Annotated in this window: 88 protein-coding genes and 1 tRNA gene; 36 read left to right on the top strand and 53 right to left on the bottom strand. The window is 75.6% G+C overall.

What is annotated here, in order from left to right:
* The first annotated feature begins 161 nt into the window (after positions 1-161).
* From OSB71_RS17410 to OSB71_RS17420, 3 genes are all read left to right on the top strand, one after another.
* On the top strand, positions 162-1,277 hold the full coding sequence (locus OSB71_RS17410) for an aminotransferase class I/II-fold pyridoxal phosphate-dependent enzyme (RefSeq protein ID WP_265949078.1): 1,116 nt from the start codon (positions 162-164) through the stop codon (positions 1,275-1,277).
* Entirely contained in the window at positions 1,274-2,380 is a 1,107-nt protein-coding gene (locus OSB71_RS17415) for an MBL fold metallo-hydrolase (RefSeq protein ID WP_265949080.1), read from the top strand. The genes OSB71_RS17410 and OSB71_RS17415 overlap by 4 nt, the downstream gene beginning before the upstream one ends.
* Before the next feature lie 71 nt (positions 2,381-2,451).
* Positions 2,452-2,769, top strand: a complete 318-nt coding sequence (locus tag OSB71_RS17420; RefSeq protein WP_265949081.1) for a 4a-hydroxytetrahydrobiopterin dehydratase — start codon at positions 2,452-2,454, stop codon at positions 2,767-2,769.
* A 186-nt stretch (positions 2,770-2,955) separates the two neighbouring features.
* On the opposite strand, the gene OSB71_RS17425 is transcribed toward OSB71_RS17420, so the two are convergent.
* The 5 genes from OSB71_RS17425 to OSB71_RS17445 form a co-directional block, all read right to left on the bottom strand.
* Entirely contained in the window at positions 2,956-4,107 is a 1,152-nt protein-coding gene (locus OSB71_RS17425; RefSeq protein WP_265949083.1) for a S1 family peptidase, read from the bottom strand.
* A gap of 194 nt (positions 4,108-4,301) precedes the next feature.
* The gene (locus tag OSB71_RS17430; protein WP_265949085.1) at positions 4,302-5,261 is read right to left on the bottom strand and encodes a LysR family transcriptional regulator; all 960 of its coding nucleotides are present in this window, start codon (positions 5,259-5,261) and stop codon (positions 4,302-4,304) included.
* Between the two features lie 326 nt (positions 5,262-5,587).
* Positions 5,588-6,013 (bottom strand): fasciclin domain-containing protein, encoded by a 426-nt coding sequence (locus OSB71_RS17435; protein ID WP_265949086.1) that lies wholly within the window; start codon positions 6,011-6,013, stop codon positions 5,588-5,590.
* A gap of 91 nt (positions 6,014-6,104) precedes the next feature.
* Positions 6,105-6,941, bottom strand: coding sequence for an aldo/keto reductase (locus OSB71_RS17440; RefSeq protein WP_323055305.1), 837 nt, complete (start codon positions 6,939-6,941; stop codon positions 6,105-6,107).
* A 210-nt stretch (positions 6,942-7,151) separates the two neighbouring features.
* Positions 7,152-8,978 carry an AMP-dependent synthetase/ligase gene (locus OSB71_RS17445; protein WP_265949088.1) on the bottom strand — a complete coding sequence of 609 codons (1,827 nt, stop codon included), beginning with the start codon at positions 8,976-8,978 and terminating at the stop codon, positions 7,152-7,154.
* 310 nt (positions 8,979-9,288) lie between these two features.
* Between OSB71_RS17445 and OSB71_RS17450 the strand changes: the two genes are divergently transcribed.
* Complete coding sequence (locus OSB71_RS17450; RefSeq protein WP_265949090.1) at positions 9,289-10,290, top strand: bile acid:sodium symporter family protein; 1,002 nt, start codon at positions 9,289-9,291, stop codon at positions 10,288-10,290.
* Here OSB71_RS17450 and fdhD read toward each other — a convergent pair.
* Positions 10,236-11,087 carry a formate dehydrogenase accessory sulfurtransferase FdhD gene (gene fdhD / locus OSB71_RS17455; protein ID WP_265949092.1) on the bottom strand — a complete coding sequence of 284 codons (852 nt, stop codon included), beginning with the start codon at positions 11,085-11,087 and terminating at the stop codon, positions 10,236-10,238. The two genes, OSB71_RS17450 and fdhD, sit on opposite strands and share 55 nt — an antisense overlap.
* Positions 11,088-11,157: 70 nt before the next feature.
* On the opposite strand from fdhD, the gene OSB71_RS17460 reads away from it, so the two are divergent.
* Positions 11,158-11,646, top strand: a complete 489-nt coding sequence (locus tag OSB71_RS17460; protein WP_265949093.1) for a phosphatase domain-containing protein — start codon at positions 11,158-11,160, stop codon at positions 11,644-11,646.
* A 125-nt stretch (positions 11,647-11,771) separates the two neighbouring features.
* On the opposite strand, the gene OSB71_RS17465 is transcribed toward OSB71_RS17460, so the two are convergent.
* From OSB71_RS17465 to OSB71_RS17480, 4 genes are all read right to left on the bottom strand, one after another.
* Positions 11,772-12,863: a PRC and DUF2382 domain-containing protein gene (locus OSB71_RS17465; RefSeq protein ID WP_265949095.1), complete on the bottom strand. Its 1,092-nt coding sequence runs from the start codon at positions 12,861-12,863 to the stop codon at positions 11,772-11,774.
* 131 nt (positions 12,864-12,994) lie between these two features.
* Positions 12,995-13,636 (bottom strand): DUF3618 domain-containing protein, encoded by a 642-nt coding sequence (locus OSB71_RS17470; protein ID WP_265949097.1) that lies wholly within the window; start codon positions 13,634-13,636, stop codon positions 12,995-12,997.
* Positions 13,612-14,058, bottom strand: a complete 447-nt coding sequence (locus tag OSB71_RS17475) for a phage holin family protein (protein WP_265949098.1) — start codon at positions 14,056-14,058, stop codon at positions 13,612-13,614. Before OSB71_RS17475 ends, OSB71_RS17470 begins: the two co-directional genes overlap by 25 nt.
* 1 nt (position 14,059) lies before the next feature.
* The gene (locus tag OSB71_RS17480; RefSeq protein WP_265949100.1) at positions 14,060-14,740 is read right to left on the bottom strand and encodes a hypothetical protein; all 681 of its coding nucleotides are present in this window, start codon (positions 14,738-14,740) and stop codon (positions 14,060-14,062) included.
* 262 nt (positions 14,741-15,002) lie between these two features.
* Between OSB71_RS17480 and OSB71_RS17485 the strand changes: the two genes are divergently transcribed.
* Positions 15,003-15,089: transfer RNA gene (locus OSB71_RS17485), tRNA-Leu, on the top strand.
* Positions 15,090-15,814: 725 nt separating this feature from the next.
* On the opposite strand, the gene OSB71_RS17490 is transcribed toward OSB71_RS17485, so the two are convergent.
* The 7 genes from OSB71_RS17490 to OSB71_RS17520 all read right to left on the bottom strand — a co-directional run bounded on the left by OSB71_RS17490 (position 15,815) and on the right by OSB71_RS17520 (position 20,982).
* On the bottom strand, positions 15,815-16,411 hold the full coding sequence (locus OSB71_RS17490) for a hypothetical protein (RefSeq protein WP_265949102.1): 597 nt from the start codon (positions 16,409-16,411) through the stop codon (positions 15,815-15,817).
* A gap of 238 nt (positions 16,412-16,649) precedes the next feature.
* Positions 16,650-17,522, bottom strand: coding sequence for an aldo/keto reductase (locus OSB71_RS17495; protein ID WP_265949104.1), 873 nt, complete (start codon positions 17,520-17,522; stop codon positions 16,650-16,652).
* A gap of 29 nt (positions 17,523-17,551) precedes the next feature.
* Positions 17,552-18,739, bottom strand: a complete 1,188-nt coding sequence (locus tag OSB71_RS17500) for a cupin domain-containing protein (protein ID WP_265949106.1) — start codon at positions 18,737-18,739, stop codon at positions 17,552-17,554.
* A 14-nt stretch (positions 18,740-18,753) separates the two neighbouring features.
* Positions 18,754-18,891 (bottom strand): hypothetical protein, encoded by a 138-nt coding sequence (locus OSB71_RS17505; RefSeq protein ID WP_164543625.1) that lies wholly within the window; start codon positions 18,889-18,891, stop codon positions 18,754-18,756.
* A gap of 552 nt (positions 18,892-19,443) precedes the next feature.
* Positions 19,444-20,277, bottom strand: a complete 834-nt coding sequence (locus tag OSB71_RS17510; protein ID WP_265949109.1) for a helix-turn-helix domain-containing protein — start codon at positions 20,275-20,277, stop codon at positions 19,444-19,446.
* A complete protein-coding gene (locus tag OSB71_RS17515) occupies positions 20,274-20,786 on the bottom strand; it encodes a DUF6879 family protein (RefSeq protein WP_265949111.1) in 513 nt (170 codons plus the stop codon). The genes OSB71_RS17510 and OSB71_RS17515 overlap by 4 nt, the downstream gene beginning before the upstream one ends.
* Complete coding sequence (locus OSB71_RS17520) at positions 20,770-20,982, bottom strand: hypothetical protein (RefSeq protein ID WP_173264862.1); 213 nt, start codon at positions 20,980-20,982, stop codon at positions 20,770-20,772. Before OSB71_RS17520 ends, OSB71_RS17515 begins: the two co-directional genes overlap by 17 nt.
* Before the next feature lie 1,171 nt (positions 20,983-22,153).
* Between OSB71_RS17520 and OSB71_RS17525 the strand changes: the two genes are divergently transcribed.
* A complete protein-coding gene (locus OSB71_RS17525) occupies positions 22,154-23,056 on the top strand; it encodes a universal stress protein (protein WP_265949114.1) in 903 nt (300 codons plus the stop codon).
* Between the two features lie 701 nt (positions 23,057-23,757).
* On the opposite strand, the gene OSB71_RS17530 is transcribed toward OSB71_RS17525, so the two are convergent.
* The 5 genes from OSB71_RS17530 to OSB71_RS17550 form a co-directional block, all read right to left on the bottom strand.
* The gene (locus tag OSB71_RS17530; protein WP_265949116.1) at positions 23,758-24,198 is read right to left on the bottom strand and encodes a (2Fe-2S) ferredoxin domain-containing protein; all 441 of its coding nucleotides are present in this window, start codon (positions 24,196-24,198) and stop codon (positions 23,758-23,760) included.
* Between the two features lie 17 nt (positions 24,199-24,215).
* Complete coding sequence (locus OSB71_RS17535; protein ID WP_265949117.1) at positions 24,216-25,082, bottom strand: Fpg/Nei family DNA glycosylase; 867 nt, start codon at positions 25,080-25,082, stop codon at positions 24,216-24,218.
* A 70-nt stretch (positions 25,083-25,152) separates the two neighbouring features.
* Positions 25,153-26,007, bottom strand: coding sequence for an ABC transporter permease (locus tag OSB71_RS17540; RefSeq protein ID WP_265949119.1), 855 nt, complete (start codon positions 26,005-26,007; stop codon positions 25,153-25,155).
* On the bottom strand, positions 26,004-27,032 hold the full coding sequence (locus tag OSB71_RS17545; protein ID WP_265949120.1) for an ATP-binding cassette domain-containing protein: 1,029 nt from the start codon (positions 27,030-27,032) through the stop codon (positions 26,004-26,006). The genes OSB71_RS17540 and OSB71_RS17545 overlap by 4 nt, the downstream gene beginning before the upstream one ends.
* Before the next feature lie 257 nt (positions 27,033-27,289).
* Positions 27,290-28,042 carry a hypothetical protein gene (locus tag OSB71_RS17550; RefSeq protein ID WP_265949122.1) on the bottom strand — a complete coding sequence of 251 codons (753 nt, stop codon included), beginning with the start codon at positions 28,040-28,042 and terminating at the stop codon, positions 27,290-27,292.
* An 85-nt stretch (positions 28,043-28,127) separates the two neighbouring features.
* On the opposite strand from OSB71_RS17550, the gene OSB71_RS17555 reads away from it, so the two are divergent.
* From OSB71_RS17555 to OSB71_RS17570, 4 genes are all read left to right on the top strand, one after another.
* Positions 28,128-28,436 (top strand): hypothetical protein, encoded by a 309-nt coding sequence (locus tag OSB71_RS17555; RefSeq protein ID WP_265949123.1) that lies wholly within the window; start codon positions 28,128-28,130, stop codon positions 28,434-28,436.
* Between the two features lie 49 nt (positions 28,437-28,485).
* On the top strand, positions 28,486-29,142 hold the full coding sequence (locus OSB71_RS17560; protein ID WP_265949125.1) for a DUF1707 SHOCT-like domain-containing protein: 657 nt from the start codon (positions 28,486-28,488) through the stop codon (positions 29,140-29,142).
* Positions 29,143-29,294: 152 nt separating this feature from the next.
* The gene (locus tag OSB71_RS17565) at positions 29,295-30,368 is read left to right on the top strand and encodes a DUF2332 domain-containing protein (protein ID WP_265949127.1); all 1,074 of its coding nucleotides are present in this window, start codon (positions 29,295-29,297) and stop codon (positions 30,366-30,368) included.
* Entirely contained in the window at positions 30,355-31,089 is a 735-nt protein-coding gene (locus tag OSB71_RS17570) for an endonuclease V (protein ID WP_265949129.1), read from the top strand. The genes OSB71_RS17565 and OSB71_RS17570 overlap by 14 nt, the downstream gene beginning before the upstream one ends.
* 15 nt (positions 31,090-31,104) lie before the next feature.
* Here the strand turns inward: OSB71_RS17570 and OSB71_RS17575 are convergent, their stop codons facing one another.
* Positions 31,105-32,295, bottom strand: a complete 1,191-nt coding sequence (locus OSB71_RS17575; protein WP_265949130.1) for a saccharopine dehydrogenase family protein — start codon at positions 32,293-32,295, stop codon at positions 31,105-31,107.
* 567 nt (positions 32,296-32,862) lie between these two features.
* On the opposite strand from OSB71_RS17575, the gene OSB71_RS17580 reads away from it, so the two are divergent.
* From OSB71_RS17580 to OSB71_RS17595, 4 genes are all read left to right on the top strand, one after another.
* Complete coding sequence (locus OSB71_RS17580; RefSeq protein ID WP_265949213.1) at positions 32,863-34,017, top strand: CaiB/BaiF CoA transferase family protein; 1,155 nt, start codon at positions 32,863-32,865, stop codon at positions 34,015-34,017.
* A 44-nt stretch (positions 34,018-34,061) separates the two neighbouring features.
* Positions 34,062-35,204, top strand: a complete 1,143-nt coding sequence (locus OSB71_RS17585) for an acyl-CoA dehydrogenase family protein (protein ID WP_265949132.1) — start codon at positions 34,062-34,064, stop codon at positions 35,202-35,204.
* A gap of 75 nt (positions 35,205-35,279) precedes the next feature.
* The gene (locus OSB71_RS17590; RefSeq protein WP_265949133.1) at positions 35,280-36,494 is read left to right on the top strand and encodes an acetyl-CoA C-acetyltransferase; all 1,215 of its coding nucleotides are present in this window, start codon (positions 35,280-35,282) and stop codon (positions 36,492-36,494) included.
* Between the two features lie 65 nt (positions 36,495-36,559).
* Complete coding sequence (locus tag OSB71_RS17595) at positions 36,560-38,743, top strand: 3-hydroxyacyl-CoA dehydrogenase NAD-binding domain-containing protein (RefSeq protein WP_265949134.1); 2,184 nt, start codon at positions 36,560-36,562, stop codon at positions 38,741-38,743.
* Between the two features lie 217 nt (positions 38,744-38,960).
* On the opposite strand, the gene OSB71_RS17600 is transcribed toward OSB71_RS17595, so the two are convergent.
* From OSB71_RS17600 to OSB71_RS17610, 3 genes are all read right to left on the bottom strand, one after another.
* A complete protein-coding gene (locus tag OSB71_RS17600; RefSeq protein WP_265949136.1) occupies positions 38,961-39,764 on the bottom strand; it encodes a MerR family transcriptional regulator in 804 nt (267 codons plus the stop codon).
* A 277-nt stretch (positions 39,765-40,041) separates the two neighbouring features.
* A complete protein-coding gene (gene sph / locus OSB71_RS17605; RefSeq protein ID WP_265949138.1) occupies positions 40,042-41,073 on the bottom strand; it encodes a sphingomyelin phosphodiesterase in 1,032 nt (343 codons plus the stop codon).
* A gap of 268 nt (positions 41,074-41,341) precedes the next feature.
* Positions 41,342-42,988 (bottom strand): ABC-F family ATP-binding cassette domain-containing protein, encoded by a 1,647-nt coding sequence (locus tag OSB71_RS17610; RefSeq protein ID WP_265949140.1) that lies wholly within the window; start codon positions 42,986-42,988, stop codon positions 41,342-41,344.
* A gap of 271 nt (positions 42,989-43,259) precedes the next feature.
* Between OSB71_RS17610 and OSB71_RS17615 the strand changes: the two genes are divergently transcribed.
* On the top strand, positions 43,260-43,922 hold the full coding sequence (locus OSB71_RS17615; protein ID WP_265949141.1) for a nitroreductase family protein: 663 nt from the start codon (positions 43,260-43,262) through the stop codon (positions 43,920-43,922).
* A gap of 177 nt (positions 43,923-44,099) precedes the next feature.
* Here OSB71_RS17615 and OSB71_RS17620 read toward each other — a convergent pair whose 3' ends face one another.
* The 4 genes from OSB71_RS17620 to OSB71_RS17635 form a co-directional block, all read right to left on the bottom strand.
* Complete coding sequence (locus OSB71_RS17620; protein WP_265949143.1) at positions 44,100-45,482, bottom strand: hypothetical protein; 1,383 nt, start codon at positions 45,480-45,482, stop codon at positions 44,100-44,102.
* A gap of 235 nt (positions 45,483-45,717) precedes the next feature.
* A complete protein-coding gene (locus tag OSB71_RS17625; protein ID WP_323055307.1) occupies positions 45,718-48,117 on the bottom strand; it encodes a Tex family protein in 2,400 nt (799 codons plus the stop codon).
* A gap of 69 nt (positions 48,118-48,186) precedes the next feature.
* A complete protein-coding gene (locus OSB71_RS17630) occupies positions 48,187-49,050 on the bottom strand; it encodes an SCO6745 family protein (RefSeq protein WP_265949147.1) in 864 nt (287 codons plus the stop codon).
* A 56-nt stretch (positions 49,051-49,106) separates the two neighbouring features.
* A complete protein-coding gene (locus tag OSB71_RS17635; protein WP_265949149.1) occupies positions 49,107-49,904 on the bottom strand; it encodes an enoyl-CoA hydratase/isomerase family protein in 798 nt (265 codons plus the stop codon).
* A 302-nt stretch (positions 49,905-50,206) separates the two neighbouring features.
* On the opposite strand from OSB71_RS17635, the gene OSB71_RS17640 reads away from it, so the two are divergent.
* Complete coding sequence (locus OSB71_RS17640) at positions 50,207-50,683, top strand: ATP-binding protein (protein ID WP_265949150.1); 477 nt, start codon at positions 50,207-50,209, stop codon at positions 50,681-50,683.
* A gap of 118 nt (positions 50,684-50,801) precedes the next feature.
* On the opposite strand, the gene idi is transcribed toward OSB71_RS17640, so the two are convergent.
* Positions 50,802-51,356: an isopentenyl-diphosphate Delta-isomerase gene (idi, locus tag OSB71_RS17645; protein WP_265949152.1), complete on the bottom strand. Its 555-nt coding sequence runs from the start codon at positions 51,354-51,356 to the stop codon at positions 50,802-50,804.
* 73 nt (positions 51,357-51,429) lie between these two features.
* The gene (locus OSB71_RS17650) at positions 51,430-52,365 is read right to left on the bottom strand and encodes a cation diffusion facilitator family transporter (RefSeq protein ID WP_265949153.1); all 936 of its coding nucleotides are present in this window, start codon (positions 52,363-52,365) and stop codon (positions 51,430-51,432) included.
* Positions 52,366-52,837: 472 nt separating this feature from the next.
* Between OSB71_RS17650 and OSB71_RS17655 the strand changes: the two genes are divergently transcribed.
* From OSB71_RS17655 to OSB71_RS17705, 11 genes are all read left to right on the top strand, one after another.
* On the top strand, positions 52,838-54,610 hold the full coding sequence (locus OSB71_RS17655; RefSeq protein WP_265949214.1) for a DUF5941 domain-containing protein: 1,773 nt from the start codon (positions 52,838-52,840) through the stop codon (positions 54,608-54,610).
* The gene (locus tag OSB71_RS17660) at positions 54,607-55,353 is read left to right on the top strand and encodes a phosphocholine cytidylyltransferase family protein (protein ID WP_265949155.1); all 747 of its coding nucleotides are present in this window, start codon (positions 54,607-54,609) and stop codon (positions 55,351-55,353) included. The genes OSB71_RS17655 and OSB71_RS17660 overlap by 4 nt, the downstream gene beginning before the upstream one ends.
* Positions 55,341-56,402 (top strand): iron-containing alcohol dehydrogenase family protein, encoded by a 1,062-nt coding sequence (locus OSB71_RS17665; RefSeq protein ID WP_265949157.1) that lies wholly within the window; start codon positions 55,341-55,343, stop codon positions 56,400-56,402. Before OSB71_RS17660 ends, OSB71_RS17665 begins: the two co-directional genes overlap by 13 nt.
* Positions 56,380-57,162 (top strand): CDP-alcohol phosphatidyltransferase family protein, encoded by a 783-nt coding sequence (locus tag OSB71_RS17670; protein WP_265949159.1) that lies wholly within the window; start codon positions 56,380-56,382, stop codon positions 57,160-57,162. Before OSB71_RS17665 ends, OSB71_RS17670 begins: the two co-directional genes overlap by 23 nt.
* 44 nt (positions 57,163-57,206) lie before the next feature.
* Entirely contained in the window at positions 57,207-58,061 is an 855-nt protein-coding gene (locus OSB71_RS17675) for a glycosyltransferase family 2 protein (RefSeq protein ID WP_265949216.1), read from the top strand.
* Between the two features lie 72 nt (positions 58,062-58,133).
* Complete coding sequence (locus OSB71_RS17680; protein WP_265949161.1) at positions 58,134-59,072, top strand: ABC transporter permease; 939 nt, start codon at positions 58,134-58,136, stop codon at positions 59,070-59,072.
* On the top strand, positions 59,059-59,874 hold the full coding sequence (locus OSB71_RS17685; protein WP_265949162.1) for an ABC transporter ATP-binding protein: 816 nt from the start codon (positions 59,059-59,061) through the stop codon (positions 59,872-59,874). The genes OSB71_RS17680 and OSB71_RS17685 overlap by 14 nt, the downstream gene beginning before the upstream one ends.
* Before the next feature lie 162 nt (positions 59,875-60,036).
* Entirely contained in the window at positions 60,037-60,999 is a 963-nt protein-coding gene (hpnC, locus tag OSB71_RS17690; RefSeq protein WP_416237286.1) for a squalene synthase HpnC, read from the top strand.
* The gene (gene hpnD, locus OSB71_RS17695) at positions 60,996-62,000 is read left to right on the top strand and encodes a presqualene diphosphate synthase HpnD (protein WP_265949164.1); all 1,005 of its coding nucleotides are present in this window, start codon (positions 60,996-60,998) and stop codon (positions 61,998-62,000) included. Before hpnC ends, hpnD begins: the two co-directional genes overlap by 4 nt.
* Positions 61,997-63,475, top strand: coding sequence for a hydroxysqualene dehydroxylase HpnE (gene hpnE / locus OSB71_RS17700; RefSeq protein WP_265949166.1), 1,479 nt, complete (start codon positions 61,997-61,999; stop codon positions 63,473-63,475). Before hpnD ends, hpnE begins: the two co-directional genes overlap by 4 nt.
* A complete protein-coding gene (locus tag OSB71_RS17705; RefSeq protein WP_265949167.1) occupies positions 63,472-64,545 on the top strand; it encodes a polyprenyl synthetase family protein in 1,074 nt (357 codons plus the stop codon). Before hpnE ends, OSB71_RS17705 begins: the two co-directional genes overlap by 4 nt.
* A 59-nt stretch (positions 64,546-64,604) precedes the next feature.
* Here OSB71_RS17705 and OSB71_RS17710 read toward each other — a convergent pair whose 3' ends face one another.
* Entirely contained in the window at positions 64,605-65,411 is an 807-nt protein-coding gene (locus OSB71_RS17710; protein ID WP_265949169.1) for a tyrosine-protein phosphatase, read from the bottom strand.
* A gap of 114 nt (positions 65,412-65,525) precedes the next feature.
* Here OSB71_RS17710 and OSB71_RS17715 point away from each other — a divergent pair, with 114 nt between their 5' ends.
* Positions 65,526-66,254: an alpha-ketoglutarate-dependent dioxygenase AlkB family protein gene (locus tag OSB71_RS17715; protein ID WP_265949170.1), complete on the top strand. Its 729-nt coding sequence runs from the start codon at positions 65,526-65,528 to the stop codon at positions 66,252-66,254.
* A gap of 19 nt (positions 66,255-66,273) precedes the next feature.
* Here the strand turns inward: OSB71_RS17715 and OSB71_RS17720 are convergent, their stop codons facing one another.
* Both OSB71_RS17720 and OSB71_RS17725 read right to left on the bottom strand, forming a co-directional pair.
* Positions 66,274-68,463 (bottom strand): putative bifunctional diguanylate cyclase/phosphodiesterase, encoded by a 2,190-nt coding sequence (locus OSB71_RS17720; protein WP_416237284.1) that lies wholly within the window; start codon positions 68,461-68,463, stop codon positions 66,274-66,276.
* Positions 68,460-69,272 carry an SAM-dependent methyltransferase gene (locus tag OSB71_RS17725; RefSeq protein ID WP_265949172.1) on the bottom strand — a complete coding sequence of 271 codons (813 nt, stop codon included), beginning with the start codon at positions 69,270-69,272 and terminating at the stop codon, positions 68,460-68,462. Before OSB71_RS17725 ends, OSB71_RS17720 begins: the two co-directional genes overlap by 4 nt.
* Before the next feature lie 247 nt (positions 69,273-69,519).
* Between OSB71_RS17725 and OSB71_RS17730 the strand changes: the two genes are divergently transcribed.
* Positions 69,520-69,921, top strand: coding sequence for a ChaB family protein (locus OSB71_RS17730; protein WP_265949173.1), 402 nt, complete (start codon positions 69,520-69,522; stop codon positions 69,919-69,921).
* A 437-nt stretch (positions 69,922-70,358) separates the two neighbouring features.
* On the opposite strand, the gene OSB71_RS17735 is transcribed toward OSB71_RS17730, so the two are convergent.
* The 12 genes from OSB71_RS17735 to OSB71_RS17790 form a co-directional block, all read right to left on the bottom strand.
* Complete coding sequence (locus OSB71_RS17735) at positions 70,359-71,279, bottom strand: glycosyltransferase family 2 protein (protein ID WP_265949175.1); 921 nt, start codon at positions 71,277-71,279, stop codon at positions 70,359-70,361.
* Positions 71,266-72,117 carry a glycosyltransferase family 2 protein gene (locus OSB71_RS17740; protein WP_265949221.1) on the bottom strand — a complete coding sequence of 284 codons (852 nt, stop codon included), beginning with the start codon at positions 72,115-72,117 and terminating at the stop codon, positions 71,266-71,268. The genes OSB71_RS17735 and OSB71_RS17740 overlap by 14 nt, the downstream gene beginning before the upstream one ends.
* Positions 72,075-73,277, bottom strand: coding sequence for a glycosyltransferase family 9 protein (locus OSB71_RS17745; protein ID WP_416237285.1), 1,203 nt, complete (start codon positions 73,275-73,277; stop codon positions 72,075-72,077). Before OSB71_RS17745 ends, OSB71_RS17740 begins: the two co-directional genes overlap by 43 nt.
* Positions 73,274-74,725 carry a D-glycero-beta-D-manno-heptose 1-phosphate adenylyltransferase gene (gene rfaE2 / locus OSB71_RS17750; RefSeq protein ID WP_265949177.1) on the bottom strand — a complete coding sequence of 484 codons (1,452 nt, stop codon included), beginning with the start codon at positions 74,723-74,725 and terminating at the stop codon, positions 73,274-73,276. Before rfaE2 ends, OSB71_RS17745 begins: the two co-directional genes overlap by 4 nt.
* Positions 74,718-75,341 carry a D-sedoheptulose-7-phosphate isomerase gene (locus OSB71_RS17755; protein WP_265949179.1) on the bottom strand — a complete coding sequence of 208 codons (624 nt, stop codon included), beginning with the start codon at positions 75,339-75,341 and terminating at the stop codon, positions 74,718-74,720. The genes rfaE2 and OSB71_RS17755 overlap by 8 nt, the downstream gene beginning before the upstream one ends.
* Complete coding sequence (locus OSB71_RS17760; protein ID WP_265949180.1) at positions 75,338-76,558, bottom strand: glycosyltransferase; 1,221 nt, start codon at positions 76,556-76,558, stop codon at positions 75,338-75,340. The genes OSB71_RS17755 and OSB71_RS17760 overlap by 4 nt, the downstream gene beginning before the upstream one ends.
* Positions 76,555-77,517, bottom strand: coding sequence for a glycosyltransferase (locus OSB71_RS17765; RefSeq protein WP_265949182.1), 963 nt, complete (start codon positions 77,515-77,517; stop codon positions 76,555-76,557). The genes OSB71_RS17760 and OSB71_RS17765 overlap by 4 nt, the downstream gene beginning before the upstream one ends.
* 2 nt (positions 77,518-77,519) lie before the next feature.
* Positions 77,520-78,539: a glycosyltransferase family 9 protein gene (locus OSB71_RS17770; RefSeq protein ID WP_265949183.1), complete on the bottom strand. Its 1,020-nt coding sequence runs from the start codon at positions 78,537-78,539 to the stop codon at positions 77,520-77,522.
* The gene (locus tag OSB71_RS17775; RefSeq protein ID WP_265949185.1) at positions 78,536-79,072 is read right to left on the bottom strand and encodes a D-glycero-alpha-D-manno-heptose-1,7-bisphosphate 7-phosphatase; all 537 of its coding nucleotides are present in this window, start codon (positions 79,070-79,072) and stop codon (positions 78,536-78,538) included. The genes OSB71_RS17770 and OSB71_RS17775 overlap by 4 nt, the downstream gene beginning before the upstream one ends.
* A complete protein-coding gene (locus OSB71_RS17780) occupies positions 79,069-80,106 on the bottom strand; it encodes a glycosyltransferase family 2 protein (RefSeq protein WP_265949187.1) in 1,038 nt (345 codons plus the stop codon). The genes OSB71_RS17775 and OSB71_RS17780 overlap by 4 nt, the downstream gene beginning before the upstream one ends.
* Positions 80,103-81,740, bottom strand: coding sequence for a carbamoyltransferase family protein (locus tag OSB71_RS17785; RefSeq protein WP_265949189.1), 1,638 nt, complete (start codon positions 81,738-81,740; stop codon positions 80,103-80,105). Before OSB71_RS17785 ends, OSB71_RS17780 begins: the two co-directional genes overlap by 4 nt.
* Positions 81,741-81,866: 126 nt before the next feature.
* Positions 81,867-82,853: a UDP-glucuronic acid decarboxylase family protein gene (locus tag OSB71_RS17790; protein WP_265949190.1), complete on the bottom strand. Its 987-nt coding sequence runs from the start codon at positions 82,851-82,853 to the stop codon at positions 81,867-81,869.
* A gap of 82 nt (positions 82,854-82,935) precedes the next feature.
* Between OSB71_RS17790 and OSB71_RS17795 the strand changes: the two genes are divergently transcribed.
* Both OSB71_RS17795 and OSB71_RS17800 read left to right on the top strand, forming a co-directional pair.
* Positions 82,936-83,193 (top strand): DUF6480 family protein, encoded by a 258-nt coding sequence (locus OSB71_RS17795; RefSeq protein WP_265949192.1) that lies wholly within the window; start codon positions 82,936-82,938, stop codon positions 83,191-83,193.
* Positions 83,194-83,207: 14 nt separating this feature from the next.
* Positions 83,208-84,131 carry a polysaccharide pyruvyl transferase family protein gene (locus OSB71_RS17800; RefSeq protein WP_265949193.1) on the top strand — a complete coding sequence of 308 codons (924 nt, stop codon included), beginning with the start codon at positions 83,208-83,210 and terminating at the stop codon, positions 84,129-84,131.
* Positions 84,132-84,193: 62 nt separating this feature from the next.
* Here the strand turns inward: OSB71_RS17800 and OSB71_RS17805 are convergent, their stop codons facing one another.
* On the bottom strand, positions 84,194-85,288 hold the full coding sequence (locus tag OSB71_RS17805; RefSeq protein WP_265949195.1) for an NAD-dependent epimerase/dehydratase family protein: 1,095 nt from the start codon (positions 85,286-85,288) through the stop codon (positions 84,194-84,196).
* A gap of 346 nt (positions 85,289-85,634) precedes the next feature.
* Between OSB71_RS17805 and OSB71_RS17810 the strand changes: the two genes are divergently transcribed.
* The 3 genes from OSB71_RS17810 to OSB71_RS17820 all read left to right on the top strand — a co-directional run bounded on the left by OSB71_RS17810 (position 85,635) and on the right by OSB71_RS17820 (position 87,690).
* Positions 85,635-85,976 carry a hypothetical protein gene (locus tag OSB71_RS17810; RefSeq protein WP_265949197.1) on the top strand — a complete coding sequence of 114 codons (342 nt, stop codon included), beginning with the start codon at positions 85,635-85,637 and terminating at the stop codon, positions 85,974-85,976.
* Positions 85,977-86,008: 32 nt separating this feature from the next.
* On the top strand, positions 86,009-87,175 hold the full coding sequence (locus tag OSB71_RS17815) for an anhydro-N-acetylmuramic acid kinase (RefSeq protein WP_265949199.1): 1,167 nt from the start codon (positions 86,009-86,011) through the stop codon (positions 87,173-87,175).
* 68 nt (positions 87,176-87,243) lie between these two features.
* Positions 87,244-87,690: an SRPBCC family protein gene (locus OSB71_RS17820; protein WP_265949200.1), complete on the top strand. Its 447-nt coding sequence runs from the start codon at positions 87,244-87,246 to the stop codon at positions 87,688-87,690.
* 175 nt (positions 87,691-87,865) lie between these two features.
* Here OSB71_RS17820 and OSB71_RS17825 read toward each other — a convergent pair whose 3' ends face one another.
* Positions 87,866-89,065 (bottom strand): zinc-dependent alcohol dehydrogenase, encoded by a 1,200-nt coding sequence (locus tag OSB71_RS17825; protein ID WP_265949202.1) that lies wholly within the window; start codon positions 89,063-89,065, stop codon positions 87,866-87,868.
* A gap of 197 nt (positions 89,066-89,262) precedes the next feature.
* Between OSB71_RS17825 and OSB71_RS17830 the strand changes: the two genes are divergently transcribed.
* Positions 89,263-89,709, top strand: a complete 447-nt coding sequence (locus OSB71_RS17830; RefSeq protein WP_265949203.1) for a hypothetical protein — start codon at positions 89,263-89,265, stop codon at positions 89,707-89,709.
* A 24-nt stretch (positions 89,710-89,733) separates the two neighbouring features.
* Here OSB71_RS17830 and OSB71_RS17835 read toward each other — a convergent pair whose 3' ends face one another.
* The 4 genes from OSB71_RS17835 to OSB71_RS17850 form a co-directional block, all read right to left on the bottom strand.
* Positions 89,734-91,053 carry a transglycosylase family protein gene (locus OSB71_RS17835; RefSeq protein WP_265949205.1) on the bottom strand — a complete coding sequence of 440 codons (1,320 nt, stop codon included), beginning with the start codon at positions 91,051-91,053 and terminating at the stop codon, positions 89,734-89,736.
* Between the two features lie 117 nt (positions 91,054-91,170).
* A complete protein-coding gene (locus OSB71_RS17840) occupies positions 91,171-91,977 on the bottom strand; it encodes a DUF6227 family protein (RefSeq protein ID WP_265949206.1) in 807 nt (268 codons plus the stop codon).
* Between the two features lie 468 nt (positions 91,978-92,445).
* The gene (locus tag OSB71_RS17845; protein WP_265949208.1) at positions 92,446-93,297 is read right to left on the bottom strand and encodes a hypothetical protein; all 852 of its coding nucleotides are present in this window, start codon (positions 93,295-93,297) and stop codon (positions 92,446-92,448) included.
* Positions 93,298-93,406: 109 nt separating this feature from the next.
* Positions 93,407-94,351 carry a DUF8189 domain-containing protein gene (locus tag OSB71_RS17850; protein ID WP_265949210.1) on the bottom strand — a complete coding sequence of 315 codons (945 nt, stop codon included), beginning with the start codon at positions 94,349-94,351 and terminating at the stop codon, positions 93,407-93,409.
* Positions 94,352-94,398: the final 47 nt, after the last annotated feature.

A 94,398-nucleotide genomic window follows, 5' to 3' on the forward strand; every position in this document is an offset into this window, starting at 1 on the left:
GGCGCCGCGGGGGCCGGCGGGCGGCCGGGACCCCCGGGGGGGGGCCCCGCCGCCCGCCGTAGGCCCGCCGCCGGGCCGCGCCGCGCGCACCGGTCGCCCCCTTCCGCGCGGCGCGGCCCGGCGGGTTCTGCCATCGTTGGACGGGACGAGCGGAGGCGAGGATGCGCGGTCCGGACGACGTGGTGGACGCCGCCCGTGGCTACTGGCAGCGCCGCGGGCTGCCGACCGGAGCGGAGCAGGTGGTGTACGCCCCGGCGGCCGGGGTGCTGCTGCTGGCCGTGCTCGCCGCCACGGGGCCGCGCGGCGTGCTGCTGCCCCGGCCGGGCCCGCCCTGGCACGCGGAGCAGGCCCGGCTGCTCGGCCGCGCCGTCCACCTCCTGCCGACGCCGGCCGAGTGCGGTGGCGTCCCGGACCCGTTCGTGCTGCTGGAGACGGTGCGCCGGGAGCGCGCGGCAGGCGGTGATCCGGGGGTGCTCGTGCTCTCCGTCGCCGACGACCCCACGGGCACCGTGCCGCCGCCGGAGTTGCTGCACGAGGTGTGCGAGGCCGCCGCCGAGGCGGGGCTGCTCGTCGTCAGTGACGAGAGCTGGCGCGACACCGTGCACGACCCGCACGGCACCGTCATCGTCAGCCCCGCCGAGATCCTGCACGCGCCCGGGGCCCCCGACGCCGAGGGCGTCGTGCTCCTGACGGATCTCTCGCCCTGCCTGCCGCCGCCCGACGCCGCGTCGGCCCGCCCCGCCCCGGCGCTCGCCCGGCTGCCGGGGACCGCGCGCGGCCGGGAGCTGGCGGATGCCGTGCGCGGTGTCCTGACCGCCCTGCGGCTGCCGGAACCGGCGGCCGCCACCGCCGCGCGGAGCGCCGCCGCCCTGGCGGAAACGGCCGACCGCGGCGCCGAGCGGGCCTCGGTCGCGCGGGCGCACGGACGGCACGCCGCCGCGCTGTGCCAGGCCGTCACCGCGGCCGGAGGGCTGTGCCGCCCCCCGCAGGCCGGACGCCACCTCTACCCCGACCTGGAACCCCTGCGCGGCCGCCTGGCCGAGCGCGGGGTGCGGGACGCGGCCACGCTGGAGGCGGCGCTCGTGCCCCGGCTGGGCTCGGCCGTACTGGGCGGCCACCGCTTCGGGGACGACCCGCACGCCCTCCGCGTCCGCCTGGCCACCACCGCGCCGCCGCACCGGGCGCCGGGCGGCCCACTGCCGGAACCCCGCGCGGGGGCCGAAGCGTTGGCGCGAGTGGAGGCCGCGCTGGCCGACCTGACGGGAAGCGAAGGATGACCGAACAGGAACAGCGACAGCAACACGTACGACAGCTCCCGGGGGCCGGGCGGGGCGCACGGCCCGCCCGGCGCGGCTCGCCCCCGGTGGACGCGGCGGAACCGGCGGCGGGCGGCACCGGTCCGGTGCGGCCGCTGGGCGCGCGCCGGCGGTGGACCGGCGGCTTCGGCGACCGGCTCGGCGAGCCGCTGCCCGGCCCGCTCGCCATCCTGCGGGCCACCTGGCGCGGCGGCATGCGGCCGGAGCAGGAGGTGCTGCGCGCCCAGCGCCCGCGCCTGCCCGTGGCGCCCGGCCCGCTGCCGTCCGCGGGCCCCGGCACCGTGGCCGTCACGTGGGCCGGCCACGCGAGCTGGGTGATCTCCATCGCCGGTCTGACGGTGCTCGCGGATCCGGTCTGGTCCCGCCGCATCCTCGGCACGCCCGCCCGCATCACCCCGGTCGGCGTGCCGTGGGAGGACCTGCCGCCCATCGACGCCGTCGTCATCTCGCACAACCACTACGACCACCTCGACGCCCCCACCCTGGCCCGGCTGCCCCGGGACACCCCGCTGTTCGTCCCCGCCAACCTGGCCGGCTGGTGCCGGCGGCGCCGCTTCACCACCGTCACCGACCTCGACTGGTGGGAGGCGGCCGAACTCGCGGCGCCCGGCGGTGGCCACGTGCGGTTCGACTTCGTGCCCGCACACCACTGGTCGCGCCGCGGCCTGGCGGACGGCTGCCGCTCGCTGTGGGGCGGGTGGGTCCTCACCGCGCCGGACGGGCGGCGGGTCTACTTCGCCGGGGACACCGGCTACGGTCACTGGTTCGCGGAGATCGGCCGCCGGCTGCCCGGCATCGACCTCGCGCTGCTGCCCATCGGCGCCTACGCGCCGCGGCGGCTGCTGCGCCCCGTGCACACCGACCCGGAGGAGGCCGTCCGCGCCTGCGGGGACGTGGGCGCCGCGCGCATGGCGCCGATGCACTGGGGCACGTTCCTGCTGTCCGGCGAGCCGCCGCTCGAACCGCTGATCCGGGTGCGGAAGGCCTGGGCGGCGCACGGACGTCCCGCCGAGGACCTGTGGGACCTGCCCGTCGGCGGCTCCCGCGCCCTGCCCGCGCGCTGACGCGCCCCCCCCGCACCGCGACGCCCACCGACGACGCGCCCGAGAAGACGCACCCGAGAAGGAGCCCCGCCATGGCCAGGCCGCAACCGCTGACCGACGCCGAACTGTCCACCGCGCTGGCCGAGCTGCCCGGCTGGTCCGCCGACGGGGGCCGGCTGGCGCGCACCTACCGGCTGCCCGGCCACCGGCACGCGGCGGCGTTCGTGGTGCACGTCGCCGCCATCCAGGACGAGTTGGACCACCACGCCGAGCTGACCCTCGGCTACCGGACGCTGGCCGTGTCGGTGGTCACGCACAGCGCGGGCGACCGGATCACGGAGCTGGACGCGCGACTGGCCCGCCGCATCGAGGACGCGGCACCCGCGCACGGCGCGAGCGACGACGCCTGAGCCGCCCCCCGCCCGGCGCGGGCGGGCCGCGTGCCCACGAACGGCGGTGGCCGCACCGGGGGTCCGGTGCGGCCACCGCCGCTGACCACGTCGCCGTCCGTGTGGCACGCCGCCCCGCGGCGGCCGGGGCGGGACGGCCGAGGGCCCCCCGGTCCGGAGACCGGGGGGCCCGTGAGGCGAGGGGCGTCAGCCCGTCACCAGGGTCAGGCCGTAGGAGGAGAGGATGGGGTTGAGCGGCTGGAAGTAGGTCGTCCCGCCGGTGCGGCAGTTGCCCGAGCCGCCGGAGGTGACGCCCTGCGCCTGGCTGCCGGAGATGTACGCACCGCCGGAGTCACCGGGCTCGGCGCACACGCTGGTGCGGGTCACGCCGGAGATGGTGCCCTCGGGGTAGCGCACGGAGGTGTTGTGCTGCTGGACGGTGCCGCAGTGCCAGCCGGTCGTCGAGCCGGAGCGGCAGATGGACGAGCCCACCGGGGCCTGCCGGGAGCCGGCCACGCGGTAGCTGCTGCCGCGCACGTAGGGGGTCGGGTTCCAGGAGCTGTTGACCGCCACCCAGGCCATGTCGCGGCCGGGGAAGTAGGAGGCCTGGAAGGTGCCCTGGGAGGCCCGGTTGTACCCGTAGGTCGAGGTGCCGACGCGCCCGCAGTGGCCCGCGGTCGCGAAGCCCGGCGTCGAGCCGCGGCGCACCGCGAAGCCGACGGAGCAGCGGCCGCCGCTGCCCATGTAGTAGGCGTCGCCGCCCACCACGTCGTACAGCGGCCGGGGGGCCTCTTCGGACTTCTCGACGCGCACGGCGCCGGCGTCCACACCGCTGTCGGCGACGAGCTGACGGGCCTCGGCCGGGTCGGCCGACCGCACGACGATGCTGTTGGACTCGGCGTCGACGTACCAGACCGACGCGGCGTCCTTCGCGGCGCCCTGGGCGGCCTTGTCGAGCTTCTTCATGCCCGCGTTGAGCTCGCCGAGGCTGTGCTCGACGACCTTGGCGGTGGCGCCGGCCTTCTCGATGGCGGCTGCCTGGTCGCGGTCGCTGGTGGCCACGACGAGTTCGGCGGTGGCGCCGGAGACCCAGGCGCCGCTGAAGTCGCTGCCCAGCGCCTTCTCCAGCTTGGGCGCGAGCTTGCTGGCCTCGGCCTCGTTGACGACCCGGGCCTTCGCCTCGGCCGGGGTCAGGCCGAGGTCGCGTTCCATCGCCTTGAGCATGCCCGCGGGCATCTCGACCGACGGCTTGGCCTGGGGCAGCTCCTGGGCGCCCGCGGTGACGGGGAGGGTGCTGATGAGGCCCAGGGCGGCGATTGCGGCGGCGGCGCCGGTGAGCGCACGTCGTCTGTGGAGCATGGGGGTTCTCCTCGGTGTTGGGGGGTGCGCTGATCAAGTTAGCCATCACTCGATCGGGCGTGTACCTGCCAACCAATCCCTCTTACGGTGTGATGGAAGACACGTCCGGTCGGCCTCCGCGCCGGAGGCCGACCGGACTCCGGCGGCCGGGTGGGCGCCGACCGGGGTCAGCGCGGGTGCCGGCGCCGCCCGGGTCAGCGGCCGCGCCGGTGCGGGGCGTCGGAGGCGAGCCAGCGCGCGTAGCGGGGGTTGCGGGCCGCCGCCTCCCGGTGCGCCTGCCGGGCGGAGGCGAGCACCGCGGGCGCGGCGCCGGCCGCCGGCCCGGCCGGGTCGTGGCCCAGGACGTGCCGCCAGCTCAGCGGCGTCCCGGCCAGCGGGACGGTCACCACGCCGGGCGTGGGCGGGAACGTGGCCCGGCACAGCCCCACCGCCCGGCCCACTTGCACCAGGTGGACGCACGAGGAGGTGTCCGTCTCGAACAGGGGCCCCGGGGTGAAGCCCGACTGGGCGCAGGCGGCGGCGAAGCAGTCCCCGAAGCAGCCGTCGCCGGGTGTGCTCGTCCAGCGCTCCTCGGCCAGCTTGCCCAGTTCGAGCTCGGCTTCACCGGCGTGCGGGTGGTCGGCCGGCAGCAGGACGAACACCGGGTCGCAGGCCACCGTGCGCCACTCCAGCCGGTCCGACTCCGGTGGCAGGGCGTCGCTGCACACCCCGGTGAGGGCGAAGTCCAGCCGCCCGTCGACCACCTGCGCGGCGACGTCCTCCTGCGACCAGGAGGTGTAGGTGCTCACCGGTGCGGTCGGATGCGCGGCCGACAGGTGGTCCACCAGCGCGCCCAGCAGCATCCCGTGGGTGCCGCCGAGCCGGAAGCGGGGCGCGGCCTGCCACGCCCCGGCCAGCCGCTTGGCGTCCTCCTCCAACTGCCGCATCGCGGGCAGCACCACCCGGGCCCGGTCGAGCACCAGCTCGCCCAGGGGCGTGGGCCGCGCGCCGCCCCGGTCCCGGACGAACAACGGCCCGCCCAGGGCCCGTTCGATGCGTTTGAGCTGCGCGCTGAGCGCGGACTGGGCGAGTCCGAGTGCGGTGGCGGCGCGGGTGAGGCTGCCCGCGTCCGCTATCGCCCGGACGACCTTGAGGTGCCGTAGCTCCAGGTCCATGCGTCCTCTTCTCCGTGGCCCGAGCCCGCCCGGGGTCGCCGGGTGGGCCGATGGCGGCCTGCGCCCGCGTGGGGGAGCGGGGTGGGCCCTGACGACGCAGGTCGCACCGAGAAATTAGGCCCCGGGGAGGCGCGGGGCAATACGCTTCCGCGCACCGGGCGCACGCCGGACGGGTCGGGAGAGCGGCATGAGGACCGAGCCGACGAGGTACGCGGTCGCGTTGGCGGCGGGGACGGGGCCGCAGACGACGGCGGCCTCGTCGTCCACGGTGTACTCCTGGGTACTTCTGGGTAGTCCTCGGTACTCCTCGCCCGAGCCGGAGGTCTTCAGCTCCTGCTCCGCGAGGGCCTTGGCGGCGCGGCCCCGCGGGCCGGCCGGGCCCAGGCGCTCGCCCCCACGTGGTGGGTCAGCACCTGGGTGAGCTTCCTCCGGTCCTCCGGCAGCGCGTTCGGGTCCTCCTCCGGGAGCTGGGCGAAGGCGTCGTCGGCGGGCGCGCAGACGGTGAAGTCCTCGGCGCTGGTGAGGGTGTCCACCAACCCGGCCGCCTGGACGGCCTGGACCAGCGGGGACGGCTCCGGGTGGCCGGACGCCGCGGTGGCCACCGGGTCGTCGGCCATGCCGTCGACGCCTCCCTCGCCCTCGGCCGGGGCGGCCGAGCACGCCCCGCCGAACGGCCGGGTGCCGCCGCCCCGGCCGGCGGTGGCGTCCCCGGTGGCCTCCGTGGTCGCCTCCCGGGCGTTCCGGTCCCCCACCGCTCGCACACGCCACACGCCGCGACCCGGGGCTGCGGGGCGCGGCGTGCGGGGCAGCCCGGCGCACGGGCGCGGCGCGGGGCGGGCCGGTTCAGCCCATGAAGTCCATCGTGGACGGGTCCGGGCCGAGCCGGGAGCCCGTCTCCAGGGCCGCGATCGCGGACATGTCCTCCGCGTCCAGCTCGAAGTCGAGGACCTCGAAGTTCTCGGTGATGCGCGACGGGGTGACGGACTTGGGGATCACCACGTTGCCGAGCTGGAGGTGCCAGCGCAGCACGACCTGCGCGGGGGTGCGCCCGTGCTTGCGCCCGATCGCCCCGACCGACGGCTCGGTCAGCACGTCCTTGCCCTGACCCAGCGGCGACCAGGCCTCGGTGGCGATGTGGTGCGCGGTGTTGAAGGTGCGGAGCTGCTCCTGCTGGAAGTGCGGGTGCAGCTCGACCTGGTTGACCGCCGGCACGGTGGACGTCTCGGCCAGCAGCCGCTCCAGGTGCGGGGGCTGGAAGTTGGAGACGCCGATGGCCCGCGCCCGGCCGTCGGTGGCGAGCTTCTCGAACGCGCGCCAGGTGTCGACGTAGCGGTCGAACATGGGGACCGGCCAGTGGATCAGGTACAGGTCCACGTAGTCGGTGCCCAGGCGCTCCAGGGAGGCGTCGAAGGCGCGCAGCGTCGCGTCGTACCCCTGCTCGGTGTTCCACAGCTTCGTGGTGAGGAAGACGTCCTCGCGCGGCACCCCGGACTCGGCGATCGCCCGGCCGGTGCCCACCTCGTTCTCGTAGGCGGCGGCGGTGTCGATGCTGCGGTAGCCGGCCTCCAGGGCCCGTGCGACGGCGGTGGCCGCCTCGTCGTCGGGCACCTGCCAGACGCCGAAGCCGAGCTGCGGCATGGTGACGCCGTTGTTCAGGGTGATGCGGGGAACGCTGCTCACGTGTGCGGGGTCCTCACGTCGGTCGGTGGTGCGCGTACTCCCAGGGTGAACGTACGACGGCGCCCGCGCATTCCCGGACGCCCGCGGCCGGAGCGCGCCGACCGCATCCGCCGGCCGCGTCCGGTGCTCGGATCCGCGTCCGGGTCCGACGTCCCGCTCCGACGTCCGGCTCGGGCGCCCGGGCGCCGCGGCGTGGCCCCCCGGAGGCGCTCAGGTGCGGTAGAGCCGGTCGATCTCCGCCGCGTACGCCCGCTCGATCACGGCCCGCCGCAGCTTCAGCGACGGCGTGAGGAGACCGTTCTCCTCGGTGAACCGCGTCCCCAGGACGCGGAAGGCGCGGATCGACTCCGCCGTGGAGACCCGGGTGTTGGCGGCCAGCACCGCGCGCCGGATCTCCGCCTCCAGTTCGGCGTCGCGCACCACCCGCCGCCGTGCCAGGGCCGGCCGGTGCCGCAGGGCCAGCCAGTGCGCGACCGCCTCCGGGTCCAGCGTGATCAGCGCCGCCACGTAGGGCCGGTCGTTGCCGACCAGCAGGCACTGCGCCACCAGCGGGTGCGCGCACACCCGCTCCTCCAGCGGCCCGGGGGAGACGCTCTTGCCACCGGAGGTCACCAGGATCTCCTTCTTGCGCCCGGTGATCGTCAGGTAGCCGTCCTCGTCGAGCGAGCCGAGGTCGCCGGTGGCCAGCCACCCCTCGTACAGCGCGTCGGCGGAGGCCTGCGGGCTGTTGTGGTAGCCCCGGAACACCTGCGCGCCGTGCACCCACACCTCGCCGTCGTCGGCGATGTGCACCGACGCCCCCGGCAGCGGCCGGCCCACGGTCCCGAACCGCACGCGCCCGGGCGGGTTGGCGACGACGCCGCCGGTGGTCTCCGTCAGTCCGTACCCCTCGTAGATCCGGACGCCCGCGCCGTCGAAGAACAGCCCCAGCCGCCGCTCCAGCGCCGAGCCGCCGGACATCGCCGCCGCGCACCGGCCGCCCAGCGCCTGACGGAACCGGGCGTACACCAGCCGGTCGAAGACCCGGTGCCGCACCCGCAGCGCCGGGCTCGGCCCGGGCCCGGCGCCGAAGGCCCGCGCCTCGCTCGCCTCGGCGAAGCGCACCGCCACCTCCACCGCCCGGTCGAAGGTGGCGAGCCGGCCCTCGGCCTCGAACCGGCGGCGCGCGGCGGTGAACAGGCGCTCGAAGACGTAGGGGACGGCCAGGAAGAACCCGGGCCGGAAGGCGGCCAGGTCCGGCAGCAGCTCGGCGGCCGTCAACGCCGGCTGGTGGCCCAGCTTCACCCCGCCGCGCACCGCCGCCACCTGCACCATCCGCCCGAAGACGTGCGACAGCGGCAGGAACAGCAGCGTCGAGGGCCGCGCGCCCGGACGCGGCCGGATCACGCGCTCGTAGTGGGCCAGCATGCCGTCGCACTCGGCCATGAAGTTGCCGTGCGTCAGCACGCAGCCCTTGGGCCGCCCGGTGGTGCCCGAGGTGTAGAGCACCGTGGCCGGGACGTCGGGGGTGAGCGCCCTGCGGTGCCGGTCCACCACACTGTCCGCCAGGTGCGCCCCCGCGGCCACGAGATGCTCCTCGGCCCCCGCGTCGACCTGCCACAGCCGCTTCAGCATCGGCAGCCGGCCGATGACCGAGCCGACCGTCATCGCGTGGTCCTCGCTCTCCACGATCGCCGCGCTCACTCCGGCGTCGTGCAGGATCCACCACACCTGCTCCGCCGAGGACGTGGGGTAGACCGGCACCGACTGGGCGCCCACCGACCACAGGGCGAAGTCCAGCAGCGTCCACTCGTAGCGCGTGCGGCACATCAGCGCCACCCGGTCACCGAACCGGACGCCTTCCGCGAGCAGCCCCTTGGCCACCGCCAGCACCTGGTCGCGGAAGTCGGCCGCGCGCACGTCCCGCCAGCGGCCCCGGGCGTCCTTGCGCGCGAGCACCGCCAGGTCCGGCTCGCGCTCGGCCCGGGCGAAGACCGTGTCGGCCAGGCCGCCGACGGGGGCCTGCGTCACCACGGCCGGGACGGTGACATCGCGCACGGGCCGCCTCCTCCCGCGTGTGCACAGATGCACAGCGTGAGTGACCGTACCCGAGGCGCGCGCGGCCCCGGAAGGCGGTTGGTGCAGGTCAGTGGGGGGCAAACCCGGCGGTTCGGACGCCCCGGGGGCGGCCGGGCCCCGTTCCCGCGGCACCGCACGGACGGCGTCCGCCGGATCTGCACACAACCTCCGCCGACCCGGCGCAGCGGCCCCGCGCGCCGCGCACCGCCTGCCGGGCGGCGGTGGGCGCGGCGCGGGTCACGGGGCGGACGTCGACGGGGCGGTGCGCGGTCCGTGGTTCAGTGGACGGATGCGCCGCCTCGCCACCCTGTTCGATCCCTTCATCGTGCTCCTCGTCGCCACCGTCGCGCTCGCCGCGCTGCTCCCGGCCACCGGCGGCGCGGCCGACGCCGTCCGCACCGCCTCCTCGGTCGGCGTCGGGCTGCTGTTCTTCCTCTACGGGGCCCGGCTGTCCACCCGGGAGGCCGTGGCCGGGCTGCGGCACTGGCGGCTCCACGTGACCGTGCTGCTGTGCACCTTCGCCGTCTTCCCCCTGCTGGGCCTGGCCGCCGGGGCGCTCGTGCCGCACGTGCTCACCGAAGAGCTGTGGCACGGCCTGCTGTTCCTGTGCGTCGTGCCCTCCACGGTGCAGTCCGCCATCGCCTTCACCTCGCTCGCGCGCGGCAACGTGCCCGCCGCGATCTGCGCGGGCACCTACTCCAGTCTCCTGGGCATGGTGCTCACCCCGCTGCTGGCCGCCGCGCTGATCGGCACCGCCGGGGGGTTCACCGCGGACGGCCTGCTCGCCATCGCCGGGCAGCTCCTCGCCCCCTTCCTGGCCGGGCAGCTCCTGCGCCCGCGCGTGGGCGGGTTCGTCACCCGGCACCGGGCGCGGCTGGGCCTGCTGGAGCGGGGCGCGATCCTGCTCGTCGTCTACGCGGCGTTCAGCCGGGGCGTGGTCGAGGGCGTGTGGGGCCAGCTCCCGCCGTGGCGGCTGGCGGCCCTGTTCGGCACCGAGGCAGTGCTGCTGGCCCTCATGCTCACGCTGACGTCCTACGGGGCCCGGGCGCTGCGCTTCGCCCGCGCCGACCGCACCGCGATCGTGTTCGCGGGGTCGAAGAAGTCCCTGGCGGCCGGACTGCCCATGGCCGCCGTCCTGTTCGGGCCGCAGGCCTCCCTCGCCGTGCTGCCGCTCATGCTCTTCCACCAGCTCCAGCTCATGGTGTGCGCGGTGCTGGCCCGGCGGGCCGCCGCCGCTCAGGAACCGGCGCCGCCCCCACCCGGCAGCACCAGGCGCTCCGCCCCGGCGTAGACGTTCATCGACGCCCCGCGCAGGAACCCCACCAGCGTCAGCCCCGTCTCGGCCGCCAGCCGCACCGCCAGTGACGACGGCGCCGAGACGGCGGCCAGCACCGGCACGCCCGCCATCACCGCCTTCTGCGCCAGCTCGAACGAGGCCCGCCCCGAGACCAGCAGCCCCGCGTGCGACAGCGGCAGCAGCCCCTCCCGCAGCGCGCGGCCGACCAGCTTGTCCACCGCGTTGTGCCGCCCCACGTCCTCCCGCACGTCCAGCAGCTCGCCGTCCCAGGTGAACAGCGCCGCCGCGTGCAGGCCGCCGGTGCGGTCGAAGACCCGCTGGGCCGCGCGCAGCCTGTCCGGCAGCGCCGCGAGCACCTCGGTGTCCAGCCGCGTGGCGCCGGCGTCCGGCAGCGGCCAGCGCGCCGTCGTGCGCACCGCGTCCAGGCTCGCCTTGCCGCACACCCCGCACGAGGAGGTGGTGTAGACGTTGCGCGCCAGCTCCGTGTCCGGCACCGGCACCCCGGGCGCCAGGCGTACGTCGACGACGTTGTAGGTGTTGGACCCGTCCCGCGTGGCGCCCGCGCAGTACACGATGTTCGCCAGCTCCGCCGGGTCGCCCAGCACGCCCTCCCCGGCCAGGAAGCCGGCGGCCAGGGCGAAGTCGTCCCCCGGGGTGCGCATCGTGACCGTCAGCGGGGTGCCGTTCAACCTGATCTCCAGCGGCTCCTCGGCGGCCAGCGTGTCCGGCCGCTCGCTGACCGCACCGTCCCGCACCCGCACGACCCGTCGCCGCTCCGTCACTCGACCCATGCCCCCATACTCCACCATGGCGGGCGGCGCCCCGCTCCGCCCCGCGGCGGGGCGCCCGTAGGCTGACGGCATGCGCAGCATCGCGGTCTTCGACCTGGACGGCACCCTCAGCGACGCCCGGCACCGCCTGCACCACCTGCGGGGCCGGCCGAAGGACTGGGACGCCTTCTTCGGCGCGGCGCCGCAGGACCCGCCGCTGGCCGCCGGGATCGAGCTGGCGCGGCGCTGGGCGCAGAGTTGCGACCTCGGCTACGTCACCGGGCGTCCCGAGCGCACCCGCCGCGCCACCGAGCGCTGGCTCGCCGCGCAGGGCCTGCCCACCGGCCCCCTGCGGATGCGGGCCCGCGCCGACTTCCGGCCCTCGAAGGTCGCCAAGCTGGAGCTGCTGCGGGCGCTGGCCGCCGACCGGTCCGTCGCGGTCGTCGTGGACGACGACCCGGAGGTCTGTGCCGCCTACCGGGCCGCCGGCTTCCCCGTCGTCGAGGCCGACTGGATGCCCGCGCCCACGTCGGCCGAGGCCACGCTCCGGCGGGCGCAGCAGGAGGAGGGCCGCACCTGAGCACGCCGCCGGTGGCGGGCCGGAGCGCTGCTTCCGTCCCGCCACCGGGGTGCCCGGCCTCGCCGGTGCGTGCCGTCGCCGGTGCGTGCGGCCGCCGGGGCGCGGCCCGGCCGGTTCGCGCGGGCCTACCGCCGGCGGCGCTCGCCCCGGCCCTCCGGGATGCCGTCCGGCGTGTCGGACTCCGCGTCGATCCGCTCCTTGCGGACCTGGCCGCGCACGGTCTCGTTCTCCGTGCGCTCCTCCACGCGCAGCCGCACGCGCTCGACCGGCTCCGCCCGCTTCTCGACCATCGGCCGCTCCTCGTGCAGCGTCACCTCGTACTCGCTCTCGGCGATCTCCGGGCCGCTGAGCGCCGCACCGCGGTTGGCCTCGGTGATCGGCTCCCGCTCCAGGCTGACCTGCTCCTTGCGCAGCGGGATCGTCTGCTGCTCCTCCTCGGTGACGACGTACTTGCGCAGCCGTGCGTGCCCCGTCTCCTGGCGCTCGGCGCGCACGTGCAGGTGCTCCTCGGAGCGCGTCATGTAGTCGTCGCCAGCGTGAGCGGCCTTCTCGGCCTGCCCGGAGTTCTCGCCGCGCATCAGCCGGCGCGACTCCTCGCCGCCGCCCGTGCCGCCGCGGCCGCGTGCCTCGTCCCGTCCGCGCATGTCCTCAGCTCCTGGTGTCGTCTGGCGACCGCGCGGGTTCGCGCGGTCCGCGTCCTGCTGGGCCGGCTTGCGGTGCCGGCCGGTCCCGGCGGGGGCTTCGGCCGTGCCCGCGCCCATCGCCCCGGCCGCCGGCCCCGCGCCCGCGGCCGTTCCGGGCCCGGCCCCCGTACCGTCGCCCCGGCCGGCGCCGGGCCGGGACTCGCCGCGCGCCCAGCCGCCCGGGCCGGGCCGGTTGGCCTCCCGCCAGGAGGCGTCCCAGGCGATGCCGTAGTGGTCGAACAGGCGGTGCTCCTCGTCCTGTGACAGATGCCCGCCGCTGTCGACGTCCACGTGGGGCGCGCTGCTGACCTGGTCCTTGGAGTAGGGGACTTCGAGGTGGTCCTGCACGGCCGTGGCGTCGCGGACGGGAATGAACGATTCGTGCGTGCCGAACATGCCGGTCTTCACGCTGACCCACTCCGGCTCACCGGTGGCGTCGTCGACGAACACGTGCCGCGCTTCGCCGAGCTTCTTGCCGTCGGAGCCGTACACGGGGTGGTCGAGGACCGTGGGTATCTGGTTTCGAGTGATCACTTTCCTGCTCCTCCTGTCCGGGTGCTGTCGGTGTCCCGGCCTGGCCGGCTCCTGCGTCGGTGCCGGGGGGCGGGGCGCGCACCCGCGCCGGGCGGCGGCTCAAAGCCGCGGTGGCTCAGGGCCGCGGCGGCTCAGGGCCGCCCCTGGCTATCGCCGCGCTCCCGTGCCTCGTCCGCCACGGTCTGCCCGGAACGCCGGGCCCGGTCGCGCAGCCCCTCGCCCTCGGCGCGGGCCTGCTCCTGCGCGTCGCGCGCGGCGCCGGTGGCCGACTCCCGCACGTCCCGCACCGCCTCCTGGGCCGAGTGCGTCGCGTCGTCGCGCAGGCTGCGCGCGGACTCCGCGGCCGCCTCCCGGACCGGCTCGGCGTGCTCCGCCAGCCGTGACGCGGCCCGCTCCTCGGACTGCGAGCCCGGCAGCAGGGACGCGGCCAGGGCCCCGGCGCCGAACGCCACCAGCCCGGCGGCCAGCGGGCTGCCCTGCGTCTCCCGCAGCGCCTGCTCCGGCGCCCGGCGCGCGGTGTCGCCCGCCTGCCCCGCGGTGTCCCGCACCGCGTGCGCGGCGTCCCGCGTACGGGCCCCGGCGTGCCCGGCGCCACCGGAGGCGGAGCCCATCACGCGCTCCCGCATCCGGCCGACGGAACCGCGCGCCCTGTCCCGGCGCCTGCGCATGATCCGCCCCGGACTGGTCCGGTCGGCCAACCTGTCAACGTCGTGTGCCAGTTCGGCGCGGCTGTTCTCGATGTCCGCCTTCACCTTGTCGGATGACGTGCCCACTGGGCGTCCTCCTTGAGCGTCTCGACCGTCTTCTCGGGTGTGGGCGACACCCGGCGCATCTGGGACCGGCCCAGCCAGAACAGCGCGGCGCCGACCAGCGCCCACACGCCGGTGAGGATCAGTGCGGCCCACCGGAGGTCCATGACCCCCCAGAGCACGAACATCACGGTCAGCGAAAGGAAGAGCAGGACCATGTAGCCAGCGAAGGCCGCACCGCCGAACATTCCGGCCGCCTTGCCGGCCTTCGTGGCCTCCTCACGGGCCTCGGCCTTGGCCAGCGCCACTTCCTGCCGCACGAGCCGCTGCACGTCCTCGGTCACCTTGGACAGCAGCTCGCCGACGGAGGGCTCCCCGTCGTGCCGCTCCTGCCTGTCGTGCCGGTGCGCACGTCGCGAGGACCGGGCGGTCCACGTGGTCGCCATCTCACACCTCCCGACGCGGGACGCCCCGCTGCTGCTCCGACTCGTACCGGGCCGGCCACCCCGTGGCCTCCGGCTCCTCGGCCCACGCCGCCTGCGGTCGCGCCGATTCCGCCGGCGCGGCGCCGGGTGCGGCGCCCCCGCGCCCGGTGCCGCCGTACCCGTCCCCGCCGTACCCGTCGCCGTGTCCGTCGCCGCCGTGTCCGTTCCCGCGCGACGCCGACCCGGCCTTCGCCAGCCGCCCGACGGCGAGCCCGGCGATGGCCGCCGCGCCCAGGAAGGCCGCCGGACGCCGCCGGGCGAAGCCCTGCACGTCCTGGAGCAACCCGTCCACGCCCCGGTCGTCGAGGTAGTCGGCGGCCCGCTGGCCCCCGTCGGCGACCTGGGCGACGAGCCGGCGCGCCGGGGAGTCGTCCTCGGCGCCCTCGGCCATCCCCGACAGGTCCTCGGCCCAGTGCCGCACGGTCTCCGCCGTCCGGTGCGCCTGCGTCTCGGCCTCGTCCCGGGCGCGGTCCTGCAGCTCCCGGACGGCCGTCATTCCCTGCTCGCGGGCCTCGCCGGTCACGGCCCTGGCCTGCTCGGCCGCCGTCCCCGCGACCCGGCCGGCCGCCTCCCGGGCCTCCCCGCCCGTCGCCGCGGCCTCCTGCCGGGCCTGCCCGGCTCCGGCCTTCACCGTGTCACTCATGGAACCTCCTCGGCGTACTCCTCCAGTCGCTTCCGTCGCTCTGGCGTACGCACCCATCCGGGTAACCAACGCCTTTCCGTGCAAAACGGCTCATTCCACACCATTAGCGGCGAGCCTGTGAAGGGGCTTGACCAGGGCGAACGCACCCGAGCGCAGCCATGCCGTGACAGCATGTGGCGGCCGTTCCGCCTGCCGACGCCCCGCGGCAACCGGGATGAGAAGGCCCCGGAAACCTTGGTATCGTTGTCCGCGCAACGCACCGGTCCGGGTGGCGGAATGGCAGACGCGCTAGCTTGAGGTGCTAGTGCCCGTTAAGGGCGTGGGGGTTCAAGTCCCCCCTCGGACACCAGCAGAGACCCCAGTTCACCTGGGGTTTTTCTGTTTCTCCGACCGTGGCGTGACCAACAGCCGAGCGAACTTCCTGGTCAGACCAGGGATGACAGGCCGAGACGGCTGGCGCTCGAAGCAGCCAGCTTCTTCGCTCCCTCAGCGCGGCGCTGCCGTACCGCGCCATCGTGTAGCCCGGCGAGTGGTGCCGGGCGTTGGTCGAGACCTCTACCGGGTTCTCGTGGTTGTCGAGATCGTTCGTGATCTTCAACGCCCGCCAGTCGTGCAGCCGGAAGTTCTCCGGCAGGTGCAGACGGTTGCGTGCCGTCCGCCAGCGGGCCGATACCTTCCCGGGGTCCTGCGGTCCGCCTGCCTCGCCCCGGTACAGCTTGAAGCCGTCACGGGCAAAGACAAGGTCATGGTCCACCCACAGATCCCCGAGCCGCTCCCGCTCCGCGTCCTGGCGTTCCTTCTGCCACTTGAGGATGTTCATCAGGGCTTGGTCCACGTAGATGATCGCGTTGTCGTCTCCGTCCTTGGTGAGCTTCCGCAGCCGGTAGGTGTTGCCCTCTTCGACCACGACCCAGGCCAGTTCGATGGCGCACTCATCCCAGTGGATGAGCGACCACTTCCGCCCCAGCACTTCGCTGCGGCGGCACAGCCATCGCCAAGGCCCTGGGAATCGGCCGAGCCACCTTGTACCGGCACATCGGTGAGAGTGCCTGAGACAGGCGCACAGGGGCGCAGTCAGGCGCTCACCTCGGAGTGCACCGGGACGGGCGGGCGTACTCCGGTGAGCGCCTCTGCACGGGCCACGAGGTGGGGCGCAAGGTCGGGGTACCAGCCACGGGCTACGGCTTGCAGCATCTCGGCCAGGGCTGCCAGTTCCCCGATTCGGCCGGCGGGGGTGTCGAGGATCGGCGCGAACTCCTTGCGGATGCGGGCGGCTACGTCGGGAACAAGCAGGCTGTTGGCGTGGAGGAGTCCCGCGTCATAGCCGAAGGGAACCCGTCCCCACCGCTCCCAGTCCAGCAGGCACAGGGGCGCGGCGGTGAGGTTGCCCCAGTGCAGGTCACCGTGACCGGTCACCCGCTCCACCGTGGCGGGGGCAGGGATGCCGAGGAACTGGGGGAAGGCTCGTTCGATCCACCCGTCCCGCACGGTTGCCTTCACTCCCTCCGCTTCAGCGAGCAGGGCAAGGGCTTGGCGAAGGTCCGCCCACCACTCGTCAGGCAACCCCGGTTCGTGGTCGATGTCGGCCCGGTCGGGGGACACGATGGGTTGCGTGAGGTAGTCCAGGACTTCCGACTCGAAGGCCCACTCGCCGTCAGTCCAGTCATGCACCGCGTACAGGTGAGGGCGGGGCACGCCGTCAGGCACCAGCTCCGAGGCGCCGACGATGCCTTCCCCCGCCTTCCTGCCCGCGTTCCTCTTCGCCGTCCGACTGACCCGTAGCCACCGGTCCCCTGCTCGGCGTCCGAGAGTGACACCGAGGAAGCCCCACGCCAGCGGCCCCGTGCAGGTGAGGCCCAGTGCCTTGGCCGCCCGGTCGTGGGCGGCATCCATCAGGGCCTGTACCTCCTCATTCACCGGCGAGTTCATCCGTCACCCTCCTGAGTTCCTGGGCCGTCAGAGGCGCAGCCAGAGCCTTGGCCACATCGTCCCAGTGCTCGCGGGTGCTCGCGGAGGTGAGGACGACATCGAGGCCAGGGCACGAGCCAGCGGCCAGCAGGGCAGCGGCTGCGGCCGACAGGCCGGGGCGGATGAGGTTCACCAGTTCGGGTGTCATGGCGTCGAGGAGTTCGCCCCCGTGCAGGGGAGCAGAGCCGAACGTGATCAGCCCCGCGTCCGTCGCCTGCACCAGCGGTCCGCCGCCGTTCAGGGCCTGTGTGATCGGGGCATCCATGACCAGGCTGACGGGCATCTGCAAGCCCGTGAAGTGGTGCTCGGCGGAACCGGCCGCCTGACGGGCGAGCGTGAGCAACTCGGGGACGCTGAACGCTCCGGAGGTCAGGCCCGACCAGGTGGCGACGCCGTACCCGCCGATCCTGCCCGCATGGGCGAACTCTTCCAGCGCCGTGAAGGCTTCCCGCACACGCCCGTGCAGAGCGGCACGGTCAAGGCCGTGCCCGTGGTGCTCCGGGTTGTGCACGAACACCAGGTCCACGCGCCCGAGCGCGGCCAACGACCGCTCCGTCTGCCAGCGGACGAAGCCCCGCTCAAGGCTGTGCCTACCGGCCGCCTCCTCGCGGGTGAGCACACCCTCAGCCAGGGCGGTGCGGCCTTGCTCCGCCGTGAAGAACCCCGCCTTCGTAGCTACCCGCACAGTCGGGTACTCCCCGAGAACCGGGCGCAGTTCCTCATGCGCCAGACCACGGGCGTAGTTCGGGGCCGTGTCGACCCAGGGGCTACCGGCGGCCAGGGCGGTGCGTGCCGCCTGAGCGACGGCACGCACGCGGTATGTCCCCAGGCAGAGAGCGGCGGTCACAGCGCCGTCCCCACGACTGCGACGGCGTGGCCGTCGATGAGAACGGAGACCAGTTCGGCCACCTCCTTGACCTCCAGCCCGGCGGAGTCGGCGAGTTCGCCGAGCGTGGTCGGCTGGTTGGTCAGCAGCGTGCCCAGCGCGGGAGCGGCGGACTCGGCGAAGTCCCACGCGGTACCGGCCGCCGAGAGGGTGACTGTGCCCTGTTCGCGGTTCGCCGTCAGGCGGCCCCTCGGAGTGGTGAGCTTGACCGTGATCTCCCGCTGGGCGGGGAGCCCGTCCACGTAGGGCAGGGACGGGATCGCGTGGCCCAGGTCCGTCGTGTCGATCGACTCCGCCCACCGCTCCACGAGGCGGGGGTCCGCCATCATGTCGGCCACTTCACGGCGTACGGCGTCGGTGAAGTCCGACTGTTCCGCCAGCGAGCCGAAGCGCGGGATGTCCCTGCGGAGCGCGAGGGACGCCCGAAGCTGGTCGACGACCCAGAGCATCAGGTCAGCGCCCGTGTGCGGGACCATCCCGAACGTGAGGTGAAGGACTTCTGTCCCCTGGTCAGCGGTGACCGAGTGCCACCAGCCGCGCGGCAGGTAGAGCACGTCACCCGGGGACAGAACGAGGTCCGCCACCGGGTCGCCCTCCGGCTCCTCCGGCGACTCCACGTCCCGAAAGGTGGGCGCTTCACGGGTCATCCCCCAAAGGCGCCACCGCTTCGAGCCGTGCAGTTGGACCACGACCACATCGTGGTCGTCCCAGTGCCGGCCGAAGCCCTCCCGCTCGGTCCACGAGGCGTACACGTTGGCCTGCACGGAAGTCCCAAGGAAGCGTTCCAGTCCCTCCGCAGCCGCCCCCACAGCGGGGTGGATCTTCTCCACCGCGTCCAGGACCAGCGACGCCCCGTCCCTGAGCTGGGCGTGGAAGTCGGACGGCTGGATGCGGGACCAGGTGACCGCGCGGCGGTTCGTCGTAGGGATCGCGTAGCGGGACAGCGGGACCATCTCGCCGTCGACCGACAGGCGCAGCCGGGGCGGCTCCAGCCGCTGCGTGGCGATGATCCGGTTCAGGTCGTCCCAGGAGAACAGGCCCGCCGTGTCGGCGGCTCCGGGGAAGTGCGCGTAAGAGCGGTGGTACGTCTGGGCGAGGAACGTGTCCCCGCCCAGACGCCCCGCCCACGAGGCTGCATCAAGCAACGTGGGCGCTCCCGTCAGTCGTTGCCGTCGGAACGGCCACTGCTGACGTCAGACTCCTGCTCGGCACGCGTGCGTGCGGCCACGATCTTCCGCTTCGCGACGAGCAGGCCACCCCCCTCGGGGGTCACCGAAGTGGTGTTCTCCTCCACCATCGGACTACCTCTCTTCTCGGGAACTCCCACCGGGAATCCGGCGGGAGGCATCAGAGACAGCGGCCAATGCGGTTACCAAAGAGCCACGGTGAGAACCAGGGCACAGCCGCCGAGGATCACAGCCAGGTAGAGCGGCCCCGCGTACCGGCCAAAGTGGCGCAGCACCCAGTGGCCCAAGCGACGCATCACGTCGCCTTCGGCTCCACCGCCACGGGGCGGAGAGCACTGGCAGGCAACGAACTGCGCCCCGTGCACCGAGGGCACCCGCACGGCGGGTACTTGGTCGGCGAACCCAGGATCACCGCATTGCGCGGCTCCACCTGCACCTCACGAACCGGGCCGTACGTCCGGCCGCCGTCGTACGACACCCGCAGAGTCATGCGCCCCGTCATGAGCGCACACCACCATCAGGGCCGCACGTCCGCCGGTACTCCAACCCCCGACTTACGCCGTAACACACCCGCTCTTCGTTTCGCTCGGTCGCTGTCATGGGGGAAATCATTGGCCCAGAAAGCGGCGGCTGTGTAGTTCTTTCCCGTCATCGACTAAAGATCATGAACGGCAGTCGGCAGCCCACTCCGTCAACAGGGCTCGCGCGTCGGCCCCGAACAGCGCGTATCCCTCCAGTGTCGAGAACAGTTCCAAATGCATTTCGATGTCGCGCGGATCTCTCAGGATCACGACTCCGGTGGCGTTCTCCACAGTGGCCAGGGTGTTGTCGTAGACAGTGAAGGTGTCCATCGGAGCCGTGGGCTTATGGCCCGCGATTGGGATGACACCGAGCTTCACATTCGGCAGGTGGGTCAGTGAGGCCAGCCGGTCAATCTGCATCGCCATAGCGGCCGGGGGTAGGAGTGGCCACCTCGCGGCCTGTTCGGTGAGGATGAAGGTGAACCGCTTCTTCGTGTCGTAAAGAACCTCCTGCCGCTCCAGCTTCCTCGCGATCGTCTTAGTGACATCAGCTGGTGAATGGGCAAGGCTGGCCCGGATGTACTCAGGGGTGGACAGTAGCCCCGTAATCATCGAGAGCAGAAAGAAACGGAACTCGGTAGAGGAGGATTCGAGCGCGGCAAGTTCGGTCTGCTTCTTCTCCAGCCCCCTTCGCCGCAACGAGCGCAGGTCTTGCCACTCGGTATTGGCCAGCCTCGCGAGGGCAATGACCTCCTCGATGACCTCGGGCGGAGCAACGACAGCCCGGAGGATTCTCTCCAGGTCGAGCAGGCTCGGTTGGGCTTTCCCGTTCTCGATCCGACTGATCTTCGATTGGGACATGTTGCAACGCCGAGCGAGCCGGTCCCCAGTGAGGCCGGCTCGCTTGCGTAGTTCTTTCAGCAGGGCGGCCAATTCTTGCTTCGGCTGCCCCAACTGTTCAGGGTCGAACGTCACCCGCTCACGTACTCCAGGAATGGAACCGACTCGACCACGGCAATCCTCTTCCACTGCCGATACGGCTCAGGATCGCCCTCGTACAGTTCCCGGTTTATCTGCGTCCCGTCCGCCCGGTAGTTCATCAGGACCACCTTGGACTCATCGAAGATCCAGAAGTCCTGATCCGGGAGCCCCGGGTTCTCTCGATCGGTGAGGTCGAGAATGCGGATATCCTCGCCCGCTTTCACGTGGTGCCGGTAGTAATACTCGAACTCGAACCGAAGATAGTCCGAGAGCGGGCGGGTCACGACGTGCACCCTGCCAACACTCTTTCCTTCCGAGGCCCATTGCCGAACCTCGTCCATCCAACCCGAGGTGTAATTGTCCGGCGAATTCTCCCCGGCGAGAAAGCGCTTCAGCTTCTCCGCTTCCTGGGGCATGGTGTAGACGGGCAGCGTTTCCAGCCGCCACGCCCCACGCTCCATGGAATCGAAGCAGTCATTCCACGCGTCACCATCCAAGAGCACGGACGGCCTCCCTCAGAACGTCCTCGGGAATCTTCACCAGCGCCTCACCTGCCGGGGGCTGGAACGCGGCGCACTGGTCGCCCTGAACAACGATTCCGCCGTCCGTCTCGTCGCGGTAGACGTTCGGGCAGTCCTTCTCTCCGCACTCGCCGTTGCCGTTGCCCGTGAGCCGGGTGAGTGCCGAACGTTCGGACATGCCAAACCCCCCCTTGCTCTGGCCCCGTTTGGGCCGCCTGCCCACCGACAGTAGAGGGGGTGGCGCTACGCGTCTATGCGTGAACGCGACTATGCGTGTCCTTGCATAAACAGGTCCCCGGCCGCCCCAGCCACCCCCGGTACGTGGTCACATACGCGCCCGTGCAGACTGGGCGTAGCCCCGTGGCGCGGTCCGGGTAGCCTGACCAGGGACGGACGCCCCCGAGGAGGGTTGGTCACGTGCCAACGCATGACCAACAGGGGCCGGAACGCGCCTGAAACAGCAGGAAAGAACAGGAGAAACGCCCGCCGAAACCAAGCCTGTCAGCAGGCGTTTCCCCAGGTCAGAGCGGTTGGGGGCTGGTGCCCGAGTGGAGAGTTCAAGTCCCCCCTCGGACACCACCGGAAGACCCCTGTCGATCAGGGGTCTTCTGCTTGCCCGGGCACCGGCGTGACCCACCGCGTGGCCAACGGCCCAGCGAGCTTCCAGGTCGGGCCAGGGGCGGCGGGTCGGGTCGGCGCGCACGGGGAGGCGGCCAGTCGCCGCGCCCCGTCCTACGCGAGTGCCCTGCCGGGCCATGGCGCAGCCCCGGCGAGCGGCGCCGGGCGTCGGCCGAGACCTCGGCCGGGCTCTCGTGGTCGCCGAGACCGTTCGTGATCGCCGGTAGTCCTCGATCGCCGGTCGGCCAGCGTGGGCCGGCTCCGCCAGGGGCCCGCCTCTTCCGCGAACGCGGCCGTTGCGGTCTGCCGCGGGGCCGTGCCGGGGAGAGCGCGCCATCCCCTGCGGGCCGGCTTTCCCGTGCGGCTCGATCCGGACTGCGCGGGGTTTCCGGGCCGACCCCGTACCGGCACCTCGGCGAGAGCGCCCGAGGCAGACGCACGGGGCCGCGTCAGGTGCTCGCCTCGGAGTGCACCGGGCCGGACGGGCGCACCCCGGTGAGCGCCTGCGCGCGGGCGACAAGGCGTGGCGCGGGGCCGGGGTACCGGCCACGGGCCACGCCCGCAGCATCCCGGTCAGGGCCGCGAGTTCCCCGATGCGGCCGGCCGGGGTGCCGAGGGACGGTCGCCGGTGCTCTCGCTGGACCCGCGGTGCGGGCGGGTTCGGTGGGGGAGTGGGGGTCGCTTCCGGGGCGTCGAGGGGGCAGGGTGGAGGGGTGAGGGAGGTGGCGAGTATGGCCGAGTCGCAGGTGATCGCCGCGGTGGACGGGTCCGAGCACAGCATGCGGGGGCTGGAGTGGGCGCTGCGGGCCGCGCGGCTGCGGGACGCGGAGGTGCTGGCGGTGCACGTGTGGCCGTGGCCGCCCAGCATCCACGGCGCGCCGGAGCCGCCGCCGACCGCGCCGCCCGCACCCGAGGACCCGGTGCTCGACGGCGTCCGGCGGCAGCTTGAGGGGCGCGCGGACCTGCCGGAAACGCGTTTCACCACGCTCAGCGGCACCCCGGCCGCCGCGCTGCCGGAGCTGGGTTCGGCGGGCGATCTGCTGGTGCTCGGCTCACGCGGGCGGGGCGGGTTCGCCAGTCTCCTGCTGGGTTCCAACGGGCGGGCCTGCGCGGCCCACGCGCACTGCCCGGTCGTCGTCGTGCCGCACCGTGAGCGCGGGCGCGGCGCGGTGGCCGAGCCCGTGGGGCGCGTGGTGCTGGCACTGGAACCGGCCGAGACCGTGGACGCGGTCATCGACTTCGCCGTGCGCGAGGCCCACCTGCGCGGCGCCCAGCTCCAGGTCGTCACCACCTACCCGGTGCCCTTCTCCACGCTGGCGCTGCTGGGCGCCGCGCAGGTGGACGTGGCCGACCCGGAGGGGCCGCAGATCGCGAAGGAGACCGCGCGGGCGCAGCGCGACCGGCTGGAACACCTCGTGCGGGCCCGCGCTCCCGAGGTGGACGTGGACTGGGTGGTGGCCCCCGGCGACGCCGCGGGTCGCCTGGTGGACGCCTCCGACGCCGCCGACCTCGTCGTGGTCGGACGCCACCGCCACCGGTTGCGGCACGCGGGGATGTTCCTCGGTTCGGTCACCAACGCCGTGCTGCTGCACGCGCGGTGCCCGGTCGCCGTGGTGCCCGCGCCGGAGCGCTGAGCCGGCCGCGCGCAGGCCGTGTGCCGTCCAGGTGCGACCGCGCGTCGGCCGCGCTCCGGCCGGGTCCCCGACCGCGCGTCGGCCGCGCTCCGGCCGGGCGGCGGTCGTGCCCCGTCCGGCCTCCGGATGGCGGCTCACGGAGTGCGGCGGCGGGTGCCCGGCCCTACCGTTGCGGTGACGGAGCGTAGTGACCACGTCACGCGGAGCGGTCCGCGGCGGCTGCGCCCGAGAACCGGAGACAAGCCACGATGCGCCCCATGCGCCCCGTGCCCGCGTCCGCGGCGGGCACCCCCCGCTCCATAGCCGCGTTCGCCGCCCCCGCGTCGGCTGCCGACGCCGCGGCCTGTCCGCGACGTGACGCGCCGGGCGGCGCCTCCACCCCCTCCGCGGGCGGTCACGCCGGCGGCGGGAGACCCCCAGGCAGCACGGGCAGCAGACGGGCGGGCAGACGGACGCGGTCCGCGCCCGCCCATCGCCCAGCGCCGGTGGCCGACGGCCGCGGACGCGTACCGGGCACCACGCCGGACCCCGTCGGGCGCATCCCGCAGTGGGGCGAGGCCGGTGTCTGCCCGGGCCGCATCCGGCGGTGCGCCGTGCGCTGAGCGATCGCGGTCAGCCGGCCGTACGGGCCCGTTCCGTGCGGCACACCCGGTCCCCTGGAGCGGCGCGCGCCAGGGGACCGGCTGCGTTCGGCGGCCGGGTCACGGGTGCGGACGCGGACGTGCGACGAACTGCAGCGCCAGGGCCCCGGGCGGCTCCGCCAGGCCGGGGCCGCCGGCGGCCGTCCACTCCAGCAGGTCGTCCACGCAGGCGTCGTCCATGACCCACCCCACCCACACCGGGCGGCCCCCCTGCCGGCGTCCGGCGGGGGAGGGGCGCACGACGACGAGGTTGGCCTGCCCGCACGGGCCCAGGCACGCGGAGGTCCGCACCGCCAGACGCCCGCCCGAGGCGTGCGCGGCCGCCCGCAGCCGCCGGAGCTGGCCGGCGTGGTCGGTCCGCGGGTGCTTGACCGGGTCGCCGCAGCAGCAGCCGCGGCACACCACGAGCGTGCAGCCGGGTTCGGGAGAGGCCGCCGGGACGTCGGACGCGGTGGGCGCCGGCCGGGCGCCCCGGGGCGGGGTGGCGGGTGCGGTGGTCATCCACCGCACCCTACGGCCTACTTCAGCAGCCGCGACATGCGGCGATCGGCCAGCACCCGGCCGCCGGTCTGGCACCGCGGGCAGTACTGGAGCGAGGAGTCGGCGAACGCGACCTCGCGGATCGGCTCCCCGCACACCGGGCACGGCCGGCCGGTGCGCCCGTGCACCCGCAGGCCGACCCGCTTCTCCGCCTTCAGCTCCCCCGCCCCCAGCCCCCGGGCGCGCTCGACGGCGTCCCGCAGGGTGGCGCCCAGGGCGTCGTAGAGCGTGCGGCTCTCCTCGTCGGTGAGGTCGCCGGCCAGCCGGTACGGGGAGAGGCGGGCGGCGTGCAGCACCTCGTCGGAGTAGGCGTTGCCGATGCCTGCGACGACGCTCTGGTCCCGCAGGACGCCCTTGATCCGGTGCCGCCGCCCGGCGAGCAGGGCCCGGAAGGCCTCCAGGGTGAAGTCCGGCGCGAGCGGGTCGGGCCCCAGCCGGGCGATGCCGGGCACCTCGGCCGGATCGCGCACGCAGTACACGGCCAGCCGCTTGTGCGTGCCCGCTTCCGTGAGGTCGAAGCCGTCGCGCGCGGGTCCGGCGAGCTGGACGCGCAGTGCCAGCGGCCCCCTGCCCGGGCGAGGCGGGGCAGCGGGCAGCGACTCCTGCCAGCGCAGCCACCCCGCCCGCGCCAGGTGGACCACCAGGTGCAGTCCGTCCGCGTGCAGGTCCAGGAACTTGCCGTGCCGCGCGACGCCGGTGAAGGCGGCCCCCTTCAGCGCCGTCACCGGTGGGTCGAACGTCTTCAGGACACTGACGGCGACCGGGCGGACCGCCTCGACGGTGCGCCCGGTCAGCCGTTCGGCGAGGGCGTCGCGGAGCGCCGCGACCTCGGGCAGTTCGGGCATGCGCCCAGTGTCGCGCAGGGGCGTCCACCCGTCACCCGCTCCGGCGGCGCGCAGGGGCGCGCCGCCGGGTTCACCTGCGGTTGTACAGCCGCATCGTCACCGTGCCGAAGACGGCGACGAGGGCGGCGCCCCACCCCAGCGACCAGGCGATCTCGGCCCCCGGCCACTCGCCGGCCATCAGTCCGCGCACGGCGGACGCCAGGTGGGTGATCGGGCTGTTGTTGACGAACGCCTGCAGCCACCCCGGCATCGTCGAGGGGTCGACGAAGATGTTGCTGAGGAAGGTGGCCGGGAAGAGCACCATCATGCTGACGCCCATCACGGACTTCTCGGTGCGCAGCAGCAGCCCGAACATCGTCCACACCCAGGAGAAGCAGAACGAGAACACCACCAGCAGCGCCACCCCGGCGAGCACCCCGGGCACCCCGCCCGCGGGCCGGAACCCCATGATCAGGCCCACGGTGAGCATGACGGCCGAGCCGATGGCGTAGCGCAGCATGTCGCCCAGCAGGTAGCCGACCATCGGCGCGGGCCGCCATATCGGCAGCGTCCGGAACCGGTCGAAGACGCCCTTCTCGATGTCGATGTTGACCGCGACGCCGGTGTACATGGTGATCATCACGATGCTCATCACCAGGATGCCGGGCAGCAGGAACTGCAGGTACTGCTGCGTGGACCCGGCCAGCGCACCGCCGAAGAGGTACGTGTACATCAGCACCATCATGATCGGGAAGGCGGTGACGTCGAAGAGCTGCTCGGGCACGTGCTTGATCTTCAGCATGGCGCGCCAGCCGAAGGCGAGGGACGCCGCCCAGGCGCTGGGCCGGGGCGGGCGCTCGGCGCTGACCAGCAACGGGGCCAGGCCCTCGGCGCTCACCGGGGCCAGCTCCTCGCCGTCGGCCCGGGTCGGTGCGGTGGTGGTCATGCCAGGGCCTCCTTGGACTCCTGCGCGCGCCGCTCGGTGGCGGGGCGGTCGGTGAGGGCGAGGAAGACCTCGTCCAGACTGGGCTGGCCGAGGGAGAAGTTGTCGACGACGACGCCGCCGCGCGCGAGTTCCGCGAGCGCGCGCGAGGCCTGCTCCGCGGCGTCCTGCCCGCCGTCGCCCACCCGGGCGGTCAGCGCCACGGCGTCGGCCTCCAGTTGCGGCTCCACGCCCAGGACGGAGCCCAGGATGCGGGCGGCCTCGGGGCGCTGCTCGGCGCTGCGCAGCCGCAGGTGTACCGAGCCGGCGCCCACGGACGCCTTCAGCTCGCCCTTGGTGCCCTCGGCGATGACCCTGCCGTGGTCGATCACGGCGATGCGCGAGGCGAGCTGGTCGGCCTCGTCGAGATACTGCGTCGTCAGCAGCACGGTCGTGCCCTGGGCGACGACGGCCCGGACGATCTCCCAGACCTGGTTGCGGCTGCGCGGGTCGAGGCCCGTCGTCGGCTCGTCCAGGAAGAGCAGGTCGGGCGTGTTGAGGATGCTCGCGGCGATGTCGATGCGGCGGCGCATGCCGCCGGAGTAGTTCTTGACCTGGCGCCCGGCGGCCTCGGTGAGCCCGAAGGCCTCCAGCAGATGGCCGGAGCGCTCGCGCGCGGCCCGCTTGCCGTGCCCGAGCAGGCGGCCGAGCAGCACCAGGTTCTCGGTGCCGGTCAGGTCCTCGTCGACGGAGGCGTACTGGCCGGTCAGGCTGACCCGGCCGCGCACGGCGTCGGCCTCGTGCAGCACGTCGTGGCCGAAGACGCGGGCCTCGCCGCCGTCCGGGCGCAGCAGCGTGGCCAGCATCTTCACCGCCGTCGTCTTGCCCGCCCCGTTGGGGCCGAGGACGCCGTAGACCATCCCGGCCGGGACCCGAAGGTCCACCCCGTCCACCGCCCGGGTCTCCCCGAAGGTCTTCACCAGTCCCGAGGTCTCGATCGCGAGCCCGGAGCCCGGATCGTCGCGGCGCCCCACCCTGTGCGCTGTCATGGTCGTGCTCACTTCCGTGTGTGGTCGTCGTCGTGCTCTGGTTGTGACGGTTCGCGGCCCCGCTTCTCATCGGCCCCGCACTCGTCGAGTGTGACGCGCACCACTGACAACGTATGCCCGGCCGGGTCCCGAGGCACCCCGGGACCGGCCCTGGGTCCCGGCCGGGCCCGGCTCCCGGGCTGCCGGGGTCCGCAAACCGGCCCCCGCGCCGCCCGTCCGGCCCCAGCGCCCGTTCCGCTCCGGGCCCCGGCCTCCGGTCAGCCGCGTAGCCGGTCGACCGTGTGCAGGGCGGCCTGGGCCAGCGCCAGGCGGACGTCGAGGCCGTCCTCGTCCCACACGTACTCCCCCCGGCCGTGCCGGAAGCCGAGGACGCCGCGCGAGCCGGCCGCCCGCCGCCAGACCACGCGGCGCGGCGCGCTCCACACCACCAGCTCCGTGACGTGGCCCAGCGTCACGAGCGCCGCCAGCAGCGACACCCCGGCGAACAGGAACCACAGCGGCAGCAGCGCCGCGAAGGCGAGCCAGCCCGCCAGGGTGCCGCGGTGCCCCACCACGGCACCGCCGGTCACCGGCTCGATCCGCCACCGGACCCGCCCGGTCCACCGCGAGCGCCCCGTGCCGATGCGGCCCAGCGGGCGGCCGTCTGCGTCCAGCACCGCGAAGGAGCGGGGACGCGCGAGCGGTGGCTCGGGCCGTACCACGCAGCGCACGTCGCCGCCCGCGCCCGCCGGAGCCGGGGTGCCGTCGGCCGTACCGGCGTCAGCCGTGTCCGGGGCGCACACCGTGAGCACCGGGTGGTCGGCGTCCCGTCCGGCCGACTTCTCCGCCCGCGCCTCCACCTCCCGGACGGTCACCGGACCGCCCGCCGCCCGCGGTGCCGCGAACGTCCCCGGGGCCCCGGGCAGGACCCGGGCCAGCGCGTGCGACCTGCGGTGTTCGCCCACCGGCAGCACCAGCCACCCGCTGTCCCACAGTTCGCACTCCTGCACGGTGAACGCCGACCGCCGCACCGGTTCCGCTCCCCTCCGCCGCTTGGTCCCCCGCCTGCCGGGGGCGTGCACCTGACCGTAGGGGAAAGCATTACGCTCCTGGGCTATGACGGCACTCGGCGAGAACGACACGACCCCCCACCACGTCGCCCGGGAAGGCGGCGGACTGACGCCTCGCCAGGCCCGGTTGGTCAGGGGAGTCGCGGCGGCGGTCGTGATGGCCGCGGTGGCCGTGACCATGGTCGTCCGCTTCGCCGTCAAGCCCTCCCTGCTGACCCTGGGGCTCTACGGGGTGGCGCTGATCCTCTCCGGCACCGCGATCCAGCTCAGCCGCCGCGGGCGCACCCGGGTCGCCACCGCCGTGCTCGCCGGTGGTCTGGCCGTCGCGGTGCTGGCCGAACCGCTCCTGGGATAGAGGTGGGGACGGCGTCGCGGCCCGGACCGGTGCTGCGTAGGGTGCGGGCATGAACGACGAGCTGCCCCAGATGCGGGCGTCGGACGCCGAACGGGACCGGGTCGCCGAGGTGCTCAGGGACGCACTGGCCGAAGGGCGGTTGACGACGGAGGAGTTCGGCGAGCGGCTGGAGTCCGTCTACCAGGCCCGCACCCGGGCCGAACTCCTCCCGCTCACCGCCGACCTGCCGCACGACGACGAGCCGGAGCGGCCCCTGGCCCCGGCCGCGCGGGGCTGGGCCGAGCGGTTCGGCGGACGCCCGACGTCCAGCGGCGGGCTCGCGCTGATGGGCGCGTTCGTGCGCAAGGGGCCGTGGGTCGCGCCGAAGGCGTTCACCGCCGTCGCCTTCTGGGGCGGCGGGGAGATCGACCTGCGCGAAGCCCGCTTCGAGGACCGGGAGATCGTCGTCCGCGCCGTGGCGATCATGGGCGGGGTGCACGTCATCGTGCCGCCCGACGCCGAGGTGACCGTGGGCGGCGTGGGCATCATGGGCGGCTTCGACCACACGGCCACCGGAGCGGGCGCGCCGGGTGCCGTGCGCGTCACCGTCACCGGCCTCGCCTTCTGGGGCGGCGTCTCCGTGGAGCGGCGGGCGCCGGGCGCGGACGCCGGGGACGACGGCAAGCGGCTGGACGGCGGCGGGGGCGGCCCGCGCGCCCTGCGCTGACGGCTCCGCCGACCCGGTCCGCACGGCCGGACCGGGTCGGCCGCCCACCGCATCGCCCCCCACCGCACCGCACCCCATCCCACCGCACCGCACCCCGCACCGCGCGGCCTCGCCCCGGCTCCGCGGCGCCCGGTACCCGGAGGAACCCCGCCATGAGCTTCCAGCACGCGGCCGACATGATCGCGCACCAGGGGGAGGCCTGCGCCGAACTGGGCTCGCCGCTGTACGCGGAGCTGTTCGCGCGGGCGGCCGAGGACGTGCGCGCGGGCGGGCCCTGCGCCGAGGCGATCGCCGGCCACGAGGACGCCGCCGGGCCGCAGGCGCTGGCGCTGCGCCTCGCGGGCGGGGTGCACGCCCTCGCGCTCAGCGGCCGCGCCCCCGCGCTGGCCCGGTTCTACCCGAGCGCGGGCGGCGCCTTCTCACCCGCGGTGGCCGAGGCCGCGTGGGCGGCGTTCCGGGACACGGTCGCCGCCGAACTGCCCCGGGTGCGCGACTGGCTGACGCGGCCGCCGCAGACCAACGAGGTCGGCCGCGCCAACCTGCTCCTCGCGGGGCTGCTGTGGGCCGCCGACCGCGTGCCGCTGCCCGTGCGGCTGTTCGAGATCGGCGCCAGCGCGGGGCTGAACCTGCGGGCGGACCACTTCCGGTGCGTGGGCGAGGGCTACGCCTGGGGCGCGCCGGACGCCGAGGTCGTCCTGGACGGCGCCTGGCGCGGCGCGCCGCCCGACTGGCTGCCGCGGGCCGCCGCGCGCCACCCGGAGCTGGCGGTCGTGGCGCGCCGGGGGTGCGACCCCGACCCGGTCGACCCCTGCGCGCCCGGTGGCGCGCTCGCGCTGCGCGCCTACGTGTGGCCCGACCAGGCGGACCGGCACACGCGGCTGGCCGGGGCCCTGCGGCTCGCCCGTGCCGTGCCCGCCGAGGTGACGGCCACCGGTGCCGCCGCGTTCCTGCGCGGCGTCGAGCTGCGCGCGGGCACGCTGACGGTCGTGTGGCACTCGGTGATGCGCCAGTACGTGCCCGGCGCCGAGTGGGACGCCGTCCGCCGCGAGCTGGACCGGCTGGCCGCCGGGTCGGGGCCCGACCGGGGCTTCGCGCACCTGGCCTTCGAACCCGAGCAAGTCGGCGGGCGGCGCCCCTTCCGGCTCACCGCGCGCGTGGGCCGTGAGCCCGCCGTGCCGCTCGCCGACGCCGCGCCGCACGGGCTGCCCGCGCATGCGCCCGCCTGACCACCGCCCGCCGCCGGGCGGATACGCGGCGGCGCACCGCACGCCGCCGACGCGGGCCGCCGCCGTCGCGGTGCAGGAGGAGCTGCGCGGGCGGGTGGTCGCGCTCGACCAGGGCCCGGCGCCCGGAGCGCCGGGCACTCTCGTGGCCGGGGTGGACGTCGCCTACGACGACGCGCGCGACGCGGTGGCCGCGGCGGCGGTCGTCGTCGACGCGGCCACCCTCGACGTCGTCGCGCAGGCCACCGCGCGCGGGCCGGTGCCGTTCCCGTACGTGCCCGGGCTGCTGGCCTTCCGCGAGCTGCCCGCCGCGCTCGCCGCGCTGGACCGGCTCCCGGTGGCGCCGGACCTCGTGGTGTGCGACGGGTACGGGATCGCCCACCCGCGCCGCTTCGGCCTGGCCAGCCACCTCGGAGTGATCACCGGGCTCCCGTCGATCGGCGTGGCGAAGAACCCGTTCGGCTTCGCCGTGCCGACGCCGCCGGGCGCCCCGCGCGGCAGCGTCGCACCGCTGGTGGACCCGGACACGGGGGAGGAGGTGGGCGCCGCCGTGCGCACCCGGGACGGGGTGCGGCCGGTGTACGTCTCCCTCGGGCACCGGGTGTCGTCGGCGGCGGCCTGCGCCCACGTGCTCTCGCTCGCGCGGGCGTACCGGCAGCCGGAGACCACGCGGCTGGCCGACCGCCTGTGCCGCGCGGAGCTGCGCCGACCGCCGGACGCGTGACCCGGGCCCGCGCCCTCACCGGCCGTGGTGCGTCACCCGGAAGCCGAGGCCGGCCGCCGACAGGCGGTCGATGAGCGGCCGGCCCATCGCGGCGGCGGGGGTGACCTGCCCGGCGGTGCGGGGAAGGTCGTCGAAGGCCAGGCACAGCGCGGACTCCGCCAGCATCTTGGCCGTCTCGTCGTAGCCGGGGTCGCCGCCGCTGACCTCGGTGGCGACCCGGCGGCCACCGCCCGTGCCGAGGAAGCGCACGGAGAAGGTGCTGCGGGCCCGCCGCTCCTCGCTCGGCCCCTCGCCCGGGGCCAGCCGGGCGGACAGGGCGCGGCGGGCGGCGGGCACCTGGGCGAGCGCCACGAGCCCGGCCACCCCCGCGACGCCGCCGAGCGCGACCGGCAGCCGCCGCACCGCCGCCGCGTGCCGGTAGCGGAAGTCGGGCCCGTAGCGCTCCAGCGCGGCGGCCGAGCGGCCCACGACCTGCGGGTCGATGGTGGGCAGGGGCACCGCCCAGGCGCCCAGCAGCGGCACGCGGCGCACGCCGCCGGTGGGCAGGGAGATGCGCCGGTCCTCGGGCCTGGGTTCCGCCCGGCGCCGCTCGCGGGCCGCGTCGAGCGTCTGCCGGCCGCGGGCGAGCGCCTCCAGCGCGGAGGCCAGCGTGCCGCCGGAGAAGGTCGCGTCGGTGCGCACGTAGCCGTCGACGCGCAGCGGCACGCCCTCGGGGAGCTGTTCGACGGTGTAGAGCACGCCCAGGTCGTGCGGCACGGAGTCGAAGCCGCAGGCGTGCACCAGCCGGGCGCCGGTGCGCACGGCGGTGGCGTGGTGCCGCAGGTACATGGTGTCGACGAACTCGGGCTCGCCGCACAGGTCCACGTAGTCGGTTCCGGTCTCGGCGCAGGCGGCCACCAGGGGCGCCCCGTGGCGCAGGTAGGGACCGACGGTGCTGACGACCACCGAGGCGTCGGCGGCCAGGCGGCGCAGCGCGTCCGCGTCGCCGGCGTCGGCGTCCAGGAGGGGCAGCTCGCTCAGTTCCGCGCGCTCCGGGCGCAGGGCGGCCAGTTCGGCGCGGACGGCGGCGAGCTTGCCCCGGTTGCGTCCGGCCAGGGCCCAGCGGCAGCCGGGCGGCGCGTGCTCGGCCAGGTAGCGGGCGACCAGGCGGCCGGTGAATCCGGTGGCGCCGAACAGGACCAGGTCGTGGGCGGGGCTGGAGGGCAAGCGGGGGCTCCTTCGCCGGTCGTTGGGGACGCGCGGGCGGGCGGGCGGGCGTCGGTGCGCCGCCGCCTACCGCGACCGTATGGCCGGGCGGGCGGATGATCCACCGGTGCCACGGGAATCGAGGCGTGAGTTCGCCCTCACACCTCCGACGTCCGCCCGCGGAGCGGCCCGGTGCGGGCAACGCCCCCGGCGCGGAGGCGCGGTGGGACGGCCGGGAGGGCGCCCGTCCGCCTCGGACGGCTGACGGCCGGGCCGGCGCCACGCGCATCGGTCCCGGTCGCACGGCAGCGCCGTCCCCGGTCGCCGCCCGTCCGCGCGTGGGCTCGCCCGCCCCGGGCGGCGGCGTTGCCGGCACCGCCCGGCGTGCCGTCCGCTCCCGCGAGGGGTGCGGGGAGGAGCCGCCGCACGTCCGCCCGGGGCGGGCGGGGGCCGGGCCGGGCCGCACCGGGCGTGCGCCACCGCGGTGTACCCGTCGGTAATCCGCGCCCCGGAAGGGCTTGTGCCGGGGGCCCCGCCTTCTTAGCATCATCGGTGTTACATCAGTTGTGTCACATGGCTGGGGGCCTGATGACGGCGGCGACAGCACCCGGACAGGGCGGAGGCCCGCTCGCGGGCGTGCGCGTGGTGGAACTGGCCGGGATCGGCCCCGGTCCCTTCGCGGCCATGCTCCTGGGCGACCTGGGCGCCGACGTCGTCCGCGTCGACCGTCCCGGGGGCGCCGGGCTCGGCATCGACCCCGCCGTGGACGTCACCGGGCGCAACAAGCGCTCGGTGCTGGTGGACCTGAAGGCCGCGTCCGGGGCGGCCACCGTGCTGGACCTGGTGACCCGGGCGGACGTGCTGGTCGAGGGCTACCGGCCGGGCGTGGCCGAACGCCTCGGGGTGGGCCCGAAGCCGTGCCTGGCCCGCAACCCGGCGCTCGTCTACGGGCGCATGACGGGCTGGGGGCAGGAGGGGCCGCTCGCCCCGCGCGCCGGGCACGACATCGGCTACGCCGCGCTCACCGGGGCCCTCGGCCTGGCCGGTCCGGCCGGCGGCCCGCCCTACGCCCCGGCGAACCTGCTGGGCGACTACGCGGGCGGCTCCCTCTACCTCGTCGTCGGCGTGCTGGCCGCGCTGCACCACGCGCGCGCCCACGGCACCGGCCAGGTGGTGGACGCCGCCATCGTGGACGGCACCAGCCACCTGACGGCGATGCTGCACGGCATGCTCGCCGCCGGAGCCTGGCAGGACGCGCGCGGGGTCAACCTGCTCGACGGCGGCAGCCCCTTCTACGGCGTCTACGAGACCGCCGACGGCGGCCACATGGCCGTCGGCGCCCTGGAGGAGCGCTTCTACGCCGAGTTCGTCCGGCTGCTGGGCCTGGACCCGGCCACCGCCGACCGCACCGACCTCGCCCACTGGCCCGCGCTGCGCGCGGCGGTGGCCGACCGCTTCCGCACCCGTACCCGCGACGCGTGGGCGGAGGTCTTCGCCGGCTCCGACGCCTGCGTCGCGCCCGTGCTCTCGCTGCGCGAGGCACCGCACCACCCCCACCTCGCGGCGCGCGGCACCTTCGTGGACCACGGCGGCATCACCCAGCCCGCCCCCGCCCCCCGGTTCTCGGCCACCCCCGGCGCCGTGCGCACCGCCCCCGCCCGCCCGGGGGCCGACGCGGCCTCCGTCGCGCGCGACTGGCGTCTGCCCGCCGACGCCTTCGCGGCACCGGCCGACGCCCCCTGACCCCGAGCAGTCCACCGACGACCCGCCACAGCGGCAGGAGCAGCATGCAGCGCGAGATCTACACCGAGGACCACGAGGCGTTCCGGGAGACGGTCAGGACGTATCTGGCCAAGGAGGTCACCCCGCACTACCAGCAGTGGGAGCGCGACGGCATCGTCAGCCGGGACGCCTGGCGGGCCGCCGGGCGCCAGGGGCTGCTGGGCCTGGCCGTGCCCCGGGAGCACGGCGGCGGAGGCGAGTCCGACTTCCGCTACAGCGCCGTGCTCACCGAGGAGTTCGCCAAGGCCGGGGTGTCCGGCCTGGCCATCGGCCTGCACAACGACATCGTCGGCCCCTACCTGCTCTCGCTCGCCACCGAGGAGCAGCGGCGCCGCTGGCTGCCCGGCTTCTGCTCCGGTGAGCTGATCACCGCCATCGCCATGACCGAGCCGGACGCCGGCTCCGACCTCCAGGCCATCCGCACCACCGCCGAGGACCACGGCGACCACTGGACGCTGCGCGGCTCCAAGACCTTCATCTCCAACGGCATCCTCGCCGACCTGGTGGTCGTCGTCGCCCGCACCACCCCCGAGGGCGGCGCCAAGGGGCTGAGCCTGCTCCTCGTCGAGCGCGGCATGGACGGCTTCGAGCGCGGCCGCAACCTCGACAAGATCGGCCAGAAGGCGCAGGACACGGCCGAGCTGTTCTTCCACGACGTGCGCGTGCCCAAGGAGAACCTGCTGGGCGAGCTGAACGGCGCGTTCACGCACCTCATGACGCATCTGGCGCAGGAGCGCATGGCCATCGCGGTCGCCGCCGTCACCGTCGCCGAGCACCTGCTGGAGACCACGACCGCCTACGTCAAGGAGCGCGAGGCGTTCGGGCGCCCGCTGGCCCGCCTCCAGCACATCCGGTTCGAGATCGCCGAGATGGCCACCGAGTGCGCCGTCACCCGCTCCTTCCTCGACCGCTGCATCACCGAGCACACGGCGGGGAGACTGGACGCGGTGCACGCCTCCATGGCCAAGTGGTGGTCCACCGAGCTGCAGAAGCGCGTCACCGACCGCTGCCTGCAACTGCACGGCGGGTACGGGTACATGGCCGAGTACCCCGTCGCCCGGGCCTACACCGACGGCCGCATCCAGACGATCTACGGCGGCACCACCGAGATCATGAAGGAGATCATCGGACGCTCGCTGCTGGCCTGAGCCGTCCCCGCGCCCGCCCACCCCCGCCCCGCGACCCCCGCGACCTCGCAAGCCCCCAGCCGAAAGGCCCCACCCGTGAGCACCGAAGCGTACGTCTACGACGCCATCCGCACCCCGCGCGGGCGCGGCAAGGAGAACGGCGCCCTGCACGGCACCAAGCCCATCGACCTCGTCGTGGGACTCATCCACGAGCTGCGCGCCCGCTTCCCCGGCCTGGACCCGGCCGCCATCGACGACGTCGTCCTCGGCGTCGTCAGCCCGCACAGCGACCAGGGCTCGGACATCGCCAAGATCGCCGCCCTGGCCGCCGGGCTGCCCGACACCGTCGCCGGCGTGCAGGAGAACCGCTTCTGCGCCTCCGGGCTGGAGGCCGTCAACCTGGCCGCCGCCAAGGTGCGCTCCGGCTGGGAGGACCTGATCCTGGCCGGCGGCGTGGAGTCCATGTCCCGCGTGCCGCTGGGCAGCGACGGCGGCGCCTGGGCCATGGACCCGATGACCAGCTTCGAGACCGGGTTCGTCCCCCAGGGCATCGGCGCCGACCTCATCGCCACCATCGAGGGCTTCTCCCGCCGGGACGTGGACGAGTACGCCGCGCTCTCCCAGGAGCGCGCCGCCGCGGCGTGGAAGGAGGAGCGCTTCGCCCGCTCCGTCGTCCCCGTGCGCGACCGCTCCGGGCTGACCCTCCTCGACCACGACGAGCACCTGCGCCCGGGCACCACCGCCGACTCCCTGGCGAAGCTCAAGCCGTCCTTCGAGACCATCGGGGACCTGGGCGGCTTCGACGCCGTCGCGCTCCAGAAGTACCACTGGGTCGAGAGGATCGACCACGTGCACCACGCGGGCAACTCCTCCGGCATCGTGGACGGCGCCGCGCTGGTCGCCGTCGGCAACGCCGAGACCGGACGCCGCTTCGGGCTCACCCCGCGGGCCCGCATCGTGTCCGCCGCCGTCTCCGGCGCCGACCCGACCATCATGCTCACCGGCCCCGCGCCCGCCTCCCGCAAGGCGCTCGCCAAGGCCGGGCTGACGATCGACGACATCGACCTGGTGGAGATCAACGAGGCGTTCGCCGCCGTCGTGCTGCGCTTCGTGCGCGACATGGGCCTGAGCATGGACAAGGTCAACGTCAACGGCGGCGCCATCGCCCTGGGCCACCCGCTGGGCGCCACCGGCGCCATGATCCTGGGCACCCTCGTCGACGAGCTGGAGCGGCGCGACCAGCGGTACGGGCTGGCCACCCTGTGCGTCGGCGGCGGCATGGGCATCGCCACCGTCGTCGAACGCCTGTGAGGCCCGGACGCCCGCCCGCGCGACCGCCCGCACCCCGCCGACCCCTTCCCAGGAGACAGCACGCCATGCCCGAGCCCACCACGATCCGCTGGCACCGCGACGCCGACGACATCGTCACCCTCACCCTGGACGACCCGGACCAGTCCGCCAACACCATGAACGAGGCGTTCACCGCCTCGCTCACGGCCGTCGCCAACCGCCTGGAGGCGGAGCGCGAGGAGATCCGCGGCGTCATCGTCACCTCCGCCAAGAAGACCTTCTTCGCCGGCGGCGACCTGCGCCTGCTCGTCCAGGCCACCCCGGAGAACGCCGAGGAGATCTACGCCAAGGGGATGCGCGTCAAGCGCGACCTGCGCCGCATCGAGACCCTGGGCAGGCCCGTCGTCGCCGCCATCAACGGCGCGGCACTCGGCGGCGGGCTGGAGATCGCGCTCGCCTGCCACCACCGCGTCGCGCTCGACGCCCCCGGCAGCCGCATCGGCCTGCCCGAGTCCACGCTCGGCCTGCTGCCCGGTGGCGGCGGCGTGGTGCGCGCCGTGCGGCTGCTGGGCATCGCCGACGCGCTGCTCAACGTCCTGCTGCAAGGGCAGCAGTACGTGCCCGCCGCCGCGCGGGACAAGGGCCTGGTGCACGAGGTCGTCGCCGACCACGACGCGCTCCTCGCCCGCGCCCGGGCGTTCATCGAGGCCCACCCCGAGGCCGCGCAGCCCTGGGACACCGAGGGCTACAAGATCCCCGGCGGCACCCCGGCGCACCCCGGGTTCGCGGCGAACCTCCCCGCCTTCCCCGCCAACCTCACCAAGCAGACCGGCGGCGCGCCCTACCCCGCCCAGCGCTCCATCATGGCGGCGGCCGTGGAGGGCGCGCAGGTCGACTTCGCCACCGCCGAGCGCATCGAGGGCCGCTACTTCACCGAGCTGGTCACCGGCCCGCTGGCCAAGAACATGATCCAGGCGTTCTTCTTCGACCTCCAGGCCGTCAACTCCGGGGCGAGCCGCCCCGACGGCGTGCCCGAGCGGAAGGTGCGCAAGGTCGCGGTGCTCGGCGCCGGGATGATGGGGGCGGGCATCGCCTACTCCTGCGCCAAGGCCGGCATCGAGGTCGTCCTGAAGGACGTGTCGGCGGAGGCCGCCGAGAAGGGCAAGGACTACTCCGCCGGACTGCTGGACAAGGCGCTGGCCCGGGGCAAGACCACCCCCGACAAGCGCGACGCCCTGCTCGCCCGCATCACGCCCACCGCCGACCCGGCCGACCTGGCGGGGTGCGACGCCGTCATCGAGGCCGTCTTCGAGGACACCGCGCTCAAGCACGCGGTCTTCCAGGAGGTCCAGCACGTCGTGGAGCCCGACGCGCTGCTGTGCTCGAACACCTCCACGCTGCCCATCACCGGGCTCGCCGAGGGCGTCGAGCGGCAGGCGGACTTCATCGGCCTGCACTTCTTCTCGCCCGTCGACAAGATGCCGCTCGTGGAGATCGTGCGCGGCCGCCGGACCGGCGACCAGGCGCTGGCCCGCGCCTTCGACCTGGTACGGCAGATCGGGAAGACGCCGATCGTCGTGCACGACGCCCGCGGCTTCTTCACCTCCCGGGTCATCGGCCAGTTCCTCAACGAAGGCGTCGCGCTGGTGGGGGAGGGCGTCGAGCCGGCCTCCGTCGAGCAGGCGGCGGCCCAGGCCGGGTACCCGGCGAAGGTGCTGTCCCTGATGGACGAGCTGACGCTCACCCTGCCGCGCAAGATCCGCAACGAGACGCGCGCGGCCCTGGAGGCCGAGGGGCGCGAGTGGCCCGAGCACCCGGCCGAGAAGGTCATCGACCGGATGGTCGACGAGTTCCGGCGGCCCGGCCGCAGCGGCGGGGCGGGCTTCTACGACTACGACGAGGACGGCCGGCGCACCCGCCTGTGGCCGGGCCTGCGTGAGCACTTCGGCACCGTCGGCGGCGCGCCCACGGTGCCGTTCGAGGACATGAAGGAGCGCATGCTCTTCTCCGAGGCGCTGGACACCGTGCGCTGCCTGGAGGAAGGCATCCTCACCACGGTCGCCGACGCCAACATCGGCTCCGTCATGGGCATCGGCTTCCCGCCGTGGACGGGCGGCTGCCTGCAGTACATCAACGGCTACCCCGGCGGGCTGCCCGGCTTCGTCGCCCGCGCCCGCGAGCTCCAGGAGCGGTACGGCGACCGCTTCGCGCCGCCCGCCCTGCTGCTGGAGAAGGCGGACCGGGGCGAACGCTTCACCGACGCCGCCTGACGCGGGCGGGCCCGCCCGGGCCCGCCCGCGTGCGGGGGCCGGGCGTGCGAAGCCCGGGCGCGGGGCCCCGGGCCCGCCCGCGCCCGGGCCCCCGCGGTGTGGCCGGCGACCCGGGTCGGCGGATGCGCGGGGCGGGTGCCCCGCGCGGGCGGTGGACCGCGCCACAGCCGCGCGCGGGCGGTGGACCGCGCGCGGCTGGGGGCCGGTGGACGACGGGTCAGGCGCGCCCGGAGCGGGTGGCCCGGTCGGCCGCAGCGGCGCCGGGGTCGCCGGGGCCGAGCCGGGGAGCGCGCTCCTTGGGGAACGCCTCGCGCAACTCGTCCTTCAGGGAGCGCTGGAACGCCGTCAGCAGAGCTTGTACCACCAGGGGCTGCATGTGCGCCGACAGCGACTTCATCGCCTCCACCTGGTCGGGGTCCGGCCCCGTGCTGCGGTAGGGCTCCCACACCTCGGCGCGGAAGAGCCGGCTCAGCTCCCGGGCCACCTCGCGCGCGTGGTCCAGCACCACGCGGCGCGCCGCGAGGATCGACTCGTGCGCGATCGGCACGTCCAGCAGGCGCACGCCCAGGTGCAGCAGGCCGGGGTCGACGAGGAAGCGGTCCGGCCCGTCGGTGCGCCGCAGCACGCTCATCGCGGCCAGCCGGTCCACGTCCGCCTCCGTCAGCGCCCGGCCGCAGCGGCGCTCCAGTTGCCCGCGGGTCACCTCGTCGGCCGTGTCCGGCATCCAGGAGGCGACCAGGGCGCGGTGGATGGCCAGGTCGTGCGCGCTCAGGTCGGCCGGCAGCCGCTGTACGTAGCGCTCGATGGCGGCCAGCGTCATGCCCTGGCTCTGCAGCTCCTCAATGAGCGCGAGCCGGGAGAGGTGCTCGTCCCCGTACCGGCCGACGCGGCGCGGGCCGATCTGCGGTGGCGGCAGCAGCCCGCGCGTGCTGTAGAAGCGGATGGTGCGCACGGTCACTCCGGCGCGGGCGGCCAGCTCGTCGACGGTCAGCCCCGCACCGCGCTCCCCCTGCTCGTCCATGGGCGGCGCCCTCCCTCTCGTCCGGTCTGCGTGCGGCACCACGTGCAACACTATTGGTGTCTCACCGGAACTGTGAAGCGCGCCGTCCGGACCGGGCACCGACCCCAGTGCCGTGTCAGTCAGGGTTTGCCCGTCAAGGAGCGGCGTCCGGTGCGGTGCATCGCAAGGCGCCGGATCGGCGGCGTAGTAGGCGTAGTGGGCCTACTCGGTCGATTCGGCAACGCCGCGAGGCGCCGTGCCGGGCGTCGCGACGGGGCAAACCCTGGCTGATGCGGCACTAGCGGCCCACCACCGGGTAGTGGTCGCTGAGGTTGGTGTAGGTGTACGAACGGCCCCAGCTCGTCACCGTCCACGGGGCGGACCGCTCGTCGACCGTGGCGTTGTGCCACTCGGCGGGCCGGACGTGCCCCGCGCGGTGCAGCACGTGGTCGAGGTGCTCGCGGGCCTCGCCGGGGTAGCGGTCGGCGGCGACGGAGTTGCGCACGGGGTCGAAGGAGTGGGCGGGCCCCGAGCGCCCGTCGGGGTCCACCAGGTCCGCGGTGGCCAGCAGCGACGCGTACTCCGAGCTGTGGCTGTCGACGTTGAAGTCACCCGCGACGACGACCTGTTCGTGCGCCGGGATGGCCTTGCGGTCCAGGAAGGCGTCCAGCTCCCGGAACTGGGAGGCGCGCACCCGGGCCGCCTCGCCGGTGCCGCAGCCGGGGTCGGTGGACTGGGCGTGGGTGCCGACGACGTGCACCCGCTCCCCGCGCACGTCCAGCACGGCGTAGACGAAGCCCTTGTTGGACCACCCGTCCGAGCCGCAGCCGTCGGCGTACACGTACTGCTCCTGCCGCAGCACCGGCCACCTGCTGAGCACGCTCACCCCGCCGTCCTCCGGGGCGAAGGAGGAGTAGGAGCCGCCGGTGGCGTCCCACCCCGAGCGCGAGCGGCCGAGCACCGGCGTGCGGTGCGGGTAGTCGGCGGCGGCGCCGCTCAGCAGCGCGTCGGAGGAGGGGTTGTCGAACGCCTCCTGAAGCACCACCACGTCGTGCCCGCGGAAGAAGTCCGCGCGCGGAATCCGCGCGGCGCGCTGGTCCTGACCCCAGTTGGGGTAGAGCGACCGGTTGAACAGGAACACGTTGTAGGTGAGCACCGAAAGGCGCTGCGGTTCGGCGGACGACGGCGCCGGGGCGGACGGCGCCGGGGCGGTGGCCGGGACCGGGGTCGCGGCGGCGGGCGCGGCGGTGAGGCCTGCGGCGGTCGCGGCCAGCACGGCGGCGGTCACCGCGAACCTGCGGACGGCGCGACGCGCGGGATGCTGCGGCACGGAGGACTCCTCTCACGGGGCGGACGGTGCCGCACATCCAAGCAGCCGCGATTACTCACAGGTAACCCTTGGGCGGTCAGAAGGTGACCGGGGCGCGCACGCCCCGCGACGCCCCCGGCGGCCGGGCTCCCGCCCCGCCCGTCCCGCCGCCCCCGGGGCGGCCGGGGCACCGCTCGGCGCGGTCCGCGTCTCCCCGGCGTCCCCGTGCTGGTGCGGCCCGTGGCGGGCGCACCCGCCACGGGCCGCACCCCGCGCGCCCGCACCCTGCTCAGTGCGCGGGCTCGCCCGGCTCCACCGGAGCCACCTCGCGCAGCTCGCCGTCCAGCCGCAGCCAGCGGGTGATGCCCAGCGCGTGCAGGAACGGCACGTCGTGCCCGGCCACGATCAGCGCGCCCTCGTAGGACTCCAGCGCGGCGGTGAGCTGGGCGACGGAGGTCAGGTCCAGGCTGTTGGTCGGCTCGTCCAGCAGCAGGAGCTGCGGCGCCGGTTCGGCCAGCAGCAGCGCCGCCAGCGTCGCCCGGAACCGCTCGCCACCGGAGAGCGTGCCCACGAGCTGGTCCGCGCGCGCCTGCCGGAACAGGAACCGGGCGAGCTGGGCGCGGACGCGGTTGTCACCGGCGCCGGGCGCGAACCGGGCCGCGTTGGCCGCGACCGACAGGGACGCGTCGAGCACGTCCAGCCGCTGCGGCAGCATCCGCAGCGGGACGTGGGCCCGCACGTCCCCCGCCGCCGGCGGCAGCAGGCCCGCCACCGTGCGCAGGAGCGTCGACTTGCCGGCCCCGTTGGCACCGACCAGCGCGATCCGCTCGGGACCGTGCACGTCGAACGTGGCCCGCGCGCCGCACCGCAGCACCGCGTCCCGCACGCTCAGCACCTGCCGGCCGGGCGGCACCCGGGTGCGGGGCAGGTCGACGCGGATGCGGGCGTCGTCGCGGACGTGCTCGGCCGCTTCCGCCAGCCGCTCGCGCGCGGCGCCCAGCCGCCGCTCGTGCAGGATGCGGTGCTTGCCCGCCGACTCCTGCGCAGCTCGCTTGCGCGCATTCATCACGACCTTCGGCTCGCGCTTGCTCGCGGCCATCTTGCCGCCGTACCGCTTGCGGGCGGCCAGCTTCTCGTGGGCCTCCGCCAACTCGCGCTTCTGCCGCCGCACGTCGGCCTCGGCCACCCGCACCATGCGCGCGGCGGCGGTCTGCTCGGTGGCCACCGCCTCCTCGTAGGCGGCCAGGTCGCCGCCGTACAGGCGCAGGTCGCCGTCGTGCAGGTCGGCGATCTGGTCCACCCGGCCCAGCAGCTCCCGGTCGTGGCTGACGACGACCAGCACGCCGTGCCAGGCCTCCATCGCCGCGTACAGCCGGTGCCGGGCGGCCAGGTCCAGGTTGTTGGTCGGCTCGTCCAGCAGCAGCACGTCCGGGCGGCGCAGCAGCAGGGCGGCCAGCCGCAGGAGCACGGCCTCGCCGCCGGAGACCTCGCCGATCGTGCGGTCCAGGCCGACGCCCGCCAGGCCGAGGCCGTCGAGGGTGGCCCTGGCCCGCTCCTCGACGTCCCAGTCGTCGCCGACGGCCGTGAAGTGCTCCTCGCGCGCGTCGCCCGCCTCGATGGCGTGCAGCGCGGCACGAGTCCGGGCGATGCCGAGGGCCTGGTCGACGCGCAGGCCGGTGGCGAGCGTGACGTCCTGCGGCAGATGGCCGACCTCCCCGGACACCCGCAGTGTCCCGCCGTGCGGGGCGAGTTCCCCGGCGATCAGCTTGAGCAGGGTCGACTTGCCGCCGCCGTTGCGGCCGATCAGCCCGGTCCGGCCGGGGCCCAGGGCGAGGTCGAGCCCGTCGAAGACGGTGGTGCCGTCCGGCCAGGCGAAGGTCAGCGCGGTCCCGGTGATGCCCGGGCCGGGCGTGCCGCGGTGGGACGGGGTGGTCATGGATGCCTCCTGGACGCGTCGAAGGGGAAGGAGCAACGCGGGAAGACACCGGGAGGCCACCCGGGAGACGCGGGCGTGCGGGAGCGGGCTCGCATCCGAGGTCACACGCGTGGCACGGCGCGACGCGCCGCATCAGCACACGGTGTCTTCCGACCTCAGACGAGCAACGGCCTCTCCCATCGACGGCAACAGGGCCGAAAACGACGTTAGGGGCCGGCCGATGGCCGTGCAACGCATTTACGCCGGGCGCTCCGTGTGCTGTGCTGCGGGCATGGTGCAGACCAAGCCGTATCCCACCGTGCCGCTGGAGCCCATGGCCGTCCCCACCGGGCAGGCCGCCGAACGCGCCCGCGCCTTCCACGACGTCATGGCGCGCCGCCGCACGGTCCGCGACTTCGACCCCCGGCCGCTCCCCGACGGCGTCCTCGACTGGGCGGTGCGCACGGCCGCCACCGCGCCCAGCGGCGCCCACGTCCAGCCGTGGCGCTTCGTCGTGGTCACCGACCCCGACCGCAAGCGGCGGCTGCGCGAGGCCGCCGAACGCGAGGAGCGCGAGTTCTACGGGCGGCGCGCCTCACCGGAGTGGCTGGCGGCCCTCGCCCCGCTGGGCACCGACTGGCGCAAGCCGTTCCTGGAGACCGCGCCGGCCGTGATCGTCGTCTTCGAGGTGCACAAGGGGCCGTGCACTCCTCGGCCGTACTACACCAAGGAGTCCGTCGGGATCGCCGTGGGCCTGCTGCTCGCGACGCTGCACCAGGCGGGCCTGGCGACGCTGACGCACACTCCGAGCCCCATGCGCTTCTTGAACGAGGTCTGCGAGCGTCCGGAGGAGGAGCGGGCCGCCTACGTCATCCCGGTCGGGTACCCCGCCCCCGACGCGCGCGTGCCCGACCTGCGGCGCAAGGAGCTGGAGGACGTCGTGGTGCGGCTGTGAGGTGAGTGCGCCCGCGCCGGGCCGCCGCCGCGGCCCGGACCGCCGCCCGCCCGCTCGGTAGCCGCGTCGCCGCGTCGGCACCGGCCGCCGCGCTGGTGCGTCGGTTGGGTCGGCTGTTTCGGCTTTCGGCAGGGCGGGCGGGGTGGCCGGGGGTGGGGTGGCGGTGTGCGGCTCGGATCAGTCGCGGGCCGCCTCCGGCGGGTCTTCCGGCTCCCGCGCGTCCGCCGGACTCCCCGTGGTGCGCGGGCCCTCCGGCCCGGCGGCCTCCGGCTCCGGGCCGTGCGGCTCCGGCCGCCCCGACGGCGGGGCGGCCCCGGACTCGTCGGCGTCCTCGTCGCGCGCCGAGTCGGGTACGCGGTCGTCCAGGAAAATGGTGACCGGTCCCCCCTGCGGCCCGAGCGCCGTCAGCCCGGCGGCGATGCGGTCGTAGACGGTGGAGGCCAGCGCCCAGTCGGCGTCGCCCTCCGGCGCGGTGTGCCAGGCGGTGAACAGGCTGCTCAACACGCCGATCAGGGAGCGCCCGGACACGTCGGCGGCGATGCGGCCCTCGCCCCGGTCGGCGAGCTGCGCGGGCAGGCGGAAGTGCGGGTGCCGGCCGGCCTGGCCGATGACGAACTCCCACAGGTCCCGGTGGCACACCAGGAGGGCCGAGGAGACCCCGGCGGCCCGCCGCAGCAGCCCCCGGTGCTCGTCCGTGGCCACGGGTGCCCCGGGCAGCCCGGCATCCTGCCCGGGGCGCGGCGGGAGTTGTTCCTCCCACCGCGCGGACAGCGTCGCCACGTCGGTCTGGAGCCCGACCAGGTGGACGCCCAACTCGTCCTGGAGCGCGCCGCACTCCTGGCGCAGCGCGGCCACGACGGCCTGCGCGAGCCGCTCGGCGTGCGGACCGTCCTCCGCGCCGCCCGGCCCTCCGGCCTCCTCGGCCGCACCCGCCCCCTCCTGCGCTCCGGCTGCGCCGGTCTCCACCTGCGCGCCGTCCGCCGCGCTGTCGGGTGGGCTGTCCGCCTGCGCGCCGTTCGCCGCGCTGTCGGGTGGGCTGTCCGCCTGCGCGCCGTTCGCCGCGCTGTCGGGCGGGCTGCCCGTCACCGCGCCGTCCGTGGCCCGGCGCTGGGCGGGCACGGTGCCGAGGAGCGCGGTACCGACCGGGAGGGTGCCCACCGGACCCGCGTCGGCCGTCCCCGCCGCGTCGGCCGCACCGCCCTCCGGCCGGGCGTGACCACTGGTGTCGGTGGGCGCGCCGTCCGGGCCGCGGTCGTGCTCGAAGGCCTCCCTGAGCCGACGCAACTCCTGCTGCAACCCGCTCAGCGCGGTGTGCACCTCGGCGCCGAGTTCGCCCCGACCGCTGATCAGCTCCTTCCTGGACTCCCAAAGTTCACCGCGCAGCCTGCCCAACTCGGCCGTGACCGCCTCACGAGTGGAGCGCTGCGCCGAACCGCCCGCCTCGCGCACGTCGTTCAGCCCGGCCGTCAGTGCTTCGCGCAGCTCCTTGTTCGTGTGCATCAGGGTGTTGTGCACGATGCCGCACCAGTGGGCGGCGTCGTCGTTCCGCTTGCGGGGCAAGGCGATTCCTCATCTCGGCAGAAGTCGTCATCCGCTGGCGCGGAAGACACTGCCCGGGTGGATCACCTTCCATGAGGTTCATCGGATGAGTTCACCCGTACGGGACGACGCCCCGCGCGGTGGCCGTGAGCAGGAACTATCCGTCTGCCTGCCTGCCTGCCTGCCCGCCTGCCCGCCTGCCCGCCTGCCCGCCTGCCCGCACCGCGCGGCGCGGGGAGCGGGCAGGCGGGGTCGCTCAGGCCAGCCCGGCGCGGCGCAGGGCGTCGGCCATCGCGTCGTTGCCCGGCGGCGGGCCCTGGCGGCGCTGCCCGCCGCCGCGCTGGTTCCCGCCGCGCTGGCCGCCCTCACGCTGCCCGCCCTCGCGGCGGCGCGGCACACCGCCGCCGCGCTGCCCGCCGCGCTGTCCGCCCCGGGGCCCGTCGGACGCCTTGCCGGGCTCGTCGTCCAGCCGCAGCGTCAGGGAGATGCGCTTGCGCGCCTCGTCGACGTCCAGCACCTTCACCTTCACGATGTCGCCCGGCTTGGCGACCTCCCGCGGGTCCTTGACGAAGGACTTCGACATGGCCGAGACGTGGACCAGGCCGTCCTGGTGGACGCCGACGTCCACGAAGGCGCCGAAGGCGGCGACGTTGGTCACCACGCCCTCCAGCACCATGCCCGGCGCCAGGTCGCCGATCTTCTCCACGCCCTCCTTGAACGCGGCCGTCCGGAACGCCGGCCGCGGGTCCCGGCCGGGCTTCTCCAGCTCGCGGAGGATGTCGGTGACCGTCGGCAGGCCGAAGGCGTCGTCGACGAAGTCGGCCGCGCGCAGGCCGCGCAGCACCGTCGTGTTGCCGATGAGCGCGGCGACGTCACCACCGTCGGCCCGGGCCATGCGCCGCACCACCGGGTACGCCTCGGGGTGCACGCTGGAGGCGTCCAGCGGGTCGTCCCCGCCGCGGACGCGCAGGAACCCGGCGCACTGCTCGAACGCCTTCGGGCCCAGCCGCGCGACCTCCTTCAGCGCGGCGCGGCTGCGGAAGGGGCCGTGGGCGTCGCGGTGGGTGACGATGTTCCCTGCGAGGGTGCCGCCGATGCCCGAGACGCGCGAGAGCAGCGGCGCGGAGGCCGTGTTGACGTCCACGCCGACGCCGTTCACGCAGTCCTCGACCACCGCGTCCAGGGAGCGGGAGAGCTTCACTTCGGAGAGGTCGTGCTGGTACTGGCCGACGCCGATGGACCTGGGGTCGATCTTGACCAGCTCGGCCAGCGGGTCCTGGAGACGGCGGGCGATCGAGACGGCGCCGCGCAGCGACACGTCCAGCTCCGGCAGCTCCTGCGAGGCGTAGGCGGAGGCGGAGTACACCGACGCCCCGGCCTCGGAGACCATGACCTTCGTCAGCTTCAGGTCCGGCTCGCGCGCCAGCAGGTCCCCGGCGAGTTTGTCCGTCTCGCGGGAGGCCGTGCCGTTGCCGACGGCGATCAGCTCCACCGTGTGCTCCCGCGCGAGCCGGGCCAGGACGGCCAGGGCCTCGTCCCACCTGCGCTGCGGGGCGTGCGGGTAGACGGTCTCCGTCGCGGCGACCTTGCCGGTGGCGTCGACGACGGCCACCTTCACGCCGGTGCGCAGCCCCGGGTCCAGACCCATCGTCGCGCGGCTGCCCGCGGGGGCGGCCAGCAGCAGGTCGCGCAGGTTGGCGGCGAAGACGTCGACCGCCTCGTCCTCGGCCGCCTGCCGCAGCCGACTGCGCAGGTCGATGCCCAGGTGCACCTGGATGCGGGTGCGCCAGGCCCAGCGCACCGTCTCCGCCAGCCAGGCGTCGCCGGGCCGGCCGCGCTGGACGATCCCGAACCGCGCGGCCACGGCCCGCTCGTAAGGGGTGGGGCCGGCGGGGCCGGTGGCCGTGCCCTCGGCGCCCTCGGCGTCCGGCTCCAGCACGAGGTCCAGCACGTCCTCCTTCTCACCGCGCAGCATGGCCAGCACCCGGTGCGAGGGCAGCTCGGTGAAGGGCTGCTGGAAGTCGAAGTAGTCGGCGAACTTCGCGCCCTGCTCCTCCTTGCCCTCGCGCACCCGGGCCACCAGGCGGCCGTGCGTCCACATCCGCTCGCGCAACTCGCCGATCAGGTCGGCGTCCTCGGAGAAGCGCTCGGTGAGGATCGCCCGCGCGCCCTCCAGCGCGGCGGCGGCGTCGGCCACCCCCCGGTCGGCGTCGACGAACGCCGCGGCGGCGGCCCGCGGCTCCACCGCGGGGTCCGTCAGCAGCCCGTCCGCCAGCGGCTCCAGCCCCGCCTCCCGGGCGATCTGGGCCTTCGTGCGGCGCCTGGGCTTGTAGGGCAGGTAGATGTCCTCCAGGCGGGCCTTGGAGTCGGCCGCCAGGATCCGGGCCTCCAGGCGGTCGTCCAGCTTGCCCTGCCCGCGCACCGACTCCAGGACCGCGGCGCGCCGCTCCTCCAGCTCCCGCAGGTAGCGCAGGCGCTCCTCGACGGCACGCAGTTGCGCGTCGTCGAGCGTGCCGGTGGCCTCCTTGCGGTAGCGGGCGATGAAGGGCACGGTCGAGCCGCCGTCGAGCAAGTCGACGGCGGCCTTGACCTGCCGCTCTGCGACGCCGAGCTCGTCGGCGATCCGGGCTTCGATGGTCAGGGTCGTTGCGGTCACGCCCCGCATTGTGGCAGGCGGGGCCGACGGCGTGGGGGACCGGCGGGGCCCGCCGGGCGGGGGCCGGCCTCAGCCCTTGCCGAACAGGCCCTCGGGGAACGCGCCGGCCTGGAGCGCGGCCAGCGAGAACGCGTTGCCCAGCTCCGTCAGGCGCTCCACGCCCGCCGCGCCCAGGTGCTCGTACGGCGCGCGGTCGCGGCGGTCGGTCTCCGCCTCGATCTCCCGGCGCAGCGCGGTGCCGGCCTCGGTCAGCTCGCCCGCCGCGTCGAGCAGGCCGCGGTCGCGCAGCCGCCCGGCGGCCGCGTCCCAGTCGGCCTGCCCGTAGCCCCGGGTGCGCAGCGCCCACTTCGGGCTCATCCCCTTGCCGGTGGCGGTGTGGCTGACCTGCGCCTCCAGCCCGCTCAGGCCCGCGCCGGCCAGCGCCGCGAGGTGTCCGTCGCCGCGGTGCTCGCGCAGCAGGGTGGCCGCGTGCCACAGCGCGAGGTGCGGTTCGTCGGGCACCGGCAGGTCGGCGTGGGCGGCGTACAGCGGGCGGGCCCCGCGCTCGCAGGCCTCGGTGGCGCGCAGGGCCAGCTCGGCGGCCTCGGCCATCTCCGGGGAGGCGACGGTCCGCGCGCCGAGCAGCCGCCGCAGGGTGCGGTCCGCGCCGCGCAGGCGCGCCGCGAGCACCTGCCGGGGCGCCGCCGTCTCCCAGGCGGCGGGCAGGTGCCGGGCGATGAGGTCGTAGCTGAAGCTGTAGAAGGTCGCCGCGACGGTGCCGGGTCCGACGGCGCCCAGGGCGGCGGCGCGGGAGGCGAAGTAGGCGCCGGAGAAGTCGGTGAGGCCGAGGGCGGCCAGCTCCTCTGCGGTGTCGGGGGAGAAGTAGACGGTCGAGTGCAGCGGGTTGATGGCGTTGTGGCAGCGCCGACCGGCGCGCTCGTAGAGGTGCGTCATGCGGGCAGGGTACTGAGCAGTCGCTTAGTGGACCAGTCGGTTCGGCGGCGCTCCGGTCACGCCGGGGTGCCCGGCCGCGCTCCGGGGCCGCCGGCGGGCGCGCCGGGCCCCGGCGACCAGGTGAAGCGCGGCCGTCGGCGCTCCAGGAACGCGGCGACGCCCTCGGCCGCCTCGCCGCAGGACGCGGCCTCGCGCTCCCAGTGGGCGATCCGGTCGGGTGCCGCGGGGCCCGCGGCGAACTCCTTCGCCGCGGCCTGGGTGAGCTGCGAGCGTTCGGCGAGGACGCCGGTGAACGCCGCCACCCGCTCGTCCAGACCGGCGGCGGGCAGCACCTCGTCGACCAGGCCGGTCCGCAGCGCCCGCGCCGTGTCGATCAGCTCGCCCGAGAAGAGCAGGTACTTGGCCGTCGCGGGGCCGACGAGGGACACCAGGCGCCCGGTGGAGCCGGCGCCGTAGACGATGCCGAGCTTGGCCGGGGTGATGCCGAACGCCGCCCCCTGCGCGGCGAACCGCAGGTCGCAGGCGACCGCGAGCTGGCAGCCGCCGCCCACGCAGTAGCCGCGGACCGCGGCCAGCGTGGGCTTGGGGAAGGCGGCCAGCGCCTCCTCGGCGGCGCGGGCGAGCGCGGGCGGGGAGCTGTCGTCGCGCAGTCCGGAGATGTCGGCGCCCGCGCAGAAGGTGTCGCCCGAGCCGGTCAGCACCAGCGCGCGCACGGCCGGGTCGGCGCCCAGCCGGTCGAGCAGCGGCGGCAGGTCCCGCCACATCGCCGCGGTCATCGCGTTGCGCTTGGCGGGGTGGTGCAGGCGCACGGTCGCCACCGCGCCGTCCACCGTGCAGAGCAGACCTGACTCCATGAGGGCGATGCTATTCCGCGCCCCCGCGCCCCTCGGCCGGGGGCCGGGCGGGAGCCGGTGGGGGACGGGGCGGACCCGGGTACGAATCCGGGCAGGGGGCCCGGAACGCCGCAGAAAGCGATCACGTCCGCGCACGCCGCGGTCGTCGGCGTGCGCGAGCGCTTGGTGCCGTCCGAAAGGCGACCAGTTCCGCACAGCTCCCCACCCCTTCGCACGCGGGGCCCAACACTCGGGGGACAGGTGGCCCGGGGCGACGTGCGCGGGCCGCGCGGGCGCGTGGAGACGAGAGGACGCCGGTCACGATGGAGAGCAGCGGGAGAGCCCTGCGGCCGCCCCCGGCCGGGGGAGCGGGCTACGAAGGCGCCTGGCGGTTCTCCGCCCCCGCGCTGGACTCCTCGGTCCCGCGGGTGCGCCACGCCGTGCGGGACCTGCTCGCCAGGCAGGGCGCGCCCGTCTCCGGCGAGGCGCTGGAGGGGCTGCTGCTGGTCCTCTCCGAGCTGGTGACGAACGCCGTGCGGCACGCGGCGCTGCTCTCGCCGCACCTGGGCGTGGAGGTGTCCCTGGGCACCGGCTGGGTGCGGGTGGCCGTGGAGGACGGGCATCCCTACCGGCCGAAGGCACTGGCCGCCGACCCGGCCGAGGAGCACCTGGGCGGGCGGGGGCTGCTGCTGGTGAAGGCGGTCTGCGCGGAGCAGGCGGGGGCGTGCGGTGTGGAGCGGACCGCGGCCGGCGGCAAGGTCGTCTGGGCCTGCCTGCCGCTGGCGGCGCCGGCCGGGTAGCGCACCGGAACCCGCGCTCCGGCACGCCCCGGACCGCGCGGCCGGCCGGGGCCGTCGCCGCCCTCGCCGGCGCCGCGGACGGCGCGCACCGGTGCGCGCGCGGACCGCCGGTGGCGTCCTACCAGCCGCCGCCGGTCACCGCGCGGATGCCGTCGCGGGCCGTGTCGAGCACCGTCATGAACCACGCCGAGAACGGGTCGCGGGCGTGGCGCGCGGCCAGCTCGTCCGGGGTGACGAAGGCCGTCTCCGCGATCTCGGCCGGGTCGGGCCGCGGCGGCTGGCGGAGGACCCCGGCGAACAGGTGGTTGTACTCGCGCTCCACCAGCCCGGACAGCGGGTCGGGGTGGCGGTAGGTCACCGTGCCCGCCTCGGCCAGCAGCGCGGGGCCCGCCCCCAGCTCCTCGCCCACCCGCCGGGCCGCGGCCGCGAACGGCGGTTCCCCGGGATAGGGGTGTCCGCAGCAACTGTTGGACCACACACCGGGGGAGTGGTACTTGTCCAGGGCCCGGCGCTGGAGCAGCAGCCGCCCCTCGTCGTCGAAGAGGAAGACCGAGAACGCGCGGTGCAGACGCCCCGGGGGCTGGTGCGCGGCGAGCTTCTCGGCGGTGCCGACGGTGCGCCCGTGCTCGTCGACCAGCTCCAGCATGATCGGAGTCGTCATGGTGTCAGTCATACTGATCTTCCTATACCGCCGCCCGCTCCGGTGTCGCCCGATCCCGGGCCTACACCACCTGGTCAAGTGACGTTCAGTGGCACACGCGTCCCTCGTGGGCGGCGTGGCCGCGCGGTTCGAGTTGGAACGTGCAGTGCTCGACGTCGAAGTGGCTCCCCAGGCACTCCTGCAGCTCGTGCAGCACCCGGTCGTGCTCGCCCGCCTCCAGCAGCTTGTCCTCCACCACGACGTGCACGGACAGCACCGGCATGCCGGAGGTGATCGTCCACACGTGCAGGTCGTGCAGTCCCTCCACCCCGGAGACGGCCAGGATGTGCCGCCGCACCTCGGCCACGTCCACGTCCTTCGGCGCGGCCTCCAGCAGCACCTCCAGCGCCTCCCGGGCGAGCTTGACCGTGCGGGGCACGATCATCAGCGCGATCACCAGCGAGGCGACGACGTCCGCCCGCGTCCAGCCGGTGACCAGGATCACCACCGCGGCGGCGACGACGGCCAGCGAGCCGAGGGTGTCGGCCAGGACCTCCAGGAAGGCGCCGCGCACGTTGAGGCTCTCCTTCTGGCCGCGCATGAGCAGGGCCAGGGACAGGCAGTTGAGCGCCAGGCCGATGAGGCCGATGACGACGGTGGGCCCGCCGGGCACGTCGGCCGGCTCCTGGAACCGCTCCACCGCCTCGACGACGATGTAGCCGCCCACCCCGAGCAGCAGCACGCAGTTGAACAGGGCGGCCAGGATCTCCGCCCGGGCGAGTCCGAAGGTGCGGCGTTCGGAGGCCGGGCGGGCCGCGAAGTGGATCGCGGTGAGCGCGACGGCGATGCCCGTGGCGTCGGTCGCCACGTGACCGGCGTCGGCGAGCAGCGCCAGCGAGCCGGTCAGCCACGCACCGGCGAGCTGCACCAGCAGCAGTGTGACGGCGATCACCAGAGCGATCAGCAGCCGCCCCCGGTACGCCGCCGATGCGGTGCCGGACGTTCCCGGCGGTGGCCCTCCGTGGTTGTGCCCCGCGCCCATGCGCACGCCTCCCGTTCGGTCGGTTACCCGCACAGTCAACTACGGGTCGGGGGTATGGGCAACGCGGCACTGAACACCGTTGTCATGTGCCGTGACCTGCGGGTTTACCGTGCAGCTCAGCGGTGTGCGGGGCCGGGTGGCGACGCCGGGGCACCCGGTCGGCCGCCCCCCGGACGGCCGTCGGACGGCCGCTGGGACGGCCGCCGGTCCGGGCGGGTCGCGGAGCGGCGGGGCGGCGGCCGTCCGGCCTCCCGCGGACCTCGGTCGCCTCCGCCCACCGGGCCGTAACGGAGGCAACCCCGTGTCGCTGAACGCGCGATGAACAGTCCCTTCCGGGATCGGATAGCCTCTGGCGAGTCCGCGCCGCCCACCGGACGGGCGAACGGCACGCCGCCGGGCGCTGCCCCGCGTCCGGCCGAAGACCGGCCGCACGCCCCCCGCACCGGGCCTCGCTGTCAAGGAGTGAGTTCGTCTGCCGACCGCCATCCTCACCGGCCCGCCGGTCGCCGGATCGACGCTCGAAAGCGACCTGCGCTCGCTCGGCTTCACCGTGCGCACCGCCGCCGCCCCGGCCGACGTCGCGGCCCTGCTCACCGCCGTCCCGGCAAGGGAGCGGGCGGCCGTCGTCGACCACCGCTTCACCGGACACCTGCACAGCCTGCGGCTCGGCCTGACCGACCCGCGCTTCCCGGCCGCCGCCGTCCCCGGCGCCGTGACCGCCCAGCCCGCCGCCCGCGCCGCCCTGGCCGACGCCGCGCGCGGCACGCCCGCCCCCGACGAGCTCGCCGCGGCCCTGGAGGCCGGCGGCACCGCCGTGCACCGGCCCGAGCTGGGGGTGCTGGTGGCCGCCGTGCCGCGCGACGCCCAGGCGCTGGACGCCGCCCGTGCCGCCACCGCGGCCGTGGACGAGGAGGACGTACGGCTGCGCTCGGCCGTGAAGTCCCGCGACGGGTTCTTCACCACCTTCTTCATCAGCCCCTACTCGCGGTACGTCGCGCGCTGGTGCGCCCGGCGCGGGCTGACCCCCAACCACGTCACCACCGCCTCGCTCCTGGTCGCCCTGGTGGCCGCCGGGTGCGCCGCCGCCGGCACCCGGGCGTCCTTCGTCGCGGCCGGCGTGCTGCTGCTGGCCTCCTTCGTGCTGGACTGCGCCGACGGCCAGCTCGCCCGCTACGCGCTGCGCTACTCCACCCTGGGAGCCTGGCTGGACGCCACCTTCGACCGGGCCAAGGAGTACGCCTTCTACGCCGGGCTCGCGCTCGGCGCCGCCCGGGGCGGGGACGACGTGTGGGCCCTCGCCCTGGGCGCGATGGTGGTGCAGACCGTGCGGCACGTCGTCGACTTCTCCTTCGCCGAGGCCGACCGGTACGAGGACGGCGCCGGGGCGGGCGCCGGCCCGACCGCCGCCCTCTCCGGCCGGCTGGACGGCGTCGGCTGGACGGTCTGGGCCCGCCGTATGGTCGTGCTGCCGATCGGGGAGCGCTGGGCGCTGATCGCCGTCCTCACCGCGCTCACCACCCCGCGCACCACGTTCCTCGTGCTGCTCGCCGGCTGCCTGCTCGCCGCCTGCTACACCACCGCGGGCCGCGTCCTGCGCTCGGTCGCGCGGCGCGGGCGCCGCACCGCCGGGGCCGCACGGGCGCTGGCCGACCTCGCCGACGGCGGCCCGCTCGCCGAGCTGGCCGCGCGCGCCGCGCCCCCGCTGCGCGGCCTGGCGCCGGTGCTCGCCGGGGTCGGCGCCGTCGCCGTGCCGGCCACCGCCCTGTGGTCCCCGGCGGGCGGCTGGCTCCCGGTCTGGGCGGCCGCGGGGTACGCGCTGCTGTCCGGCTGGGCGCTGGCCCGCCCGCTGACCGGGCGGCTGGACTGGCTGGTCCCGCCGCTGTTCCGGGCCGCCGAGTACGGCACCGTGCTCGCGCTGGCCGCGGTGTCCGAAGTAAACGGAGCGTTGCCCGCGGCTTTCTGCCTGGTAGCGGCGGTCGCCTACCATCACTACGACACGGTGTACCGCATCCGTGGCGGCAGCGGGGCACCGCCGCGGCCGCTGGTGCGGGCCGCCGGGGGGCAGGAGGGCCGCACGCTGCTCGTGGCCGTCGCCGCCGCGCTGTGGTCCGGCGGCCCCCGTCTCCCCGCCGCGCTCTCGGTGCTCGCCGGGATCGTGGCCCTGGTGGTGCTCGCCGAGAGCATCCGCTTCTGGGTGTCCGCCGCGGCGCCCGCAGTACACGACGAAACAGGAGTTCCCGCATGATCGGCCTCGTGCTGGCCGCCGGCGCCGGACGGCGTCTGCGTCCCTACACCGACACTCTTCCCAAGGCCCTGGTGCCCGTGGGGTCCGCGGGAGAGCCGGCGACGACCGTGCTCGACCTCACGCTGGGCAACTTCGCCGAAGTCGGGCTGCGCGAGGCCGCGATCGTCGTCGGCTACCGCAAGGAGGCCGTCTACGAGCGCAGGGAGGAGCTGGAGCGCCGCTACGGCCTGAAGCTCACGCTCATCGACAACGACAAGGCCGAGGAGTGGAACAACGCCTACTCCCTGTGGTGCGCCCGCGAGGTGATGGAGCAGGGCGTCATCCTGGCCAACGGGGACACCGTGCACCCCGTCTCGGTGGAGAAGACGCTGCTCGCCGCCCGGGGCAAGGGGCGGATCGTGCTGGCCCTGGACACCGTCAAGCGGCTCGCCGACGAGGAGATGAAGGTCGTCACCGGCGCGGAGGGCGGCGTCAGCCGGATCACCAAGCTGATGGACCCGGCCGAGGCGACCGGCGAGTACATCGGCGTGACGCTGATCGAGGGCGAGGCCGCCGGCGACCTGGCCGACGCGCTGCGGGCCACCTTCGAGCGCGACCCGGACCTTTACTACGAGGACGGGTACCAGGAGCTGGTCGACCGCGGCTTCACCGTGGACGTCGAGCCCATCGGCGACGTGGCGTGGGTCGAGATCGACAACCACGACGATCTCGGCAAGGGCAGGGAGATCGCGTGCCAGTACTGACCCGGCTCATCCCCTCGCCGGTCGTCGTCGACATCCGGCCCGGGGCGCTGGACGACCTCGCCGGTGTGCTCGCCGACGAGCGGATCTCCTCCTCCGGCAAGCTGGCCGTCGCCATCAGCGGCGGCTCCGGCGCGGCGCTGCGCGAGCGGCTCGCCCCGGCGCTGCCCGGCGCGAGCTGGTACGAGGTCGGCGGCGGCACCCTGGACGACGCGATCAAGCTCGCCGACGCCATGAAGTCCGGCCGCTACGACGCGGTCGTCGGCCTGGGCGGCGGCAAGATCATCGACTGCGCCAAGTTCGCCGCCGCGCGGGTCGGGCTGCCGCTGGTCGCCGTCGCCACCAACCTCTCGCACGACGGGTTGTGCTCCCCGGTGGCCACGCTCGACAACGACGCCGGGCGCGGCTCGTACGGCGTGCCCAACCCGATCGCCGTCGTCATCGACCTCGACGTCGTCCGGCAGGCCCCGCCCCGCTTCGTGCGCTCCGGCATCGGGGACGCGATCTCCAACATCTCCGCCGTCGCCGACTGGGAGCTCTCCCACCGGGTGACGGGGGAGAAGATCGACGGGCTCGCCGCCGCGATGGCCCGGCAGGCCGGTGAGGCGGTGCTGCGCCACCCCGGTGACGTGGCCGACGACGGCTTCCTCACCGTGCTCGCCGAGGGCCTGGTGCTGACCGGGATCTCCATGTCGGTGGCCGGGGACAGCCGCCCCGCCTCCGGCGCCTGCCACGAGATCAACCACGCCTTCGACCTCCTCCACCCCAAGCGGGCCGCCAGCCACGGCGAGCAGTGCGGGCTGGGCGCGGCCTTCGCGATGCACCTGCGCGGAGCGCGCGAGGAGTCCGGGCTCATGGCGCAGGTGCTGCGCCGGCACGGCCAGCCCGTGCTGCCGCGGGAGATCGGCTTCAGCGTCGCGGAGTTCGTCGAGGTCGTGGCGTACGCCCCGCAGACCCGTCCGGGCCGCTACACGATCCTGGAGCACCTCGACCTGTCCACCGACCAGATCAGGGACGCGTACGGCGACTATGTCCAAGCCATCGGTAGCTGAACTCAGGCCGGTCGTCCACCCCGAGGGCGTCAAGGACCGGCGCAGCGGCGAGCACTGGGCCGGGCGGCTCTACATGCGCGAGATCTCCCTGCGCTGCGACCGCCACCTGGTCGGCACTCGCATCACGCCCAACCAGCTCACCTACCTCATGGTGCTCGCCGGTGTGCTCGCCGGGGCCGCCCTGCTGGTGCCGGGGATCACCGGGGCGCTGCTGGCCGCGGTGCTCGTCCAGCTCTACCTGCTGCTGGACTGCGTGGACGGCGAGATCGCCCGGTGGCGCGGGCAGACCTCGGTCACCGGCGTCTACCTGGACCGCGTCGGGCACTATCTGGCCGAGGCGGCGCTGCTCACCGGCTTCGGCCTGCGCGCCGCCGACCTCTTCGGCGTCGACGGGCGCGCGCACTGGATGTGGGCGTTCGTGGGCACGGTGGCGGCCCTCGGCGCGATTCTGATCAAGGCCGAGACGGACCTGGTGGACGTCGCCCGGGCGCGCGGCGGCCTGCCCGCCGTGCGCGAGGCGGCCGCCGTGCCGCGCTCCACGGGGCTGGCCTTCGCCCGGCGGGCGGCCTCCGCCCTGAAGTTCCACCGGCTGGTCGGCGGCGTCGAGGCCTCCCTGGTCATCCTGCTGGTCGCCCTCGCCGACGCGGTGGCGGGCGGGCTGTTCTTCACCCGGGCGGGCGTGGCCGTGCTGGCCGCCATCGCCGTGGTGCAGACCGTGCTGCACCTGGTGTCCGTCCTCGCGTCCAGCAGGCTCCGGTGAGCGGGGACCCGGCCCCGTTCCGGCTCGGCGCGGTGGTCCTCACCATGGGCGACCGCCCCGAGGAGCTGCGCGCGCTGCTGGACTCCGTCGCCCGGCAGGAGGGCGACCCGGTCGCGGTCGTCGTCGTCGGCAACGGCGCCCCGCTGCCCGAGCTGCCCGAACTCCCCGGCGGGCTGCGCACGCTGGAGCTGCCGGAGAACCTGGGCATCCCCGGCGGGCGCAACGCCGGCGTCGAGGTGTTCGGGCCCGCGGGGAGCGAGGTGGACGCGATCCTCTTCCTGGACGACGACGGGCTGCTGCCGCGGGCCGACACCGCCGAGCTGTGCCGGCGGGCGTTCGCGGCCGACGAGCGGCTCGGCATCGTCAGCTTCCGCATCGCCGACCCGGTCTCGGGGGAGACCCAGCGCCGCCACGTGCCCCGGCTGCGCGCCGCCGACCCCCTGCGCTCCTCGCGCGCCACCACCTTCCTCGGCGGCGCCAGCGCCGTGCGCACGGCGGTGCTCCGGCAAGTGGGCGGGCTGCCGGACGACTTCTTCTACGCCCACGAGGAGACCGACCTGGCCTGGCGGGCCCTGGACGCCGGGTGGGGGATCGAGTACCGCGCCGACCTCGTGCTGCACCACCCGAAGACGCTGCCCAGCCGCCATGCCGTCTACCACCGCATGGTCGCGCGCAACCGGGTGTGGCTGGCCCGCCGGCGCCTGCCGCTGCCCCTGGTGCCGGTGTACCTGGGGGTGTGGGTCCTGCTGACCCTGCTGCGCCGCCCCTCGCGCGCCGCCCTGCGCGCCTGGCTGGGCGGCTTCCGCGAGGGCTGGGCCACCGCGTGCGGTCCTCGGCGCCCCATGCGCTGGCGTACGGTGTGGCGCATGACCCGGCTGGGACGCCCTCCCGTCATCTGAAATGCTCGGGTCTGAGAACATCAGCACCTCACCCTCCCGTACCCTTCCGCACCAGAGGACAGACGTTTCACCGTGAGCGAGTCTGCGCACGATCGTGCGGTCGCCATGCAGGCGCCACCCCATCCCGATGACGGCCTGACGCCGGCGGAGCTGGCGGCGAAGTACGGCCTGAGCGTCAGTGGCGCCCGCCCGCCGCTGCTCCAGTACATCCGCCAGCTCTGGCAGCGGCGGCACTTCATCGGGGCCTTCTCCCGGGCCAAGCTGCAGGCCCAGTACAGCCAGGCGAAGCTGGGCCAGATCTGGCAGGTGGCCACGCCCCTGCTGAACGCCGCCGTGTACTTCCTGATCTTCGGGATCATCATGGAGGCCCGCGAAGGCGTTCCCGGTGGCGACCACAACTACGTGCCGTTCCTGGTGATCGGCGTCTTCATCTTCACCTTCAGCCAGCAGTCGGTGCTCTCCGGCGTGCGGGCCGTCGCGGCCAACCAGGGTCTGGTGCGGGCGCTGCACTTCCCGCGCGCCTCGCTGCCCATCGCCTTCGTCCTCCAGCAGCTCCAGCAGCTCCTGTACTCGATGGTCGTGATGCTCGTCGTCCTGCTGGCCTTCGGGCAGCGGCCGGGCCTGTCCTGGCTGCTGGTCTTCCCGGCGCTGGCGCTCCAGTTCCTCTTCAACGGCGGGCTGGCGATGATCTTCGCCCGGCTGGGCGCGGGCACCCCCGACCTCGCGCAGCTCATGCCCTTCGTCCTGCGCACCTGGATGTACGCCTCCGGGGTGATGTTCCCGCTGCACGCGATGCTGGCGGAGAAGGTCCCGCCGTGGGCGATCGACCTCGTCGCCGCCAACCCGGCGGCGGTCTTCATGGACCTCATGCGCTTCGCGCTCATCGACGACTACACCTACGCCGACATCGCCCCCTACCCGTGGCTGCTGGGCCTGGGCTGGGCGCTGGTGGCCGGGGTGTTCGGCTTCGTCTACTTCTGGAAGGCCGAGGAGCGGTATGGCCGTGGCTGAACCGACGACTCCCACCCCGCTGTCGAAGGCCCCGCAGGCCCCCGACCGCCGACCGACGGTCATCGCCGACGACGTGCACATCGTCTACCGGGTCGCGGGCGGCACCCGCGGCAAGGGCAGCGCCACCGCGGCACTCAACCGCATCGTGCGCCGCAAGCCCAGCGGGCGCGTGCGCGAGGTGCACGCGGTCAAGGGCGTCAGCTTCACCGCCTACCGGGGCGAGGCGATCGGGCTGATCGGCTCCAACGGCTCGGGCAAGTCCACGCTGCTGCGGGCCATCGCCGGGCTGCTGCCGCCCGAGCGCGGCAAGGTCTACACCGACGGGCAGCCCTCGCTGCTGGGCGTCAACGCCGCGCTGCTCAACGACCTCACCGGCGAGCGCAACGTGGTGCTCGGCGGGCTGGCCATGGGCATGTCCCGCGAGGAGGTCCGCGCCCGCTACCAGGACATCGTCGACTTCTCCGGCATCAACGAGAAGGGCGACTTCATCACCCTGCCGATGCGGACCTACTCCTCGGGCATGGCCGCGCGGCTGCGCTTCTCCATCGCCGCGGCCAGGCGCCACGACGTGCTGATGATCGACGAGGCGCTGGCCACCGGCGACAAGAAGTTCCAGAAGCGCTCGGAGAACCGCATCCGCGAGCTGCGCAAGGAGGCCGGCACGGTCTTCCTGGTCAGCCACAACAACAAGTCCATCCGGGACACCTGCGACCGGGTGCTGTGGCTGGAGAAGGGCGAGCTGCGCATGGACGGGCCCACCGAGGACGTCCTCGCGGCCTATGAGGAGTACACCGGCAAGTAGGCCCGCGCCCGCGGGCGCACCCGTCCCCCGCCTCCCCCGGCCCCGGTGGCCGGGGGAGCGTCGTGTCCGGGTGCCTCCCCGATCTGGCGTGTCCAAAATGACGATTATCTGGCAATCAAGGTAGAAACGAGGCGTGACGGCAGTGGAGACGGACAGCGCGTGGTGACCGCCTCGCAGCCCCCGGCGCCCCGGGAACCCACGGTGCCCTCGGCGGACGCGGCCGCGCGCGGCGTGCTCGACCAGGCGACGGCGGAGAACTTCCCCGTGGCCCCCCGCTTCCTGCCCGCCGCCTGGCGCGCCGACCTGCTGGCCGTCTACGGCTACGCCCGCCTGGTGGACGACATCGGCGACGGCGACCTGGCCCCCGGCGGCGCCGACGCCCGCCTGCTCGGCGTCGCCCCCGAGCACGCCGGCGACCGGCTCGCGCTGCTCGACGCCGTCGAGGCCGACGTCCACCGCGTGCTGACGGCCGCCCGCGCGCCGGGCGCCCCCGCCCCCCGCCACCCCCTGCTGCGGGCGCTGGTCCCGGTCGCCCGCGCCCACCCGCTGACCGCCGAGCCCTTCCTCGCGCTGCTGGAGGCCAACCGGCTCGACCAGCACCGGCACCACTACGCCACCTGGGAGGAGCTGCTCGGTTACTGCGCGCTGTCGGCCAACCCGGTCGGGCACCTGGTGCTCGCCGTGACCGGTACCCAAAGCCCCGAGCGCGTCCGCCGCTCCGACGCGGTGTGCACCGCCCTCCAGGTGGTCGAGCACCTCCAGGACGTCGCCGAGGACCACCGGCGCGGCCGCGTCTACCTGCCCGCCGCGGACCTGGACCGCTTCGGGGTGCGCGAGCGGGACCTGGGCGCGCCGGTCACGGGCGCCGCCCTGCGCAGCGCCGTGGCCGTCCTGGCGGAACGTTCCTCCGCACTGCTGGACGAAGGGGTCCCGCTGGTGGCGAGCGTGCGCGGACGGCTGCGGCTGCTGCTGGCCGGGTTCACCGGCGGCGGACGGGCCGCCCTCCGGGCGCTGGCCGGCGCCCGCTACGACGTCCTGGCCGGAGCCCCGAAGGCGCGGCGGCCCACGCTGCTGCGCGAGATCGCGGCGGTCCTGGCGGCCGCCCGGCGAGGAGGACCGCGATGACCCCGGCGACGAGCGCCCCCGCGACCACCGGCCCCGCCGACCGCCCGGCCCCGGCCGGGGAGCCGCCGCCCCCGGTGCTCGCCGCCTACCGCTACTGCGAGACCGTCACCACCCAGCAGGCCCGCAACTTCGGCTACGGCATCCGCCTGCTGCCGCCGCCGCGCCGCCGCGCCCTGGCGGCCCTGTACGCGCTGTGCCGCCGCGTCGACGACATCGGCGACGGCTTCCTGGACACCCGCACGAAGACCGCCCGCCTCGCCGACGCCCGCGCCCTGGTCGCCCGCGTCCGCGCCGGCGCGGTGGCCACCGACGACACCGACCCGGTCGCCGTCGCGCTCGCCGACGCCGCGCACCGCTACCCGGTGCCGCTGGACGCCCTGGACGAGCTCGTCGACGGCGTCCTGATGGACGTGACCGCCCGCACCTACCGCACCTGGGACGACCTGCGCGACTACTGCCGCTGCGTGGCCGGAGCCGTGGGGCGCCTCTCGCTCGGCGTCTTCGGGACCGCGCAGGGCGGCCCCGGCCGGCCGGAGGCCCCGCAGACCGCCCGGGCCGCCCAACACGCCGACACCCTCGGCATCGCGCTCCAGCTCACCAACATCCTGCGCGATCTGCGCGAGGACGCCCGCGGCGGTCGCAGCTACCTGCCCTACGAGGAGCTCGCCGCGTTCGGCTGCGTCGGGGCCTTCGACGCGGCCAGCGCCCCCCGCGACGCCGACCTGACCGGGCTGGTGCGCCACCAGGTCCAACGCGCCCGGGAGCTGTTCGCCGACGGCTACCGGCTGCTGCCGCTGCTGGACCGGCGCTCGGCCGCCTGCGTCGCGGCCATGGCCGGGATCTACCGGAAGCTGCTGGACCGCATCGCCGCCGACCCCGAGGCCGTGCTGCGCGGCCGGGTCGCCGTCCCGCCGCGGCAGAAGGCGCTGGCGGCGGCGCGCGGCCTGTCCGGGCTCGACGCCGTGCTGGTGCGGCGGGCCGTCCGCCGGGAAGCCCGGTGAGCACGGACCCCGCCGCGCCCGGGCCCCGGGGCGCGGCGGCGCACGCGGACCCGCGGAGGGGCGGCGCCGTCGTCGTCGGCGGCGGGCTCGCCGGGATCACCGCCGCGCTGCGGCTGGCCGACGCGGGCGTGCCCACGACGCTGGTGGAGTCCCGGCCCCGGCTCGGCGGGCTGGCGTTCTCCTTCCACCGCGACTCCCCGGCCGGGCCGCTGACCGTCGACAACGGCCAGCACGTCCACCTGCGCTGCTGCACCGCCTACGGCTGGTTCCTGGACCGGATCGGCGGCCGGGAGCTCGCCCCGCTGCAACGCCGCCTGGACATCCCGGTGCTGGACGCCCGCAGTCTGCGGCTCGGCCGACTGCGCCGCTCGGCCGCCCCGGCGCCGCTCCACCTGGCCGCCGCGCTGGCCACCTACCCGCACCTGAGCCCCGCCGAGCGCCTGCGCGCCGCCCGCGCCGCGCTCGCCCTGCGCCGCCTGGACCCGGCCGACCCCGCGCTGGACGGGCAGGACTTCGCCACCTGGCTGCGCCGCGCCGGGCAGTCGCCGCGCAGCGTCGAGGCGCTGTGGGACCTGGTGGGCGTGGCCACGCTCAACGCCCGGGCGCACGACGCCTCGCTGGCGCTGGCCGCGCTGGTCTTCCGCACCGGCCTGCTCAGCGCCCCCGGTGCCGCGGACATCGGCTGGGCCCGGGTGCCGCTGGGCACGCTGCACGACACGCTCGCCCGCCGCGCCCTGGACCGGGCCGGGGTGCGGGTGCGCACCGGGGTGCGGGTGCGCGGGCTGGGCCGGGACGCCGACGGGCGCTGGCGCCTGGACACCGGCCGCTCGCCCGGCGCGCCGCCGGAGCCCGCCGCCACCGCCGTGCTCGCCGTGCCGCAGGACCAGGCCGCCGCCCTGCTGCCCGCCGGTGCCCTGCCCGACCCCGGGCGGCTGGCGGCCATCGGCACCGCGCCGATCGTCAACGTGCACGTCGTCTACGACCGGCCGGTCCTGCGCCGGCCGTTCTTCGCCGCGCTCGGCAGCCCCGTGCAGTGGGTCTTCGACCGCGGCGCGGCGGCCGGGCTCGCACCGGGCGGCGGCCAGTACCTCGCGCTGTCCCAGTCCGCCGCGCACGCGGACATCGACGTCCCCGCCGCCGCGCTGCGCGAGCGCTACCTGCCGGAGCTGGCCCGGCTGCTGCCCGCCGCCCGCACCGCACGCGTGCGCGACTTCTTCGTCACCCGCGAGCGTCATGCCACGTTCGCGCCCGTGCCCGGGGTCGAGCGCCTGCGGCCTGCCGCGCACACCCGTGCGCCGGGCGTGTACCTTGCGGGCGCGTGGTGCGCCACCGGGTGGCCCGCGACGATGGAAGGCGCGGTACGCAGTGGCCACGTCGCTGCGCACGAGGCCCTCGCACGCCTCGGGCACCCGCACGGCGACGCCCCCTGGGAGTCGGCGTCAGGACGACCGCTGAACGCTAAGGAGACCATGTGAACCCGGTGCAACCGGCCCACGCCGGCATCGACACCGCCGCGGTGACCGCTCTGCTCACCCGCGGGCGCACGCTGCCCCAGCCCCGGCTGCGCGCCGCGGTGGCCCGTCTCGCGCCGCCCATGGACACCGTCGCCGCCTACCACTTCGGCTGGATCGACGCCGAGGGCCGCCCCGCCGACGGCGACGGCGGCAAGGCCGTGCGTCCCGCGCTGGCGCTGCTGTCGGCCGAGGCCGCGGGTGCCGCGCCGGAGGCCGGTATCCCCGGCGCCGTCGCCGTCGAGCTGGTGCACAACTTCTCCCTGCTGCACGACGACCTCATGGACGGCGACGAGCAGCGCCGCCACCGGGACACGGTCTGGAAGGTCCACGGCCCCGCCCAGGCCATCCTCGTGGGCGACGCGCTGTTCGCGCTGGCCGGGGAGGTCCTGCTCGAACTGGGCACCGCCGAGGCCGCCCGGGCCGCCCGGCGGCTGTCCTCCGCCAGCCGGGCGCTGATCGACGGCCAGGCCCAGGACATCTCCTACGAGCACCGCGAGCGGGTCAGCGTCGCGGAGTGCCTGGAGATGGAGGGGAACAAGACCGGCGCGCTGCTGGCCTGCGCCGCCTCCATCGGCGCGGTGCTCGGCGGGGCGGACGACGCCGCCGCCGACGCGCTGAGCGCCTACGGCCACCACCTCGGCCTCGCCTTCCAGGCGGTGGACGACCTGCTGGGCATCTGGGGCAACCCGGACGCCACCGGCAAGCGGACCTGGAGCGACCTGCGGCAGCGCAAGAAGTCGCTGCCGGTCGTGGCCGCCCTGAGCGGCCGGGGACCGGCCGCGCGGCACCTCGGCGAGCTGCTGCGCAAGGACGCGACGAAGAGCCAGGCCGAGTTCGACGACTTCGACGAGGCGGAGTTCGCGGCGCGGGCCGCGCTGGTCGAGGAGGCCGGGGGCCGGGACTGGACGGCGGCCGAGGCGCGCCGCCAGCACGCCGCCGCCCTGCGCGCGGTCTCGGACGTCGACATGCCCTCCGCCGTGCGGGAGCAATTCGTCGCACTGGCGGACTTCGTGGTGGACCGCCGCAGGTAGCCCGCCCTGGTCTCCGCCCCGCCGCGCCCCGGCCCGGGCCCCGGGCCGGGGTCCGGCGGCTAGTCCAGGAGCCGGTCCCGCAGGGCGGCGCGCGTGGCGCCGGACAGGCCCAGGCCCCGCGACAGGTAGGTGTCCACGTCGCCCCAGGTCTGCGCGATCGTCGCGTACGCCGTCGCCAGGTACGCCGGCCGCGCGTCGAAGAACGGCGCGAGGAGCTCGCGCACCTCCGGATCGATGCGCTTGCGGTCGCCCGCCTCCAGGGCGCCGTCGCCGCGGTGCACCTCGTAGCGCCGGTGCGGCTCGTTGGACAGCAGGTAGTCCGCCTCGATCGCCTCCCGCTCGACGCCGAGCGCCAGCAGCGTGACGGCGACGGACAGGCCCGCCCGGTCCTTGCCCGCGGCGCAGTGCATCAGCACCGGCACCCGCCCGTCGGCCAGCTCGTGCAGCATCCGGCTGTGCTCGGCCGTGCGGTGGCGCACGATGTCGGCGTAGGACTCCTGCATACGCGCCACCGCGCGGCCGTCGGCCAGCTCCTCGCGCAGCACCGCCACCTCCCCGTCGCGCACGAGCTTCCAGAACTCCACGCCGTGGGCCGGGTCGGTCAGCGGTATGTTGACGTTGCGCACCCCCGGCAGGGCGACGTCGGGCCCGTCGAGCGCGATGTCGGCCTCGTTGCGGAAGTCGTACACGGTGTGCAGGCCGAGCCCGGCGAGGAAGGCCGCGTCCTCCTCGGTGGCGCGGGCCAGGTGGCCGCTGCGGTACAGCAGGCCGTGGCGCACGCGGCGTCCGTCCGTCGTCGGCAGTCCGCCGAGATCACGGAAGTTGCGCACCCCGGCGAGCACGGGCTCCACGGCTTCGGACGTCACTGGCGGCTCCTCACACCTGCACCTGCACGAACGGTCACACCCAACGGCATACGCCTCGACGATACGACAAGCGGTTACCCGCCGGTCGCCCCGCCGGGTGCCTACCCTGGCCCGGTGAGTGCCGAACTCTTCCCGCGCCCCGCCGCCCGGGTGGCGCCCGGGGCGGTGCACCTGCCGGGGCGGCTGGACGCCGAGGCCCAGCGGGCGCTGCTGGCCGCCTGCCGGGAGTGGGCCCGGCCGCCGGCCGGGCTGCGCACCGTGCGGATGCCGCAGGGCGGACGGATGTCGGTGCGCCAGCTCAGCCTCGGCTGGCACTGGTACCCCTACGGCTACGCGCGCACGGTCGTCGACGGCGACGGCGCCCCCGTCAAGCCCTTCCCCGGGTGGCTCGGCCGGTGGGCCGGCGCCGCGGCCGAGGCGGCCCGCGCGGTGGACGAGCGGGTGGCCGAGCGGGTGGCCGAGCGGGGGGACGCCGCGACCGGCTCCGCGGGCCGTCCCGCCGGCGCCGCCTATGACGCCTATGACGCCTACGCCGCCTATGACACGGCTCTGGTGAACTTCTACGACGAGCGCGCCCGCATGGGCATGCACCGCGACAGCGACGAGCACACCGACACCGCGGTGGTCTCCCTCAGCCTCGGCGACACCTGCGTCTTCCGCTTCGGCACCACGGCCGGCCGGGGGCGGCCCTGGACGGACGTGGAGCTGGCCAGCGGCGACGCCTTCGTCTTCGGCGGCCCGGCGCGACGCGCCTACCACGGCGTACCGCGCACCCGCCCCGGCACGGCCCCCGCCTGGCTGGGGCTGCGCGGCCGGCTCAACGTCACCGTGCGCGAGCGGTGACCGGCGTCCGCGGAAGGGGCTAGTGCGCGGCGGCCAGCGGCAGCTCCACGGCCATCCGCTCCGGCGGCCCGGGGCGCGCGTAGAACCAGCCCTGCGCCGAGTCGCAGCCCAGCGCCCGCAGGTGCTCGGCCTGCGCCGCGGTCTCCACGCCCTCGACCGTCACCGACAGGTCCAGCACGTGGGCGAGCGAGACGATGCCCTCCACCACCTTGAGGTCCACGGGGTCGGCGGGGTGGTGCTGGAGGCCGCGGGTGAAGGAACGGTCCAGCTTCAGCGTGCTCGCGGGCAGCCGCCGCAGGCTCGCCAGGTTCGAGTAGCCGGTGCCGAAGTCGTCCAGCGCTATCCCCACGCCCAGCTCGGCGAGCTGCCGCAGCGGCTTCAGCTCGGCGTCGTCGGCCCGGATCATCGCCGACTCGGTCACCTCCAGGCACAGCGAGTGCGGGGGCAGGCCGGCGTTCTCCAGGACGGCGACCGTCTCCGCGACCAGGTCGGGGTGGCTGAGCTGGCGCGGCGAGAGGTTGACGTTGACCCGCAGCGGGCGCGTGCCGCCGATGCCGCGCACCTGCCACTCGCACGCCTGCCGCACCGCCTCCTCCAGCACCCACCGGCCCAGCGGCACGATGAGCCCGGTGTGCTCGGCCAGCGGGATGAACCGGTCCGGGCCGAGCACGCCGTGCCGCGGGTGCTCCCAGCGCACCAGCGCCTCCGCGCCCTCCACGCTGCCGTCGGACATGCGCACCAGCGGCTGGTACTCGATGAAGAACTCCTGGCCCTCCAGCGCGGCCGGCAGCCGGTTGGTCAGGCTGTGCCGGCTGATCACGCGGGCGTCGGAGTCCGGGTCGGCCAGCTCGTAGCGGTTGCCGCCCTGCGCCTTGGCGCGGTACATCGTGATGTCCGCGCTGCGCAGCACCTCGGCCGCGGTGCGCTCGCCCGCCGGGCCGTCCACGATCCCGATGCTGGCCCGCACCGGCAGCTCCCGCCCGTCGACCAGGACCGGCGTGGACAGCGCCTCCAGCGCGCGCTCGGCCAGGTCCGTCACGTCCCCCGAGCAGGCCGGGTCGGCGACCAGGGCCACGAACTCGTCGCCGCCGATGCGGGCGACGAGCTGTCCCGGCCCGTTCACGCAGGTCTGCAACCGCTCGGCGACGGCCACCAGGAGCTGGTCGCCCACCGCGTGCCCCAGGCTGTCGTTGACGGTCTTGAAGCCGTCCAGGTCCAGGTAGCACAGGCCGAAGCGGGTCTGGGCGCCGCGCGCGAGCGTCTGCTCCAGGCGCTCGAAGAACAGCGTGCGGTTGGGCAGGTCCGTCAGGGCGTCGTGGGTGGCCTCGTAGCGCAGCCGCAGGTGCAGCAGGCGGCGCTCGGTGATGTCTTCCATCAGGGCCAGCATGTAGCGCGGGGAGCCGTCCGGGTCGCGCAGCAGCGACACCGTCAGGTGCGTCCACAGCACGGTGCCGTCGGGGCGGTGGTAGGGCTTCTCGGTGCGGAAGTGCTCCCGCTCCCCGCGCACCAGCTCGTCGTACATGCGCCACACCGCCGGGCCGTCGTCCGGGTGCACCCAACTGGTGACCTTGCGGCTGCTGAGGTGGTGCCGCTCGGTGTCGCCGAACATGTCGTTGAGCGCCCGGTTGGTCTCCAGCACGGTGCCGTCCAGCGCGGCGATGCCGATGCCGATGGTCGCGCCCTCGAACACCGCGCGGAAACGCGTCTCGCTCTCGTGCAGCGCCCGCTCGATCTCCGACTGCGCCGCCAGCGCCGCCCGGGAGAGCGACTCCTGCTCCGCCCGGGTGCGCTCCTGCAGGGCGCGCGCGAACCCGGCGGCGATGGCGTGCTGGAGCCGGGCGCACCGGGCGCGGCCCTCCTCCGGCGGCAGCAGCGCCGGGTCCGCGCAGTACAGGAGCAGGTAGGCGTCGACCACACCGAGGATCTGCGGCAGCGACTCGGGGGCCGTGCAGTGCGCGGCGACCAGCGCCGTCCCCACCGCCCGGGCGGGCCCGGGGTCGAAGGGGCGGGCGTGCAGCGTGGAGCTGAGCAGCTCCGCGAGCGGCACCAGGTGCTCCTCGAACTCCGCCCGGGTCATGCACGTCGCCGTGGTCGGGTACACCGCCCGGCTCCAGATGGTCGCGAAGCGCCGCAGCCCGTCGGGGTGCGGGCCGCAACCGGCCGGGTGGGGCCCACCCGGCCCAGCCGTCTCCTCGGGGCCTGTGTTCACGCTTTGCGTCCCACTCCGCCGAACCCGGTGAACACCACCGGGTCCTCCTGGTCGACGGGGCTGTCCGGACGCCAGTTGGGCATCGAGACCAGGCCCGGTTCGACGAGCTCGAAGCCGTCGAAGAAGGCCAGCACCTCCGGGCGCGAGCGCATCAGCAGACGCGAGCCCACGCTCCGGTAGACGTCGGAGATCTCGCGCCCCTGCTGGGTGCTGTGCGGCCCGCCCTCGGTGGAGGCGTGCGTGAGGATCAGCAGGGAGCCGGGGGCCAGGGTGTCGTGGAACTCCGCCAGCGCCTTGCCGGGTTCCTCCTCGTCCTTGATGAAGTGCAGCAGCGCCACGAGCAGCAGGGCCACGGGGCGGTGCAGGTCCAGCAGCCGCCGTACGGGCTCGCTGCCGAGCACGGCCTGCGGATCGCGGAAGTCGGCGGCGACCACCCCGGTGTTCTCGTTGCCCTCCAGCACCGCGCGGCTGTGCGCGACCGCGACCGGGTCGTTGTCCACGTACACCACCCGGGCGTCCGGCGTCGCCGCCTGCGCCACCTCGTGGGCGTTGCCGAACGTGGGGATGCCGGAGCCGATGTCGAGGAACTGGGTGACCCCCTGGTCCACCGCGTAGCGCACGGCGCGGCGCATGAAGGCCCGGTTCGCCTGCATCACCTTGGGGAGCCCGGGGAACACCTCGATGGCACGGCGCGCGGCCTCCCGGTCGACCTCGAAGTTGTGGGAGCCGCCCAGGTAGTAGTCGTAGATCCGGGACACGCTCGGCTGCGACAGGTCGATGCCCTGCGGGGCCCAGGAGGGACGTTCCATCAAAGACTCCTCATCACGATCGCCGACGTATTGACGTTCGAGGGATGAGGCTACTGACCAGAGGTGCGTGGGAGTAAGGAAACGGAGACTCAACCTCCCGATACTGTCCTGGTGTTGAGTGTTATGCCCGTTTCGCGGGGGCGGAATCCTCCGTCCGTGCGCCGACCTCCGGCCTGCTGAGCGCCGGTTTTCCGCCCCCGCGCCCGGGTACCCGGGGCGGCAGGAACCCACTGGGAGGTGAGCATCCGTGCCCGCACGCGAGGAACTGCCCTCGACCCTGCGCCGCTCACCACAGGGCGCGCAGCGGACGTGGATCAAGGCCCATGACTCGGCCGTGGAGACCTACGGCGAGGGCGAGCGCGCGCACCGCGTCGCGTACAGCGCCCTCAAGCACACCTACGAGAAGATCGGCGACCACTGGGAGCGCAAGGAGGGCGGCCGCAAGGGCCCCTCCGACCCCAAGGCCGCCCGCCCGCGCCAGGTGGGCGGACGCGGCGGCGAGGGCGTCGACGAGAACGCGACCAAGGGGCACCTGTACGACGTCGCCAAGCGGCTCGACATCTCCGGCCGCTCCTCGATGAACAAGGCGGACCTGCTGGACGCGATCCGCAAGGCCAACCGCTCCTCGACGCGCAAGGCCCGAAGCTGACCCGGGCCCGCCCCCCGGCGCTCCGCGGCGCCGGGGGCGGCGTGACCCCCGTCGGCTGGTGACCCCGGCGACGGCCCCACCCGGCCGCCGCCGGGGTCCTCGCGCGTCCGGGCGCGGTACCCGGCGGGCCGCGCGCGCCCGAGGGAGGCGTCCCCGGCCCGACGGCGGCGCGTCGCCCACCGCCCGGCGCCGTGCCCCGCTCGCCGCAGGAGCGGCCCCCTCCCGTCCCCTGACCGGTGCCGTCCGCGCAGCCGCCGACCGCCGGTACCGCTCCCGCCGGTCACCGCCTGCCGGGCCACGGGACGGCGGTGGCGGTCGCGGGGCCGGGCCGGGGCGGCGCGGCGTGACGTGCTCCCGCGGCACCCGGACTCCTGCGGCGAGGCCCCCGCGCCGGGCGCGGCCCGGGGCGACGCGCCCCACGGCACCCGGCCCGCCGGTCACCCCACGTAGCGCCGCGCGGCCGACGCGCGCTGTGCGGCGTCGAGCGTGCGCAGGCGTTCCTCCACCGCCGGGGGCACCACGGCCCGTTCGCGCAGCACCCACGGGAGGCCCGCCAGCGCCTGGCCGAAGGCGCGCAGTGAGGCGGCGTCGCGGGGGACGGTGCGCGCCAGGTGCCAGGTGCGGTCCAGCGCGGCGGGCAGCGGTCGGCGCAGCCAGCCGAACCACAGGGTGTTGCGCAGCCCGACGACGCGCCGCCCGGTGGCGTCCCGCGCGGCCGAGGGCGCGTGGTGCACGGTCACCTCGGGCGCGTAGCTGAGCCACCAGCCGCGGGTCATCAGGTCCGTGGCGAGCAGCTCCTCCTCCCCGCCGAGCCAGAGCCGGGGCGAGAAGCCGCCCGCGGCGCGGAAGGCGTCGGTGCGCAGGACCGTGGCGGCGGCCAGGAAGGAGCCGAGCGCGGGACCGGGGAGCCAGTCGGGGCCGGTCAGCGGCGAGTCCCGCAGCTCCGCGACGATCGGGTCCTCGGTGCCGCCCGGCTCGACGAGGATGCGGCCGGTGACCGCGCCGAGCCCGGGGTGGGCGTCCAGCAGGTCGGCCGCCGCGGTCAGCGCGCCCGGCGCCCACCAGGAGTCGTCGTCGCAGAAGGCGACGTAGGGCGTGCGGACCAGGCGGACCGCGGCGTTGCGCCCCACCGCGCCGAGGTTGCGCTCCGCCCGCAGCAGCCGCACCCAGGGGTGGTGGCGGGCCACGGCCTCGGGCGTGCCGTCGGTGGAGGCGTTGTCGGTGACGAACACCGGGGGCCGGTCGGGCAGGTCGGCCAGCCGTCCCAGCGTGTGCAGCAGCTCCTCGCGGCGGTTGCGGGTGATGACGACGACGGAGACGCGCGCCCCGTCCCCGGCGGCGGCCTCAGCGCTCGTCATGGGGGGCGGCTCCTTCCAGCCGGCGGACGGTCCGCTCGGTCCACGGGGGCAGCGTGCGGCGCTCGCGCAGCGCGGCCGGCAGCGCGGAGAGCACCTCGCCCAGCGCCCGGCGGGCCACGGGGTCGGTGCGGGCGGCGGCGGCCAGCGCGGCCGTGCGGCGCAGCGCGCGGGGCAGCGGGCGGCGCAGCCAGCAGCTCAGCACCTCGTTGCGCCGCAGCATCATGGGGCGCTCGGGCCGGGGGCCGTCGTCCGGGTCGTGCCAGGCGGTCACCTCGGGGCAGTAGGAGATGCCCCAGCCGCGGGCGGCCAGGTCCCAGGCCAGCAGCGTCTCCTCGCCGCCGATGCACAGCAGCGGGTGGTAGCCGCCCGCGTCCAGGAACGCGGCGCGGCGGGCGACGGCGGCGCAGCCGAGGAAGCCGAGGACCTCGGGGCCCGGCAGGTCCGGCGGCCGGCCCAGCGGGCTGTCGGCCAGGACGGCGTTGAGCGGGTCGGGCACGCCGTCCGCGCCGACCCGGGTGGCGGCCACCACCAGGCCGAGCCGGGGGTACGCGCGCAGGAGCGCGGCGGCCCGGTCCAGGGCGCCTGGGGCCCACCAGGAGTCGTCGTCGCTGAACGCCACGACGGGGGTGTCCAGGGTGGCGGCGCCCACGGTGCGGGCGGCGGCCCCGGCGTTGCGCTTAAGCGTGAGCACCCGCACGCCGGGGAAGCGCTCGGCCACCAGGGCGCGGGTGTGGTCGGTGGAGGCGTTGTCCACGACGATCACCTGCGGCCGCTCGGGCAGCGCGGTCAGCCGGGTCAGCGTCCGGGCGAGCCGGTCGGCGCGGTTGCGGGTGGCGATGACGACGCCGACGGACGTGCTCGGTGCCGTGTCGCCCGGGGCGCCGTCGGCCCGTGGGCCGGCGGCGGGGGCGAGGGCGGAGCGGGCGGTCGGTGTGCCTGCGGGCCGGGAGCGGCCGGGCATCGCACCTCCAGCGGGTCGTGGGGAAGAACGTGCGGGGCGCCGAGTGCGGCGAGGACCTCGGGCACCTGGACGGCCAGCAGCCGGGGGTCAAGGTGGCGGCCGTGCGGGTCGCCGGGCGGCCCGGCGTGCCACAGGGCGCGGTGCCGGGGCAGCGGCGGTGGCCCCCACGCGCTCGGCGGGACCGGGCCGAAGAGCGTGACGGACGGCGTGCCGTGGGCGACGGCCAGGTGGGCCAGGCCGGTGTCGCCGCTGACGACCGCCGCCGCGTGGGCCACGAGCGCGGACAGCACCGGCAGCGGCGGCGCCGCGCACACGGCGTCCGGCGGCAGCCCGGCCAGGGCCGCGACCCGGGCCGCGAGCGGCCGCTCGTCCGGCCCGGCGGTGACGGCCACCCGGTGCCCGGCGGCGGCGAGCGCGGCGGCGACGGCCGCGAACCGCTCGGCGGGCCAGCGCCGGGAGCCGGAGGCGGCCCCGGGGTGGACGAGCACCGCGCCGGGCAGCGGGCTCGGCGCGGCGGGCGGGGGCAGCCGGACGTCCGCGGCGTCGGCCGGGACGCCGTACCAGCGCAGCAGCCGGCACCAGCGCTCGCGTTCGTGTTCCTGTGCGACGACGGGCGGGCCCGCGGCGTCGGCGAAGGCCAGCAGCCGGGCCGGGCGCAGCGGGCGCAGGAGGTCCGCGCTCTGCGGCCCGGTGCCGTGCAGGTCCACGGCCAGCTCCGGCGGCGGCCCGGTCCAGTCCAGGCGTGCGGGCACGGCGCGGCCCGGCGCGGAGGCCGGCAGCAGGCGGTCCACGGCCCCGGTGGCCAGGGCGAGTTCGCGCAGGCCCGCGGGGGCGGCGAGGACCAGCTCGTGGCCCGGGTGCGCGCGGCGCAGCGCCTTGAGCGCGGGCACGGCGGCGAGCAGGTCGCCCAGCCCGAGGGCGCGCAGCGCGACGATGCGCGGGCGCACCGGCGCCCCGCGCGCCGCGCGCCGCCCGGCGTCCGCGCACCCGGCCGCGCGGGGCGGGCGGTCCCCTCGCTCGTCGGGGGCGGCGCTCACGGCACGCCGCCCCCGGCGGAGACCGCCGCGCGCTCGGCGAGCTTGGTGCTGGAGCGCCCGTCGAGGTAGGGCAGCAGGACGACCTTGCCGCCCCACCGCTCCAGCAGCTCCGCCTCCGGCAGATCGGCGCGGGCGTAGTCCCCGCCCTTGACCCAGATGTCGGGCCGCAGCCGGTCCAGGAGGCGTTCGGGGGTGTTCTCGTCGAAGACGGCGACCGCGTCGACGCACTCCAGGGCCTGGAGCACCCGCACCCGGTCGGCGAGCGGGGTGATGGGACGCCCCGCGCCCTTGCGGCGGCGCACCGAGGCGTCGGAGTTGACGCACACCACCAGGCAGTCCCCGGTGGCGCGGGCCGCCTGGAGCAGCCCGACGTGCCCGGCGTGCAGCAGGTCGAAGCAGCCGCCGGAGGCCACCACCGTGCCGCCCGCCGCCCGGACGCGGCGGATGACCTCCTCGGCGGCGTCCGTCGGGGCGGCCTTCGGCCCCGCGGAGGCCGACGGCGCCGGACGGCCCGGCAGGGCGAGGGCCGCCGCGCCCCCGGAGGCGACGTAGCCGGTGGCGGCGGCCACCGCGCCGCGCACCGCCTGCTCCGGCAGCGCGCCGTCGGCCAGCAGCCCGGCCGCCTGGGCCGCGAACTGGTCGCCGGCGCCGCAGGAGTCCCCGCCGTGCCGGGAGGGGGCGGGCACCAGCAGGGGGTGGTCGCCGTAGGACAGCAGCGCGCCGTCCGCGCCGAGCGTCACCGCCACGGCGCCCGCCCGCCACGACCGCACCAGCGCCCGGGCCCGGTCCATGACGGCGCCCAGGCCCTCCCCGGCGCAGGCGCGCGGCGCGAAGTGCCGGGCCTCGCCCGTGGTGGGCGTGACCAGGCGCGCGCCGGGCACCGGTGGCCCGCCGCGCGGGTGCGGGTCCCACACCAGCGGAACCCTGGCGGCCCGCTCTTCCAGCAGTCCGCGCAGCACCTCGGCGGCGCCGCGCCCGTAGTCGGAGACCAGCAGCGCGCCCGCGCCGGCGACGGCCCGGCGGGCCTCGGCGGTGGCCCCGGTGGCCCGGCCGGTGCCCCGGTCCAGGCGCAGCATGATGCGGCCCTCGGCCACCACCCGGGTCTTCTCCGGCAGGTTGCCCGACAGCGTGAGCGGCACCACCGTCACCCAGGGCGCCAGCAGCTCCAGGAGCCGGGCGCTGGCGGCGTCCCCGCCCACGGCCGTCACCAGGGTGACCTCCCGGCCCGACAGGGCGGCGAGGTAGGCGGCCAGCGCCGCGCCGCCGGGCCGCAGCCGCTCCTCGCAGCCGTCGACCACCGGCACCGGGGCGTCGGGGGCGAGCCGGTCGGCCGTGCCGGTCAGGTCCCGGTCCAGCAGCGCGTCGCCGACCACGACCAGCGGCGCCGAGGCGGCCGGTTCTTGGCGCGCGTCCCCGAAGCCGCGGTGGTGTGCGCCGGCGTCACTCATCGTCCCCGCCTTCCACGGGGCGGCCGTCGGCACGGGCCAGCACCCCGGGCAGCGCGCCGTCGAACGCCGCGCACACCATGTGCACCACGACCAGGTGGCACTCCTGCACGGTCGCCGCGGTGGCCGCGTCCACGGACAGCGCCTCGTCGCTCCCGGCGGCCAGCGGGTTGGGTTCGGGCCCGGTCAGGCCCCACACCGCGACGCCCCGCCGCCGCGCGGCCTCCGCCGCGGTGAGCAGGTTGGCGCTGGCGCCTGAGGTGGACAGCAGCATCAGCACGTCACCGCGGCGCGCGTGGGCGCGCACCTGGCGGGAGAAGACCTCGGCCACCCCGTAGTCGTTGGCGATGGCGGTGGTGGCGGAGGTGTCGGCGTGCAGCGCTATGGCGGAGAACGGCGGCCGGTCCTCGCGGTAGCGGCCGACCAGTTCGGCGGACAGGTGCTGGGCCTGCGCGGCGCTGCCGCCGTTGCCGGCGACGAGCAGGCGCCCGCCCCCGCACAGCACGTGGGCGAGGCGTTCGCCCCAGCGCTGCGCGGTGTCGGCCGAGTCGCGCAGCGCCAGCAGCGCCTCGCGCAGTTCGTCGCAGTGGCTTCGTACCGAGGCCGGTGCGAAGGTCATCGGACCACCCCCGTCGGGACGCGGTGACGTGCCGTCACCTGGTTGTAGACCTGTTCCGTTCCGTCGGCGACCCGGCTCCAGGAGAACCGGGCCTCCACCCGCCGCCGTCCGGCGGTGCCGTAGGCCAGGCGCACCTGCTCGGAGGTGAGCAGGCCGCCCACCGCGCGGGCGAGCGCGGCGGCGTCCCCGGGGGGCACCAGCCGCCCGGTGACGCGGTCGGCCACCGAGTCGAGCTGTCCGCCGACGCCGGTGGCCACGACGGGTACGCCGCACGCCATGGCCTCCAGCGGCACGATGCCGAACGGCTCGTAGACCGGCGTGGCGAGCATGAGGTCGGCGCTGCGGATCAGCCCCGGCATGTGCTCGTGGCCCACGGCGCCCAGCAGCCGCACGCGGTCGGCCACGCCCAGCTCCCGCGCCAGCGCGCGCAGGCGCCGGGCCTCCGGGTCGGCGTCCAGCAGCGACTCCGGCGGCCCGCCCGCGACGAGCAGCTCGGCGCCGGGCACGTCGGCCAGCGCGCGGACGGCGAGGTCGAACCCCTTGCGCGGGACCAGCCGCCCCGCCGCCAGCAGCCGGTAGGGCTGGCCGCGCGGCACGGTGGTGGCCGCGCGCACCTCGGGGCTGAACTCGGCGGTGTCCACGCCGCACGGCACCACCGAGGTGCGCCCCGGCGGGACGCCCATCGCACCGAGCTCGTCGACCTCGTCGCCGCACGTGGCCAGGACGCGGGCGCACTCGCGGGCGATGCGCCGCTCCGCGTCGATCCGCTCGGCCGGGCTGGTGTCGGCGGCGCCCTGGTGGCGCCGCTTCACTGTGCCCAGCGCGTGGTAGGTCTGCACGACCGGGACGTCCAGGCCGCGTGCGCCGGCCAGCGCGGCCAGGCCCGACATCCAGAAGTGCGCGTGCGCCACGTCCGGTGGGGCGGCGGCCCAAACCCGGGCCAGATGGGCGCCGAAGGCGGGCATGCAGGGGTGGAGCTCGTCCTTCGGCAGCGGCTCCGGAGGCCCGGCGAGCACGTGCTCGACCGTGACGCCGGGCGCGAACGCCACCCGTTCGGGCAGGTCGGCCGCGTCCCGCCGGGTGTAGACGGTCACCGTGTGGCCGCGGGCCGCCAACGCCCGCGAGACCTGCGCGACGTAGACGTTCTGGCCGCCCGCGTCGGGGCCGCCGAGCACCGCCAGGGGACTGGCGTGCTCGGACACCATGGCGATCCTCATCGGGTCACCTCCTTCGTGAGCCGCTCCCAGTCGTCCAGGAAGCGGTGCAGCCCGTAGCGGGCGCTGACGGCCGCCCGGGCCCGTTCGCCGGTCAGCCGCGCGTGCTCCGGGTCGGCGGCGAAGGTGCGCAGCGCCTCGCGCAGCACGTCGAGCCGGTTGGAGACGACGCCCGCGTCCGGGGGGACGGCCTCGGCCGTCTCCGTGGTGTCCAGCGCCACCACCGGCATGCCCAGGTACATCGCCTCCAGCAGCGACAGGCCCAGCGAGGTCCAGCGGAACGGGTGGAGGTACACGCGCCGCGCGGCCATCGCCGTGTGCAGCTCGTCCTGCTGGAGCTCGCGGCTGCGGCAGCGCTCCCCGGGCAGCCCCAGGTGGTCGGCGAGCCCCGCGGTGCCCATGCCGAACACGTCCAGCGGGACGGCGTCGGCGAAGTGCGGCAGCAGGTCGGTGCCGGTGACCCGGCCGCGGCGCAGCGGCTCGTTGACGGCCACGGCCGCCCGCGCCTGCGCACCGGTGTAGCGCGGGCCCGGGTCGATGACGCCGTGCTCGATGACGGTCGTCGGCGTGGTGCCGGCGTCCCAGAAGAGCCGGTTGAAGTGGGTGACGTGCACGAGCGTGCAGCCCGGCATCCCGGCCGCCGGGTGCACCGCGTCCGGTACGCCGCCCAGCGGGGTGCTGTGCTCCAGGTACACCACCGGCACGTCCCGCCCGGGCCGGCGGCCCAGCCAGCGTTCGGCCAGCTCCGCCTCGTGCGGGCGCTGGAGCAGCACCAGGTCCACGTCGGTCTCGCGCAGCTCCTCGGGCGTCATCTCCACGGCGTTCGCCGGCCAGTCCCAGGTCCGGGCCCGGCCCCGGCCGTCCTCGCCCCGGTCCGGCAGCACCGGCAGCAGGTAGGTGTGCGGGCCCCGGACGAAGGACGTCGTCCAGGAACCGTGCACGTGCCACAGCACAATGCGCACGCTCAGTCCTCCTTCAGCAGCTTCTCCACGGCGCCGACCGCGTCGACGGCCGTCACCTCGCCCAGACAGGGGTGGCCCGGGACGGGGCACTGTCGTGCCCGGCTTCCGGCGCACGGCGCCGACTGGTCGCCCAGCAGCACGTGCGGCACCCGGTAGGGACCCCAGCGCCCGGCCGGGACGACCGGGGAGAACAGCGAGACGACGGGCGTGCCGACGGCCGCCGCCAGGTGCGCGGGTCCGGTGTTGCCCACCACGACCGCGCCCGCGCCGGCCAGCACGGCGGCCAGTTCGGCGGCGTCGGTGCGGCCGCCCAGGTCGACGCCGTGCCCGCCCGCGACGGCCGCGGTCAGCTCCCGCTCGCCCGGGCCGCCGGTGACCAGCACCCGGTGCCCCTCGGCGGTCAGCAGGCGGACGGCCTCGGCCATCCGACCGGGCTGCCAGCAGCGCGCCGGCGCGCTCGCGCCGGGGTGCACCACCACGTAGGGCGCCTGTCCGGCGAGCCGCCGGGCGGTGTGCGAGGCGGCCGGGGAGGGCGGCAGCACGCGCAGCTCCCCGCCGTCGCCCGCGGGCAGCGCGAACCCGGCCGCCTCGGCCAGCGCCAGCGCGGCCCGGGCCTCGTGGTGTTCGGGGTCGCGCCGGTGGCGCAGGTCCAAAAGCCCGCCGGGGTAGTGCACGCTGTCCGCCGCGACGCGGGCCACGCCCGCCAGCCGCAGCACCAGCGCCGTGGGCAGCGGGCTCTGGTGCGCCGACGCCAGCACCAGCGCGCTGTCGCACCGCCGCGCGGACAGCTCCGCGACGATCGCCGCGACGTCGTCGGGCTCCACCGGCACCGGGTCGGGCCCGGCCCACGGCGCCTCCCACACCAGCACCTCGTCCACGCCGGGCAGCATCCGGGCCGCCGCCTCGCCGCGCGGCCCGCACAGGAACGTCACCCGCTCCGCGCGGGCGGCCACCGCGCGCACCGCGGGCCCGGCGAGCAGCACGTCGCCGAAGCTGTCCAGCCGCGTCACCAGCGCCCTCATGCCGGGCTCCCCAGGACGGTGCGCACGGCGCTCAGCAGGTCGGGGGCCACCAGCGGCGCGGCGGCCACCTCCTCGGGCAGCGTCTGCGGCGTGGGCACCAGCACCGACACGGCGCCCGCCGCCCGGGCGGCGGCCATGTCCGAGCCGATGTCGCCGATGACGGCGCACTCCGCGGGCCGCACCTTCAGCCGCCGGGCCGCCTCCAGCACCAGGCCGGGGCGCGGCTTGCGGCAGCGGCACCCGAAGTCGCGGTCGTGCGGGCACACCACCCAGGTGTCCAGCGGCCCCAGCAGCTCCTCGACGCGGGCGTTGATGCGGCGCAGTTGCGGCCACGCCAGCTCCCCGCGCCCGAGGGCGGACTGGTTGGTCACCACGGCGGTCTTCAGCCCGCAGCCGCGCACCTGGTCCAGCGCGTCGTAGGCGGTGGGCATCGGCTCCACCCGGCGCCAGTCGGTGTTGCCGGGCACGTCGGCCACCAGCGTCCCGTCGCGGTCGAAGAGGACCGCGCGCACCACGGTCGCGTCGGCGGTCATCGCCCCTCCTCCCGTCGCGCCGGGCGGTGCCGCAGCTCCCCGGCGAGCCGGTGGCCGACGGCCAGGGGCGGGATCAGCGCGCTGGTCACCAGCATCGTGGCGACCTCGTCCCCGGTGCGCGGGCCCGGGGCGATCCGGGCCCGGGCGAACTCGGCGGTGCCCGCCAGCCAGCCGAGGGCGGCCAGGGCGGCCGGGCGGCGGCGTCCGGCCAGCGCCAGGGCGAGGGCGGCGGCGCCCGCGGCGGTCACGGCCGCGTGCCGCCGGATGCGCCCGCGCGGCGCGGCGGCGCGCCGCCACCAGTGGGGGCCGTGCACCGCGCGCATCAGCGCGTCGTCGGCGTTGCCGCGCTGGGCGCGCACCGAGATCCAGCGGTCGGCCGGGCGCACCGGGTGGCGGGTGCGGCGGGTGCCGACGGCCAGGTGGTGCCCGGCGTCCAGCACGCGCAGGGCCAGGTCGGCGTCCTCGCGGAAGGCGCGCGGGAAGCGCTCGTCGAAGCCCTCCACGGCGGCCAGCACCTTGGTGCGGTAGGCCATGTCGGCCGTGGCCCACCGGGCCGTGGCCAGCCCCGCGGTGTTGCGCTCCCAGTCGGTGGGACGGCGCCCGGCGGGCAGCGGCACCTCCAGCACGCCCTGCACCCCGGCGGTGTCCTCGTCCGCTGCGGCGAGGTCGGCCTGGAGGCGCTCGGCCCAGTCACCGCCCACCTGGACGTCGTCGTCCAGGAACACCGTCCAGGCCGCGGTCACCTCGCGCCAGCCGGTGTTGCGGGCGGCGGCCGGTCCGCGGCCCCCGCCGGGCAGCACCGTGGTGCGGGCGCGCAGCGGTCCGAGGGCGTCGAGTCCGGGCGGCTCGCCGGACGGGTCGCGGCGGTCGTCCACGAGTATGACCTCCATCGGCGCGGGCCCGGCCGACCCGGCCAGCGCGCGCAGGCACTCGGCCAGGCACGGGCGCCCCACGGTCGGGATCACCACGGCGTACTCGACGGCGTGCGCCGGGTGGGGCCGGTGCCCCGCGCCGGGGCCGCTCGCGGCGCTCATCCGAACACCGCCGCCCGGCGCACCGCGAACGGCCCGATCGCCAGCAGGTCCACCGGCGAGGACCCGAAGCACTCCAGCGCGTCGCGCGGGCTGTCCACCATCGGACGCCCCGCCGTGTTGAGGCTGGTGTTGACGACCGTGGGCAGCCCGGTGCGGCGCTCGAACGCGGCCAGCATGCGGGCGGTGAGCGGGTCGTCCGCGGCGCTCACGGTCTGGATGCGGGCGGTGCCGTCCACGTGGACGACGGCCGGGATCCGCGCGCGCCACTCCTCGGCCACCTGGTGGGTGAAGAGCATGTAGGGGCTGGGGAGCTGGCCCCGGAACAGCTCGGCCGCGCGGTGCTCGGCCACCATCGGCGCGACGGGCCGGAACTCCTCGCGCCCCTTGACCCGGTTGAGCCGGTCCAGGTTCTCCGCCCGGCCCGGGTGCGCCAGCAGCGAGCGGTGCCCCAGCGCGCGGGGCCCGAACTCGCTGCGCCCCTGGAACCAGGCCACGACGCCGTCGTTCGCCAACACCTCGGCCGCCGCCTCCGCGATGTCGCCCGGCACCTCGTACGGCACGCCCGCCTCGGCCAGTTGGGCGGCCAGCTCCTCGTCCGTCCAGCCCCGGCCCAGGTCGGCGCCCGGCATCGGCGCGCAGGCGGTGCCGCCCTCGGCGGTGACGTGCAGCGCCGCGCCCAGCGCGGTGCCGGCGTCCCCGGCGGCCGGCTGCACCCACACGTCCTCGTACGGGCCCTCGGCGGCGATGCGGGCGTTGGCCACGCAGTTGAGCGCCACGCCGCCGGCCAGCGTCAGGTGGCGCCCGCCGGAGTGGGTGTGCAGCCAGCGCACCAGCTCCAGCAGCGTCTCCTCCAGGCACGCCTGGGCACTGGCGGCCAGGTCGGCGTGGTCCTCGGTCCACTCGGTGCCCGGCGGCCGGGCCGGGGCGAGCGAGGCCCAGTCCACGCCGTGCGCCCGGAAGCCGCCGTCCTCGGTGCCGTGCACCCACTCGCGCAGTTGCGGCAGGAAACGCGGCTTGCCGTAGGAGGCGAGCGCCATCACCTTGTACTCGTCGCTGGAGCGCAGGAAGCCCAGGTGGGCCGTGAGTTCCTCGTAGACCAGGCCGAGCGAGTGCGGCAGCCGCTGGGCCGTCAGCACCTCGAGGTCCCCGTCCCGGTAGCGGCCCGACAGGTGCGAGGCGGACTCGCCGCGCCCGTCCAGCACCAGCACCGCGCTGTCGCGGTGCGGCCCGGCGAGCCCGGAGGAGGCCGCGTGCGCGACGTGGTGCGGCACGAACCGCACCTTGGCCGGGTCCAGTCCGGGCAGCGCTTCGGCCAAGAAGCCCGGGGCCTCCCGCGCGTAGGTCTGCCGCAGGGCGTCCCACGGGTCGTCCAGGCCCAGTTCACCGGCGGGCCGGGCCAGGGCGGGGTCGTAGGAGAACGCGACGGCGTCCAGGTCCTGGGGAGTCAGCCCCGCGTGGCTCAGGCACCACGCGGCGGACAGCTCCGGCATCTCCCAGGCGGAGAACGGGACCGGGCGCTTGCCGTGCTTGCGCCGGCTGAAGCGCTCCTCCTCCGCGGCGGCGACGGTCTTCCCGTCGACGACCAGCGCGGCGGCCGGATCGTGGAAGACGGCGTTGACGCCCAGGATGCGCATGCGTCCCTCCTGCGGTTCGGCGGATGCCCGTGGGGTGGCTCGGGGTCGTTGGGCCTTACGTGGTTACCCTCAGCAGCGGTGTCAAACGCCCCGCAGCGACTCTCGCGTTTGCACCGGTCAACGCCGCTACGGACGTGGGGCCCGGACCGCCTCGGGCAGTTCGGCGAACCAGCTCACCGTGCGCTTCAGGCCCGTGGCCCAACCGGTGCGCGGGGCCCAGCCCAACTGCTCGCGGGCCCGGGTGATGTCGGGCTTGCGGCGCACCGGGTCGTCGCCCGGCAGCTCGATGTGCGCGATCTTCGAGCGCGACCCGGTGAGCGCGATGACGCGCTGCGCCAGCTCCAGGATCGTGATCTCCTCGTCGCCGCCCACGTTGACCGGGCCCGGCAGGCCGGAGGCGGCCAGCGCCAGCAGCCCTTCCACGGTGTCGTCGACGTAGCACAGCGACCGCGTCTGGCTGCCGTCCCCGGCCACCGTCAGCGGCTCGCCGGCCAGCGCCTGCCGCACGAACGTCGGCACCGCGCGCCCGTCCCCCGGCCGCATGCGCGGCCCGTAGGTGTTGAAGATGCGCACGATCGCGGCGTCGGTGCCGTGCGTCCCCCGGTGCGCGGTGACCAGGGCCTCGGCGAACCGCTTGGCCTCGTCGTAGACGCTGCGCGGCCCGACCGGGTTGACGTGACCCCAGTACGTCTCGCGCTGCGGGTGCTCCTGCGGGTCCCCGTACACCTCGGAGGTCGAGGCCAGCACCAGGCGGGCGCCGTGCCGGTGGGCCAGCTCCAGCGCGTTGCGGGTGCCGCTGCTGCCGGTCTCCAGCGTCTCCAGCGGCAGCCGCAGGTAGTCGGCGGGGGACGCCGGGCAGGCCAGGTGCATCACCAGGCCGAACGGGCCGCCGGGCAGCGCGTCGGCGAAGCCCTCGGCGCACACGTCGCGTTCCAGGAAGCGGAAGCCGGGGCGGCCCTCCAGTTCGGCCAGGTTGGCCCGGTCGCCGGAGACGAGGTTGTCCACGGCGAGCACCTCCAGGCCCTCGTCCAGCAGCCGCTCGCACAGGTGGGAGCCGATGAAGCCGGCACCGCCGGTCACCACGGCCCGTCGCAGCTCACGCACCGTCGCCATGTAGCTCTCCTTCTCGCTCACCCGGCCGCCGGGGCCGGGATGCCGATGTGTAGGTTCCGGTCGGTGGGATCACTCGTCGGACATGACTGACGAGAACGACAAGGGCGCCGCTCAGCCCCCGAACCGACCCGACCCCCAGCCGGAGCGCTCGACCGGCCTGGAACCGGGCGGGGGCGTACCGCCGGGGGAGACGCCGCCGGGCGAGAGCTCGCTCTCCGGTGCGGGGCCCGAGGAGACCTACAACCCGACCAAGGGGTGGGCCAGGGGCCCGCTGATCGTGGTCGCGCTCATCGTCCTCGTCTTCGTGGGCTACTTCGTCGCCCGCCTCTTCGTGACGTGAGGCGGAGTGCCCGGATGACTCTGCGGAAAACACTGCTCACGGGCTGGTTCAGTTTCCGTCACGGAGAGGTGACGGCCGGTGACGTGCTGGCGCTGCGCCGCGTCCAGCGTGTCCTGGACTGCTCCGGCACGCCGTACGACACGGTGTGGAGCCCCGGCTTCCGCACCGGCTCGCCCGGCTTCGACGGGCTCGACCCGGCGGAGTACGGGCGGCTGCTGTTCATCTGCGGGCCCCTGCACGGGCCGCAGGTCGCCGCGTTGCACGAGCGGTTCGCCCACTGCACCCGGATCGCCGTCGGGGTGTCGGTCATCGACCCCGGGGAGCCGGCCGTGCGCGGCTTCCACCGGGTGCTGGCCCGCGACGCCTCGGGCAGCCGCCCCCGCCTTGACCTGTCGGTCGCCGCCCCGCAGGCCGCGGCCACCCCCGTCGCCGGACTGGTGCTCACCCACGGCCAGGGCGAGTACGGACCCCGGCGCCGGCACGACGCCGTGGCCCGGACGCTCACGGCGTGGCTGGCCGAACAGGACTGCGGGCGCGTCCAACTCGACACCCGGCTGGCCACCGGGGACTGGCGGCTGTGCGCGACCTCCGAGCAGTTCGAGTCGGTGCTGCGCCGCCTGGACGTCGTCGTCACCGACCGCCTGCACGGGCTGGTGCTGGCGCTGCGGGCCGGTGTGCCCGCGCTCGCCGTCGACCCCGTGGCCGGGGGCGCCAAGGTCTCCGCCCAGGCCCGGGCCTGCGGGTGGCCCGCGGTGCTGGCGGCCGAGTCGCTGACCCCCGGCGAGCTGGACCGGTGGTGGCGCTGGTGCCTGACCGCCGGGCGCACCGCCGCGCGCTCCGCACAGCAGGCGTTCGCCGACACCGCCGCCGCCGAGGACACCGTCCTGGCCGACGCCCTCACCGCCACCCCGGCGGCCGTGCGGGCCACCGGAGGCTGAGCACCGGGGCGCCTGGGCCGGGGTCGGCAGCCCCGGCCCCGGCCGCTCCGGAGCCCGCGCCGTCAGTCGCGGCCCGCGAACGTGGTGGCGTACTCGCGGAGCCGGCCGCCGGGCAGGCGCGGACGCAGCGGCGGGGTGGCCATGCCGGAGCCCGTCCGCAGGGCGGACAGGAACTCGGCCAGCGTCTGCGGACCCGAGCGCCGCGGCGCCCACCCCAGCTCGCGGTGCGCGCGACCGGTGTCCATGAGCGGCAGGCGCACGAAGGCGTCGAAGAGGTGCGGCGACGCCGGCACCGCGCGCAGCCGCCAGGCCGCCGCGAGCGCACCACGCAGCGCGGCGCGGGGCATCCGCACGGTGCGGGCCCCCAGCAGCCCGCCCAGCACCCCGGCGTCGATGGGCGGTTCGGCGGCCAGGTTGAACGCGCCGGACACCGGGCGGACGACCGCACGGGCGAACGCGTCGGCCGCGTCGTCGGTGTGCAGCACCTGGAAGCGCAGGCCCGGCACGTCGGGCAGCACGGGCACCACCCCGGGGCGCACCAGGCGGTGCGGCAGGAACGGGCCCATGAACAGGCGCCGTTGCTCCATCGCCGAGGACTCCTTGAACATGAACGCGGGGCGCATGCGCGCCACGCGGATGCCGGGGTGCTCGCGCTCGAAGGAGTCGAGCATGCGCTCGACGTAGGCCTTCTCCCGGGTGTAGGACGCCTCCGGCCAGCCGTGCGTGGGCCAGGACTCGTCGGCCCGCGTGGACTTCGCGGGGTCCGGCCACGGCGAGTAGGCGCCCACCGAGGAGGCGTACACCAGCGCCGGCACCCCGGTCGCGGCCATCGCGCGCAGCACGCGGGCGGTGCCCAGGACGTTGGTGCGCCAGGTGATGCGGGGGGAGTGGGTGGGCTGGATGAGCCAGGCGAGGTGCACGACGACGTCGGCGCCCTGGAGCAGCCCGGTCAGCTCGGCCTCCGGGGCGGCGTCCGCGCCCGCGCCGAGGTCGACGCTCGCCCACTCGACCTTGCTCGGCGCCCACTCCGGCACGCGGCGCGCCAGCCCCAGCACCGAGGCCACGCCGGGCTCGGCGGCGAGCGCGGCCAGCACGCTGGTGCCCACGTTGCCGCTCGCGCCGGTCACCACGACCCGCAGTCCGTCCGTGTCCGTCACACCGGTCCCCTTCCGCCCCGTGCCCGCCGTGCCGCGGTGGTCACGGGGCGGTGTCCACCGCGCCGCGGGCACTGATGGTCCAGGCGGCGTGGGTACCCGGCGGCGCGGGCCGGAAACGGCGCGGGCCCCAGCGCGCCCGGTCCCGTCCGCGTCCCGTCCGCGTCCTGGACACGCCCCGTCCGCGTCCCGTCCACGCCCCGTCCGCGTCCTGTCCGCGCCCGCCGCCGTGCGCCCCGTCCGCCGTCCGCGCCCGTCGCCGCGACGGCCCCGCCGCGGCCGCCGTCCCCGCGTCCCGCCCCCGCGCTCCGGCGTTTCCGCCCGGGGGAGCGGGGGTACCCCGCCCGCCATGCAGGATCGTGAACCCGGACGTGACCCGGAAGCCGAGCGCGAGGGGCTGCTCGGCCGCGTCTCCCCGCGCACCGGGACGGAACCGGCACGCGCCCGCAGCGCGTTGCGGCTGCGCTGGCTCCTCGGCCTGCTGTTCACCCCGCTGTTCATCGCGGGGGCGGTGCTGTTCTGGGCCTGGTCCGCGGCCGCGGACCCCACCGACGTGCCGACCGACTCCTCGCTGCGCGTGCTCGCGCTGATCTCCACCTTCCTCGCGGTGTTCGCCCTCGCCGACCTGCTGATCGTCCAGCGCCGCCTGTACCGCGCGCGGCGACGCGCCCGGCGGCGCGCCGGTTCCTAAGCCCGGGCTCCGGCCCGCCGCACAATCGCCGCATGCGGGTCATCGGCATGCTCAGCGGCACCTCCTGCGACGCGGTCGACGCCGCGTTCGCCCGGATCACGCACCCGGCCGACGACGGGGTGCTCGAACTGCGCTGCGGCGGCCTGCTCAGCGTGGCGTTCCCCGCCGGACTCCGGGCCCTGCTGGCGGACTGCCTGCCCCCGGCCGACCCGACGTGGGCGCGGGTGTGCCGCCTGGACGCCGAACTCGGCCGGCACTTCGGCGCGGTCGCCGCCCGTGCGGTGGCCGAACTCGCGGACGGCGCCGCCGACCTCGTCGTCTCGCACGGGCAGACCTGCTACCACTGGACGGACGGCCCCCACGCCCTGGGCACGCTGCAACTGGGCGGCGCCGCCTGGATCGCGGAGGCCACCGGCCTGCCCGTGCTCTCCGACCTGCGCAGCCGGGACCTGGCCTGCGGCGGCCAGGGCGCCCCGCTCGCGGCGACGCTGGACGCCCTGCTGCTGCCCGGCCCGGGGCACGCCGCGCTCAACCTCGGCGGCATCGCCAACCTCACCGTCCGCACCCCGCACGGCGTCACCGCCTACGACCTCGGCCCCGCCTGCGCACTCATCGACGCCGCGGCCCACCGCGCCAGCGGCGGCACCGCCCGCATGGACACCGACGGCGCCCGGGCCGCGCGCGGACGCGTGCACCCCGGCCTGCTCGGCCGCCTGCTGGACGAACCCTACTACCGCCTGCCCCCGCCGAAGTCCACCGGCAAGGAGCGCTTCCACTCCGGCTACCTCGCCGAGCGCCTGCCCACGCCCGCCCCGGCTCCCGACGACGTGGTGGCCACGGTCACCGAACTGACCGCCCGCCTGGTCGCCGACGCCTGCCACGACCACCGGGTGACCCGGCTCGCCGTCTCCGGCGGCGGAGCGCGCAACCCGGTGCTCATGGGCCGCGTCCGCGCGCTGGCGGCGCCCGTCGCCGTCGCCGACAGCGCGGTGCTCGGGGTGCCGCCGCGGGCCAAGGAGGCGTACCTCTTCGCCCTGCTGGGGTTCCTGTCGGCGCACGGGCTGCCCGGCAACGTCCCGTCCGCGACCGGAGCGCGCCGCCCCGCCCTGCTCGGCTCCTTCACCCCGGGCGCCACCCCGCTGCGCCTGCCCCCGCCGCCGGCCGGCCCGCCGCGCCGGCTGCGGGTCGTGCCGGAGTGAGGCGTGAAGGCGGAGCGGCAGGGTACGCGGCAGGCCGTGCCACACAACACCAGCGACCAGGAGGTGCCATGTCGCACATCGAGGAATCCATCGAGGTCGACGTCCCCGTGTCCACGGCCTACAACCAGTGGACGCAGTTCGAGGACTTCCCGCACTTCATGGAAGGTGTCGAGCGGGTCGACCAGGTGACCGACACCTCCACCCACTGGGTGACGAAGATCGCCGGTACGGAGCGGGAGTTCGACGCGGACATCACCGAGCAGATCCCCGACGAGCGGATCGCCTGGACCAGCCGCAACGGGCCCAAGCAGGCCGGCGTGGTCACCTTCCACCACCTGGACGACGGCCGCTCGAAGGTGATGCTCCAGATGGAGTACGCCCCGGACTACTTCACCGAGGCGGTGGGGGACGCGCTCGGCTTCGTCAAGCGCAAGGCCAAGGGCGACCTGGAGCGGTTCCAGAAGTACATCGAGAGCCGCGGCGCGGAGACCGGCTCCTGGCGCGGCCAGGTCTGACCGGCGCCCCGCGCCCACCGGGCAGACCCGGTGGGCGCCCCCGCGCACGACGGTGGCCCGGGACGCGTACCCCACGCGTCCCGGGCCACCGTCGCGCGTGCTCCGGGGCGTCCTCGCGCGTGCGGGGGCCGCGCCGCGTGGCGCGTCCCCCCGCCGGGCCTGGCTACGGACCCGGCTACGGCTGGAAGACGACCTTCACCGCGCCGTCCCGCTTCTTCTGGAACATCTCGTACGCCTCCGCGCCCTGGTCCAGCGGGACGTGGTGGGTGGCGAAGTCGTCCACGCCCAGCGGATCGCCGTCCTGGAGCAGCGGCAGGACCTCCGGAATCCAGCGCTTGACGTTCGCCTGGCCCATGCGGAGCTGCACCTGCTTGTCGAACAGCTTCAGCATCGGCAGCGGGTCGCTCATGCCGCCGTAGACGCCGGAGAGCGAGATGGTGCCGCCGCGCCGGACGACGTCGGTGGCGAAGTAGAACGCCGCCAGCCGGTCCACGCCCGTCTTGCGCATCATCCGGCTCGCCCACTTCTGCGGCAGCAGGCCGGTCAGGTCCTGCAGCGACTTGGCGGCGGTGTTGCCCACACCGCCGTGCGCCTCCATGCCCACCGCGTCGACGACGGCGTCCGGGCCGCGTCCGCCGGTCATCTCGCGGATGGCGTCGGCCGCCTCGGCCGGACTGTCGTAGGCGTTGAGGTCCACGGTCTCCACGCCCCGGGCGCGGGCGCGCTCCAGCCGCTCGGGCACCCGGTCGACGCCGATCACCTTGCCCGCGCCCTGGTGGGCGGCGACGCGGCAGCTCATGTCGCCGATCGGGCCCAGTCCGAGGACGGCCAGGGTGCCCCCCTCGGGCACGTCCGCGTAGGCCACCGCCTGCCAGGCCGTGGGCAGCACGTCGGACAGGAACAGGTAGCGGTCGTCGGGCGGGCCCTCGGGCACCTTGACCGGGCCGTACTGGGCCTGCGGCACCCGCAGGTACTCCGCCTGCCCGCCGGGCACCGCCCCGTAGAGGTTGGTGTAGCCGAACAGGGCGGCGCCCATGTCCTGCTCCTTGACCTGCGTCGTCTCGCACTGGGTCTGCAACCCCTGGTCGCACATCCAGCAGTGCCCGCAGGAGATGTTGAACGGGATCACCACCCGGTCGCCGGGGGAGAGGTCGCCGACGTCGTTGCCGACCTCCTCGACGATCCCCATCGGCTCGTGGCCGAGGATGTCTCCCTCGTTCATCATCGGCCCCAGCACCTCGTACAAGTGCAGGTCGGAGCCGCACAGCCCGGTGGACGTGACGCGCACGATCGCGTCCGTCGGCTTCACGATCCGCGGGTCGGGCACCCGCTCCACCCGCACGTCGCGCTTGCCGTGCCACACGAGGGCCTTCATCCCTACCACCTCCGTCGTTACGTGAGCGCCCCGGGTACCCGGCTGCCGGACGGTCACGCGTGGCGCCCGGCGCCGGGGCCGGGGCCGGACGGGGCGCGGCGCACACGGCGCGCCCGGGTGGCGGTGGGGTTATCCGCTGCTGGTCAGGGGTACGCGAGCGGCGGCGTACCGTGATCGCGCACTGAGGGAGGCCGGTGATGACGGAACCGAACCCGGAGAGCAACGACCCCGGCAGGAACCCGGAGGACGAGGGCATCCCCGACCTGCAGGACGGGTCGCCGGAGTCGGAGCGGGCGGAGGACCCGCAGCGCATGCCGGTGCCCGGCGAGCGCCCGGTGGCCGCCGAGGACTTCGGCACCACGTTCAACGAACAGCGCGAGGGCGAGCCGCTGGACTACCGGCTCGCGCAGGAGGAGCCGGACGTGGGCGAGGCGGACGCCGCCGCCGGACCCGAGGACCCCGGGGCGGGGCAGATCAGCGACGAGCGGCTGCCCGGCACACCGGCCGGCGACCACATCGTCGGACAGGAGTCCCCGGCCCACGGGCTGCCCGCCGAGGAGCGCGCCCTGCACGTGGAGGACGTCGGCGAGGCCGACGCACCCCCGCCGGACCCGGAGGAGAACCCCGGCGGGCAGCAGCCCTAGCGGGCCGCCGCGCGGCCCGCGGGGTCACACGGTGACGCCGTGCTCCCGCAGGTAGGCCAGCGGGTTGATGTCGGTCCCGTACCCCGGGCCGGTGCGGACCTCGAAGTGCAGGTGCGGCCCGGAGGAGTTGCCGGTGTTCCCCGAGCGGCCGAGCGTCGTCCCCGCGCCCACCTGCTGGCCCGGCCGGACGGAGATCGCGGAGAGGTGGGCGTACTGGCTGTAGCGGCCGTCGTGGTGTTTGAGCACCACCTGGTACCCGTACGCGCCCGCCCAGCCCGCCGAGACCACGGTGGCGCGGGTGACCGCCTTGACCGAGGTGCCGGTGGCCAGCGGGAAGTCCACGCCGGTGTGGTAGCCGGAGGACCACGAGGCGCCGCTCGCCCGGTAGGCGGTACCCGGCGCGGCCCCCGGAACAGGGGAGGAGAAGGCCGGAGCGGCCGGACGCCGCTCGGCCCGGTCGGTGGTGGAGCGCTCCTCGCGCTGCCCGGCCCCGGCCGGCTTCTGCCGCTCCTGCTGCTCCGGCTCGGCCTGGGGCGGGGCGGCCTCGGCCTTGCGCGGTTCGGGGCGCGGCGGCTTGGGCGGGTCGTCCTCGGGCTGCTGCTCGGGCGGTGCGGGCTTCGCGGACGGGGGTGCCGACGGCTTGGGCGCCGACTGCTTCGGGGCGGGCCCCTTCGGCCCGGTGGCGGTCAGGTGCAGCCGCTGGCCGGGGAGGATCAGGTGGGGGTCGTCGCCGATGGTGGAGCGGTTGCGCTCGTACAGCGAGGGCCAGCCGCCGGGGACGCGGTGGCTGTCGGCGATCGCGGAGAGGCTGTCCCCCTGCTCGACCCGGTGCGTCCGGCTGCCGCGCTGGTGCTCCTGGCCGTCGGGCTCGCCCTCCGCGGCGGGCCGCTGGCGGGGGACGGCCGGCGCCGCGGGGGGTGCGGCGGCGGGCCGGGCCTGGGTGCGCGCCGCCCGCGGTGCGGCCGCGTCCCGTGCCAGCCCGGCGCCCGGCCCGCACTGGGGCCAGGCGCCCGGGCCCTGCCCGGCGAGCACCTTCTCGGCCACGGCTATCTGCTCCGCCCGCGACGCCTGGTCGGCCCGCACCGCGTAGGCCCGGCCGCCGTAGGCGTCCCACGTGGACTGCTTGAACTGCAGCCCCCCGAAGTACCCGTTGCCCGTGTTGACGTGCCAGCGGTTGCCGCTCTCGCAGGCGGCCACCTTCTCCCAGGTCTCCACCGGGGCCGCCTGGGCGTGGCTGACGCCGATCAGCGGCAGGGCGATCCCCGCGCCGGAGGCGGTGACCGTCAGCGAGGCGCGGGAGGCGCGGCTGGGCCGGTAACGGCGGTGACGTCCACGGGCGGCCATGGGTTCCTCCCCCACACCTGCGCGTCGCACGCGCACCAACAAGGTTCTTCACCTACGGAAGTTGACGAGCGCGTCAAACGTAGAGGGAGGTAGGTGGCCCCGGCAACCGGTTCCGGCTTATTCACCGGCCTTCGTACCGGCGCCGTGGGCCGTCACGTGCCGCTCCGCCGCCCGGGCCGCGCCGGCCGCGTCCGCGTAGACCTCGCAGACGAGGCGGCCGTCCTCGGTGAAGTCGTGCTCCAGCTCGAAGAGGCTGACCTCGCGGCCGTCGTCGAGGAGGAACGCGTGCTCGTACACCGAGCAGAAGGCGTTCGGACCGGCGGGGCCGAAGGGCTGCGCGACCCGGCTGATGTCGTGCCGCACCGCCGTGGACAGCAGCCGCAGGGCGTCGTCCCCGGGGTGGTCGGTGTTACCCGCGCGTCGCAGCAGCCGCCTGGCGTGGTCGGCCGAGTCCCGCTCGGGGAAGCCGTGGTGCCCCGACCCGGCCGCGGGGGCGCCCAGTTCGGCCAGCAGCGCGGGGGTGGGCTCCTGCGCGCCCTCGCCGGCCACCGCCTCCAGCACGTCCGGTATCCGGCCCGCCATGCGCTGGTGGACGCGGCTCTCCGCCTCCTGGAGCGCGGCGAAGTCCGGGTAGACCTCGAAGGTGACCTGGCTGTCCCCGTCGGTGTCGTGCCGTAGCTCCCACAGCACCAGGACGGTGTGGTCGGCGCAGGTGAACGTGTACTGGTAGGTCGAACAGCGCAGCGCCGGCAGGGGGTTGCGGTGCTGCCGCCAGGAGCGGAGCTGCACGTCGCAGCGCACGGCCCCGGCCAGCCGGGCCGCCAACGCGTCGCTGATGTCGAAGGAGTTGCGGGCACGGGCGAGGAGCTGCGCCAGGTGGTCTCCCGGCGTCGGCCCGCCCGCGCACCGCGCCAGCTCGTTCATGTGGGGCCTCCTGAGGGCGTTGGGGTGGAGAGAGCGTTCCCTCTCCAGTGAATACCCAAAGTAGCGGCGCCGTGTCACTCGGTGTGCAGATTGGCCGACTTGTGCGGTTCCCGTGGCTGATGTGAGCACAACACGTGTCGACGGCGCGCCGGTGAGCATGGGCGGTTACGTTCCGTATTCCCTTTTTCCCTCCGGCGGACACCGGACCGCGCTCCAGATCCGGCCTCGGTCCGCCGGTCTCCGCCGCCCCTCCTCGCCCCTCTGCCCCTTCCACCCCCTCCACCCCTCCCGACGCCGCGCCGTCGCCCGCCCGTTCACCGGGGGCGGAGCGCCGCGCGGCGGGAGCGGCCCGCGGCCGCCGCGCGGGCCGCCCGGCGCCGGCGCACCGGCCGGGCGGCGCACCGCGCGGCGGCCGTCCCCTCCCATGCCTCCGTCGGCCGCCGCACGGTGTCGGCGGCCGACGGGGATTCACGGCGTCGGCGTGGGTGAGGGCCCGTTCGAACCGGCGCGGACCGAGACGCCGGTGATGTTGGCGCCGGTCGTGCCGACGTGCCCGGTCGGCTTGCTCTGTACCGGGCCGGTCTGGTCCTGGATGCGGATGGTGGTCGTCCCGGAGTCGGCCGTGAAGGTGAGCGACGCCTGCTTCCACCCTGGGTTGTTGTTCTGCCCGTTGCCCAGCTTGCCGCTGTTGTAGATCTTCGTGGTCTTGGCGTGGAGGGTGTCACCGCTCCCGCGGTCGATCGCGCTGGCCTGCGCGGCCATGGTCGCCACCCCCGTGCCGCTGTAGACGTCGTAGCCGAGCCAGTAGGTGAGGGTGTAGCGCTGCCCCTTCTGCGTGGGCACGTCCTGTTCCACGTAGCCCTGCGCGCCGAACCCGTTGAGATCAACGATCTTGGCGCTGTAGGGGGCGCCCTGCGGCATCGGGATGTCTCCGTAGCGCGGGTCCCTGGCCTGCCGGTACAGAGTCACCGGGTGGGCCGGGGCGCCCTCCTTCACACCCGTCCGCCAGGAGGTGAGGCTCGTCCTGCGGTCGGGGTGGAAGTCGACGAGGTAGATGCTGAAGTTCTTGCTCCACTCGGTGGTGGTGTGCCGCTCGAACCAGCGGTTGCGCACCAGCTCCCGGGCGTCCTCCTGGGCGGCCCCCGGCTCGGCGGCGGGGTCGGCGGCGGCGCGGTGGTCGGCGGCCACCGCCGGGAGCATCGTGGCCAGGGCGGCCGCCGAGACGGCCAGCGCGGCCGCAGCGGCGGCGCCTCGCCGGGCGCGACGGGTGCGGGGCGTCCGGGGCTGCTGCTCCGGGGCGGGGGCGGTCGGGTCGTTCACGTGTGGCTCCTTCTGCCGGTGCTTCTCGGTGTGCCGGTGCGTCTGGTGCGGGAGGGGCGGGACCGGGCGTGCGCCGGTCCGGTGGCCCCGGACGGCGGGCGTCGCGTCGTCAGCCCGGGGTGCCGGAGTCGGTGACATCGGCGGCTTCGCCCCCGCCTCCACCGATCTCGTCGGAGTCGGCGGTGTAGGTGCGCCACCACAGCCGGTTGTCGCGCCCCCGCATCACCAGTTCGAGGTTGCCCGGGGCGCGGGAGGTCACGGCGACGTTGTCCGCGGTGCCCTCGTCGGCCCCGCCGAGGTCGCCCCAGTCCGACCACGCGGCGCCGTCGAAGTACCGGTGGATGACCTGGTACTCGCCGCCCCTGGCGAAGACGTCGAGGCGGCCCTGGCCCCAGGCGGCGGCGGCCGGACCGGCGGTCAGGCTCTCGCCGGCGGTGAGGTCCCGCCCAGTGCGCTCCCAGCTTCCGTTGAGGTGGCTCAGGTGCAGCAGCCCGTTCTCGCGGGCGGTCCGGGCGAAGAGGTCGAGCCGCCCGCTTCCCCACGAGGCCAGGGCCGGCTGGCCGGCGACCGTCGGCGGAAGGTAGCGCACGTCGCCCCACTGCGAGCCGTCCCAGTGCAGGTGCCCGAGCCTGTTGGCGGAGTTGCGCACCACCACGTCGACGGGCTGCGGGACGGCGCTGCCCCTGCCGCCTCGGGAGGCGACGGCGGGTGCGCCCCACGCCAGGTCCGTCCGCAGGGCGCGCCAGGACCTCTCCCAGCCGGCGGACGCGTCCCAGGCGCGGCGGTAGAGGGTCTGCCTGCTGCCGGTGTGGAAGGCCAGGTAGCGGTCCGCGCCGTACGCGGTGATCGCTGGGGCGAACTGCAAGGTGCCCCCGAGGGAGCGGGTCCAGCGCACGTCCCAGCCGCCGCGGGACGTCCAGGCGCACCAGAACGGTGTGTTGTCGCTGCTGCGCACCATGCACAGCATGTGGTTCCTGTTGGCCGCGGCGAGTGCCGGTGCGGACTGCACCTCCGGCACTCCGTCCAGCCTCTGCCAGTCGGTCCACTGCCCCATGCGTCGCTTCCTTGTCTTCCGTTCCTCCGTCGAGCTCCGGTACGGCC

It is taken from the genome of Streptomyces marinisediminis, assembly GCF_026262575.1.
Taxonomy (GTDB): domain Bacteria; phylum Actinomycetota; class Actinomycetes; order Streptomycetales; family Streptomycetaceae; genus Streptomyces; species Streptomyces marinisediminis.

Bases quoted from the DNA above. Each gene is read 5' to 3' on its own strand.
- OSB71_RS17450 (WP_265949090.1), top strand. From the start codon at position 9,289: ATGCGCCGCCTCGCCACCCTGTTCGATCCCTTCATCGTGCTCCTCGTC.
- OSB71_RS17585 (WP_265949132.1), top strand. From the start codon at position 34,062: ATGCAGCGCGAGATCTACACCGAGGACCACGAGGCGTTCCGGGAGACG.
- OSB71_RS17685 (WP_265949162.1), top strand. From the start codon at position 59,059: ATGGCCGTGGCTGAACCGACGACTCCCACCCCGCTGTCGAAGGCCCCG.
- OSB71_RS17675 (WP_265949216.1), top strand. From the start codon at position 57,207: ATGGGCGACCGCCCCGAGGAGCTGCGCGCGCTGCTGGACTCCGTCGCC.
- OSB71_RS17530 (WP_265949116.1), bottom strand. From the start codon at position 24,198: ATGACCACCGCACCCGCCACCCCGCCCCGGGGCGCCCGGCCGGCGCCC.
- OSB71_RS17570 (WP_265949129.1), top strand. From the start codon at position 30,355: ATGCGCCCGCCTGACCACCGCCCGCCGCCGGGCGGATACGCGGCGGCG.
- OSB71_RS17850 (WP_265949210.1), bottom strand. From the start codon at position 94,351: ATGGGGCAGTGGACCGACTGGCAGAGGCTGGACGGAGTGCCGGAGGTG.
- OSB71_RS17775 (WP_265949185.1), bottom strand. From the start codon at position 79,072: ATGACCGCCGACGCGACCGTGGTGCGCGCGGTCCTCTTCGACCGCGAC.
- idi (WP_265949152.1), bottom strand. From the start codon at position 51,356: ATGACTGACACCATGACGACTCCGATCATGCTGGAGCTGGTCGACGAG.
- OSB71_RS17825 (WP_265949202.1), bottom strand. From the start codon at position 89,065: ATGAAGGCCCTCGTGTGGCACGGCAAGCGCGACGTGCGGGTGGAGCGG.
- OSB71_RS17810 (WP_265949197.1), top strand. From the start codon at position 85,635: ATGCAGGATCGTGAACCCGGACGTGACCCGGAAGCCGAGCGCGAGGGG.
- OSB71_RS17410 (WP_265949078.1), top strand. From the start codon at position 162: ATGCGCGGTCCGGACGACGTGGTGGACGCCGCCCGTGGCTACTGGCAG.
- OSB71_RS17670 (WP_265949159.1), top strand. From the start codon at position 56,380: ATGTCCAAGCCATCGGTAGCTGAACTCAGGCCGGTCGTCCACCCCGAG.
- OSB71_RS17425 (WP_265949083.1), bottom strand. From the start codon at position 4,107: ATGCTCCACAGACGACGTGCGCTCACCGGCGCCGCCGCCGCAATCGCC.
- OSB71_RS17540 (WP_265949119.1), bottom strand. From the start codon at position 26,007: ATGACCACCACCGCACCGACCCGGGCCGACGGCGAGGAGCTGGCCCCG.
- OSB71_RS17835 (WP_265949205.1), bottom strand. From the start codon at position 91,053: ATGGCCGCCCGTGGACGTCACCGCCGTTACCGGCCCAGCCGCGCCTCC.
- OSB71_RS17820 (WP_265949200.1), top strand. From the start codon at position 87,244: ATGTCGCACATCGAGGAATCCATCGAGGTCGACGTCCCCGTGTCCACG.
- OSB71_RS17505 (WP_164543625.1), bottom strand. From the start codon at position 18,891: ATGGTGGAGGAGAACACCACTTCGGTGACCCCCGAGGGGGGTGGCCTG.
- OSB71_RS17635 (WP_265949149.1), bottom strand. From the start codon at position 49,904: ATGGAGTCAGGTCTGCTCTGCACGGTGGACGGCGCGGTGGCGACCGTG.
- OSB71_RS17795 (WP_265949192.1), top strand. From the start codon at position 82,936: ATGACTGACGAGAACGACAAGGGCGCCGCTCAGCCCCCGAACCGACCC.
- OSB71_RS17610 (WP_265949140.1), bottom strand. From the start codon at position 42,988: ATGACCACCCCGTCCCACCGCGGCACGCCCGGCCCGGGCATCACCGGG.
- OSB71_RS17840 (WP_265949206.1), bottom strand. From the start codon at position 91,977: ATGAACGAGCTGGCGCGGTGCGCGGGCGGGCCGACGCCGGGAGACCAC.
- OSB71_RS17545 (WP_265949120.1), bottom strand. From the start codon at position 27,032: ATGACAGCGCACAGGGTGGGGCGCCGCGACGATCCGGGCTCCGGGCTC.
- OSB71_RS17760 (WP_265949180.1), bottom strand. From the start codon at position 76,558: ATGAGGATCGCCATGGTGTCCGAGCACGCCAGTCCCCTGGCGGTGCTC.
- OSB71_RS17520 (WP_173264862.1), bottom strand. From the start codon at position 20,982: ATGTCCGAACGTTCGGCACTCACCCGGCTCACGGGCAACGGCAACGGC.
- OSB71_RS17770 (WP_265949183.1), bottom strand. From the start codon at position 78,539: ATGAGGGCGCTGGTGACGCGGCTGGACAGCTTCGGCGACGTGCTGCTC.
- OSB71_RS17725 (WP_265949172.1), bottom strand. From the start codon at position 69,272: ATGGAACGTCCCTCCTGGGCCCCGCAGGGCATCGACCTGTCGCAGCCG.
- OSB71_RS17475 (WP_265949098.1), bottom strand. From the start codon at position 14,058: ATGGCGACCACGTGGACCGCCCGGTCCTCGCGACGTGCGCACCGGCAC.
- hpnD (WP_265949164.1), top strand. From the start codon at position 60,996: ATGACCCCGGCGACGAGCGCCCCCGCGACCACCGGCCCCGCCGACCGC.
- OSB71_RS17615 (WP_265949141.1), top strand. From the start codon at position 43,260: ATGGTGCAGACCAAGCCGTATCCCACCGTGCCGCTGGAGCCCATGGCC.
- OSB71_RS17415 (WP_265949080.1), top strand. From the start codon at position 1,274: ATGACCGAACAGGAACAGCGACAGCAACACGTACGACAGCTCCCGGGG.
- OSB71_RS17640 (WP_265949150.1), top strand. From the start codon at position 50,207: ATGGAGAGCAGCGGGAGAGCCCTGCGGCCGCCCCCGGCCGGGGGAGCG.
- OSB71_RS17535 (WP_265949117.1), bottom strand. From the start codon at position 25,082: ATGCCCGAACTGCCCGAGGTCGCGGCGCTCCGCGACGCCCTCGCCGAA.
- OSB71_RS17800 (WP_265949193.1), top strand. From the start codon at position 83,208: ATGACTCTGCGGAAAACACTGCTCACGGGCTGGTTCAGTTTCCGTCAC.
- OSB71_RS17785 (WP_265949189.1), bottom strand. From the start codon at position 81,740: ATGCGCATCCTGGGCGTCAACGCCGTCTTCCACGATCCGGCCGCCGCG.
- OSB71_RS17560 (WP_265949125.1), top strand. From the start codon at position 28,486: ATGAACGACGAGCTGCCCCAGATGCGGGCGTCGGACGCCGAACGGGAC.
- OSB71_RS17480 (WP_265949100.1), bottom strand. From the start codon at position 14,740: ATGAGTGACACGGTGAAGGCCGGAGCCGGGCAGGCCCGGCAGGAGGCC.
- OSB71_RS17525 (WP_265949114.1), top strand. From the start codon at position 22,154: ATGGCCGAGTCGCAGGTGATCGCCGCGGTGGACGGGTCCGAGCACAGC.
- OSB71_RS17460 (WP_265949093.1), top strand. From the start codon at position 11,158: ATGCGCAGCATCGCGGTCTTCGACCTGGACGGCACCCTCAGCGACGCC.
- OSB71_RS17565 (WP_265949127.1), top strand. From the start codon at position 29,295: ATGAGCTTCCAGCACGCGGCCGACATGATCGCGCACCAGGGGGAGGCC.
- OSB71_RS17600 (WP_265949136.1), bottom strand. From the start codon at position 39,764: ATGGACGAGCAGGGGGAGCGCGGTGCGGGGCTGACCGTCGACGAGCTG.
- OSB71_RS17595 (WP_265949134.1), top strand. From the start codon at position 36,560: ATGCCCGAGCCCACCACGATCCGCTGGCACCGCGACGCCGACGACATC.
- OSB71_RS17815 (WP_265949199.1), top strand. From the start codon at position 86,009: ATGCGGGTCATCGGCATGCTCAGCGGCACCTCCTGCGACGCGGTCGAC.
- OSB71_RS17780 (WP_265949187.1), bottom strand. From the start codon at position 80,106: ATGAGCGCCGCGAGCGGCCCCGGCGCGGGGCACCGGCCCCACCCGGCG.
- OSB71_RS17430 (WP_265949085.1), bottom strand. From the start codon at position 5,261: ATGGACCTGGAGCTACGGCACCTCAAGGTCGTCCGGGCGATAGCGGAC.
- OSB71_RS17555 (WP_265949123.1), top strand. From the start codon at position 28,128: ATGACGGCACTCGGCGAGAACGACACGACCCCCCACCACGTCGCCCGG.
- OSB71_RS17830 (WP_265949203.1), top strand. From the start codon at position 89,263: ATGACGGAACCGAACCCGGAGAGCAACGACCCCGGCAGGAACCCGGAG.
- OSB71_RS17580 (WP_265949213.1), top strand. From the start codon at position 32,863: ATGACGGCGGCGACAGCACCCGGACAGGGCGGAGGCCCGCTCGCGGGC.
- OSB71_RS17420 (WP_265949081.1), top strand. From the start codon at position 2,452: ATGGCCAGGCCGCAACCGCTGACCGACGCCGAACTGTCCACCGCGCTG.
- OSB71_RS17630 (WP_265949147.1), bottom strand. From the start codon at position 49,050: ATGACGCACCTCTACGAGCGCGCCGGTCGGCGCTGCCACAACGCCATC.
- fdhD (WP_265949092.1), bottom strand. From the start codon at position 11,087: ATGGGTCGAGTGACGGAGCGGCGACGGGTCGTGCGGGTGCGGGACGGT.
- OSB71_RS17790 (WP_265949190.1), bottom strand. From the start codon at position 82,853: ATGGCGACGGTGCGTGAGCTGCGACGGGCCGTGGTGACCGGCGGTGCC.
- OSB71_RS17650 (WP_265949153.1), bottom strand. From the start codon at position 52,365: ATGGGCGCGGGGCACAACCACGGAGGGCCACCGCCGGGAACGTCCGGC.
- OSB71_RS17755 (WP_265949179.1), bottom strand. From the start codon at position 75,341: ATGACCTTCGCACCGGCCTCGGTACGAAGCCACTGCGACGAACTGCGC.
- OSB71_RS17735 (WP_265949175.1), bottom strand. From the start codon at position 71,279: ATGACGAGCGCTGAGGCCGCCGCCGGGGACGGGGCGCGCGTCTCCGTC.
- OSB71_RS17660 (WP_265949155.1), top strand. From the start codon at position 54,607: ATGATCGGCCTCGTGCTGGCCGCCGGCGCCGGACGGCGTCTGCGTCCC.
- rfaE2 (WP_265949177.1), bottom strand. From the start codon at position 74,725: ATGAGTGACGCCGGCGCACACCACCGCGGCTTCGGGGACGCGCGCCAA.